The 89,348-nt window shown below is 47.3% G+C and carries 97 protein-coding genes and 2 pseudogenes; 75 read left to right on the forward strand and 24 right to left on the reverse strand.

From position 1 onward, the window contains the following. Nucleotides 1-127 precede the first annotated feature (127 nt). From D479_RS20815 to D479_RS16015, 3 genes are all read right to left on the reverse strand, one after another. The gene (locus D479_RS20815; RefSeq protein ID WP_161484896.1) at nucleotides 128-271 is read right to left on the reverse strand and encodes a hypothetical protein; all 144 of its coding nucleotides are present in this window, start codon (nucleotides 269-271) and stop codon (nucleotides 128-130) included. A 63-nt stretch (nucleotides 272-334) separates the two neighbouring features. After that, nucleotides 335-739, reverse strand: coding sequence for a M67 family metallopeptidase (locus D479_RS16010; RefSeq protein ID WP_008639056.1), 405 nt, complete (start codon nucleotides 737-739; stop codon nucleotides 335-337). Between the two features lie 6 nt (nucleotides 740-745). After that, a complete protein-coding gene (locus tag D479_RS16015; RefSeq protein ID WP_008639057.1) occupies nucleotides 746-1,954 on the reverse strand; it encodes a hypothetical protein in 1,209 nt (402 codons plus the stop codon). Nucleotides 1,955-2,269: 315 nt separating this feature from the next. On the opposite strand from D479_RS16015, the gene D479_RS16020 reads away from it, so the two are divergent. The 5 genes from D479_RS16020 to D479_RS16040 all read left to right on the forward strand — a co-directional run bounded on the left by D479_RS16020 (nucleotide 2,270) and on the right by D479_RS16040 (nucleotide 7,260). Next, entirely contained in the window at nucleotides 2,270-2,956 is a 687-nt protein-coding gene (locus D479_RS16020) for a hypothetical protein (protein ID WP_008639059.1), read from the forward strand. Between the two features lie 97 nt (nucleotides 2,957-3,053). After that, a complete protein-coding gene (locus D479_RS16025) occupies nucleotides 3,054-3,605 on the forward strand; it encodes a hypothetical protein (RefSeq protein WP_008639060.1) in 552 nt (183 codons plus the stop codon). After that, nucleotides 3,598-3,879 (forward strand): hypothetical protein, encoded by a 282-nt coding sequence (locus D479_RS16030; protein WP_008639061.1) that lies wholly within the window; start codon nucleotides 3,598-3,600, stop codon nucleotides 3,877-3,879. The genes D479_RS16025 and D479_RS16030 overlap by 8 nt, the downstream gene beginning before the upstream one ends. 29 nt (nucleotides 3,880-3,908) lie before the next feature. Then, nucleotides 3,909-5,372, forward strand: coding sequence for a hypothetical protein (locus tag D479_RS16035; protein ID WP_008639062.1), 1,464 nt, complete (start codon nucleotides 3,909-3,911; stop codon nucleotides 5,370-5,372). A gap of 166 nt (nucleotides 5,373-5,538) precedes the next feature. Further along, nucleotides 5,539-7,260: a pyruvate oxidase gene (locus D479_RS16040; RefSeq protein WP_008639063.1), complete on the forward strand. Its 1,722-nt coding sequence runs from the start codon at nucleotides 5,539-5,541 to the stop codon at nucleotides 7,258-7,260. Nucleotides 7,261-7,311: 51 nt separating this feature from the next. Here D479_RS16040 and rnjA read toward each other — a convergent pair whose 3' ends face one another. Further along, a complete protein-coding gene (gene rnjA / locus D479_RS16045; RefSeq protein WP_008639064.1) occupies nucleotides 7,312-8,982 on the reverse strand; it encodes a ribonuclease J1 in 1,671 nt (556 codons plus the stop codon). A gap of 3 nt (nucleotides 8,983-8,985) precedes the next feature. Then, complete coding sequence (locus D479_RS16050; RefSeq protein WP_008639066.1) at nucleotides 8,986-9,195, reverse strand: DNA-directed RNA polymerase subunit epsilon; 210 nt, start codon at nucleotides 9,193-9,195, stop codon at nucleotides 8,986-8,988. Nucleotides 9,196-9,621: 426 nt separating this feature from the next. Here D479_RS16050 and D479_RS16055 point away from each other — a divergent pair, with 426 nt between their 5' ends. After that, on the forward strand, nucleotides 9,622-10,401 hold the full coding sequence (locus D479_RS16055; RefSeq protein ID WP_008639068.1) for a Cof-type HAD-IIB family hydrolase: 780 nt from the start codon (nucleotides 9,622-9,624) through the stop codon (nucleotides 10,399-10,401). A gap of 121 nt (nucleotides 10,402-10,522) precedes the next feature. Here the strand turns inward: D479_RS16055 and def are convergent, their stop codons facing one another. Beyond that, nucleotides 10,523-11,077, reverse strand: coding sequence for a peptide deformylase (def, locus tag D479_RS16060; RefSeq protein ID WP_008639070.1), 555 nt, complete (start codon nucleotides 11,075-11,077; stop codon nucleotides 10,523-10,525). A 181-nt stretch (nucleotides 11,078-11,258) separates the two neighbouring features. On the opposite strand from def, the gene D479_RS16065 reads away from it, so the two are divergent. Further along, complete coding sequence (locus D479_RS16065; RefSeq protein ID WP_008639072.1) at nucleotides 11,259-11,942, forward strand: YkyA family protein; 684 nt, start codon at nucleotides 11,259-11,261, stop codon at nucleotides 11,940-11,942. Between the two features lie 75 nt (nucleotides 11,943-12,017). Here the strand turns inward: D479_RS16065 and D479_RS20820 are convergent, their stop codons facing one another. Further along, the gene (locus D479_RS20820) at nucleotides 12,018-12,164 is read right to left on the reverse strand and encodes a hypothetical protein (RefSeq protein WP_161484897.1); all 147 of its coding nucleotides are present in this window, start codon (nucleotides 12,162-12,164) and stop codon (nucleotides 12,018-12,020) included. 418 nt (nucleotides 12,165-12,582) lie between these two features. Between D479_RS20820 and pdhA the strand changes: the two genes are divergently transcribed. The 5 genes from pdhA (at nucleotide 12,583) to D479_RS16090 (ending at nucleotide 18,191) form a co-directional block, all read left to right on the forward strand. Beyond that, on the forward strand, nucleotides 12,583-13,665 hold the full coding sequence (gene pdhA / locus D479_RS16070; protein WP_008639074.1) for a pyruvate dehydrogenase (acetyl-transferring) E1 component subunit alpha: 1,083 nt from the start codon (nucleotides 12,583-12,585) through the stop codon (nucleotides 13,663-13,665). Nucleotides 13,666-13,669: 4 nt separating this feature from the next. Next, nucleotides 13,670-14,647 carry an alpha-ketoacid dehydrogenase subunit beta gene (locus tag D479_RS16075; RefSeq protein WP_008639076.1) on the forward strand — a complete coding sequence of 326 codons (978 nt, stop codon included), beginning with the start codon at nucleotides 13,670-13,672 and terminating at the stop codon, nucleotides 14,645-14,647. 29 nt (nucleotides 14,648-14,676) lie between these two features. Further along, a complete protein-coding gene (locus tag D479_RS16080; RefSeq protein WP_008639078.1) occupies nucleotides 14,677-15,957 on the forward strand; it encodes a dihydrolipoamide acetyltransferase family protein in 1,281 nt (426 codons plus the stop codon). A gap of 3 nt (nucleotides 15,958-15,960) precedes the next feature. Then, nucleotides 15,961-17,367, forward strand: coding sequence for a dihydrolipoyl dehydrogenase (gene lpdA, locus D479_RS16085; RefSeq protein ID WP_008639079.1), 1,407 nt, complete (start codon nucleotides 15,961-15,963; stop codon nucleotides 17,365-17,367). A 71-nt stretch (nucleotides 17,368-17,438) separates the two neighbouring features. After that, nucleotides 17,439-18,191, forward strand: a complete 753-nt coding sequence (locus D479_RS16090) for an arylamine N-acetyltransferase (protein WP_008639080.1) — start codon at nucleotides 17,439-17,441, stop codon at nucleotides 18,189-18,191. A gap of 163 nt (nucleotides 18,192-18,354) precedes the next feature. Here the strand turns inward: D479_RS16090 and D479_RS21235 are convergent, their stop codons facing one another. Next, nucleotides 18,355-18,477, reverse strand: coding sequence for a hypothetical protein (locus D479_RS21235; RefSeq protein ID WP_255358485.1), 123 nt, complete (start codon nucleotides 18,475-18,477; stop codon nucleotides 18,355-18,357). Between the two features lie 255 nt (nucleotides 18,478-18,732). Here D479_RS21235 and D479_RS16100 point away from each other — a divergent pair, with 255 nt between their 5' ends. Continuing rightward, entirely contained in the window at nucleotides 18,733-20,049 is a 1,317-nt protein-coding gene (locus tag D479_RS16100) for a hypothetical protein (RefSeq protein WP_008639082.1), read from the forward strand. Between the two features lie 113 nt (nucleotides 20,050-20,162). Here the strand turns inward: D479_RS16100 and D479_RS16105 are convergent, their stop codons facing one another. The 3 genes from D479_RS16105 to D479_RS16115 all read right to left on the reverse strand — a co-directional run bounded on the left by D479_RS16105 (nucleotide 20,163) and on the right by D479_RS16115 (nucleotide 23,387). Then, nucleotides 20,163-20,558, reverse strand: coding sequence for a hypothetical protein (locus D479_RS16105; protein WP_008639084.1), 396 nt, complete (start codon nucleotides 20,556-20,558; stop codon nucleotides 20,163-20,165). A 167-nt stretch (nucleotides 20,559-20,725) separates the two neighbouring features. Further along, nucleotides 20,726-22,255, reverse strand: a complete 1,530-nt coding sequence (locus tag D479_RS16110; protein ID WP_008639085.1) for a BCCT family transporter — start codon at nucleotides 22,253-22,255, stop codon at nucleotides 20,726-20,728. A 61-nt stretch (nucleotides 22,256-22,316) separates the two neighbouring features. Then, nucleotides 22,317-23,387 (reverse strand): aromatic acid exporter family protein, encoded by a 1,071-nt coding sequence (locus D479_RS16115; RefSeq protein ID WP_026577527.1) that lies wholly within the window; start codon nucleotides 23,385-23,387, stop codon nucleotides 22,317-22,319. A 154-nt stretch (nucleotides 23,388-23,541) separates the two neighbouring features. Here D479_RS16115 and D479_RS16120 point away from each other — a divergent pair, with 154 nt between their 5' ends. Both D479_RS16120 and D479_RS20320 read left to right on the forward strand, forming a co-directional pair. Continuing rightward, the gene (locus D479_RS16120; RefSeq protein ID WP_008639087.1) at nucleotides 23,542-24,378 is read left to right on the forward strand and encodes a polysaccharide deacetylase family protein; all 837 of its coding nucleotides are present in this window, start codon (nucleotides 23,542-23,544) and stop codon (nucleotides 24,376-24,378) included. A 213-nt stretch (nucleotides 24,379-24,591) separates the two neighbouring features. After that, nucleotides 24,592-24,705, forward strand: a complete 114-nt coding sequence (locus D479_RS20320) for a GapA-binding peptide SR1P (protein WP_008639088.1) — start codon at nucleotides 24,592-24,594, stop codon at nucleotides 24,703-24,705. Nucleotides 24,706-24,758: 53 nt separating this feature from the next. Here the strand turns inward: D479_RS20320 and D479_RS16125 are convergent, their stop codons facing one another. Continuing rightward, complete coding sequence (locus D479_RS16125; protein WP_008639089.1) at nucleotides 24,759-26,228, reverse strand: aminotransferase class I/II-fold pyridoxal phosphate-dependent enzyme; 1,470 nt, start codon at nucleotides 26,226-26,228, stop codon at nucleotides 24,759-24,761. A 96-nt stretch (nucleotides 26,229-26,324) separates the two neighbouring features. Here D479_RS16125 and D479_RS16130 point away from each other — a divergent pair, with 96 nt between their 5' ends. Together D479_RS16130 and D479_RS16135 are read left to right on the forward strand one after the other, a co-directional pair. After that, a complete protein-coding gene (locus tag D479_RS16130) occupies nucleotides 26,325-27,317 on the forward strand; it encodes a nitronate monooxygenase family protein (protein WP_081594848.1) in 993 nt (330 codons plus the stop codon). 17 nt (nucleotides 27,318-27,334) lie between these two features. After that, nucleotides 27,335-27,607 (forward strand): UPF0223 family protein, encoded by a 273-nt coding sequence (locus D479_RS16135; RefSeq protein ID WP_008639092.1) that lies wholly within the window; start codon nucleotides 27,335-27,337, stop codon nucleotides 27,605-27,607. 60 nt (nucleotides 27,608-27,667) lie between these two features. Here the strand turns inward: D479_RS16135 and D479_RS16140 are convergent, their stop codons facing one another. Continuing rightward, on the reverse strand, nucleotides 27,668-28,303 hold the full coding sequence (locus D479_RS16140) for a DUF1054 domain-containing protein (RefSeq protein WP_008639095.1): 636 nt from the start codon (nucleotides 28,301-28,303) through the stop codon (nucleotides 27,668-27,670). A 181-nt stretch (nucleotides 28,304-28,484) separates the two neighbouring features. Between D479_RS16140 and D479_RS16145 the strand changes: the two genes are divergently transcribed. Together D479_RS16145 and D479_RS16150 are read left to right on the forward strand one after the other, a co-directional pair. After that, nucleotides 28,485-28,673 carry a hypothetical protein gene (locus tag D479_RS16145; RefSeq protein WP_008639098.1) on the forward strand — a complete coding sequence of 63 codons (189 nt, stop codon included), beginning with the start codon at nucleotides 28,485-28,487 and terminating at the stop codon, nucleotides 28,671-28,673. A gap of 147 nt (nucleotides 28,674-28,820) precedes the next feature. Next, nucleotides 28,821-29,627, forward strand: coding sequence for an inositol monophosphatase family protein (locus D479_RS16150; protein WP_008639099.1), 807 nt, complete (start codon nucleotides 28,821-28,823; stop codon nucleotides 29,625-29,627). 39 nt (nucleotides 29,628-29,666) lie between these two features. Here the strand turns inward: D479_RS16150 and D479_RS16155 are convergent, their stop codons facing one another. Continuing rightward, complete coding sequence (locus tag D479_RS16155) at nucleotides 29,667-29,849, reverse strand: DUF5325 family protein (RefSeq protein WP_008639100.1); 183 nt, start codon at nucleotides 29,847-29,849, stop codon at nucleotides 29,667-29,669. 133 nt (nucleotides 29,850-29,982) lie between these two features. Here D479_RS16155 and D479_RS16160 point away from each other — a divergent pair, with 133 nt between their 5' ends. Continuing rightward, nucleotides 29,983-30,363 (forward strand): YlaH-like family protein, encoded by a 381-nt coding sequence (locus tag D479_RS16160; protein ID WP_008639101.1) that lies wholly within the window; start codon nucleotides 29,983-29,985, stop codon nucleotides 30,361-30,363. A gap of 52 nt (nucleotides 30,364-30,415) precedes the next feature. Here D479_RS16160 and D479_RS20325 read toward each other — a convergent pair whose 3' ends face one another. Then, on the reverse strand, nucleotides 30,416-30,619 hold the full coding sequence (locus tag D479_RS20325) for a YlaI family protein (protein WP_008639102.1): 204 nt from the start codon (nucleotides 30,617-30,619) through the stop codon (nucleotides 30,416-30,418). 137 nt (nucleotides 30,620-30,756) lie between these two features. On the opposite strand from D479_RS20325, the gene D479_RS16165 reads away from it, so the two are divergent. Further along, a complete protein-coding gene (locus D479_RS16165; RefSeq protein ID WP_008639103.1) occupies nucleotides 30,757-31,041 on the forward strand; it encodes a hypothetical protein in 285 nt (94 codons plus the stop codon). A gap of 28 nt (nucleotides 31,042-31,069) precedes the next feature. Here D479_RS16165 and D479_RS16170 read toward each other — a convergent pair whose 3' ends face one another. Further along, nucleotides 31,070-31,648 (reverse strand): YhcN/YlaJ family sporulation lipoprotein, encoded by a 579-nt coding sequence (locus D479_RS16170; RefSeq protein WP_008639104.1) that lies wholly within the window; start codon nucleotides 31,646-31,648, stop codon nucleotides 31,070-31,072. Nucleotides 31,649-31,733: 85 nt separating this feature from the next. Continuing rightward, nucleotides 31,734-32,228 (reverse strand): hypothetical protein, encoded by a 495-nt coding sequence (locus tag D479_RS16175; protein WP_008639106.1) that lies wholly within the window; start codon nucleotides 32,226-32,228, stop codon nucleotides 31,734-31,736. A 90-nt stretch (nucleotides 32,229-32,318) separates the two neighbouring features. Between D479_RS16175 and glsA the strand changes: the two genes are divergently transcribed. The 10 genes from glsA (at nucleotide 32,319) to D479_RS16225 (ending at nucleotide 44,161) form a co-directional block, all read left to right on the forward strand. Then, complete coding sequence (gene glsA, locus D479_RS16180; RefSeq protein WP_008639108.1) at nucleotides 32,319-33,248, forward strand: glutaminase A; 930 nt, start codon at nucleotides 32,319-32,321, stop codon at nucleotides 33,246-33,248. Between the two features lie 87 nt (nucleotides 33,249-33,335). Next, nucleotides 33,336-33,617 (forward strand): YlaN family protein, encoded by a 282-nt coding sequence (locus D479_RS16185; RefSeq protein ID WP_008639110.1) that lies wholly within the window; start codon nucleotides 33,336-33,338, stop codon nucleotides 33,615-33,617. A gap of 205 nt (nucleotides 33,618-33,822) precedes the next feature. Then, nucleotides 33,823-37,266 carry a pyruvate carboxylase gene (gene pyc, locus D479_RS16190; protein WP_039871653.1) on the forward strand — a complete coding sequence of 1,148 codons (3,444 nt, stop codon included), beginning with the start codon at nucleotides 33,823-33,825 and terminating at the stop codon, nucleotides 37,264-37,266. Between the two features lie 698 nt (nucleotides 37,267-37,964). Further along, nucleotides 37,965-39,029: a cytochrome c oxidase subunit II gene (gene coxB, locus D479_RS16195; protein WP_008639116.1), complete on the forward strand. Its 1,065-nt coding sequence runs from the start codon at nucleotides 37,965-37,967 to the stop codon at nucleotides 39,027-39,029. Between the two features lie 38 nt (nucleotides 39,030-39,067). After that, on the forward strand, nucleotides 39,068-40,939 hold the full coding sequence (gene ctaD / locus D479_RS16200; protein ID WP_008639118.1) for a cytochrome c oxidase subunit I: 1,872 nt from the start codon (nucleotides 39,068-39,070) through the stop codon (nucleotides 40,937-40,939). Next, on the forward strand, nucleotides 40,936-41,559 hold the full coding sequence (locus D479_RS16205) for a cytochrome c oxidase subunit 3 (RefSeq protein ID WP_008639120.1): 624 nt from the start codon (nucleotides 40,936-40,938) through the stop codon (nucleotides 41,557-41,559). Before ctaD ends, D479_RS16205 begins: the two co-directional genes overlap by 4 nt. Nucleotides 41,560-41,562: 3 nt before the next feature. After that, nucleotides 41,563-41,889, forward strand: a complete 327-nt coding sequence (ctaF, locus tag D479_RS16210) for a cytochrome c oxidase subunit IVB (RefSeq protein ID WP_008639121.1) — start codon at nucleotides 41,563-41,565, stop codon at nucleotides 41,887-41,889. Between the two features lie 157 nt (nucleotides 41,890-42,046). Next, the gene (ctaG, locus tag D479_RS16215; RefSeq protein WP_008639122.1) at nucleotides 42,047-42,946 is read left to right on the forward strand and encodes a cytochrome c oxidase assembly factor CtaG; all 900 of its coding nucleotides are present in this window, start codon (nucleotides 42,047-42,049) and stop codon (nucleotides 42,944-42,946) included. 63 nt (nucleotides 42,947-43,009) lie between these two features. Continuing rightward, the gene (locus D479_RS16220) at nucleotides 43,010-43,465 is read left to right on the forward strand and encodes a DUF420 domain-containing protein (protein ID WP_008639123.1); all 456 of its coding nucleotides are present in this window, start codon (nucleotides 43,010-43,012) and stop codon (nucleotides 43,463-43,465) included. Between the two features lie 153 nt (nucleotides 43,466-43,618). Beyond that, nucleotides 43,619-44,161 (forward strand): GNAT family N-acetyltransferase, encoded by a 543-nt coding sequence (locus D479_RS16225; protein WP_008639124.1) that lies wholly within the window; start codon nucleotides 43,619-43,621, stop codon nucleotides 44,159-44,161. 39 nt (nucleotides 44,162-44,200) lie between these two features. Here the strand turns inward: D479_RS16225 and ytvI are convergent, their stop codons facing one another. Further along, on the reverse strand, nucleotides 44,201-45,259 hold the full coding sequence (gene ytvI / locus D479_RS16230) for a sporulation integral membrane protein YtvI (protein ID WP_008639128.1): 1,059 nt from the start codon (nucleotides 45,257-45,259) through the stop codon (nucleotides 44,201-44,203). A gap of 132 nt (nucleotides 45,260-45,391) precedes the next feature. Further along, entirely contained in the window at nucleotides 45,392-45,868 is a 477-nt protein-coding gene (locus D479_RS16235) for a YugN family protein (protein WP_026577524.1), read from the reverse strand. 206 nt (nucleotides 45,869-46,074) lie between these two features. On the opposite strand from D479_RS16235, the gene D479_RS16240 reads away from it, so the two are divergent. From D479_RS16240 to D479_RS16255, 4 genes are all read left to right on the forward strand, one after another. Next, nucleotides 46,075-46,503 (forward strand): CBS domain-containing protein, encoded by a 429-nt coding sequence (locus D479_RS16240; protein WP_008639132.1) that lies wholly within the window; start codon nucleotides 46,075-46,077, stop codon nucleotides 46,501-46,503. Nucleotides 46,504-46,608: 105 nt separating this feature from the next. Beyond that, complete coding sequence (locus tag D479_RS16245; protein WP_008639134.1) at nucleotides 46,609-47,613, forward strand: CAP-associated domain-containing protein; 1,005 nt, start codon at nucleotides 46,609-46,611, stop codon at nucleotides 47,611-47,613. Between the two features lie 57 nt (nucleotides 47,614-47,670). After that, a complete protein-coding gene (gene ylbD / locus D479_RS16250; RefSeq protein WP_008639137.1) occupies nucleotides 47,671-48,036 on the forward strand; it encodes a spore coat protein YlbD in 366 nt (121 codons plus the stop codon). Nucleotides 48,037-48,118: 82 nt separating this feature from the next. Further along, on the forward strand, nucleotides 48,119-48,562 hold the full coding sequence (locus tag D479_RS16255) for a YlbF family regulator (protein WP_008639139.1): 444 nt from the start codon (nucleotides 48,119-48,121) through the stop codon (nucleotides 48,560-48,562). On the opposite strand, the gene D479_RS16260 is transcribed toward D479_RS16255, so the two are convergent. Beyond that, nucleotides 48,563-48,889, reverse strand: coding sequence for a hypothetical protein (locus D479_RS16260; protein ID WP_152413415.1), 327 nt, complete (start codon nucleotides 48,887-48,889; stop codon nucleotides 48,563-48,565). Between the two features lie 99 nt (nucleotides 48,890-48,988). Here D479_RS16260 and D479_RS16265 point away from each other — a divergent pair, with 99 nt between their 5' ends. Then, nucleotides 48,989-49,267 (forward strand): DUF2129 domain-containing protein, encoded by a 279-nt coding sequence (locus tag D479_RS16265; RefSeq protein WP_008639144.1) that lies wholly within the window; start codon nucleotides 48,989-48,991, stop codon nucleotides 49,265-49,267. Between the two features lie 34 nt (nucleotides 49,268-49,301). Here the strand turns inward: D479_RS16265 and D479_RS16270 are convergent, their stop codons facing one another. Continuing rightward, a complete protein-coding gene (locus tag D479_RS16270) occupies nucleotides 49,302-49,691 on the reverse strand; it encodes a hypothetical protein (RefSeq protein WP_008639146.1) in 390 nt (129 codons plus the stop codon). A gap of 101 nt (nucleotides 49,692-49,792) precedes the next feature. Here D479_RS16270 and D479_RS16275 point away from each other — a divergent pair, with 101 nt between their 5' ends. The 3 genes from D479_RS16275 to coaD all read left to right on the forward strand — a co-directional run bounded on the left by D479_RS16275 (nucleotide 49,793) and on the right by coaD (nucleotide 52,377). Next, complete coding sequence (locus D479_RS16275) at nucleotides 49,793-51,103, forward strand: hypothetical protein (protein ID WP_008639148.1); 1,311 nt, start codon at nucleotides 49,793-49,795, stop codon at nucleotides 51,101-51,103. Between the two features lie 210 nt (nucleotides 51,104-51,313). After that, entirely contained in the window at nucleotides 51,314-51,886 is a 573-nt protein-coding gene (gene rsmD / locus D479_RS16280) for a 16S rRNA (guanine(966)-N(2))-methyltransferase RsmD (protein WP_081594849.1), read from the forward strand. 14 nt (nucleotides 51,887-51,900) lie between these two features. Further along, nucleotides 51,901-52,377 (forward strand): pantetheine-phosphate adenylyltransferase, encoded by a 477-nt coding sequence (gene coaD, locus D479_RS16285; protein WP_008639152.1) that lies wholly within the window; start codon nucleotides 51,901-51,903, stop codon nucleotides 52,375-52,377. A gap of 19 nt (nucleotides 52,378-52,396) precedes the next feature. Here the strand turns inward: coaD and ylbJ are convergent, their stop codons facing one another. Then, on the reverse strand, nucleotides 52,397-53,593 hold the full coding sequence (ylbJ, locus tag D479_RS16290; protein ID WP_235601460.1) for a sporulation integral membrane protein YlbJ: 1,197 nt from the start codon (nucleotides 53,591-53,593) through the stop codon (nucleotides 52,397-52,399). A 161-nt stretch (nucleotides 53,594-53,754) separates the two neighbouring features. Between ylbJ and D479_RS16295 the strand changes: the two genes are divergently transcribed. Together D479_RS16295 and D479_RS16300 are read left to right on the forward strand one after the other, a co-directional pair. After that, the gene (locus D479_RS16295; RefSeq protein WP_008639155.1) at nucleotides 53,755-54,552 is read left to right on the forward strand and encodes a patatin-like phospholipase family protein; all 798 of its coding nucleotides are present in this window, start codon (nucleotides 53,755-53,757) and stop codon (nucleotides 54,550-54,552) included. Then, nucleotides 54,549-55,577: a SepM family pheromone-processing serine protease gene (locus D479_RS16300; protein ID WP_008639157.1), complete on the forward strand. Its 1,029-nt coding sequence runs from the start codon at nucleotides 54,549-54,551 to the stop codon at nucleotides 55,575-55,577. Before D479_RS16295 ends, D479_RS16300 begins: the two co-directional genes overlap by 4 nt. A 35-nt stretch (nucleotides 55,578-55,612) precedes the next feature. Here the strand turns inward: D479_RS16300 and D479_RS16305 are convergent, their stop codons facing one another. Beyond that, nucleotides 55,613-56,824, reverse strand: coding sequence for a nucleotidyltransferase (locus D479_RS16305; RefSeq protein ID WP_008639159.1), 1,212 nt, complete (start codon nucleotides 56,822-56,824; stop codon nucleotides 55,613-55,615). Between the two features lie 193 nt (nucleotides 56,825-57,017). Here D479_RS16305 and D479_RS16310 point away from each other — a divergent pair, with 193 nt between their 5' ends. The 4 genes from D479_RS16310 (at nucleotide 57,018) to D479_RS16325 (ending at nucleotide 59,165) form a co-directional block, all read left to right on the forward strand. Further along, nucleotides 57,018-57,539, forward strand: a complete 522-nt coding sequence (locus D479_RS16310) for a YceD family protein (protein WP_008639161.1) — start codon at nucleotides 57,018-57,020, stop codon at nucleotides 57,537-57,539. Nucleotides 57,540-57,587: 48 nt separating this feature from the next. After that, a complete protein-coding gene (rpmF, locus tag D479_RS16315) occupies nucleotides 57,588-57,761 on the forward strand; it encodes a 50S ribosomal protein L32 (protein ID WP_008639163.1) in 174 nt (57 codons plus the stop codon). 104 nt (nucleotides 57,762-57,865) lie between these two features. Continuing rightward, nucleotides 57,866-58,618: an enoyl-CoA hydratase/isomerase family protein gene (locus tag D479_RS16320; protein WP_008639164.1), complete on the forward strand. Its 753-nt coding sequence runs from the start codon at nucleotides 57,866-57,868 to the stop codon at nucleotides 58,616-58,618. Between the two features lie 64 nt (nucleotides 58,619-58,682). Continuing rightward, complete coding sequence (locus D479_RS16325) at nucleotides 58,683-59,165, forward strand: RsfA family transcriptional regulator (RefSeq protein WP_008639166.1); 483 nt, start codon at nucleotides 58,683-58,685, stop codon at nucleotides 59,163-59,165. 103 nt (nucleotides 59,166-59,268) lie between these two features. On the opposite strand, the gene D479_RS16330 is transcribed toward D479_RS16325, so the two are convergent. Beyond that, complete coding sequence (locus D479_RS16330) at nucleotides 59,269-59,757, reverse strand: N-acetyltransferase (protein WP_008639167.1); 489 nt, start codon at nucleotides 59,755-59,757, stop codon at nucleotides 59,269-59,271. 158 nt (nucleotides 59,758-59,915) lie between these two features. On the opposite strand from D479_RS16330, the gene D479_RS16335 reads away from it, so the two are divergent. The 30 genes and pseudogenes from D479_RS16335 (at nucleotide 59,916) to pyrR (ending at nucleotide 89,227) form a co-directional block, all read left to right on the forward strand. Further along, on the forward strand, nucleotides 59,916-60,794 hold the full coding sequence (locus D479_RS16335; protein ID WP_008639168.1) for a 2-dehydropantoate 2-reductase: 879 nt from the start codon (nucleotides 59,916-59,918) through the stop codon (nucleotides 60,792-60,794). After that, nucleotides 60,787-61,170 (forward strand): DUF3397 domain-containing protein, encoded by a 384-nt coding sequence (locus D479_RS16340; RefSeq protein WP_008639169.1) that lies wholly within the window; start codon nucleotides 60,787-60,789, stop codon nucleotides 61,168-61,170. Before D479_RS16335 ends, D479_RS16340 begins: the two co-directional genes overlap by 8 nt. A gap of 158 nt (nucleotides 61,171-61,328) precedes the next feature. Beyond that, nucleotides 61,329-62,954 carry a bacillithiol biosynthesis cysteine-adding enzyme BshC gene (gene bshC, locus D479_RS16345; protein ID WP_008639170.1) on the forward strand — a complete coding sequence of 542 codons (1,626 nt, stop codon included), beginning with the start codon at nucleotides 61,329-61,331 and terminating at the stop codon, nucleotides 62,952-62,954. A 162-nt stretch (nucleotides 62,955-63,116) separates the two neighbouring features. Beyond that, complete coding sequence (mraZ, locus tag D479_RS16350) at nucleotides 63,117-63,548, forward strand: division/cell wall cluster transcriptional repressor MraZ (RefSeq protein WP_008639171.1); 432 nt, start codon at nucleotides 63,117-63,119, stop codon at nucleotides 63,546-63,548. Between the two features lie 21 nt (nucleotides 63,549-63,569). Next, the gene (gene rsmH / locus D479_RS16355) at nucleotides 63,570-64,550 is read left to right on the forward strand and encodes a 16S rRNA (cytosine(1402)-N(4))-methyltransferase RsmH (protein ID WP_008639172.1); all 981 of its coding nucleotides are present in this window, start codon (nucleotides 63,570-63,572) and stop codon (nucleotides 64,548-64,550) included. Further along, nucleotides 64,547-64,918 carry a cell division protein FtsL gene (gene ftsL / locus D479_RS16360; RefSeq protein ID WP_008639173.1) on the forward strand — a complete coding sequence of 124 codons (372 nt, stop codon included), beginning with the start codon at nucleotides 64,547-64,549 and terminating at the stop codon, nucleotides 64,916-64,918. The genes rsmH and ftsL overlap by 4 nt, the downstream gene beginning before the upstream one ends. A 21-nt stretch (nucleotides 64,919-64,939) precedes the next feature. After that, nucleotides 64,940-67,087 carry a penicillin-binding protein gene (locus D479_RS16365; protein ID WP_008639174.1) on the forward strand — a complete coding sequence of 716 codons (2,148 nt, stop codon included), beginning with the start codon at nucleotides 64,940-64,942 and terminating at the stop codon, nucleotides 67,085-67,087. An 87-nt stretch (nucleotides 67,088-67,174) separates the two neighbouring features. Next, a complete protein-coding gene (locus D479_RS16370; RefSeq protein WP_008639175.1) occupies nucleotides 67,175-69,097 on the forward strand; it encodes a stage V sporulation protein D in 1,923 nt (640 codons plus the stop codon). Between the two features lie 43 nt (nucleotides 69,098-69,140). Beyond that, nucleotides 69,141-70,616 (forward strand): UDP-N-acetylmuramoyl-L-alanyl-D-glutamate--2,6-diaminopimelate ligase, encoded by a 1,476-nt coding sequence (locus D479_RS16375; protein WP_008639177.1) that lies wholly within the window; start codon nucleotides 69,141-69,143, stop codon nucleotides 70,614-70,616. An 80-nt stretch (nucleotides 70,617-70,696) separates the two neighbouring features. Then, nucleotides 70,697-71,427, forward strand: a pseudogene (murF, locus tag D479_RS21075) (UDP-N-acetylmuramoyl-tripeptide--D-alanyl-D-alanine ligase); the annotation flags it as partial. Between the two features lie 123 nt (nucleotides 71,428-71,550). Continuing rightward, nucleotides 71,551-71,970, forward strand: a complete 420-nt coding sequence (locus tag D479_RS21080; RefSeq protein WP_241210941.1) for a cyanophycin synthetase — start codon at nucleotides 71,551-71,553, stop codon at nucleotides 71,968-71,970. A gap of 39 nt (nucleotides 71,971-72,009) precedes the next feature. After that, nucleotides 72,010-72,995 (forward strand): annotated as a pseudogene (gene mraY, locus D479_RS16385) (phospho-N-acetylmuramoyl-pentapeptide-transferase). Continuing rightward, nucleotides 72,992-74,335, forward strand: a complete 1,344-nt coding sequence (gene murD, locus D479_RS16390) for a UDP-N-acetylmuramoyl-L-alanine--D-glutamate ligase (protein WP_008639185.1) — start codon at nucleotides 72,992-72,994, stop codon at nucleotides 74,333-74,335. Before mraY ends, murD begins: the two are co-directional and overlap by 4 nt. 64 nt (nucleotides 74,336-74,399) lie before the next feature. Further along, nucleotides 74,400-75,497 carry a stage V sporulation protein E gene (gene spoVE / locus D479_RS16395; RefSeq protein WP_008639186.1) on the forward strand — a complete coding sequence of 366 codons (1,098 nt, stop codon included), beginning with the start codon at nucleotides 74,400-74,402 and terminating at the stop codon, nucleotides 75,495-75,497. Between the two features lie 606 nt (nucleotides 75,498-76,103). Further along, nucleotides 76,104-77,024 carry a cell division protein FtsQ/DivIB gene (locus D479_RS16400; RefSeq protein ID WP_008639187.1) on the forward strand — a complete coding sequence of 307 codons (921 nt, stop codon included), beginning with the start codon at nucleotides 76,104-76,106 and terminating at the stop codon, nucleotides 77,022-77,024. Nucleotides 77,025-77,420: 396 nt separating this feature from the next. Next, nucleotides 77,421-78,722 (forward strand): cell division protein FtsA, encoded by a 1,302-nt coding sequence (gene ftsA, locus D479_RS16405; RefSeq protein WP_008639188.1) that lies wholly within the window; start codon nucleotides 77,421-77,423, stop codon nucleotides 78,720-78,722. 75 nt (nucleotides 78,723-78,797) lie between these two features. After that, nucleotides 78,798-79,955 (forward strand): cell division protein FtsZ, encoded by a 1,158-nt coding sequence (gene ftsZ / locus D479_RS16410; protein WP_008639189.1) that lies wholly within the window; start codon nucleotides 78,798-78,800, stop codon nucleotides 79,953-79,955. Nucleotides 79,956-80,323: 368 nt separating this feature from the next. Further along, nucleotides 80,324-81,232, forward strand: a complete 909-nt coding sequence (gene spoIIGA, locus D479_RS16415; RefSeq protein ID WP_255358517.1) for a sigma-E processing peptidase SpoIIGA — start codon at nucleotides 80,324-80,326, stop codon at nucleotides 81,230-81,232. 17 nt (nucleotides 81,233-81,249) lie between these two features. Continuing rightward, nucleotides 81,250-81,969, forward strand: coding sequence for an RNA polymerase sporulation sigma factor SigE (sigE, locus tag D479_RS16420; RefSeq protein ID WP_008639191.1), 720 nt, complete (start codon nucleotides 81,250-81,252; stop codon nucleotides 81,967-81,969). Between the two features lie 78 nt (nucleotides 81,970-82,047). Beyond that, entirely contained in the window at nucleotides 82,048-82,827 is a 780-nt protein-coding gene (sigG, locus tag D479_RS16425) for an RNA polymerase sporulation sigma factor SigG (protein WP_008639193.1), read from the forward strand. A gap of 101 nt (nucleotides 82,828-82,928) precedes the next feature. Continuing rightward, nucleotides 82,929-83,204: a YlmC/YmxH family sporulation protein gene (locus D479_RS16430; RefSeq protein WP_008639194.1), complete on the forward strand. Its 276-nt coding sequence runs from the start codon at nucleotides 82,929-82,931 to the stop codon at nucleotides 83,202-83,204. Between the two features lie 57 nt (nucleotides 83,205-83,261). Further along, nucleotides 83,262-84,059 carry a peptidoglycan editing factor PgeF gene (pgeF, locus tag D479_RS16435; protein WP_008639195.1) on the forward strand — a complete coding sequence of 266 codons (798 nt, stop codon included), beginning with the start codon at nucleotides 83,262-83,264 and terminating at the stop codon, nucleotides 84,057-84,059. Between the two features lie 22 nt (nucleotides 84,060-84,081). Then, nucleotides 84,082-84,753, forward strand: coding sequence for a YggS family pyridoxal phosphate-dependent enzyme (locus D479_RS16440; protein ID WP_008639196.1), 672 nt, complete (start codon nucleotides 84,082-84,084; stop codon nucleotides 84,751-84,753). 20 nt (nucleotides 84,754-84,773) lie between these two features. After that, nucleotides 84,774-85,223, forward strand: coding sequence for a cell division protein SepF (locus D479_RS16445; RefSeq protein WP_026577508.1), 450 nt, complete (start codon nucleotides 84,774-84,776; stop codon nucleotides 85,221-85,223). 3 nt (nucleotides 85,224-85,226) lie between these two features. Further along, nucleotides 85,227-85,496 carry a YggT family protein gene (locus tag D479_RS16450; protein WP_008639198.1) on the forward strand — a complete coding sequence of 90 codons (270 nt, stop codon included), beginning with the start codon at nucleotides 85,227-85,229 and terminating at the stop codon, nucleotides 85,494-85,496. 69 nt (nucleotides 85,497-85,565) lie between these two features. Next, nucleotides 85,566-86,357 (forward strand): RNA-binding protein, encoded by a 792-nt coding sequence (locus D479_RS16455; RefSeq protein ID WP_008639199.1) that lies wholly within the window; start codon nucleotides 85,566-85,568, stop codon nucleotides 86,355-86,357. Between the two features lie 65 nt (nucleotides 86,358-86,422). Continuing rightward, the gene (locus D479_RS16460; protein ID WP_008639201.1) at nucleotides 86,423-86,944 is read left to right on the forward strand and encodes a DivIVA domain-containing protein; all 522 of its coding nucleotides are present in this window, start codon (nucleotides 86,423-86,425) and stop codon (nucleotides 86,942-86,944) included. 168 nt (nucleotides 86,945-87,112) lie between these two features. After that, the gene (gene lspA / locus D479_RS16465; RefSeq protein ID WP_008639203.1) at nucleotides 87,113-87,586 is read left to right on the forward strand and encodes a signal peptidase II; all 474 of its coding nucleotides are present in this window, start codon (nucleotides 87,113-87,115) and stop codon (nucleotides 87,584-87,586) included. After that, complete coding sequence (locus D479_RS16470) at nucleotides 87,583-88,494, forward strand: RluA family pseudouridine synthase (RefSeq protein WP_008639205.1); 912 nt, start codon at nucleotides 87,583-87,585, stop codon at nucleotides 88,492-88,494. The genes lspA and D479_RS16470 overlap by 4 nt, the downstream gene beginning before the upstream one ends. A gap of 190 nt (nucleotides 88,495-88,684) precedes the next feature. Next, a complete protein-coding gene (gene pyrR / locus D479_RS16475; RefSeq protein WP_008639207.1) occupies nucleotides 88,685-89,227 on the forward strand; it encodes a bifunctional pyr operon transcriptional regulator/uracil phosphoribosyltransferase PyrR in 543 nt (180 codons plus the stop codon). The last annotated feature ends 121 nt before the right edge of the window (nucleotides 89,228-89,348 follow it).

Below are 89,348 nucleotides of genomic sequence, written 5' to 3' on the forward strand. Positions count from 1 at the left end.
GCTTCTAATATATATATGAAATATTTATGATTCATTATCGTCTGGCTCAGGCATGGAGGGCTCCTTCAGCCCTCGATTGTACTCTTCGATCGTCCATATTCTCATTCGGAGGTGAGAAGGGAACGAGTTACCTTTTTTTCAAGCAGCATCCGCCGCGTCTTACCGGGCGTTGTACTTTTGTTTGCGGTGATGTTTCAATGACAATCGGCGTGCTGGACTTCTTAACAGATCTGCTGCTTTGAACTTGTCTTCTCACTCTTCTAGCTTTCACGAATACCTCTCCTTATGGTTTGATAATGTATTATAAGAAAAAATGCGGAAAATGGGAGGGCATTTATCGCTTTTTAATTGAAAAAGGGTGTTCGTCACATGTCCTGTTTTTAATGGTGAAACATCGCATGTGTGGAGGATTGGTCTTGTAAGAAAGAATGACCATGATGACATTATCGTCGGGGTGGTGAAGGAGATCTGTATAAGAGGGATAAGGTGCTGTATCAGGGTGAGTGTGATAGATCGCCAACACCTTATGTCCCGCATGACTCACATGTTCCAACGTTTGTGCGACTACCTTGGCACTGACAAAAAAACGGTTTCTAGCCTTCCATTCGTTTTCCAACGGCCAGACGGATAGGATCACTCCTGGTTCCTCTCCGGCCAATAAACCACAGGCTTCGAGCGGCCATTCCCTGCGTCCGTGCTCCATTATCTGTTCATACTGCTCTTCAGACAGTTCGATCATGGAAGCTCACAGCCTTCTTTGAAAGAATGAAAAGATCGAAGCACGCTCTCGCTTCTTCGGTGCATCTTCGTCATTCTCCTGCGTGAATGATTCCACTTTTCGACCGCGTGCAGGCAGGGATTTAGGTCTGTTGGCAATTCGAAAAGAGGCCATCTTAGGCTTATCATCCGCTTCTTTATGAGGAAGCGTCTCTTTAATGGAGAGGGCTTTCTGGTTGGACTCTTTCTCCAAGGGTTCCGGATTCTTCGTGACAGTCTTCTGGACTTTTTCTGGTTTCCTGTTTTCTTCTAATCTCTGGGCGGTTTCTTCACCGTTTTTTTTTCGAATGATGGTGTTCTGGTTGAAGTCCATAGCAGAATGACCGGGCATCCGTCTTTTTCCTGGCTTATTATTTCCGGATTCAGGGAAAGAGATGCCATTCTGTTGAAAGCCCTGCTGGTTCTGATAATAGGATGATTGCTGCTGATACCCTGGCTGCGACATAGGTGGGTAATAATCGCTTCTGCCTGTATGGTACTTCCGTGAAGATTGCAGCATGCTTTGAAGTTTTCTGTACTCCGACGTTTTCTTCGGTGCAGGTGCCTGCTCTCTTGGTTCTTCAATCGGCATTTCCGGAACTTGTTGTCTTGAATGAACCAGCTGTTCTCTCAAGCCGTCGAGTTCTTCCTTCAGGCGGTCCACTTCGCTTGTTTCCGTCTGCTTGCTTGGAACCTGCTGGTTTTTCAACGAAGCCAATTCTTCTTTTAACCGCTTCACTTCGCTTGATTCCGTTTCTTTCTGTCTGTGCTGCTGTTCTTTTAGCTGCCTTAATTCTTCTTTCAATCGACTTACTTCTCCCGATTCATCCTGCTGCTTCGACCGCTCCTGTACCTCAATTACCCGATTCATTTTTTCCATTAAGTCGTGGACTTGAAGGCGGTCCATCTTCTCCTTAATGAAATCGATGTCGCGTTTTAATGTACTGACGGTGTCGTTCACAGATTGCAGCTGGGCAGCCAGCTGATTCGTTCGTTGGTCTGCACTGTAGTGGTACTCTTCCATACGTTTCATTACTCCTTCGAATTTATGATGGAACCCATCGGATTCCTGTTTCATTAGAAGGTAGTCGTCGGCTATGGTTCCTGTTTTGATGGAGTGGAGCATTTCCTTGTAAAGGGATAATTTCGCTTTCATGGTTTCGATCGCTTCCGGACTGTACGTGTTGTTCAGATCCATTACTCATCACCCTTTTGCAGCACATTAATATACTATTGATGAACCACCAATACGTGACAAATGTGCCGATTTTTCTGACACGCATGACCTTGGAAATCCGTCCTGTTTTTTTTCTTACTATTGTATGCAGCACGGAACAAAAAAGTAGTTGTTTGTATCGGACAGTCACACATTTCCATTTGTCGCATTTATTATGGGTGTTCGCACAATTCGCAAAAGCACACCAAATATCAGCGATAGCACTAGACCCAACTGTACACTTGTTCATATGCTACGAATGAAAGAGAAAATCTTATTCGGAGGTGTTTGCAAATCATGCAAGCAAAAAATTTAATGGGGGGCCAAGAGCTCCTTTGTATCAACACAGAAAAAGTTTACGACTGGATTATCAACGAAGCGTCTTTTGATTTGACGTTGGGTGATTTCGATCTACCGGTCGGACCGACAGGAGATTTGCTGGAGTGTACAGATATCGAGAATGTCACTTGTGTCGTGGAACCGGCAGAAGTAGACCCTATCGAAATCGTAGGTCGTACCGATCAAGAATTGGTCGTTGATGGAACATTGTTGACTCTGCAGTTGGTCAACATTCGTAAAAACTTCACCGTGACTGTTCTTGTCGAGCTTATCCCTGAACTTGGCGGCGGTACTATTGAAGTCGGTTCTGTCGACTTTACACGTTGTGAGCAAGTGCTTCTATGTGCGCCGGATGGAACAGATGTCGATGTTTCTTATACAGATCTCGACTGCTTCATCTGTAACTTCTCCTGTGAGGAAAATGGTTCTTTGGAAGACACATTGACTGACGTTACTGTAACGGTTCGTCTGTGCCAAAGCATTCAGTCCACATACGACGTAACGCTTGAAATCGTAGCGGACTTCTGCCAACCGCGTGATATTCTTCCAATCCCGCCTTGCCCTGCTCCAACCATCCCACCTCAATGTCCTGTATTGTTCCCGAATGTGGACGATGGCCCGGGACTATCCGGTGATAAGTGCTAATACTCAGGCATAGAATCAAAGAGAGGATTTCTTCCTCTCTTTTTTCTTTTTGTCTTAATTCGGCTCTTTGTGTTCAGACAGTACGGAGGTGAAACGAATGAAAGGATCGGCTGAGCTGCTTTCTGAATGGCAGCAGAAACAGAAGCGCTACATGGAAGCATTTCGAGATCGGATCAAGGAATTGGAAAAGGCGAGGTCTTGGAAGGTGATCAGCTATTTTACATACTCGGTTCACCTTGCGCATGACAGATCAAAAGAAAGCATTCTTCTTGGAAGCTATCATATCCATAATATCGGTGAGGAACCTTTCGTGGATCCTTACATCTGTCTTCAATTGTCGGAGGACTCCCCCTTTCAGTTTTCCGGGAAGTATCTGTACAAAGATTCGATTCAGAAATTGCAAATGTCCGGGGCTTGGGAACGTTTGAATGAAGCAGACAACAAAACAGAGTATTGGCTGCGCCCTTCCGGAAAGCAGCTCATCTCTCCGGGAGAGAAACTGACCTTCTCCAATTTTCAAATGAAATGGATCGCAGATAAGAAATATGCGGGGAGTCTGAATGGATACACCTATGGAGAGGAGGCGAAGGAGGGGATTCCTTCGCTCAATCAAATCAACCTTAGTGGGGAGGGGGATGCAGGTGGATGAGCTAGACCTCCAGTTGGTGCTTCGTAAATGGCTGAAAGAATGGATGACCCGTCAAGTAACGAGGTTGAAAACAGACGAAGAGAAGCGGAGTCAAAGCTTTGTTTTTCTGGATGACGACACCATCCAGATGATTCTTATGATGTTGGCCATGAATCAGCGTCATGGATGGAATGCTGAAAAGGTAACAGACAACACGGAGGATAGGCAGGCGGTAAAGCAGTACATTGAGGAGAGCGAACGGGAGTGGACCGATTTACTTTCCCGTTTGAATTGAAATGAATTCCTACCTGGGGGGTTATGGTTATGGAGAAAGATACGATCCTTCTACAACAGAAGATCATTCATTTCAAGTCGGAACTGGCAAAGTACAAGGAGAAAGTGAAAGATTATCAAGAGAATTATCACTATGCCCTGCTGGAGAAGCTGAAAAAAGAGAATACCGCCCTTCGTGACAGGGAAGAACAGCTGCAAAAGGAAAAAAGTGTCGCAACCCAGGAATCTGTCAAACGCATCCAGGGGATGGAACAGCAAATAGCCAGTATGGAAAAGGCGAAACAAACAATGGAGGAAGAAACGGCGTTATGGAAAGAGAAGGCAGCGAGGTTCCAAAAAGATTTTGAATCCGCACAAACCCGTCTCATTCGTCTACAAAAAGAATCATCTGCTTATCAATATCAGCTGAAGCAGGCTGAAAAGCATTCGGAGGAAAGAGAATCCTTATGGAAGGAAGAGCGTTCCCTTCTAAAAGATAAGCTTGCAGCGGAAAAGAAAGCGAAAGACTCGTTGTTCCAAAAGGCTCAAGGTCTGAGAGAAGAAGCGAAAGACCAGCGGGAATATGTCCAGGAAGAAAGACAACAGAAGCATAACTGGAAAGCAGTTTACCTGGAGAACAGGACGCGGGCAGCAGGGCTGGCGCAGGAGAATGCGGAAATTCAAAAACGATTGGAGGCAGCGGAACAGGAGGCAGCCGTTTGGAAAGATCAAGCGAAACAATTGGAAACGGAAGTCCGGAAGGCGGAAGGGGAATTGGCCAGAACAGCAGGGGAGTCTGCAGCGACTGTTTCTGAATGGAAGCTTCGGGAACGTCAATTTCAGAAAGACATCATCCGTTTGAAGCAATCAGCACAGGAAAAACAGCAACTCCTTAACATAAGGGAAGAAGAGCAGGAACGACTGGAGACAGAAAATAAGGAGCTCTGCTCGGATATCAAATACTACGTGTATTATACAAAACAGCTCGGCGATCTTCTCTCCGGCGCGGAGGTGGATTTGAATAAACAAAGAGATGTAGTCCGGGAGTTGGAACAATCGAAAATTAAAGCAGAAGACGAATCGAGACGCATCGGAAGGGAATTGGAGACGAAGGTTGCCGCTTTAAAGCAACTGGAAGATGAGCAGCATTCCCGTAATCAGGAAAGAAGGTTGTGGGAAGAAGAACGACAGAACTATCAGTCTGATGTCGCCGACTTAAAGAGGCAGCTCAAGGAGGCTCATGAACAAGTGGAGGAACTGCAGATGATCCAGACTCATCTGAAAAAGCAGAATGAAAAGGTCCTCGGCATGTTCTCCAAGGAAGGAAGCGCGGATACTCCCAGCGATATCCTGTCCGTTCTGGATGAGCAGATGAAGAATATCCTAGGACAGACGTTCGAGTATGAAGAACAGCTGGATTCCAAAATCATCTTCATGGAAGCACTGGAAGAGAAAATTGATCAGCTTGGGAAAGAGATCCTTCAGATGGAAGAACGGGATGGTCAGGAAGATTGAACGGACGAAGGGCACGCCGGGAGGCTGCTCTTTTTTGTGCGAAAGATTCAACGGAATCAGGAGAAAATAGGACCAGTATCTCCTCGATTTGTTTAAAGCTTTGCAGGAAAGGAAATAAGAACCATTAGAAGCTATTATATTGTTCACCAGAGAAAGGATGAGACAGATGTTTGAAAAGCGTACAGGAGAAGTGATCACACAGCAATTGATTGATTGGGGGGTGGACCACATCTATGGAATGCCCGGCGATTCCATTAACGAGCTGATGGACGACCTTCGAAAGAGACAGGAAGAAATATCCTTCCTGCAGGTCCGTCATGAAGAAACAGGAGCGCTTGCGGCTGCGGCTTATGCGAAACTCACCGGAAAGCTTGGAGTGACCCTCTCGATTGCCGGCCCCGGCGCTGTTCACTTACTTAATGGATTGTATGATGCCAAGGCGGATAAAGCTCCTGTACTTGCCCTTGTCGGACAGGTACATAGTGAAGAGGTGGGGACAGGTGCTTTTCAGGAAATCAATTTGGAGCGCATGTTCGATGATGTTGCGGTGTTCAACCGCCGTGCGGAAACAGAAGCACAGCTTCCCGATCTCTTAGATCAAGCGATTAAGGAAGCTTATGCAAACAAAGGGGTCTCCGTTCTCATCGTACCGGACGATCTGTTTGCAAAAAAACAAAAGAACGAACCGCGTTTGACTGCCGGAACCTACTATCGTCCTGAGATCGTTCCCAATTCGGATCAGCTGAAAGAGGCCCGGCATTTAATCGAGCAGGCGGAGAAACCGCTCATTCTTGCCGGCCAAGGGACGAAGGATGCATCCGCTGAGTTGATTCAATTCGCAGAGACGATCCAGGCTCCTATCGTTATGAGCCTTCTTGGTAAAGGAATCATCCCGGACAATCATCCGTACTGTCTAGGGCAGCACGGTCAGATCGGCACAAAGCCTGCCTACCATGCAATGAAGGAAACCGATCTTCTCATTCTCATCGGTACGCAATTCCCGTACCGTGATTTTCTTCCGGAAGAGGTGAAGGCGGTCCAAATCGATAACAAGCCGGAAAACCTGGGCAAATACTATCCGATTGAGCTTGGTCTTCCTGGAAACAGCAAGGAGACTTTACAGGCGCTGATCGAACTGATTACTCCAGTGGATGAACGCGGCTATCTTCGTCATTATCAGGAAAAGATGAAGGATTGGCGGATTGCGCTTCAGGAAGAGAAACGTTCCACAAAAGACCCGCTCCATGCACCGCAGGTCATGTATGAGCTGGAGAAGCATATGGAATCCGGTGCGATCATATCCGGAGACGTAGGAAATGTTACCGTATGGCTTTCCCGATTCCTGCATCTTGTCAACCAGAAGTTTCTCATGTCCGGCTGGCTTGCTACAATGGGGAGCGGCCTGCCGGGAGCACTGGCTGCGAAACAAGCCTTCCCGGATAAACAGGTGATCGGCGTTTCCGGAGACGGTGGCTTTTCCATGGTGATGCATGACTTTGTTACAGCCGTTAAGTACGATCTTCCGATTAAAATGATCATTCTAAACAACAGTAAGATTGGAATGATCAAATACGAACAGGAACAGATGGGGCATTTAAATTATGCGACGGACCTTGGGGAAGTGGATTTTGCCAAGTTCGCCGAAGCTTGCGGGGGAGAGGGATACCGCATTCGCTCCTATGAAGAATTGGAGCCGAAAATGAAGCAGGCTTTCGTATCGAATAAGCCGGTCATCATTGATGTCGTTATCGAAGATCAGGCGCCTCTTCCTGGTAAAATTGATTACACCTCAGCGGTCAATTTCTCGAAATATATCGTTAAGAACTTCTTTGAATCCGGGACGCTTGATCTGCCGGATATGAAAAAAGCGCTCCAGCGCCTGACTTGATCAAAAAGAAAAACCCGCGCCGGGTCATCCCGCGCGGTTTTGTTCATTCGATCATACTTCCATAATGATTGGAAGAATCATCGGACGACGCTTCGTTTTTTCAAACAAGAACGGAGCGATCGTATCCGTGATTTCGTTTTTGATTTCTGACCATTGCGTTGTACGGCGTTCCATGACTTTCTCAACATGAGAACTTACCAGCTTCTGTGCTTCCTTAATCAAATCTTCGGATTCTCTCATGTAAACGAATCCGCGGGAAATGATGTCCGGGCCGGAAGCGATTTTGAATTCCTTCATATTAATACTTACGACGACGATGACAAGGCCTTCTTCGGAAAGAATACGGCGGTCGCGTAGTACGATATTACCGATATCACCAATTCCGCTGCCATCTACATAGACAGAACCGGAAGGGATCTTACCTGCGATGGAGGCTTCGTCTTTACCAAGGGCAAGCACGTCACCGTTGTCCATAACGAAGCAGTTCTCTTCCTTGACATCACAATCAAGGCTGAGTTTCACATGCTCTTTCAGCATGCGGTATTCTCCGTGGATCGGCATGAAGAATTTCGGCTGCATCAGTCGGAGCATCAGTTTCATCTCTTCCTGACTACCGTGTCCGGAGGTATGGATGTTTGTCAATGGACCGTGAATAACATCGGCACCTGCACGGTAAAGCTTGTTGATCGTACGGCTGACACTGATCGTGTTTCCAGGGATTGGGGAAGAAGAGAACACGACTGTATCGCCAGGCTGGATTTGGATCTGACGGTGGGTACCGTTTGCGATCCTTGACAGGGCAGCCATCGGTTCACCTTGGGAACCGGTACAGAGAATGACGACTTCATTAGCCGGCAGACGGTTGATTTGTTGAGCATCAATGAACGTATCCTTAGGGGCACGGATATATCCAAGTTCCTGACCGATGCGGATGGAAGATTCCATGCTCCGTCCAAAAACAGCTACTTTCCGATTATTCCTAACGGCTGCTTCCACTACCTGTTGAAGGCGGTGGATGTTTGAGGCGAACGTTGCGAAAATCAAACGACCGTTATCCATACGCGTAAAGATATCCTGGATGCTTTCTCCTACGACACGCTCTGACTTCGTAAAGCCTGGTACTTCACTGTTCGTACTGTCGGAAAGAAGAGCAAGTACACCTTCTTTACCGATTTCCGCCATTTTAGCGAGGTCTGCAGGTTCACCGACAGGGGTGAAGTCGAATTTAAAGTCTCCCGTGTGAACGATGTTCCCAGGCGGTGTCTTAACAACTACACCGTAGGAATCAGGGATACTGTGTGTCGTGCGGAAGAAGGACACGGATGTTTTACGGAACTTGATGATGTCATCTTCCTGAATTGTATTCAGTTTCGCACTGCGAAGGAGACCGTGTTCATCAAGCTTGTTGCGAATCAAGCCGATGGCAAGCTTCCCTGCATAAATTGGAATGTTAATTTCACGCAGCAGGTAAGGGATACCGCCGATGTGATCTTCGTGTCCGTGTGTGATGATAAGCCCTTTGATCTTATCTTGGTTCTGCACGAGATACGTATAATCCGGAATGACATAGTCGATACCGAGTAGTTCATCTTCCGGGAATTTAATACCAGCATCAATGAGGATGATTTCGTCTTGGAATTGAACTGCGTATGTGTTTTTACCAATTTCACCGAGTCCGCCAAGGGCGAATACGGCTGTCTGGTCGTTCTTCACGAATTTCATAAATTAAAATGTCTCCAACGCGAAATCTTCGGATTGCTTCTCATATCCCAGGTGATCCTCATCAAGCACCTGGATATATTCAATATTGAACCCTTTATCTTTTAACTTTTCTCTGACTTCTCTCTCTGTTTCCGCTTCCACATACATGGAATTCGTATGTTCACGGACAGGAACTTCTGTTGCCAGTTCCTGATACAAAACTTTGAATATCATTGCACTATCGCTCCTAACTAGATATAATTTCCACATTCTTGTCCTTCCATCATCATAGCACGTTTCGAACCCGCATGGTAATGATAATGATAGTCACAGGTGTTTCGCTGCACCTGGACAATGGTATTACGCGTATGTTTTACGATTCATTAAATTCTTCCAACGTTTTCTAAGCTTCCTTCGTAGACGCTTCATCATATGCATCCATCCCCTTTCACCAGATGAAGAAAAGCGCCAAAAACGTTAAAACCGCCCAATCCCTGTTATCTCTAGTATAATACGGTTTGTGGAAGAATGAAACATTACATTTTATATTTTGTCGTTATCGTTTGTTTTTCTTCTCAAACTTATCCACTCATGCTACAGTATAGCCAAAGAAGACACTATGTTAGTATAAATGTTGAAATCCATGTAGGAGGATCTGGTATGACAAATAAAAAAATCGCCTTCTTCGATATAGACGGCACCCTGCTAGACCATGATAAGAAACTTCCTGAAAAGACAAAACAGGCCATACAGAAATTGAAAGAGCAAGGGGTATACTGTGCCATTGCCACCGGCCGTGCCCCGTTCATGTACAAGAGCTTGCGAGAAGAACTTGGAATCGATTCCTATGTGAGCTTTAACGGACAGTACGTAGTTTTTGAAGGGAAAGAGATTTACAAAAACCCACTTTCAGAAGAAGCACTTCAGAAGCTGCACGTCCACGCAGAAGAGAATGACCATCCGATGGTCTTTATGAACGAAGAGGAGATGAGAGCGTCTACGCCTGATCATGACTCTATTCGCCAAAGTCTCGGCACGCTTCTGCTTGACCATCCGGCTGCAGATGAAGGTTTCTACAGCGGTCGTAACATCTATCAATCCCTGCTTTTCTGTGAAGGAAGAGAAATTGAACAATATGAGGAGGCGTACGAGGCATTCGACTTCATTCGCTGGCATCCGCTCTCCTGTGATGTTCTTCCTAAAGGCGGATCTAAAGCAGAGGGAATTAAGAAAATGATCGAAGCAGCCGGCATGACCATGGAGGATACGTACGCTTTCGGTGACGGACTCAACGACATTGAAATGATTTCAGAAGTCGGAACCGGGGTAGCCATGGGAAACGCTGTACCGGAAACGAAGGCCGTAAGTGACTACGTTACGACGGACGTTTCGGAAGATGGTCTGTCCCACGCCATTTATGAGCTTGGTTTATTGAAATAACCGAGAGGAAATAAAAGAAATCAAGCATAAAAAATCCGGGTGATCATCTGAGATAGACGATCGTCCGGATTTTTTGTTCTATAGAAGCGATTTGTCTTTCTTCTATACATACAGAGGTTTCTCATCGGTCGGCGGGTGTAGCGTTCTCCGGCTCTTTGAAAGGATTTTCCATATCAATATGATCGTAGAACATGACGCCGTGCAGGTGATCGATTTCATGTTGAAATACGATAGCTGCATAATCTTTCAGACGCAGCTTGACTTCATTACCTTCAAGATCTGTGCCCTTTACGGTGATTCGGCGGTGACGAGGGACGTAGCCGGGTACTTCTCTGTCGACAGAGAGGCATCCTTCCCCTGATGTCAAATACGTCTTTTCAACGGAATGACTGACAATTCTCGGATTAAACAGACCATAACTGTAGAGCTTATCCTTCATGTCCGTGAAGTGTACGGCAAGCATTCGTTTATTCACGTTGATCTGCGGAGCTGCCAGACCGACACCTGGTCTTAAGCCGTAACGGCTGCACACCTGGTCATCCTGGCTGTTCTTCAAGTATTGAAGCATTTCTTCCAACGTCTCTTTATCCTCTTCGGATGGTGGGAGGGAGACTTCTTCGGTCACGGTTCTCAAAGCGGGGTGACCTTCCCGGACGATATCATCCATCGTAATCATCTACAACATCCTTTCTGGAAAACAAGTTCTACAATAGCACGCCGGTTCCATTAAGAAAACCATCGGCCATCTATTTGGTAACATTTGTGAAAAGGTGTTTCCATTTAATATCATTTATTATACTATGGTAGATATGGCAAGATTACAATACGATTACGTAGAAATTCAAGGGGGAAGAGCTGTGCCGAAACGTATGCTGATCGGAGGCCTGGGTGCTGCTGCAATCTTGCTGTCTGCATGTACGGGGACGTCCGCACACGAAGCGATGTACGATCATTTGGAAAAAGCGGTTTCTTTGGAAGATGCATTCCGCGACCAGCAGCAGCCGATGGTGGAGCTGGAAGAGAAGGAACAGAAACTTTACGAAGAGATCATTGATCTTCAGACGGACCAGATGGATCAAATCAAAGAGAAGTCCAAGGAAGCCTCTGCTATTGTAGAAGATCGGAAGAAGAAGCTGAAACTGGAGAAAGAGAGCATCGACGCAGCCAAAGAGGAGTTCGATAACATAGATGGTCTTGCAAAAGACTTGGAAGAGGACAAGGCCGAAGCGAAAGACGAGGCCGAAGCCCTCGTAGAAACAATGGATCAGCGCTACGATACATACCAGACTCTTTACAGTGCTTACACAAAAGCCCTTCAGCTGGACGAAGAGCTCTATGATATGCTTCAGAAGGAAGATTTGACGCAGGAAGCCATGCAGGGCCAGATTGAGAAAATCAACGAGAGCTATCAGACGGTTATGGATAAGAATAAAGAATTTAATGAATATACGGACGCCTACAATAATAAGAAGAAAGAACTTTACGATGCATTGTCCTTAAATGTGGAATATGAGGATCATGAAGAATCCAAGGAATCCTGAGAAGAAGCCGCTGCTGTTGCAGCGGCTTCTTCTATTGCTTATAGAAGAGAAGGGGATGGGTGGATGATTATTAAGTTAACGCTGTGCGAATAAAATCGATGTGACAACAAGGCTTCCCTTTCGTTGGAAAGGCAGCAGGTAGGAAGGGGAAGCGGCGAAGAGGCAGATCGTCAACCTTTCTATGGAAAGCTCCCCATGGCCCTGGTTTTCTTTGTTCCCCAATAGAAAACTCCCCCTTTCACATACGGTGAAAATGTTATACTTTTCATTTGATTCTTGATAAGAAAAAACGTAGAATTAATACAGGCAGTAATTTCAGGTGATACAGTATAGTTGTTTTCATCGACAGAATCAGCTGCTTTCCGATTGCTGTGTGTTTAGTCTCGTACTACATAAAGAATATATACTGCGAAGTGATTGACGAATGATGACGAATTGAGCTAAACTACATAGTGGATTGACATTGTACCATTGAATTTTGCTTCTTGAGTGTAACAGTTTATATGGTATTCTCTGTATGATTAGTTCCCTAAACGACGGGGTAAAAACGTAAAGAGCAAATCGGTACAGTTTTTTTTCATATTTGGGAAAGCTACTCACAGCATCCATTTTAAAATACGAAAGGAAAGGGTGAAACACTTTGAAACGAACTCTTGAGAACATCGAAAATCAGTTCGAAACGTTTCAAATCCTGAATGAGGAAGGCGAAATCGTAAATGAAGATTACATGCCTGACCTATCAGACGAAGATCTAAAAGAAATTATGCGCCGTATGGTTTATACGCGTATCCTGGACCAGCGTTCTATCGCGCTTAACCGCCAAGGACGTCTTGGTTTCTATGCACCAACAGCAGGGCAGGAAGCTTCCCAGCTGGGTACACAATTTGCATTGGAGAAAGCGGACTTCATTCTCCCTGGTTACCGTGATGTACCACAATTGATCTGGCACGGCCTTCCACTTCACAAGGCGTTCCTATTCTCTCGTGGACACTTCCAAGGGAACCAAATGCCTGAAGGCGTTAACGCAGTAAGCCCGCAAATCATCATCGGAGCGCAGATCACTCAGACTGCCGGTGTTGGACTTGGCTATAAGAAACGCGGAGAGAACGCTGTAGCAATCACTTACACAGGTGACGGCGGTGCGTCTCAAGGTGACTTCTACGAAGGTATTAACTTCGCAGGTGCTTTTGGTGCGCAAGCGATCTTTGTCGTTCAGAACAACCGTTTCGCAATTTCCGTACCTGTTGAAAAGCAATCTGCTGCACAAACGATTGCTCAAAAAGCAGTAGCTGCAGGAATTGAAGGTATTCAGGTAGACGGTATGGACGTTCTTGCTGTTTATGCTGCAACGAAAGATGCTCGTGAGCGTGCCGTAAACGGAGAAGGTCCGACATTGATCGAGACGCTTACTTACCGTTATGGTCCACACACAATGGCCGGAGATGATCCGACTCGTTACCGTACGGAAGATCAAGACAGCGAGTGGGAGAAGAAAGATCCAATCGTTCGTTTCCGTAAATTCCTTGAAGCGAAAGGCCTGTGGTCTGAAGAGGAAGAAAACGAATTGATCGAAAAGACAAAAGAAGAAATCAAAGCTGCCATCAAGGAAGCTGACAATACTCCGAAGCAGACAGTTACTGATTTGATCGGTATCATGCACGAAGAGCTTCCATCCAACTTGAAAGAACAATTGGATGAATACAAAGAAAAGGAGTCGAAATAAGACCATGGCACAAATGACTATGATTCAAGCCATCACAGATGCGATGCGCACAGAACTTAAAAATGATGAAAACGTGCTGATTTTCGGTGAAGACGTCGGTCAAAACGGCGGTGTATTCCGTGCGACAGAAGGTCTTCAAAGTGAATTCGGCGAAGACCGCGTATTCGATACGCCTCTTGCTGAATCCGGAATCGGCGGTATGTCCATCGGGCTTGCCCTGACTGGTTTCCGTCCGGTACCTGAAATCCAATTCTTCGGTTTCGTATACGAAGTAATGGATGCAATCAGCGGTCAAATGGCACGTTACCGTTACCGTTCCGGTGGTACACGTCCAATGCCGATTACGGTCCGTTCTCCTTTCGGTGGTGGTGTACACACACCAGAACTTCACGCAGACAGCCTGGAAGGCCTTATGGCACAACAGCCTGGACTTCGTGTAGTTATTCCATCCAACCCTTACGATGCGAAAGGTCTATTGATCTCTTCCATCCGCAATAACGATCCTGTTATCTTCCTTGAGCACATGAAGCTTTACCGCTCTTTCCGTGAAGAAGTTCCGGAAGAAGAGTACACGGTAGAGCTTGATAAAGCTGCAGTGAAGCGCGAAGGTACAGACGTAACATTGGTCGCTTACGGCGCAATGGTACACTCTTCCCTTAAAGCAGCGGAAGAACTCGAGAAAGACGGAATCAGTGCAGAAGTTATCGACCTTCGTACTGTAAGCCCGGTTGACTACGAAACGATCCTTGAATCTGTTAAGAAGACAAACCGTGCGGTAGTCGTTCAAGAAGCTCAGAAACAAGCTGGTATTGCAGCGAACGTCGTTTCTGAAATTCAAGAAAAAGCCATTCTTCACTTGGAAGCTCCTGTTCTGCGTGTAGCTGCACCGGATACAGTATATGCATTCACTCAAGCGGAAGAAGTATGGTTGCCTAACCACAACACAATCGTTGAAAAAGTCAACGATGTTATGAACTTTTAATCATCTCTAACTTATAGGAGGGAACAACCGTGGCATTTGAATTTAAGCTACCTGATATCGGTGAAGGTATCCACGAAGGTGAAATTGCAAAGTGGTTCGTCAAGCCTGGCGACGAAGTAAAAGAAGATGACGTGCTTTGTGAAGTACAAAACGACAAAGCCGTTGTAGAGATTCCTTCTCAAGTAGATGGAACTGTTAAAGAGCTTCACGTGGATGAAGGAGAAGTAACAACTGTAGGTACGGTCATCATCACGATTGATGACGGTTCTGAAGATACAGGCTCCTCAGAAGCACCTAAAGAAGAAGCGAAGGAAGAAGCTCCTAAAGAGGAAGCGAAATCCGAAGAGCCTCAAACATCTGAAGAGAGCGATGTAGATGAAGACAAGCGCGTCGTAGCCATGCCTTCTGTACGTAAATTCGCTCGCGACAACGATGTGGATATCCGTAAAGTACAGGGCTCCGGCAAAAACGGACGCATCGTGAAAGAAGACATCGAAAGCTTCTTGAACGGCGGACAGCCGGCTGCTTCTGAAGCACCTGCAGAAGAGAAAGAAGAGGCATCTGCTTCTACTTCTTCCGAACAGGCCGTACCAGCTGCGGGCGAAGCATATCCGGAAACACGTGAGAAGATGAGCGGTATCCGTAAAGCGATCTCCAAAGCTATGGTTAATTCCAAGCATACGGCTCCTCACGTAACGTTGATGGACGAAGTGGACGTAACAGAACTTGTTGCCCACCGTAAGAAATTCAAAGCAGTTGCTGCTGAACAGGAAATCAAGCTGACATATCTTCCTTATGTTGTGAAGGCTCTTGTTTCCACACTGAAGAAATTCCCTGTACTGAACACGTCTATTGACGACAGCACAGATGAAATTATTCAGAAACACTACTATAATATTGGTATCGCGGCAGATACAGATAAAGGCCTTATGGTTCCAGTCGTTAAAGACGCAGATCGTAAGTCTGTCTTCTCTATCTCCAGCGAAATCAATGAACTTGCTGTAAAAGCTCGTGACGGTAAACTTTCAGCACAAGAAATGAAAGGTGCTTCCACTACAATCACGAACATCGGTTCTGCTGGTGGTCAATGGTTTACTCCGGTAATCAACCACCCAGAAGTAGCGATCCTAGGTATCGGCCGTATCGCTGACAAACCGATCGTCCGCGATGGTGAAGTAGTAGTCGCTCCTGTCCTTGCGATTTCCTTGAGCTTCGACCACCGTATCATCGATGGTGCTACAGCTCAAAACGCAATGAACAACGTCAAGCGTTTACTGAACGATCCACAACTAATTATGATGGAGGCGTAAAGTATGGTAGTAGGAGATTTCCCAATTGAACTAGACACGTTAGTAGTTGGTGCGGGTCCCGGCGGCTATGTAGCTGCCATCCGCGCTGCACAAACAGGACAAAAAGTTACAATCGTTGACAAAGGCAACCTCGGCGGTGTCTGCCTTAACGTTGGATGTGTACCTTCCAAAGCATTGATTCAAGCGGGTCACCGTTATGAGCATGCAAAAGGATCCGAAGACATGGGTATCAAATCGGAGAACCCGACTGTTGATTTCACAAAAGTACAAGAGTGGAAGGGCAGTGTCGTTAACAAACTTACCAGCGGTGTCGAAGGGCTTCTTAAAGGAAACAAAGTAGACATCGTAAAAGGTGAAGTTTACTTCGTGGATAAAAACACGGTTCGCGTTATGGATGAGAAAAATTCTCAAACTTACACGTTTAACAACGTAATCATCGCGACAGGTTCTCGTCCAATCGAGCTTCCTACTTTCAAATACTCTGATCGCGTCCTGGATTCTACAGGTGCTCTTAACCTTAAAGAGATTCCTAAGAAACTGGTCGTTATCGGTGGTGGATACATCGGTACAGAGCTTGGTACGGCTTACGCTAACTTCGATACAGAAGTGACGATCCTTGAAGGTACAGGCGATATCCTTGGCGGCTTCGAGAAGCAAATGACTTCTGTCGTTAAGAAACGTCTGAAGAAAAAAGGCGTCGCTATCGAAACGAACGCCCTTGCACAAGGTGTGGAAGAGCGTGAAGACGGCGTTACCATTACTTACGAAGTTAAAGGCGAAACGAAATCCATCGACGCTGACTACGTACTTGTTACCGTTGGTCGTCGTCCGAACACAGACGAAATCGGCTTGGAAGACCTTGGCGTGAAAATGAGCGACAAAGGTGTTATCGAAGTGGATAAACAGTGCCGTACGAGCATTGACAACGTCTACGCTATCGGTGATATCGTTCCTGGTCCTCCACTTGCTCACAAAGCCTCTTACGAAGGTAAGATCGCTGCGGAAGCAATTGCTGGTGAGAAGTCTGAAATCGACTATCTTGGAATTCCAGCTGTTGTATTCTCTGATCCAGAACTTGCTTCTGTTGGTTACACAGAACAAGAAGCGAAAGATGCTGGTTACGAAGTAAAAGCAGCTAAATTCCCGTTTGCAGCAAACGGACGTGCTCTTTCTCTTAACGACAGTGACGGTTTCTTGAAACTGGTTACTCGTAAAGATGATGGTCTCGTTATCGGTGCTCAAATTGCAGGTCCAAACGCTAGTGACATGATCGCTGAACTTGGCCTTGCTGTAGAAGCAGGCATGACGGCGGAAGATTTGGCTCTTACAATCCACGCTCACCCAACTCTAGGTGAGATCACGATGGAAGCTGCTGAAGTAGCTTTGGGTAACCCAATCCACATCATGTAATTATTTTAAAAAAGGCAAAAGCTCTTCGGAGCTTTTGCCTTTTTCTCTTATATAGAGAGGAGAGCAGGAAGATGGAAGTAGAGCGTTATTTAAAGCGTATTCATGTAAACAGGTTGGAGGCACCCTCTTTGTCCTTCCTGAGCAGACTTCAGGATCAACATATGCTTCATGTCCCTTTCGAGAACTTGGATGTCATCCGTCAAGTTCCAATTGAACTGCATATACCATCCTTTTATGATAAAGTTGTTCTCCGCAGAAGGGGAGGATTTTGTTATGAACTGAATGGTCTATTTCATTGGCTGCTCGGAAAGGCGGGGTATGAAGCGCGGTTGATCAGTGCCACAGTGAAGCAGCCGGATGGGGATTGGGCTCTAGAGGACAGCCATGCCGCTATCATCGTGTGCCTGGATGGATCGGAGTATTTGGTTGATGTTGGATTCGGAGATTCTACGAGGAGGCCGCTTCGCCTGAGCGGGGAGGTTTCAAGAGACGTGAGCGGGGATTACCGCGTCGATAAGTGCGGGAAAGCATTCTATCTGCAGAGAAAGAAAAATGACTCAGAGGAGTGGCAGACGCTGTACCGTTTTTTGTCCAGAGGAAGAAAATTAGACGATTTCCATAAGGCCTGCGAGTATAACCAGACCTCCCCTTCTTCTCCTTTCACAGGTAAGGATATCGCTACGATTGCTTCAGCTGACGGCAGACTGACTATTTCCGGAAATACCTTGATACAAACAACCCGTTTCGGCAGAGAAAGAACCGGGATCGAGGAGGAAGAGAAGAAGCTGCTTCTTCAGAACGAGTTCGGCATGTCTTCTTTTTGATACCAGGAAAAGAAGGAGATACCCCGTCCCTATAGAACAGTATGTAGAAAAGGGAAAAGAGGTGTCATAGGTGAACAGCCCTATTCGTCCTGTGATTCATACGGTGCTCGTACCTGTCACGGATTTAAAGGCATCCAGCAGGTGGTATGGCCTATCCACTCCGTTAGATGCTGTGTCTCCCCCCGTGCAAAACATCCCGCTTGACCATCACACCGGCCTGACTCTGGATACGGGAAGGTAGTTTGATAAGGAAAAGCAAAGCGGATTGCCCCTGTTCAACTTCCATACGGATGATATCCTATCCGCTGCGGAATTCGTGAAGAACCGAAAGCTTGGAGAGATCAGTGACATTACCGTCTTCGATGATCTTTCTTTTTTTACTATACAAGACCCGGATGACAATATAATTATGATAGGAACCGGATGAGCAGAGAATTCTATTCTCTGCTTTTCATCATGCTTTCTTTATTAAGAATATATTGTGCGATATAGAAGAATATGTTAAATTGTATCTCGTATCACAAGGGATAGGAGAGATAGAATGAAGAAAAAAATCATATTCGTTGCTTTACCGGTACTGGCGGTTCTTGTCTTTGTCGTCATTCAAATGAGCAAGCCGTCCCCTTCTGACGTGTTGACGGATTTTAAGGAAGCGGTCGAGGCGGAAGATTCAGATCGGCTGTTCGACATGGTCGAGCTCGAAGATGACATCGAGTGGAGTAAAGAAGACGCAGAAAGTATGATTACATATTTTAAGCAAAATGAAGATGATTGGTCTGATCAAATGGAAGTATTAAACAGGCAGGCAGCTGCGTACCAATCGAAAGGCGATACATCGGTTTCAGCCGGTGCAAACGAGTTGGCTAACGGTGGATTTTATATGAAGAAGGAAGATGGCCTTTTTGGAGCTGCGTATGCGATAAAGGCGGCTGGGTTTCATCTGGATCTGCAGGCTCCTGAAGATGCTGAGATTACTTTCAAGGATGCCGAGATCGATATGTCAAACAAGGAAACGAAGCGGCTTGGTACGTTCGGACCCGGAGTTTATACGATTCATGGCTCTAAACAATATGAATATACAAAGGTTTCCGAAGACAAAGCAGTGACGTTGTTTGAACAAGGGGATTATTCGCAGGCCGTTCAAATGGATTTGACAGGAGAGAAGGTTACTGKCACGTCTCAGACACCGGAAACTAAAGTGAAAGTAGAAGGAAAAGACACGGAGCAAACAATTAACGAGACGCTTGCCGTTGGTCCCATTGGAGAAGGAATGACGGTTCAAGGATTCAAGGAGTTCCCGTGGGGAGAGGCAACAAGTAAATCGTTTGTGGTCGGGGAGGATGAATACACCGATGTGGGAAAAGGTTTCGCTAAGTTGGAAGGGTATGATCTGACTCCCGATCCTGTGGTAGGCGATGCGATGAAAAAGGCAGTAGTTTCTGCCATCAACCGGTTCGCTGAGGAGGAAGTAAAGGCCAAGAAAGAACAAGATGTGGAGATACTTACTAATATCAGTGATCCATTGGAAAAGGACTACATCGTCCAAATTCAAGATTTTGATGAGGAAAATTACTTTGAAGGAAAAGCCCTTGGAACGCGGATAGACATAGAGAATGCAAGTTATGAACAAGGACAGGGAGGCGTGGACTTATTAAGAGTTCCTGTCGAGTTTCACGAGGAATCCAGGGAAGTTTATGAATATATTGATACAGAGATGAGAGAGTCATTCGATGCCACTGTCGTTGTTCTGACGTATGATGAGCAGGAGAAGCAGTGGATCATCTACGATAAAGAGAATAAGCGTCACGTGGGAGAGGACTATATGTCTGGGGAAGGTGTAGTGAAAACGGAATTTTAATTGGTTGTTGCATGTAGAGTTTCCGCACTCATCCTCGTTGAATAGGAAGAAAAGAATCGAATATGAAAAGATCCCGGTCTCTGTAGAGGCCGGATCTTTTTCCTTCCTGTCCATCAGGAAGGTTTTTCTGTATAGGAACCGGTCATGTTGATGGAATCTTCCAGTGCTGTAAGAATATCATTATGCCGGTTATCACCTTTTATCGTCTTAACGGTCTTTCCTTCTTTCTTAACAACAAGGGCAGGGAGATCTTCTTTCGTCAGACGAAGGTTATCCGAATTCATCTCCTGCTGTTTAAATTCCAGCTCTTCTGTATCCTGTTGTTTGACTTTCCAATCAAGCAGGGCGCTCATATAATTTTTTGCTGCTTCCTGCTCATCGCTGTCTGTGTAGAGGTACAACTCATAATCGAGAGGTGATGCCTTCAGAACCTGGACATCTTCTGTTTTCGGTATGCAACCGGCTAACAACAGGACAGCAAAAAACGTCATGATCAGGTACTTGTTCATCCTCCGCCACTCCCTTAGCTTCGTTCCATCCTAAGTGTAACAAAGGACTAGGGGATAGTTGGAACTGTTATCGTTTTGTTACGGAAATGAAAGCCTTATGTCGCTTTATGATAACAATGTGTAAAATAAAACCCCCTCGATCCACGGGACCGAGGGGGAGGATATCTTTATTTCTTACGCAAATTGACCTTTTTGCCTTCTTCCTGGAATGCTTTGAAGAGGGAGAAGCAAATCAAAATCATGATGAATGTAAACGGGAAGGCGGCGATTATTGCTGCTGTCTGCAGGGAACTCAATCCACCCTGCCAAAGAAGTACAGCGGCTGCACCGGCCTGAATGATACCCCAAGTGAACTTCACCTGGTTCTTAGGGTTCAGGCTTCCGTTGGTCGTCTGCATACCGAGAACGAAGGTCGCAGAGTCGGCAGACGTGATGAAGAACGTGCTGATCAACAGCAGTCCGATAATTGCCATGACGGAACCAAGCGGAATATGCTGCAGCATAGAGAACAGCGCGACTTCTGTACCAAGTTCGCTTACATCGGATTGAATGTCTACTCCTTGGAAGAACTCAAGGAAGATCGCAGATCCACCAAATACGGAGAACCAAAGAGCTCCGAAGATCGTAGGGACGAGCAGGACACCGAGAACGAATTCGCGGATGGTACGTCCTCTGGATACACGGGCAATGAATGTACCTACAAATGGAGCCCAGGAGATCCACCAAGCCCAGTAGAAGATCGTCCAGTCCTGTACCCACGTATTATCTTGGGAGAACGGCGTCATGCGGAAGCTCATCTGCGGAAGGTCACGGACATATCTTCCGAGTGTCGTTGTGAAGAAGTCCATGATGAAGTTCGTCGGACCGGCGAACAGCAGGAAGAGCATAAGTACAATTGCAAGCACGATGTTCGTGTTACTCAAGTACTTGATCCCTTTGTTCAAACCTGTCATGGCAGATGTCATGAACAAGACGGTAACAATAGCGATGATTGTCAACTGAAGAGCGAACGTATCGCTTAAGCCGTCAAATGTGTACGCGAGACCACTGGAAATCTGCAGTGCTCCAAGACCGAGTGATGTTGCAACACCGAAGATCGTTGCGAATACAGCGATGACATCGACCAATGTTCCGATCGGGCCTTTGACGCGTTTCTCACCAAGGATCGGTGTCAGGGCAGCGCTGATGACGCCGGGAGCGTCTTTACGGAATTTGAAGAATGCCAGTGCCAGTGCAAGGACGGCATAGATGGCCCAAGGGTGGAGTCCCCAGTGGAAGAAGGAATATTTCAGCGCGGACTGCGCGGCATCCTCACTCATCGGCTCCTGTTCTACGCCTGCTGGTGTATGCAGGTGGGAAAGTGGTTCCGCTGCACCCCAAAATACGAGGCCGATACCCATACCGGCACTGAAAAGCATAGCGAACCATGTGAGATAAGAATATTCCGGTTCTTCATCCGGTTTACCCAATTTCAAATTACCATATTTAGAGAAGATTAAATAAATGGCGAAAATCAAAAATCCTGTAGCGGACAGCAGGTAAAACCATCCGAATTTTTCTGTAAGAAATCCTTGGACATTTGATGTAATGTTAGCAAGGTTCCATGTCGGCAGCGTTGATTCTGGAATCGTTCCCCAGATGATGAATAAGAACGCAATGACGACGGAAATGTAAAATACTTTAGTTACTTGATTCATGTCTAAGTTCCCTCCTAATGGATTTGTTTGTGCACATTCCCCTTTGTACAGTTTTGTACGATCAATCTCTTAAGTAGCACTTCTCCACCAAGGCCATCTGTTTTGCAGATAAGTCCTGCAGTTCTTCCAAAACATCATGGAAGCACAGCATTTCATAAAGCAGGATTGTCTGTGGTGGGAGGTGGTGTCGGTATGTGGTTTTCTTGATGACGTGGTCTTCTTTCCATTTCCAGAATAAGCGGTCCAAATGGGCGACGTTTTGAAACTGCTCTTCCTGGATGGAATGGGTCGGGTCCAGTAATACCCGGACATAATGATCCGTCAAAGAATGCAGAAGTTCCTTCTCAGATTCCGAGAAATCGGATCCCTTCGTCTGAACATACTGCAGATTCCCCAGATGATAGACGATTTGCTGGAAGGCTGCGAGCTTCCTTTGGGAAAGTTGAAAAGCGACCATTTCTTCATTCGTGTGACGGTGATACTTCCATTCTTCCCGCTGATAACTTGACAGCTGCAGAGTTTTCTCCAGATGAGCGGTCAGCTGCCGGTAAGACCGCTGGTTATTCCGTGTTTTCTCTTTAGATTCTGCCGTAATATCATAAATTATTCGTTTCAGGAGAAGGCCGGCTTGGTTATAAAGGCCATTGATGTTTTTGTAAATCATTGGGGAATAATTGGGCGGCAGCAGAAAAAAGTTCACAAATGTCGAAACAATGATCCCAATGGATGTAGTACCCAATCTTGTGAAGAATGAAACAAAATAATGGTCCTGAAAGTCCGGAATCATGGCTGTCGCCGTAATGGTGGCGACAAGAATGCCGGCATCGAGCTTCAGTTTGTGACAGACAGCAATAGTCGCCATCGCAACCAGCGCAAACGTAAGGGCACCTTTTCCGAAAAGTCCGTAGAAAGCCGTAGCAAGCAGAGCTCCGATTGCAGAGGCGGGGAAACGCACTGCCGCCTTCTTGATCGAGTCGGCTGCCGTATGCTCGATCGTGACAATTGCGGTTATGACAGCAAAAATAATGGGTAAATTAAAAAAACCGCAAATCAATGCAGTCAGAAAGACAGATATACCCGTCTTCAATGTACGGCTTCCGAGAAGTTTGAATCGCTTGATTGCTTGAAGCATTTCCATCACCCATTCAATAAAAATGAAAAATAGATATTTAATGAAAGACCACATCAAAACATTATATAACAAATTACCTAAAAAACATAGAAAAAATGTAGATTTGTCGGATATAATGGAATATGTGGAAATACATAACAGTGGAGGGTTTACTATGAAGAAGTGGTCCCTATTCCTCTTCATCCTGCTGATCATGCTTGCTGCATGTTCCGAAACGAATGGACAGGAAGGACAGGAGAAAGACCAGAAAGCAGAAGAAAATGTACAGACGTCTGATGATTCCGGGCAGACATCCGAAGATGAAGCCGACAAGGAGGATTCAGAAACCAAAGAGGAAGCGGAAGAAGCGACGGCCGATACAGCGCCTCAGTACGAACTTACGGGAAACTGGTCGTTTCAGCCGATCGGGGATGCCAATCCGAAAGTTGCTCTGCTGACCTTTGACGACTCTCCCGATAAACATGCGGTTGAAATGGCCCGGCTGCTGAAAGAGAAAGGCGCACCGGCCATTTTTCTTGTGAATGGACACTTCATCGATTCGGAAGAAGGGAAGCAGAAATTAAAGGAAATTTATGAAATGGGCTTTGCCATTGGGAACCATACGGCAACACATGCCAACTTGAAGGACCTGACAGAAGAACAGCAGAGGGAAGAAATTGTGAGCGTCAGTGATACCGTGGAAGAAATAACAGGCGAACGGCCGAAGTTCTTCCGTGCACCTTTCGGCTCCAACACTGATTTCTCCAAGCGTCTGGCGGAAGAAGAAGGAATGCTTGTTATGAATTGGACCTACGGCTACGATTGGGAGAAGCAGTATCAGAATCCGGAAGCTCTTGCTGACATCATGGTCCATTCCGAATATTTGAATGACGGGGCCAACCTGCTTATGCACGACAGGGAATGGACATATCAAGCGCTCGGTGATATCGTCGATGGTCTCCGGGAAGAGGGCTATGAGCTCCTCGATCCTGCACTAATTCAAACGCCTTAAGAGAGAACGAACCACATAATGTACAGGCTGAAGACCATCTCCGGATGGTCTTTTTTTGTCTAAATCTTTTCCGTATCACATATATTGTAGGAAGGAGAAAATTAGTATAACACATTTATTAAAAAGTTATACTTTTGGGCTTGATTTTTCGTTTGTGCCATATTAAAATGAACTTACATTGAAAACGATTACAAATAAAGGGAGTGGATGTAGATGGGTACAATCATTTGTCAAGACTGTCAGAAGGTAATCGAGCATTACGATAATGAGAAGGTGGCTACTCTTTACAGCACATGTCCAACATGCAATAAACCGAAAGAACAATAGGGGATAAAATAAAAAAGAACCAAGCGCCGGAAAAGGCGGCTTGGTTCTTTTTTTTATTGAAATGCTTTCTGTTCCCTGATAACGTGGATGGTTTCCAACGTGTCATCCTCAGGACCCTGTACAGGGAGACCAGCTTCCATATTCTCGTGAATGTAATCGACGTTCTCTTTGGTAATGATCTCACCAGGGATGAAAATCGGAATGCCTGGAGGGTACACCATAACGAATTCGGCACTGATTCGTCCGACAGCCTCTTTCAAAGGCATGGTCTCCGTTGTGGAGTAAAAAGCTTCCCGCGGCGATATCGCAAGTACAGGTATATCCGGCACCTTCACCTTAGCGTTTGCCACTTCGACGGCAGAGGAACGCTCCTCAGCCAATTGACAGAGGGCGTCGATCAATTTGTCGACATCCTCTTCCCGGTCGCCCGGGGTGATGATACACAAAATATTGTAAAGATCGGAGAGTTCGACTTCGATCGCGTAGTGTTCCCGCAGCCATACTTCCACGTCGTAACCCGACATACCAAGTTTCTTAACGGATATGATCAGCTTCGTAGGATCGTAGTCCACTGTGGCATGACTCGTGAGGATCTCCTCTCCAGGACAGTAAATGGATGGAATATCGTTGAGCCTCGTTCTTGTTTCGTCTGCCAGGCGGAGCGTTTCTTCCATCAGCTTACGTCCGTTGACAGCTAGATGTCTCCGTGCTGTATCTAAGGAAGCGAGCAGGATATAGGAAGTTGATGTCGTATGGAGCATCGAAAGGATCGTCTGAACCCGTTCATGTGATACAAGGCCTTCCCGAAGGTTCAATACGGAGCTTTGCGTAAGCGATCCACCGAGCTTATGGACGCTGGTTGCAGCGAGGTCTGCACCTGCCTGCATCGCAGACAGTGGCAGACGCTCATGGAAGTGGATATGGACCCCGTGTGCTTCATCGACAAGGACGGGAATGTCATACCCGTGAGCGATCTCTACTATCTGCTTCAGATCCGCCGTGACACCGAAATACGTAGGATTAATTACGAGTACACCTTTAGCATCGGGGTGGGCTTCGATGGCTTTCTGCACGGCCTCCGGAGTGACCCCGTGGGATATACCGAAGCGTTCATCCAGTTCCGGGTGTACGAAAATCGGCCGTGCACCGGAAAGGATGACAGCAGTCGTAATGGATTTATGGACATTCCGTGGGACGATGATTTTATCTCCAGGCTGGCACACGCTCATGATCATCGTCATGATCGCACCGGAGGTCCCCTGGACAGAGAAGAATGTATAGTCTGCACCAAACGCTTCTGCTGCAAGGTCCTGTGCCTCTTTAATCATGCCCTGCGGATGATGTAGATCATCCAGAGGTTCAATGTTGATCATATCTATGGACAGCGCATTCTCTCCAATAAATGCCCGGAATTCTTCGTCCATTCCTTTTCCGTTCTTATGACCGGGAATGTGGAACGGTGTCGGTTTTTTATCTCTATGTTTCTTGAGCCCTGTGAACAGGGGCGTCTCGTGTTGGTTCATAGTAAAAGCTACACCTCTTTACAAATAGAAAAGCAAATGAATTATAGCAGAGGAGGGGGATAACTGGCTAGTGTTTTATGTATCCTTTTTCCAACCATGATAAAATGGGAAGGAAAGGAGCGGATGGATGTGAGATGGTCGACACGTGTTACCGAACTGCTTGGCATTACATATCCGATTATTCAGGGGGGGCTTGCACACCTGGCATATTCAGAACTTGCATCAGCAGTTTCCGAGGCAGGCGGTCTTGGACAATTGACAGCGATGAGCATGGAAAGTCCGGAGGTATTGAAAGAGGAGATCGGGCGTATGAGGGAGAAGACGGCACGGCCGTTCGGTGTCAACTTCGCTATCGGTCAGCACGGCAGGCCGTACGAAGCGATGGTGCAGGCGGCAATCGATGAAGGCGTCCCAGTCGTATCGGTCACAGGGGGTAATCCTAAGCCTGTCCTTGAAATGGTTCAAAAACATGGGGTGAAGACCCTTGTGCTTGTGGCGTCCCGCAGGCAGGCGGTCAAAGCAGAACAGCTGGGCGCCGACGCGGTGATGGTGGTGGGTCAGGAAGGGGGAGGGCATCTTGGGCGTGATGACGTCGGAACGATGGTCCTGACCCCGCAGGTGGTGGACTCTGTCAAGATCCCGGTTATTGCATCAGGCGGGATCGGCGACGGACGTGGATTAATGGCCGCTCTTTCCCTTGGTGCAGAAGGCATAGAAATGGGGACGCGCTTCATCGCAACAAAAGAATGCACCCTCGCCCATACTTCTTATCAGCAGGCGCTTGTGGAGGCTGACGAAACGTCAACGACCATTGTTAAACGAAGTCTTCAAGCACCTGCGAGGGCATTGAAAAATGAGTGGACAGCACGTATTCTGGAATTGGAGGCAGAAGGAGCGGGGTATGACGGTTTGAAGACGTTCATCGGGAACGAAGCGAACCGCGCTTTTATTCATGAAGGAAAAGAAAGTGCAGGATTCGGCTGGGCGGGTCAGGTGGCCGGCCGAATCAGCGATGTACCGACAGTCGAAGAACTTTTTGACCGCATGCTTAAGGAAGCGGCTGATATCCGTACCCGCTTCTGTCCGTAAATAAGGAGGATTGTTTTATGAGTTATACGTATCCAATCGATGAAGTTCACTGGTCCAAGGAGGAAATCATCGATGTTGTCAATTTTTACAGTTTAGTTGAGAAAGCATACGAGAACGGGGTGAAGCAGGAGGAACTGCTCCTTGCTTATACGAGATTCAAACAGATCGTCCCTTCGAAAAGTGAAGAGAAGACGCTTTGCGGCAAATTTGAGAAAGAATCCGGCTATTCCTGTTACCGGACGGTGAAGGAAGCGCGTTCCAAGCATCCGGAAGATAAAGTGAAGATGTAAAGGAAAGGGCGCCCCAATGGGGCGCCCTTTCCTTATTTCTATAACTGCTCATTGAATTCTTCAGGCCAACTGTTTCGTTGCCTGGTAGAGTGGTTCAAGCGTTTGGAACGTCTCTCTGCACAATTCGAGGAAAGCTTCCCCGTCCTTCAAGCGCAAGTCCCCCCGTTCCAAATGACGGCCGCAGAGAATCTCCGCTTTCTTCACGGACTGAAGCCGCTCTGTCATGCTTAAGAACTTCTCCTCATCGACCTCGCTGTGAGGGATGGCATCCGGTTTCGTATGATCGATCGACCATACGAAATCATCCGGTATTTCCTTTAAGATAGCTGCTTTACTATGCTCGAGCTTTCTTCCGAAGTCCTCTTTAATCGGGCTCTCGTAGATGACGGCGAACCAGATGAACACGTGGGTTTCCCACAAGCCGATTTGAAAATGCGGCAGTTTTTTATAGCCGCGTTTGTTGGATGCAAGGGCTGCCCACGTATCGTTCGGCGGGTTCGTTTTCCGGCGGGCATGCTTCGCAACGTGAACGAACATCTCGTCACCAGTCATAGCAGTCACATCAGGGGCAAGGTCTGTAGCAATCGCTTCCAGTTTCGGGGAAATCCTGCCCCGCAATGCCTCCATTCTATTTTCAAGTCCTGGAATGGAAAAGACGTCGAAATCTTCCTGGGTGAATCCGTGGAACGTACTCATTCTATTAACACCTCCGGTTAGTTCGGTCTTATTTTACCACAACACATCCGCTTTACTAAGCGATGTGTTCGTCTGGTTTGAACGTTGTAAAAATGGGTTACATATAAGTAATCTAACTGAAACTTCTGTCGCAAATGTCACATATATATATAGTAAGGATTTGAAAGGGAGGGGTTTGGCAATGAAACATGTCATGGAAGCGTTGCGTAAGCGAGAAGCAGAAGAGAAGCTCCCGGTGATCCGTATGGAAATTGATTACGAACTGGTCTCCTTACATGATGCGATTCTTGCGGGAGATCAAGAGCAGATGAAGAAGACGAAAAAACGTCTCTCTGAACTTCGTAGACAACTGATTGAATGGTCCATATAGACCGAGCGGCGATTTCCGTTGCTCGCTTTTTTTTGTTTGGAAGGAGGACAAGGACTCCCGGCGGCATTAGGGGAGAGCCTATTTGATGCATTTCCTGTCAAATTTTGATAGGATGGAGGGTGACACTTAGAGAAGGGGTACGATGATATGGATCAACAGATGAAGAATAAGATTTATGATCATGCGAAGGCATGGATCTATGAAGCAGGCGAAAACATCCGGGCTGGAATCGATTCACCTAGATCCATCGAAACGAAATCAAACCCGAATGACCTGGTAACCGAAATGGACCAACAGACGGAGAAATTTTTTGCGGAGAAAATAAAAGAAACCTATCCGGACCACCTGCTTTTCGGAGAAGAAGGCTTCGGAGATGATATCAAAGATTTGTCCGGAACGGTATGGATCGTCGACCCGATTGACGGTACGATGAATTTCGTTCACCAGAAAAGGAATTTTGCTATTTCCATCGGAATCTATTCAGAAGGTACCGGTGAAATAGGCTTGATCTATAACGTGATGGAAGATACTTTGTATGCAGCAAAGCGTGGGGAAGGGTCGTATAAGAACGAAACCCGTCTCCCACAATTGAGCGGGGAACGTCCATTAAACCAGTCGATCCTGGCCTTAAATACGACGTGGCTCCTACCTGAGAATCCCTACGTGGAACATAAAGGGATGGAGAACCTTGTTAAGAAATTGCGGAGCACAAGGTCTTACGGCTCTGCTGCTTTGGAATTCGCATTCATGGCGGAGGGAATTATGGACGGTTATTTGACGATGTCTCTTATGCCTTGGGATTACGCTGCCGGTGCCATCCTCGTTAATGAAGTGGGAGGGACCGTAACGAAAGCGGACGGGTCACCTCTTGATTTGTTAAATAAAACGACTGTCCTTGCATCAAGAGCGAACATTCATGAAGAAATTCTTGAAGGATATGTCCTTTTGAAATAAGAGTAAAAAGAGCGGCCTCGGATTCGAGACCGCTCTTTTTTATGCGTGTTCCTGCTGTAGTTTACGTTTTCTTCGCAGGCCGACGCTCATGATCGCGAAGCCGAGCAGGAAAAAGGCACCCGCAAGCCAGAAGACCTGCTGGCCTAAGGCAAACCCGACAGCGACAAAGGACAAGATGACAAGCAGGGCCAAAAAGCCGTTGCTCCATTGAAAATTCTTCACAAAGACTCACCTCAATTCTTCTCTATTATATAGGATTTGTCTAAATAATGAAAATGCTGTCATGGGTAGCTTATCCTGGATAAATTTAGTATGATGGGAAAGTAAGGAGCCGAACTAGTGGAGGAGGGACTTCATGAGGGACATGTCTACATTACCGGTCCCCGCCGATCTGTGGCCGGTAGCGGATTTCTTCTTCCGGGGGCTGGGAAGTGAAGTCAACTTGAATGATGAAACAGAAGTGGGAATGTTGTTTCGTTCGTTTTTATTATTATATTTGACCGTCGTGTTGCTGGCGATCGCGACTTTCAAGCTTGGATTCGCAAGAAAACTGCCTGTATTGAAGACGATTGTCGTATACGGGGTGCTCGTCATCGGTACCTTCATACTGACTCTTCTGTTAGGGTTGAACTTGCCGATTCCGGAAAGTCTGATGGTGGCAGCCCTTATTCTCGGTGTTTACCGTGTTCGTCTTCACAGGGAACGCAGGGAAAGAGCCGGGAGAGAGCCGTCCTGATATGGAAAGAGCCCGGGTGCAGGCACCCGGCTCTACGGTTCTATAGTTTACTTCAGCTTAAATGCTTCTCTTTCTTTCTCTCCTTTTGAAAGCGGAAAGAACCGGAAGCGAGCCGTTTTTTCGTGTTTTTTTCAATGCGATCGTGGCATGATTGACACATGTACGTGTGAATCCGCCTGTTTCTCAATCGCTTCGCCTGTAAACAATAACTGTCGATTTTTTCAATCTTGTCGCATATCACGCATTGTACACGCATCTATTTCACCTCTATCTTTCAAAACGATTACATATAGTTTAACATATGATGGCAATTTAAAATAGATGCAGATTCCACGTTTGATTGGACAGGTGGTTGGGAAATGTAAGAAAAGAAGTCAAGGAAAGGGTGGTTGGATGAAGAAACGTTGGATTTTTACCGCAGTTGGAGCAGTAGCAGGAGGAACACTTGCTTATTTCCTGAAAGATGAGGATAACCGCAAGCAGGTAAAAGACAAGGCAAAATCCATTCAAGGTACGTTCACCTCCAAGGATGATATGCCGATTGAGGAAGCCGGTAAGCCGGAAGTCTCTCATTTGGAAAATGCGGACATGGTGTCCGAAGGCTCTCAGTTCGGTGTTCAATACTACAACGAACTAACAGAGAAGGAAAGAGAGATCCTGGAAAGAAGTAACAGCTAAATCCTTTACGGATTTAGCTGTTTTTCTGTTAATGATCCTTCGACTGTTTCTTTTGGACATCTTCCAGATTCTCTTTTTTATCTTTTGGTATCGTTTCTTCGTTTGTATTTGTTTGCGGTTTTTCGTTAATCGGACCTTCGGGCATGTACCTGGCGACAATCTGGCTCAGTTCATCCGTCACACCTTCGACCGGATGTCCTTCAGCAATCTTTCTGCCAAGTCCTCGAAGGCGTTCGACCCCGTCTGCATCGGCAATGACGGCTGCCTGCTTGCCGTACGGATCATGCTTGAGCGCTTCAGCGACGGAATACTTAATGACCCCGACGCGGGAGCGGTCCAAATCCTTGTCCACATCAATGCCGACGGCTACATAGTTACCAAGTACGATCGCTGTCGCATCATGGACGTCAGGAACCTCTACGGCAATTTTCGCCAAATGCCGGGCTGCCTGCTGGCTCGTTAAGTTCTTTCTTTCCACCGGATCCGAGTCCGTCACATATTTCAGTTCCGTCTCACCCTGTCGTTCCTGAAGCAGCGACTCTTCACCGGATTGCTGCTGACAGGCGGCTGTAAACAGCAGCGCAGTTGTCAATAGAAGTTTTTTCACTGGAAACACCACTTTTTTTATTTATAGCCTGTGATTTATGGTGGATAATATGCAAAAAGGACAGCTGTATCAGCTGTCCAATTGTTTACTTCAATTCAATTTTTTTGATGCCTTTGATCGGTTCGGATCGATTGGAACCATCCTGGAAATACAGATGGACCGGCCCTTCTTCTTGGAGCGGCTTTCCATTCTCTGCGAACAGCAGGTAGGCGTGCTTCAGAACATCGGCATCGACGACGTGTTCTCCTGAAGCCGTATGTAAAGCGGCCTGTGTGACTTCTTTTTCCGGCTCACTCGTCTCGAGGAACGGCTGGATCGGCATAAGGAACGTACCGGTCAATATCCGCTGTTTCTCATATCGGTTCAAGCTCTTGTTCACCGGTGGGTTAATTTTCTGTTGGTAAACTTCTCTGTCAAAGCGTAGGGACTTGCGTTTTAGTTCGTCTTCTTCTTCCGATTGTGCCCGTACTTCATCCGGTTCGAATATTTCGTCGAACGTCATCTTCCGATCATCGAAGATCCATACGGTAGGATCCAGAGTGATCGGGAATTTTACATTTCCTGCTATTTGGACAATCATGGCGAAGCCACCTTTCGAATAGTAAAAAAATTCATGCATAAAAAGCATAGCAAAAAATGAATTCGATTTCATTACAGGGAGGTCCTTTCATTGAAAAAAGATATTACCGAACAGGAATTATCCGGATGGCTGGATAATGTCCGGCCCTATGCCTATGACGGACAAGTAGCCAACTATATCCCAGCCTTATCACGCCAGGACCCCGAAGATCTGGCAGTTGCCATCCATTATGTAAATGGAGAATCGGTGGAAGCAGGTAAAACAGAGGTCCGGTTCACTTTGCAGAGTATTTCCAAAGTGATTGCACTTGCGCTTGCATTGATGGATAACGGGGAATCCTACGTTTTTGACCGTGTCGGAATGGAACCGACGGGGGATCCATTCCACTCGATCTACCGTTTGGAACAAATACCTTCTAAACCGCTTAACCCAATGATTAATGCAGGAGCGCTTGCGGTTACAAATATGATTCACGGAGACACACCGGATGAGAAAGTGGGGAGGCTGCTCAGTTTCATGCATGAACTGACGGATGATCACTCCATTACGTACAATGAGGAAGTTGCCGGCTCTGAATTTGAAACAGCCTTTCTCAACCGATCCCTCCTTTTCTATATGAAGCAGCATAGAATTGTCACGGGAAGTGTGGAAGAGACACTCGATGCATACACGAAGCAGTGTGCGATAGAGGTCAATGTCTGCCAGCTGGCAAGAATCGGTGCCCTCCTTGCAAACGGCGGGGTGGATATTCAATCCGGAAGGCGGATTATTCCGAAACACCTGGCCAGAATATGTAAAACATTTATGGTTACGTGTGGGATGTACGATGCTTCCGGTTCCTTTGCGATTAAAGTGGGCATCCCTGCGAAGAGTGGTGTTTCCGGATCGGTGCTTGCTTCCTTAAATCATTTTGGAGGGATAGCGGTTTACGGACCAAGCCTTGATGAGAAGGGAAACAGCGTCGTCGGGCTGAAGCTGCTGGAGATCCTCTCCAACCGTTATGACCTGTCCATTTTTTGACGATGCCAAGCGATTCCAATGTTGCATTTTTTGCGTGTAAACGATAAGATGTTAAAAAGAAAGACATGTATTCGGGAGGGGATTTTGATGTTGTCTGATGTGGCTGTGGATCATCGTGAGAAAGCCTATGCCCTTCTTAAAGCTGATGCTGATAAAATTCTACAGTTGATTAAAGTACAGATGGACAATCTGACAATGCCTCAGTGTCCACTTTATGAAGAGGTTTTAGATACACAGATGTTCGGTTTATCCAGGGAAATCCACTTTGCGGTCCGGCTGAACCTGATTAGTGATGAAGAGGGAAAACAGCTGTTGGATAATTTGGAAAAACAATTGAATGTACTGCACGAGGCTTCTCAAAAGTCTTGATTATCAACTCAAATTACGACAATACTTGTTGTAGTTTGAGTTTTTTAGTTTTTAAAAAACAGCGCACGGATAACTGCCATCCATTGGAAAAGTCAAAAAAGCAGGAAAAATAGGTTCCTATGTAGTAAAAGTAACAGAAAGATCATCCATTGCAGATTACATCTAGAAACAGACATAGTAAATGATAGAAATGGAGAGTGGGACTATGGCACAAGTGAAAAAAATCAACAAAGTTCTTGTAGCGAACCGTGGGGAGATCGCGATTCGTGTATTCCGCGCGTGTACGGAACTGAATATCCGTACGGTCGCCGTCTATTCTCAGGAGGATACAGGCTCCTATCATCGGTATAAGGCGGATGAAGCCTATCTTGTCGGGGCAGGTAAGAAGCCTATTGATGCTTACCTGGACATTGAAGGAATCATCGAAATCGCGAAAAGTGTTGGAGTAGATGCCATCCACCCGGGCTATGGCTTTCTATCAGAGAACATTCAATTTGCCCGTCGATGTGAAGAAGAGGGAATTACGTTCATCGGCCCGACCAGCGAACATTTGAGCATGTTCGGGGATAAGGTGAAAGCCCGTTACCAGGCGGTTCAAGCGGATATTCCCGTCATTCCCGGGAGCGATGGTCCTGTAAGCGGTTTGGATGAGATACGAGCCTTTGGTGACAAACACGGCTATCCGTTAATGATCAAGGCATCCATGGGCGGCGGCGGCCGGGGCATGCGGATCGTCCGCAGTAGAGAGACCCTGGAAGATTCTTATGACCGTGCCCGCTCGGAAGCGAAGGCTGCCTTCGGAAGTGATGAAGTATATGTAGAGAAGCTGATTGAAGAGCCGAAGCACATCGAAGTGCAGATCATGGGGGATCATGAAGGCAACGTCATCCACTTATACGAGCGTGATTGCTCTGTCCAGCGCCGTCACCAGAAGGTGGTGGAAGTGGCTCCGAGTGTTAATCTTTCAGATGATCTCCGGGAGCGGATTTGTGCTGCAGCGGTTAAATTAATGGACAATGTCCAATATGTCAATGCTGGAACAGTTGAGTTCCTTGTTACCGGCGATGACTTTTATTTTATAGAAGTAAACCCTCGTGTTCAGGTAGAGCATACGATCACAGAAATGATTACAGGTGTGGATATCGTCCAGACCCAAATTCTTTTAGCGGAAGGGTACGGACTACATAGTGACCGGGTCAGCATTCCTCATCAGGATGAAATCAAACCGCACGGTTACGCGATCCAGTCCCGTGTTACGACAGAGGATCCGTTAAACAACTTCATGCCGGATACAGGGAAGATCATGGCTTACCGGTCCGGAGGAGGTTTCGGGGTTCGTCTCGATGCAGGGAATGCGTTTCATGGTTCCGTCATTTCCCCTTACTATGATTCCCTGCTTGTGAAGTTGTCCACATGGGCACTGAGCTTCGATCAGGCAGCGAATAAGATGGTCCGTAATTTGAAAGAGTTCCGGATCCGCGGTATTAAAACGAATATTCCTTTTCTTGAGAATGTCGTTCAGCACAAGCAGTTCCTGTCAGGCGAATATGATACCACCTTCATCGACCGTTCACCGGAACTATTTGTATTTCCTAAGCGGAAAGACCGTGGTACGAAGATGCTTTCCTATATTGCCGATCGGACGATCAACGGTTTTGAAGGGTACGGCAACCGGAAGAAACCTCCATTTCAGAAGCCCAGGGTTCCCGAAGTCAAATACTCCGAACCTGTGCCGGAGGGATCAAAGCAAATTCTTGATGAACGCGGCCCGGAAGGACTTGCTGAATGGCTGAAGGAACGGAAGGATGTGCTCCTCACCGATACGACGTTCCGTGATGCTCACCAGTCGCTCCTTGCCACAAGAGTAAGAACGAAAGACCTTGAAAACATCGCAGAGCCTACTGCACGCCTGCTTCCAGATTTATTCTCCTTGGAGATGTGGGGAGGAGCCACCTTTGATGTATCTTATCGATTCCTCAAAGAAGATCCTTGGGAGCGTCTATTAAAGCTGCGTCAAAAAGCACCGAACGTATTGTTCCAAATGCTCCTTCGTTCATCCAACGCGGTCGGATACAAAAATTATCCGGACAACCTCATCCGTGAGTTCGTGGAGAAAAGTGCAAATGCCGGAATCGATGTATTCCGTATTTTCGACTCTTTGAACTGGGTGGAAGGAATGAAGCTGACCATAGATGCGGTGCGTGAAAGCGGCAAAGTAGCAGAAGCAGCCATCTGTTACACAGGAGACATTCTCGACGAAAGCCGTCCGAAGTACGATCTGAATTACTATAAGCGGATTGCCAAGGAATTGGAAGAGGCTGGTGCCCACATTTTAGGAATCAAGGATATGGCAGGGCTGCTTAAGCCGGAAGCCGCTTATCAATTGATCACAGCTCTCAAAGAGACGGTGGATATTCCGATCCATCTTCACACGCATGACACGAGCGGAAACGGCTTATTTACCTATGCCAGAGCGGTAGAAGCGGGTGTTGATGTAGTAGACGTTGCCGCAGGATCGATGGCCGGATTAACGTCACAACCGAGTGCGAACAGCCTTTATTATGCTTTGGAAGGCAGCGAAAGAAAGCCTGATGTCAACATCAAAGCTTATGAAGAGCTCGGGAAGTACTGGGAAGATATCAGAAAGTATTACCAGGATTTTGAAAGCGGTATGATGGCTCCACATACGGAAGTTTATGAGCATGAGATGCCAGGGGGGCAGTACAGCAACCTGCAGCAGCAGGCGAAAGCCGTCGGGCTTGGGAACAGATGGGAAGAAGTGAAGACGATGTACCGTCGTGTAAACGACATGTTCGGTGATATCGTCAAGGTAACACCGTCATCCAAAGTGGTCGGAGACATGGCCCTTTACATGGTTCAAAATGACTTAAACGAGGATGACGTATATGACAAAGGGGACACGCTTGACTTTCCGGACAGCGTGGTAGAGTTGTTCCAAGGCTATCTTGGACAGCCGTACGGTGGGTTTCCGCAGGAGCTCCAGCGTATTATTCTTAAAGGGCGGGAACCGATTACCGTACGCCCGGGAGAATTGCTGGAGCCGGTAGATTTCACGGATCTGAAAGAAACGCTGTTCCATAAACTCGACCGTCCGGTGACCAGCTTCGATATGATCAGCTATGCTCTTTATCCGAAAGTGTTCATGGATTATCATGGATTCACGGAACAGTACGGAGACATGTCTGTACTTGATACGCCGACATTCTTCTACGGAATGCGCCTCGGAGAGGAAATCGAAGTAGAGATCGAACAGGGAAAAACATTGATCGTCAAGCTCGTTTCTGTCGGAGAACCCCAGATCGACGGAACCCGCGTTATCTATTTTGAGCTGAACGGTCAGCCGCGTGAAGTCGTTGTACGTGATGAGAATGTGAAGGCGGCTGTTGATGAGCGTCCGAGAGCCGATAAATCAAATAATAAACATATAGGAGCGAGTATGCCTGGTACAGTCGTCAAAGTCCTTTCCAGCAAAGGAGAAGATGTAAAGAAGGGGGATCATCTGATGATCACCGAGGCCATGAAGATGGAAACGACGGTTCAAGCTCCATTCGACGGGAAAATCAAAGATGTTTATGTATCCAATAACGATGCGATTCATGTAGGAGATCTCCTCATCGAATTTGAATAAGATAAATACGTGTCCCTAAGGGGGCGCGTATTTTTTTGATGGCAGAGGCTGCTTTATAGATCTACGATTATTTCTTGGTCATCTTGGATAGGATGGTAGGTGGAGATCCTCTTCGCGGTACTGGGAAGCTTCGGATTCGAAGCTTATGAGTGCCTCATTGAAAAATTCACAAATTCGTCACAAAATAATAAAATTCCTCTGTTTAAATAGATACGATAGCGATTACATGATACAATTTATTTGATGTTTCCTGTCATTAAATTACTTTTCTAGCAAGAAACAGTTTCTTTTTTACATGCTTGTTAACATTGGTGGAAGCAGTAAGAATTTATCTTTATTCCATCCGGTTCAAGAAGCATGACCGACCTTAATCTGTCATCCTTTAGACTTTTTTATTTTTCAACTTGCGGAACCGCTTTCGTGAGTGATTCTCCATGATACCTTCACCGATTCTTCCAAATTTCATCCGACAGGAAGTGGAAGATGACAGAGCTTTGTTCACACCTATTTGCATACGATTGTTGGAAAGAGGCACGATATCACTAGTCCTGCATGAAAGATTTACCTCTGCTGTTGAAGAATACCTACATAAGGCTTTGAACTAAGCCGGTTACCGGGTTTTCGTTTTTATGGCCGGTCCTTATGGATCGGGCTTTAAAATATAATTTGTCACTATAAGAGAAAGAGAGGTATTGCGCATGAGAGGTTGGACGAATAAGTTCCGTTCTTTCCTTTTACTCGGTTTTCTTACCGCGTTCCTTTCCGGATGTGGAGAAGAGAACCTTAGTGCCTTGAAACCGAAGGGGTATGGAGCGGAATTATTATTGGATCTTATGTTGATCAGTATTGCGATCATGATCTTTGTTTTTGTGATCGTTATGGCCATTTACGCCTTCGTTCTTATCCGTTTCAGGGAAAAGAAAGGACAGGAACACGTCATTCCGAAACAGACGGAAGGCAACAAGGCGCTGGAAGTGATCTGGACAGTCATTCCAATCATCCTTCTGCTTGTCCTGGCCATTCCTACCGTACAAGCGACTTTCGATCTTGCTGATCAATCCACTCAAGGGGATGAAGGGGTTGTGACGATCGAAGTCACCGGGAACCAATATTGGTGGCATTTCAATTACCCGGATCAGGAAATTGCCGTCAGTCAGGAGCTCTACATCCCGACAGGCGAGCGTGTCTACTTAAATATGAAATCCAGTGATGTCATCCACTCCTTCTGGCTTCCTTCCATCGCTGGAAAGATGGATACGAATCCAGGAGAGAATATGAACACCATGTACTTAGAAGCTAATGAAGAAGGGGTCTACTGGGGACACTGTGCCGAGCTTTGCGGCCCTTCCCACTCTTTGATGGATTTCCGCGTGGTGGCGGTCAGTCCGGATGAGTACGATCAGTGGGTGGAAGACATGCAGAATATTGATCCGGAAGCCGCTCCGGAGACGACATCCGCTCAGGATGGTCAGAAACTTTTCAATGATAACTGTATGAGCTGTCACGCTATCGGTGGAGCGTCTGCCGGTGTGGGGCCGAATCTGGCTAACTTCGGTAATCGGGAGAAGATTGCCGGTATATTAGAGCCTTCCAAGGAGAACCTCGTCGACTGGATCGTACAGCCGGATGAAGTGAAGCCTGGAAACCAGATGCCGTCCGAGCTTGTTACAGAAGATGAGGCAGCTGATATTGCCGATTACTTATTACAATTGCAGCACTCTGACGTGGGCAGTGATGTTCCGACACAGAGTGAGGACGAGTGATTCAATAATTGATAGAGGTTGAAAAGGGAGGTTAAAGCGTGAGTACTGCAGTAGCACACAAGCGAGGCCTCGGTGCTGCGATTTGGGATTATTTGACTACCGTAGACCACAAGAAGATCGCGCATCTTTATCTGGTTGCCGGAGGATTATTTTTCCTTATCGGCGGTCTGGAGGCCATGATTATAAGAATTCAGCTGATGAAACCGGACAACGATTTCATTTCGGCTGGACTATATAACGAAATGATCACGATGCATGGAACAACCATGATTTTCCTTGCGGCTATGCCGCTCATTTTCGCATTAATGAACGCCGTTGTACCGTTACAAATCGGGGCGCGGGACGTCGCCTTTCCATTTTTGAATTCTTTGGGATTCTGGCTTTTCCTGTTCGGCGGATTGATGCTGAATGTTTCCTGGTTCACAGGAGGAGCGCCGGATGCCGGTTGGACCAACTATGCACCGTTATCGACGACATCACCTGGTCACGGCGTTGACTACTATGTCATGGGTCTGCAGATATCAGGTGCCGGAACGTTGATCGGGGGGATCAACTTTCTCGTAACGATCGTCAATATGCGTGCGCCTGGTATGACGTATATGAGGATGCCGTTGTTCACATGGTCGGTCTTTGTGACAAGTACACTGATTTTGTTCGCCTTTCCGGCTTTGACGGTCGGTTTGTTCCTGATGATGTTCGATCGAATGTTCGGTTCTGCGTTCTTTGACGTCGCCCTCGGTGGTAACGTCATCATCTGGGAACACTTATTCTGGATTTTCGGACACCCGGAAGTCTATATCCTGATCCTGCCGCTGTTTGGTGCATTCAGTGATATCTTCTCGACGTTTTCCAGAAAGCGTTTGTTTGGATACTCCGCAATGGTATTTGCTACGGTATTGATCGGGTTCCTTGGATTCATGGTATGGGCCCACCATATGTTCACCGTCGGAATGGGACCGATTGCTAACTCCATTTTCGCCGTAGCTACGATGGCCATCGCGGTTCCGACCGGAATCAAAATATTCAACTGGCTCTTCACGATGTGGGGCGGCCAGATCAAGATGACCTCTGCAATGCTTTGGTCTGTCGCCTTCATCCCTTCTTTTACCATCGGTGGGATGACAGGGGTTATGCTGGCAGCGGCGGCTGCCGATTACCAGTATCATGATACGTATTTCGTAGTCGGTCACTTCCACTACGTCATCGTCGGCGGTGTCGTCTTTGGATTGTTCGCGGCTCTGCACTACTGGTGGCCGAAGATGTTTGGTAAAGTATTGAACGAAAAATTAGGTAAATTGGCATTTTGGCCGTTTTTCATCGGCTTCCACCTGACATTCTTCATTCAGCACTTCCTGGGGCTGATGGGGATGCCGAGACGTTACTGGGTATTCCTTGAAGGACAGGGGTTGGAAACAGGAAACTTGATCAGTACGGTCGGGGCCTTCCTGATGGCGATTGGAACCGTTATTTTTATGATCAACGTCATTTACACGTCCGTTCGTGAGAAGAAGGTCGACGGGGATCCTTGGGGCGGCCGTACGCTTGAATGGTCCATTCCTTCCCCTCCGCCGCACTACAACTTCGTACAGACGCCGTTGGTCCGCGGCCTGGATCCATTGTGGGTCGAAAAAATGGATGGAAAAGAGGGGATGACTCCGGCAGAACCACTTGGTGACATCCATATGCCGAATGCATCGATTCTTCCATTTACTATGTCTTTAGGACTTTTCATCGCCGGTTTCGGCTTCATTTATCAAGTCGATGATTCTTCCTGGTTGATCGCGGTCTTCGCAGGGATGGGAATCACCTTACTATCGATGCTGCTCCGGTCTGTAAAAGATGATCTCGGCCATCACATCCATAAAGAAGAGTTGGAAGAAGATATTAAGAAGGGGGTTGCCAAGAAATGAGTCATGAAGATGTATTGAATCCCAAACAAATGCCGCATGATCCTGAAAAGGCCACCCTCGAAGGAAAGAATAAGTTTCTCGGTTTTTGGTTTTTCCTCGGTGGGGAAACGGTCCTGTTTGCGAGTCTGTTCGGAACCTATCTTGCTCTGAACGGCTCCACACAGGGAGAGAACACACCGGAGAATTTATTCGGTCTTGAACTTGTGTTCCTTATGACGATGCTCCTTCTGACGAGTTCATTAACAAGCGTATATGCGATGTATCACATGAAAAACCACGATTTCGGCAAGATGCAGGCATGGCTTGGAGTGACGGTGCTGCTCGGGCTTGGATTCCTTGGATTGGAAATTTATGAATTCGTCCATTACATTCACGAGTATGAATTCACATTCCGTTCTTCTGCGTTCGGTTCTGCCTTCTACACGTTGGTAGGTTTTCACGGCGGACACGTCCTCTTCGGACTCAGTTGGATCGTTACGTTGATGATCCGTAACCAGAAGCGGGGCTTAAACTTATACAATGCCCCTAAGTTTTACATCGCCAGTCTTTATTGGCACTTTATCGACGTTGTATGGGTCTTCATTTTCACAGTCGTCTACCTTATGGGAAAGGTGGGTTAAGCGATGGCGAAGAAAACATATACCAAACCTGTCCACAAGGCGGAGTATGAGAAGAAACAGCACAAGGAAGAAATGAAGCAGCAGGTGATCACCTTTGTGCTGATGATTTTCTTCACCTTAATTGCTTTCGGAATGGTGATCATGGAAGTGAGTTCGTATTTCATCATCCCGATCCTGATTGTTCTTGCAGTCGTCCAGGTGGCATTCCAGCTCTATTATTTTATGCATATGAAAAACAAAGGGCACGACATGCCGGCGTTGATGATGTACGGCGGAGCGGCTGTGGCACTCCTGACAATCATCACGTTCACCTCTATCGTTTGGTGGTAACTGGGAAAAGACCGGGACACGTGTCCGGTCTTTTCTTCATTCGCAATAATTTTGTCTAAATAATGAATAGTGGGAATATTACTTAATATTTCCTCGTTTTTTCCAAATGAATTCGGTAAAATGAAGAAGAAAATACAACGAACAGGGAGTGGCAACCATGTGGTTAGAACTTCAAATCTTCGGCTTCCGTGCACTGTGGAGTCCATTCTATCTTCTTTTTGTCCTGGTACTGGCATCTGTCTACTATTATGTGACCGGTCCGGGGAGAAAGGAAGGGGAAGCGCGACCTTCCATTGTTCAGCAAGTGCTGTTTTATTCGGGTATAGTTCTCTTATACACCATTAAAGGCTCTCCTGTCGATCTCCTGAGCCATATCATGTTCACCGCCCATATGACGCAGATGGCGCTGTATTATCTGCTGTTCCCAATTTTAATTATTAAGGGTGTTCCCGTCTGGATTTGGGAGAAAGTCCTGACGGCTGGAGGGATTGCTCCCGTTATGAGTTTCTTAACGAAACCACTGCTTTCTCTAATCGTATTCAACGGCTTGTTTTCTATCTATCATATGCCGCCTATATTCGATTTTGCCAAATCCAGTGAGTGGGCGCACACGTTGATCACGACGTTCATTCTGTTTACAGCCTTCTGTATGTGGCTTTCCGTCTTTCCGCCGCTGAAACGGATGGACAGGCTGAGTCCCCTGTTGAAAATTGGATTCATTTTTGCAAACGGCGTCCTGATTACTCCTGCCTGCGGGCTGATTATTTTTGCCGGGTCACCAATCTATGCGACATATTCAGACGGCGGCGCTTGGATTCAGGCAATGAGCCTGTGTGTGCCAGCGGATGTTTTGAGTGGTTTGTCAGGAACGCTGACTGGTCCTTCTTATTTTTCAGCGATGCCGGTCCTTGAAGATCAACAGCTTGGCGGGATTATCATGAAAGTAACGCAGGAGATCATTTTCGGATCCGTGATCGCTTATATCTTCTTCCAATGGTTTAATAAAGAAAAAGATACGATCGATCCGCTTCCCGGTACAGTTGGAACAGAGACTTGAAGCGTCCATTTAATAACCAGAAGTTAATATCATCATTGTTTGAAAAGGGAAAGAGGTGCTTGTATGCCAATATTGCCGACGTTAAGTACATTTTTCATCGTAATCAGTGCCGTCTTTGTAGCTGTCGGATGGTATTTGATTATTAAGGATAGAAAGAGTGCACACAGGAAAGTAATGCTGCTTGCTGCGGTCAGTGCACTGACTTTCTTTATCATCTATGCCAGCCGGACTGTCTTTGTCGGGAATACAAGTTTCGGTGGACCGGATGAAATCAAAGTCTACTATACGATCTTCCTCATTTTTCATATCTTCCTTGCGACAGCAGGGGCTGTATTTGGAATCGTGACCCTGCTTTTCGGGTTTAAGAAGAACATTGGAAGACATAGAAAAATCGGACCAGTAACAAGTATCATCTGGTTCTTCACCGCCGTTACCGGAGTTGCGGTTTATCTGCTTCTTTACATCATTTACGACGGCGGCGTGACGACGAGTATGATCAAGGCGATTCTAGGTACATAAGTGGAAGGTCGCTGCTTTCGCCATTCCTCTCACGGAAGTTAGGAAAAACAACGAAATTATTCGTTGTTTTTTTGTTTAACAACTGGAGGAAAAAGGTATAAAGGAATGTACTAATAAAATCCTCTATACATATAGGAAAGGGATGGATTACGGATGGAAGTGAAGTCAGCAAGATTGAAGCTTTTTCCGGTCACACTCGATTTGGCACAAACATTGATGAAGAATTCCTTGGCTTTTTATTACAAATTCCAACTGCCTTGGAATAAAAATTGGCCGCATGACGGACTGCGAGCGTTGCTCCCGATGTATGCAGAGAGGCTGGAGAACAATCCGGAAGAGCTTGGATTCGGACCGTGGGTGATCATCGACCTTGAAGAAGAACATGTAATCGGGGATATTGGTTTTAAAGGCCTGCCCGATGAAGATGGAAACATAGAAGTCGGCTACCATATCGTCGCATCCGAGCGTAACTTCGGCTTTGCCTCGGAAGCAGTGGATGCATTGTGTCAATGGGCGTTTCGCCAGGAGAATGTAAAGGGGATTGAAGCGCAGTGTGATAAGGGAAATATTCCATCACAGAAAGTTTTAATCAATAACGGTTTTAACCATACGGGAAGAAGCCAGGATATCCTTGTATTCAAGAAAGATAAAACACCGAAGGATCATAAACAGAATACGTTTCACGAAGGAATTTAAAAACCCGGAAGCATGAGGATGCTTCCGGGTTTTTATCGTTTATATTTTCATATTCCATTTAATAATTCCCGCTTCTTTAGCGGAATTAAAAGCGATGACAAGCAGAGGACCAAGGATAAATCCGAGCAGTCCAATCAGCTGCAGTCCTAAATACATGGCGATGAGCGTGGCAAGCGGGGAGAGCCCGATATGCCGACCCATGACCTTCGGTTCGACTGTACGCCTTATAGCCAGTAAGACGATAGCAAGAATGGCGAGCTTCGTTCCGGTAGCCACATCACCGGTGAGCAGGGTATAGACGGACCATGGACCGAGAATAACAATGGAACCGATAATTGGAATGAAGTCGATGATCCAGATAATAAAGGACATCAGTAGAGCGACTTCCGGTGCAATCCACAGTAGTCCTGCCAGAGAGACAATGAAAATGATAATACTCACAAGAAATTGGGCTTTCAGGAAGCCGAACACGACATAGGACAGACGAGCATTCATGAATTTAACTTTTTCAGATGTCGCTTCCGTGAAATTGTTGTGCATCTTTTCCCGTAAGCGCGGAAGCTCCAACATAAACATAAACAGGGCAATCAGATAAACGAGCAGACTGACCAGTAATTCCGGTATCTTGGCCGCGGCGGCTGCGATATTTGTAATTTCAAGCTTTTCTGCAATCGTATTGGAAGTCCTGTCCACTGCATTTGTAAGTTCATTCGTTACTTTGTCGACGAACTCCTTCGGCATATTCTGTGTGAAGCTGGACATATTCTCTTCCCAGTCCAGAAGGACATCGTTGATTTGGTTAATATAACCCGGAGCGTTGTCAGCCAGCTGCACAATTTGAGTGACTGCTTTCGTTATCGTGAAAGAACCGAGAAGGCCGAGAAATACAAGGAACAAAAGAAACACGATCGTCACAGACATTTTCCTGTTGATCCGGAACCTGAATTCGAAAAATCGAACCGAGGGATTTAAGAATAATGCCGTCACAAATGCCAGGACGAGCGGAATCGACACAGGCAGAATAAAGTAGGCGATGATGATAAGTAGGATAGCTGCCATGATCAGCAGCCATTGTTTTTTTGAAAGATATCGGAACAATTTAAGTATCTTTCTCCTTTCCCCCATGAATCTGTGTAGAGTTTGCATAAATGGAACCTGTTTCCATATACAGGTCTGCTAAAAAAGCCGCCCATCATTCAATGATGTGCGACTCAGTGGCATCCGGCTGTATCAGCGGCGGTCCGGATCGTTTGAAAGTTCATTCACTTTTGCGAGCACTTCTTCGTTTTCATTTTCCTGTGCCCATTTCTTTAATTTATCGAGGACAATATGTTCAGGTACTTGTGTATGGTATTTCTTCGCGCCGTCTGCGACTTTGTGTACCAAGGATAAGGCTCTTTCTACTAAATCATTAGAAAAGCCCTCCTGATGCCCATACTCGATGCCGTGAGGATAATAATGACGTCCTAGAAGAGGCTGAAGAAGCCGGATGACGGCATCTCCGCGATCGACATCCCCTTCAACGGCGAATCCCTGAATCCGTATGTAATGGGTCACATTCTTTTCTGGTGCTTCCAACTTGTAATCGTACGTTACTCGCTCATAATCCCAGGAGCCGCCAAGGATAAAACCGTTGCTTTCCATTAATTCCGTAAGCGGTTTAAGGTCGACGACAAGACCTTCCATACCAGTACCTTCTAACCTCATAGTTTATACACCTCACAAATTGTTATGTATCTTACCGGACGATCGTACGGATTTATTTCGCAATTGTCTATGGTGTTCCGTTCCATTACTTACTATTGGCATTTACAGTTATATTATACAACAAAAGGGTCGGCATTGCATGTAATAAAATCCTCAAATAGGAGACAATAAAGTTTGATTTCGACTTAATGAAGGAGGAATTATTGATGAAGACGGTAAAAGATATTATGACCAGTGATGTAGTTGTCTGTCATACGAATGATCAATTGAGCCAAGCGGCTTCCATGATGAAAGAAAGGAACGTAGGAGCGATTCCAATCTGCGATGAGCAGGGGAACCTTATGGGAATGGTCACGGACCGTGACCTGGCAATTCGCGGTTATGCGGCGAAGCAGCCCGATTCTACACCGATCCAGCAGGTGATGAGTGACCATATGTACAACTGTTCACCGGATACGTCATTGGAAGAAGCGAGCCGGATCATGGCTCAGCACCAAATCAGACGCTTGCCTGTCGTGGAAAACGGCAAACTCGTCGGCATGCTTTCTCTCGGAGATCTCTCCGTTGAAGAAATGTCCGACCATGCAGCTGGAGTGGCTTTGCAGGATATTTCCGAACGTCCGGAACTCCACTGAGAAGAAGGCAACCCGCTTTAGGGCGGGTTGTCTTTTATAATGTTCATAGATGATTTGGATGATTATTATACATATAAGTAAATACTTTTTAACAAGGAGGAACGGATGAAAAGATGGGGGTTGATTTGGGGATGTGCAGCGGCCTTGCTTATTTTTGGGCTATGGAAGATAGGTGGGGAAGAAGAGAAAGGTTTGGAAGAGGCTGTAGTGACAACGGGGGAGCCCATGCAAGAGAAAGAAGCGTTCTCCTTGGAAATGATTCCGGGGGCGACCGCGAAAGATCTCGCGGTGCTGTTGGGTGCACCGATGAAGAAGGACCCTGGGAGATACGGCTATCAGTGGTGGATGTACAAAGAAGGAGAGGCACCGATCCTGATTGGGATGTATGAAGGGGAAGCAGTAACGGCGGTTGTATTCCATAGAGTTAAACACGGGGATGTCCGAGTCGGTGATTCCTACCAAACCATCGGCAGGCGTAAGACGTTGCAGAGAAAATTCCCCTTACCGAGTGAAGGTCCTTATACCTTTGAATTATCGGAAGAGGACGTTCGGACGAGGCCGCTCTTACCATTTGAAGAGCAGTGGTCGCTCCAGTTATATATCGATACGGTGACAGAAAAGGTTTCTGCTGTTCGGTTGATCCGTAATGATTTCCTGCTTCGGCAGCAACCGTACCGTCTCGTCTATAACGGGGCACTCCCGGCAGCGGAGTACTTGGATAGAGAAGAGTGGGAAGCCGTGCAGGAAGGGGAAAAGGCGCAGATCTTCGCCCTTACTAATTACATAAGGAAACGGGAGGGAGCGGATGAGCTCAAGGAGCATAAAGAAGCGGGAGCAGTCGCTTACCGGCATAGTGAGGACATGGCACGGTCGGATTATTTCTCTCATCATTCTCCGGACGGAAATGGATTGAAGGAGCGCTTGGAAGGCATTTCTTACACCCGGGCGGGAGAAAACCTTGCCGCTCGTTACGTCGATCCGACAGCCGCCTTGAACGGCTGGATGAACAGCCCCGGCCATAGAAAAGCACTGCTGGATACGGAATTTACTCATGTCGGCATCGGTGTCTTCCGAATGCATTACACCCAGAATTTCCTGACACTCCCATGAACGCCTCGCTTCTTTATGCATAGGCTATACTGTAATTCTGACAGTGAGGTGTAGGAAATGGGAACGAATGAGTTGCACCCGAATGTCCAACAGTTCAAAGCATTCGTCGATCGTAAACCTGCAGTGAAGGCACAGCTCCGTAAAAATCATGGTTTGATCCAGAACTATTACGAGAAATGGCTGATTCTGGGTGAAAAGGATCCGTTCTGGGGATCCCTTCCTAAAGTCAAGAACGAACCCGGTCAGGCGAAGATGGACTGGATCAAACAAATCGGCCTGTTGATGGAAGATATAAACTGGGAAGAGGTATCGCGTCAGATCGATGAACTAAATGGAGCGTTGGGCCAGTTCCAGCAGTTGATCACCGATGTCCGGAGTGATTCCACACAGGGTAAAGAGAAAATGGAGTACCCCTATTATTAGGGAGAAAGAGGCAGGTGGAGATTCTTACATTTCCATCTGCCTTCCTATTTGATAAGATAGAGATGGAGGTGGACAAGTTATTATGTTAGCTACAATGGAGATTGTCGATATCCTGGACCGTTCCGAGTCTATAGGCCGGATGGTCATGAACTCCGATACGATGCAGCATTACCAAGAGGCGAAATCGGCTCTTGCCAACGATAAAGAGGCGCAGAAGCTCATCAGGCGCTTTGCAGATATGAAAGAACACTATGAGGACGTGCAGCGATTCGGTCGCTATCACCCGGATTACAATTCGATCATGAAGGAAGTCCGACTGGTAAAAAGGGAGATGGATATGCATGAATCCGTGGCACAGTTCAAGAAAGCGGAACGCGAGATTCAAAAGCTCCTTGATGAAATAAGCGAAAGTGTTGCTTTCAGCGTGAGCGAACAGATTAAAGTACCGAAAAACGGCGCGGCCCTTACCGACAGCGGATGCAGCGGCGGCTGTGGTAGTGGTGGAAGCTGCGGCTGCGCTTCCTGACTACCGCTCCAAACGGATGCAGTCGGTACATCCATTCCCACAGCAGAACATCTTCTTTTGTGGTACGAGAAACCGAACCCGATACACATAAAGCGCCTGATCCTTGCGTACATAACTCATCGCAAGGGTCAGGCGTTTGCCTTTCATCGCAGTCGCTGCACAGTTTTTCAGCGTATTTTCAACGGGTTCTCGGTCAACGGATCTATCTGTATGAAGATAAAAGAACGGCATCCCGGCATATATTTTTGATGTAACTTGCTTAAAAAGAGGAGATTGGTCCAACAAGGATTCGAACTTCTGCCAAGCTTTTTCCTGATCGGTCTGCATGAAAATACCACCCTTCAAAAAAAGAGTCATTGCCGGCTTGTTCCTCATTTGGTAAACTGTCGTTAACAAATTATGTTTCATGGGGAGTAGAGACGGACTATGAACAGAACGAAACGGCAAGGAATTATCGTCTATTTTCAACATATGAAAAACATCAGGCAGATAAAGAAACATGGGCATTTGATCCATGCTTCCAAAAAAATGAAGTATGCCCTCATTTATGTTAATCAGGAGGACTTGGAGTTTAAGATGGAGAAGCTGGAACGCCTCCCTTTCATTTCCCGCGTCGAGCCTTCCTTCAAGCCGGAAATACGGACGGATTATGAAAATGCGAAGCCCGATAAGGCGAAGCAGTATGACTATAAGATGGGTATTTGACTGAAAAAGGAACTTCCGACCGGAAGTTCCTTTTTTATGTGAGTGGAGCGATGAAACGGTTCATCCGAAGAATGCCGATCAAGTGTTGATAGAACAATTCGGTTTCCGGAAAGAGGTTGGATGGTTTGATTGTGAATTCGCTTACCTCTTTGCCGGCTTTCTCGGCCATTTCCTTAAATAGATCAAACCGCTTGTTAGGCATCTCGTGGGGATTTGGGATCCCTTCTCTGCATATATAAATCGGTTGAAATTTATCTCCGAAGGCGGGTTTCATGACGAGCGAAAGGGAAGCGGTCGGTTTGCCTTCCTTCTCACTGTAAAAAGCGATGGCGTGCTGAATACGATCCGGCATTCGTTCGCCCAGATCAATTAATTCATAAATATCCGCATACCCTTCGCCAAGTTCGATGAATTTCTGTATCATAAATAAGAACATCCTTTCTTCGTTGCATCTTCTCGTTTAAAGGTAGCACGAATGTCAGGAAATGTGAACGTTGATTTTCTCAGGAAAGGAGGGAAGTTCTATTGAAAATATGGAAGCAGACAGGCTGGCTGGTCTTCGTCTTTTTCACCGTTATCCTTGCCTATCAGTGGCATGCGGCAGGGAAAGGTGGTGCGAAGCCTGAACAGGAACTGCAGATCACAATCGAAGCAGAGCGACAAATAGCCGTTGTCACGTATCAATACCCGGTTCTTTCACCGGGTGTTTATAAGATCGATTTCCCTCCTGGTGCAGGGGACGTATCCTGTGCATACGAAGAAGATGGATGCCGTTTGGTTGATGGTCAACAGTTAAACCTGGAAGAGACAGCCTCCGTACACCTTACGTATACGGTAAAGATTCCAGAGAACAAGCAGTGGGATAATTGGCATTTGGTAGTACACAAAAACGGTAGCCCGGTCCAGTCTTCCTTCACTCTGAAAATATTGGATGCTGCAGGTTCCGAAAGAAATTGGGCGGCACCTGTCCGAAAGCCGGCAGACATCGAGCTCGACAGGATACATTTTCACCGTTTTAAGTTCGGGAAAGAATATCCTCTTTATGTGACAAGAGGTATGGAGGAATGGACGTATGAGGACAGTACGGTGCTTCTTTCTGACAAGAACAACTGGCTGGAGGAAGACAGGGAATCGTTCAAGGAGATTCTTGACTTATACGGGCCTGCCGTTGTCCGCACCGGTACAAAATCCCTTAAAGTAAAAGACGGATACTGGCAGGTGCCCGGTAAAGATGACGATGCTCTAAGGATGGAACTGTTAAAGCGAAAGCTGACCTCGTTATCTTCCGAGCAAGATGGTAACACAATCGAACGGGCGGTTGGACTGATAGGTGCGGAAAACAGGGATGGTCTTTCTAAGGCGGCTCGAGATTTATTGGAACAAAAGATCGTACGCTCCGAAGCCCCTGCCGACCTTGCATCCTTTCTAGACCGCTCCCTTTATGAGATTACAGGTATGAAAACCTCCTACTTTAGGAAAGGCGAGAAGGAACTGTACTTTGTTCTTAAACACGAGCCGGTGCCGGCAGTCGTTTACCAGGGAGAGCCGTATTATCCCGTGAAAGAATTGGCACAACAGCGAGGATACAGCTTGGTCTCTGTTGGTAAAGGGCAGATACGAATCCTCACACCTGATGGAGAGTACGTCTTTTATGAAAATGAGCCCATCTTCATCTTCAACGAAGAGGACTTCGGGATAGCGGAAGGGGCACTGAAACAATTCGGCGAAACATTTTATATGAAAAAACGGTATGTAGACGATTTGTTCGGCGCATTTCAAAAAAATAGGGCTGCCCGAATCACGGGCAGCCCTGCTTTTTTGGATCATGCAAGATGAAACAAAAAAGTAAAGGGAGAGGAGAAACCGGAGGAAGAACTTATGGGGATGTAAGTCTTCTCCGTTTTCAGAAGCAGTATCATCCGCTTCCGTTGCTAGTATGGGCATAAGTCCAGCCGGATATTCATGGAACAGGAAATTTTTATTGATAAGCATCCCCGCAAGGATGCACTTCCCCGAAAGACGTAATTTATGGTAGGATTATGGGGAATGCTGACAAAAGAGGTGTACACAATGCGAGTGATTGCAGGTCAATTCAAGGGCAGACAGTTGAAATCTGTCCCTACTCATAAAACACGCCCGACGACAGATAAAGTGAAAGAAGCCGTCTTTCACGGAATTGGTCCTTTCTTTGACGGTGGACGGGCACTGGACTTGTTCGCCGGCAGTGGTGGTCTTGGAATCGAAGCGATCAGCCGCGGGGCGGATTCCTGTGTCTTCGTCGACCAGCAGCAGAAAGCGGTCCAGACCGTATATGAAAACATCAAACTGCTCGATATAGAAGACAGGGTGGAAGTGTTTCGTACCGATGCGAAACGCGCGATTAAAGCTGCGGGGAAACGCGGGTTGGAGTTTGAATATATCTTCCTTGATCCTCCTTATAAGAAGTTCTCGTATAAGGATTTAATGGAAGCGCTTTTACAGAACGATCTTGTTGCAGATGATGCTATTATCGTCTGTGAGCACGATGCCTCGGAAGATATCCCGGAAGAAGCGGGCCGTCTGAAACTTCAGAAAACCGACTTCTACGGCAGCAATATCGGCGTGAGCATTTTTCAATGAGGAGGATTAAGTAGATGACAAAGCTAGCAATTTGTCCGGGAAGCTTCGACCCAGTTACATATGGTCATCTGGACATTATCAGAAGAGGTGCCAAAGTGTTCGATCACGTGACGGTGGCGGTGTTCAACAACCAAAGCAAATCACCGCTGTTTGATGTCCATGAACGCGTAGCGCTTCTGGAGGAAGTAACGAAGGACTTGGATAACGTTTCTGTCGATGCCTGCAGTGGTCTTCTGATGGATTATGCAGAAGAGAAGAATGCGAATGCCATTATTCGCGGCCTGCGGGCGGTCAGTGACTTTGAATATGAAATGCAGATTACATCCATGAACAGAAAGTTGAACGAAGACATTGAAACCTTCTTCGTCATGACGAACAACCAATACTCTTTCCTAAGTTCCAGTATTGTAAAGGAAGTCGCCAAATATCGGGCGAATATTTCCGATTTGGTGCCTCCTGCGGTCGAGAAAGCACTCGCAGAGAAATTTTAACGAAAAAGACAATCCTTCTTCATGAAGAAGCGGATTGTCTTTTTTTTGTCCATTTCACAGCAATCATAAAGAGGATGGCAATCATAGTAATTGGTGGACCATACTCGTGGAAGAATTCCAGAATCGGCAGCGTGAATCGCTCATCCGGGTTCCAAATCGGCAGCGATTGTGTCTGAAAGGGAGAACGGACGTAAAAGGCATAGAAGATGAACATGAGTACCGTTGCTAGAACGCCGTGGGCTATGCGGGCGAGCGCATAAGGTTGGAAACGAATGTCTGTTTCCGACAGGATGCTTGCAATCTGTGCCTGAATAGAAAAGCCGTGGAAGCCAAGGATGAAGCTGACCACTAAAAGTTGGGCGAGCAGGGGTTCGTGTGTGTCTGTCACCGCTCCTACTCCAGTCGTCAACTCGAGCATTCCGGCAGCGAAAGGAACCTGGAAAGCATCTGGAAGGCCCGTCCATGCAAGGATATGGGTGAAGATATGAATGGCGCCCGTTTGTTTGAGAAGCTCAGTCAGGACGGAGAAGAGCATGATGAATCCCCCGACCATGAGTAGCGTATCGACAGAACGGGTCACAGCGTCACCCATTAGTCTACCGAAAGAACGTCCATCCTTCAGGCGTGAGTGATGCATCTTCCAAAAAGCATCTTTCCACGTTGACGACTTCCGCTCCATGGATCGTTGTTCCCGGTCATTTCTCCCATAGAACCGCATCCCGATGCCTACAAGCATATTGCCGCCGTAGTGAGAAGCAGCGAGCAGAACACCAAGGTTGGCATCGTGAAAAAAACCAACAGCAATGGCGCCGAAAAGGAACAAAGGACTGGACGCATTCGTGAACGCCACCAGCCGCTCTGCTTCCACTCGCGTCACCTCTCCTTTCTTCCGGAGATCAGCTGTCCATTTTGCCCCGGCCGGGTATCCGCTCGCCATACCCATCACCCATACGAATCCTCCACACCCAGGAACGTTGAACAGCGGCCGCATGAATCGTTCGCTCAATGCTCCGAGACCGTGGACAACACCAAAACCGATCAGGAACTCTGCCGTGATGAAGAAGGGAAGCAGGGACGGGAAGACGATTTCCCACCAAATATCAAGTCCCCTCAAGCTTGCGGAGAGGGCATCTTTCGGGTAAAGGATCAAAGCAACCGCAAGAGAAGTCGCCATCAGGGTAAGAACGACGGTCTTCAATTTAGAAATCTGGATCAACCTCCTCCGGTATCGCAGTTTTCTGTACTTATACCTAGAGAAATAGTAGAATGAGGATATATTTCGGCTGGATATAAGGTTTGTCCATATTCTATGTGTACGCTCATAAGGAGTCGGTTTATTCCATAAAATAAACTACTCGCGAGAAAGGGGAATGCCATGTGGGAAGACCGAAGATCGGCTTGGCTCTGGGCTCTGGTGGCGCCCGGGGGTTTTCACACTTGGGGGTATTAAAAGTCCTCGAAGAGCAGCACATACCAGTCGATTTAATTGCCGGAAGCAGTATGGGAGCGCTTGTGGGCTCTTTTTTTGCTGCCGGACAAAAAATGGACGATTTATACAAGCTTGCGTTCACATTCAAGCGCAAATATTTCCTTGATTTTACCGTCCCGAAAATGGGGTTTGTCCAAGGGAAGAGGATCAAGGAGTACATCCGCCTGTTTACGTTCGGGAAGGCGATCGAAGACTTGGATATTCCGATGTCCATCGTCGCTACCGATCTATATGCAGGAAAGAAAAAAATTTTCACAAGCGGCCCTGCGAGCGATGCGGTACGGGCAAGTATCGCTATTCCGGGGATATTCGTGCCTGAGAAGATTGGGGATCGTTTGTACATAGACGGAGGAGTCATGGACAGGGTTCCGGTCTCCGTCGTGAAAGGAATGGGGGCGGACTTTGTCATTGCGATCGACTGTGCCCATTTCGATGCCAGTCCAAATATCAACTCCATCTATGACGTCATCACCCAAAGCATTGACATCATGCAGGATGAACTGCTTACAGCGACGGGTGTTTCCTCGGATGCGGATGTCATGATCCGTCCGGATGTCTCCAGGTACAGTTCCCGTGCGTTCACAAACATACCCGAGATCGTGAAAGCAGGGGAGAAGGCAGCGGAGGACAGCATGGAAGAAATACGTAAGAAACTCGCTGCGTGGAAGGAGTCTGGAACAAAATGAAATCGAATAAAAGACTGGTAATAACCGCGGTCATTACATTACTGATCGTCGCTTTTCTCGGGGCGTATCGTCTTCCGTTCTATATTTATAAACCGGGAACGGCTGATGCGCTCAATCCAATTGTCGAAGTGGACGGAGGGTATGAAAGTAAAGGAGATATGCACCTTGTGACCGTCCGGGGCGGACAAGCGACGCCGATCCAATGGCTTCTTGCCAAAATCCGTCCGTATCATCAAATTTATCCAATTGATCAAATCCGCCCGGAAGGCGTGTCGGAAGAAGAATACTTCCACGCTCAGCTGCAGATGATGGAGACATCCCAGGAAGCGGCGAAAGTCGTTGCCTATCAGGCAGCCGGGAAAGATATCCAGATCAATTATGAAGGCGTGTATGTCATGAGTCTTGTTGACGGCATGCCGGCAGAGGATGAACTGGAGATAGGTGATCAGATCACAGAGGTGGACGGAAAAGAGATTAAAGAGACGAGCGATTTGATTGACTACGTTAGTCAAATGAAGGAAGGGGACACGGTGAAACTGACGATCGTACGAGGGGAAGAGACTATTCAGAGGGATGTCGCGCTTGCTCCATTCCCGGATACACCGGACAAAATCGGAGTCGGTATCTCCCTCGTTACAGACCGGTCTGTTGATGTCAATCCGGCAGTAAACGTAAAGAGCGGCGATATCGGCGGACCGAGTGCCGGTTTGATGTTCTCCCTGGAAATTTATGATCAGCTGACCGAAGAGGATATGACTGACGGTCTTGAAATTGCCGGTACCGGAGAAATCAATTATGAAGGAATCGTCGGCCCGATCGGTGGAATTGATAAGAAAGTGGTAGCTGCTTCGAAGGAAGGTGCAGACGTGTTCTTCGCTCCAAATGAAGAGGGAAGGAAAGGCTCCAATTACGAAGTGGCGAAGAAAACGGCGGAGGAGATCGATACGGATATGAAGGTCGTTCCTGTTGATACCTTTACCGATGCCCTTAACTATTTGAAAGACATGAAAACGGAACAGGGGTAATAAAAGAGCCGTTCTTACAGAACGGCTCTTTTTGATTACAGAATAACAGGGGCTTGGTATTCCCGTTTCATGAGTGCCGTACGCTGCTTCGGCGCGAGAGGAGCGTAATAAGCAGCCGTCGCCCGTTCCTCAAGCTCAAGAAGAGGATGAGTCAGCTGTTGTGGCTGGGTAATCACAGGTACAGGCGTTGTTTTTTTAGCTTCTTTCAAGAACGAGCGTCCATGCTCATTCATTCCGAGTACTCTGGCATAAGGCGGTTGTTCTTCCTGAAGCTCGCGCCGGGCGGTTTCTTTATCTGTCCCGACAAGGATGTGCACAAGCGTCCTCTGCAGCCTCGTCCATGTATAGCGTTTTGTTTTGACTTTATCCATAAAGTCCTGGAAGGATACAGCGTCCTTCATCAGGCGCTTCAGCCTGTACTCAAGCCCTTCATCGACCCCGTGAATGCTTCTGAGTACGGAAGCTTCCATCGTGCCGACCTTGTATTGGAGGAGCTGAAAATAACGCTCCCATTCATGCCACACTCCCGCCATAGATTGATAAGACAGCAGCTGCTCCACCGTATCCTTTCGCAGGGATTTCACTGCCGCTTCAGTCAAGCGTTGTTTTTTTAACAGCTCCCTGCGTATGCTTGTAGCACTTGCGATGGTTCCGGTAATGTCTTCCTCGTGGTAATGGCTGTCTTTCCGAAGAATCGTCACCGGATCTATATGCGGGGCATAAGCAGCGATTTCTTTCAAATAACTAAGACCGAGGATATTGTTCGGCTGGGACATGTCGACCGCACCGTCGGGGAAATCGATGGCTTCGTATCCCAACCGCGACGCTTCGGGAAAGGAAAGGCCTTCTGCCATGCTTTTCCTGAGTGTTTCCTGATACGTATCCTCATGAAGCTCCATCTGCTCCTTCGTTTGCAAGAAAGCGTCGATCCGTCCGCTCTCACTGCCGAAGCAGACGGCTTGGACACCCAGATCGGCCAAAATCCGGATGGCCCCTTTACTGAAAAAGTCGCTGTTTTGGACGGCATAGAGAAAGGGAAGTTCGACGACGAGATCCGCGCCGCCCCTTAGTGCCGCCTTCGTTCTGTGCCATTTGTCTATGATGGCAGGCTCTCCCCGCTGCAGGAAAGGACCGCTCATGACGGCGACGATGCAGTCCGCTTCCGCCTGTTTCCTTGCTTGTTGAAGATGATAGTAGTGACCATTGTGAAAAGGGTTGTACTCGACAACCACTCCGCAGGATTTCATGAAAAACCTCCTTCGTCCTTGAACAAGTGTTTGGTTTATTTTATCATGGAAATAGGAAAAATTCGCTTTCCTTAAGGATCTTTGGTTAAAACGTCAGGACGGATCACTCGAAGGTTCTATGCTGTAAAGAAAAAATATTGACAAATCAACCAAATACTTTTACAATAACTCTTGTTGCCATGAGGTGATAACTATGAAATTTCCTCTACAAAAACTCAAGCGGACAGGTGAGGAACCTTTCCACTTTGAGGATGACGTAGATATTCGCGAATTAGCAGAATTGAACAATGACATTCGCAGGATTTCCCCTGTTCATGTCAAAGGTCAAGCAATGACTCAAGGAAATGATATAACGGTAACTTTTTCAATCGATGGAGAAATGGTGTTGCCTTGTGCCCGGACGTTAGTTGATGTGACTTATCCATTTCACATTAATGCTCTGGAGGCATTTAATCTGTCACCTTACCATACAGAAGAAGATGACTCTGAAGTTCATTCCGTGAATGGAGAAGTGCTTGACTTAACGCCTTATATCAAGGAAAATGTACAGTTGGAGATTCCGACTCGCGTCTTTTCCGATGATGATGAGGCCCATGAAGCAGCTCCCCAGGTGGGGAAAGGCTGGCAGGTGGTTACAGAGGAACCTGAGGAAAAGAAAGTGGATCCTCGATTGGCTAAACTGCAATCATTATTAAATGAAGAAGAGAACGACTAAGATAGTCTTCCTGGTTCTCAGAATCGTATTTTAAAGGAGGTGTACAACATGGCAGTACCTAAGCGTAGAACGTCTAAAAAAGTCAAAAACCAACGCCGTACTCACAAGAAACTTCACGCACCAGGAATGGTGAAATGTGATAACTGTGGTGAGTACTCCAAACCACACCATGTTTGCAAATCTTGTGGACAATACAACGGAAAACAAGTGGTGAACAACTAAGTTCATCGAAAAGGGCTTCGACTTCGGTCGAGGCTCTTTTTTTGCGGATAAGCCTGTTGTTCTTTCCTTGTTCTGGTACATTAGTAAGAAAGGGGGAGACACACATGTCATATATTTTAGTAGAGCGTAAGCGGGAGGGCGTTGCCGTGCTCACGATGAATCGACCGGAGAAGCGAAATGCTGTGAATCAGAAGATGGCGGAAGAAATGCTGGCTGCACTGACCGACCTCGCGGCTGATCGTTCGTTGAAACTGCTTGTTGTGACCGGAGCAGGGGACAGGGCTTTCTGTGCAGGAGGAGATCTGGAAGAACTGCACGGCGATATCAGTGGGGAAGAGGCATTTCGTCTGTTGTCCCCGATGAAGGACGTATTGTATGCACTCGCTCTGTTTCCACTACCAACCATCGCATTACTGAACGGAGATGCAAGAGGAGGGGGATGTGAAATTGCCACCGCTTGTGATTTCCGCTACGCGGTTCCGGGAACGAAAGCAGGATTTATTCAGGGAAGTCTGGGAATCATCCCCGGCTGGGGCGGCGGTGTCTTGTTATACAGGAAAGTTCGTCCGGAAACTGCCGTCCGGTGGTTAATGGAAGCGTCGATGTTTGATATGGAAGAGGCTTATCATTATGGATGGTTACATAAAAAGATTATGGTAAACATAGATCGCTTATTCGCCCCTTTTACAGCCAAGTCTATAAAACAATTAAGGGTGTTGAAAGAACAATATGTCAGAGAGCTGGGTGCAGACGAGCTTGCGGAACGAATGGAAGCAGAAGTCCGGACGTGTTCCGACGTATGGGACTCAAAAGAACATAAAGAAGCGGTCCGAAGATTCCGGGAGAGAAAAAGATGAGGAATGCGATTCTATCAATCCCCCCTTATGCATAACTATAAGCAAACGATAGAGGAGGGATGCTATGGATGCTCCTAGACAAGACGCCTGGAAGGACGAGGAAGACGTCTTTCTTGCAGATACGGTACTGAAATATATCACAGAGGGAAAAACACAGCTCGAGGCCTTTCAGGAAGTTGCGGAGAAGCTGCATCGAACCCCCGCTGCATGCGGATTCAGGTGGAATGCGACCGTCCGTAAACAGTATCAGAAGGAAATCCAGGAAGCGAAAAACAGCCGGAAAGCGACACGTACACTGTATACGGCTGCTTCCGGAAACGGCGAGACGCCGATGTCGCTTGATGCTGCTATTTCTTTTCTGAAGGAAATGAAAAGCAGACAATACGATGAACAAGGCAAGGAAAGCCTCGAAGTTCAGCTGAGGCAGTTGAATGAAGCGAACGAGAAGTTAAGAGAAGAGCTCAAGCAATGGGAAGCGGCGTGGAATGAGATGGATAAGCTCGTCCACTGGGTGAAGGAAAAGCGTAAAAGTGAAAGTGGCGTGTAATCATTTAATAAAAGCGTGGACTTCTTCTCTATTATCTTCCTATTTACCGCACACACGCCAATGAAAAAGGCCCCTACCAAACAGCGTAGAGGCCTTTCTTCGTTTATTTCTCTTCTGCGGGCCGCTCCTCGACTCCCGAAGGAAGCCAGATAAGAGGGTTCTCCCCAAGGTCTCTTTCCACATCGTAATGGGCTTTTTGGAAGCCCATCTTTTCCCAAAAACTGTGTGAGTTAATGCGCGGGTTTGTTTTCAGTGGAAGATCATAGCCTTTTGCGAACTCTACGAGCGCTTTTCCATATCCAAGACCACGATAGTCCGGAAGCACCTCGAGCTTCCATAACTCCAGATAATCCTGAGGAGGCTTGAAGTAATGGTCATATTTCGATTTCACACGATATAAGCTCATCCGCGCCACTAAAGCGCTTCCATGATAAATGCCGTAAAATGGTGATTCACTGTCATTCTCTACAATATTGCTCTCAAGATCCTCCAGCATCGTAAGTTCCTGATTGCCATATTCCTTGAACCTCTTGAATTCTTCCAGCGTTTTATAATTGACCAGTAGCGGCTGGACTTTCATTTTCGTTGTCATGATGGAATCCCCTTTCTTATATCTGTATCTCTCTATATTATAATATAAAAAAATTCAGAAATAAATGAACAATTGGTTCGTGGACAAGAATCGACTGCACCAGCAGAAACTATTCTGCTACAATAGGGAATTAGAATGGGAAGAAATGGGGAGGATTCATGAAAATAGGAATAGTTGGAGCCGGGGCTGTCGGATTGCTCGCCGGCGCATACCTGGGCAGACACCACGAGGTACATATGATCGTGCGGCGCGAAGAACAAAGGAGAATGTTGACAAAGAACGGAATTGCCTGCGATACGCTTGAAAGTCCCGTCCCTGTTAAGGCTTCGTGCTCCTTGGATGAGGAGGTGGACCTTATCCTTTTGACCGTAAAGCAGCATCATCTTCCGGATGTGTTGGATGATGGACTCCCGGCCGGTGTCCCGTTATTATTTCTGCAAAACGGTATGACGCACTATAGGCGTGCTTCCATCGATCCGCGTCCGTGTTTTACAGGAATTGTGGAACATGGAGCGAGGAAAGAAAACGATTGCTCCGTCCGTCACACAGGGAAAGGTGTCATGCGAATAGCGCCGTTAACAGACGAGGGCTTCGGGGTGTATCGCCGTCTGTTTGAGGCGCTTGCGGAAGAGGATTTCCCGATTTATTTGGAGGGACGGGCGGAGACGATGCTGAAGAAAAAGCTTCTTGTGAATGCGGTCATTAATCCTGTAACCGCCGTCTTTAAAGTGAGAAACGGAGAACTGCTTACCAACCCTTATCTTAGCGATATAGCACGGAAACTCTGTGAAGAAGCCTGTGACGTCCTTTCTCTCTCTTTTCCGGACGAATGGGACAGGGTATGTCGGATCGCAGAGAAGACAGGCAGCAACCATTCTTCCATGCTTGTTGACCTTATGGAAGGGAGACAGACAGAAGTGGATGCCATATCCGGCTATATTTTAGAAGAGGGCACCCGGCCGCTTCCCTATCATGAGTTCATCGTTACCGCTGTCCGGGCCATAGAATGGGAGGAAGGAGGGAATACGAATGAGTGATCTTTTTGTGTATGTCATTGCAGGAATCGTGACCCTGCCGATTCCGTTTCTCGTCCTCTTTTATTTATGCGCACGCAAAATGAGCCGCTATAAGCTTAAGGCTCTCCACCGTACGGCCAATTACACAGCACCAGTCTTCATCTTAGCTGTCCACGTGCTTCTGATCGTATTGTTCGACCGCAGCTTTTTATCTGTCATCATCATCTTATTACTGTTATTATTTGCTGCATCGATCATTGCCCAGTATAAGTGGAAGGAGGAAGTCCGCTTTTTACGGGCGTGGAGAAGCTTGTGGCGGGTAAGCTTCCTGTTGTTTATGGTTCTGTATATGGGTTTGTCCTTGTTCGGCTTGGTCGACAGGCTGTTCTTCAGTTGATATGGTGGGGGGAGCCATACGGAGATACGACGCCTGGAAACGCGGGTTCCGTATCTTCTCCAAACAGATGAGGTGAAGTATCCTCCTGTTTTTTGTACAATACAAGAGGATACATACTTCAACCATGTAACTTCAGCAAATAAAGGAGCCATATAGATATGCGTATCGACCCAATACAATTACCGTCCAAGCAAGCGTTCTTCCAGGATTATAAACAGAATTATGAAGCGGTAGCCGACCGTTTTGCGTACCACCCTTTCGAAGATGCGACCTGGCAGGCAAGACTGGACAGGCTGAAAAAACAGCCTTATCAGCGGGAAGCCTTGGCAGAAGTGCTGACAGAAATGAATACCCGCTGGGATGCGCCCGCCGCCTCTATGGAAAATATTGAGAAACTGAAAGAAGAAGACAGTGTCGTTGTCATAGCCGGACAGCAGGCAGGGCTTCTTACAGGACCGCTTTACTCCGTCCACAAGATCATCTCTGTCCTGCAGCTGGCGAAAGAAAGCGAGAGAGCAACGGGGCGGAAGGTAGTCCCTGTTTTCTGGATCGCCGGGGAAGACCACGACTTTGATGAAATCCATCATGTGTTCATGAAAGAAGACGACCACATGCGTAAGATGACCATCGACCACATGCCGGAAACGAAAGCATCGGTTTCAGAACTGGACATCGATCAGGAGAAGGGGCGTAAATGGCTGAAGGATGTCTTTCAGATGATTCCGGAAACCGAATATACCCTGGATCTGTTCAAGGAAATGGACCGTCAGTTGAACGAGTCCAAGACGTACACGGACTTCTTTGCTCGATTGGTGTATCGCTTGTTCCCGGATGAGGGGATCGTTTTGATCGATGCCCATGCCCCGGAAGTGAGAGAACTGGAGTCGGATTATTTTAAGAATATGATTGAGCACAACCGTGAAATTGCACAGGGGGTATATGCTGTCCTTCAGAAGAACCGCCAGGCCGGCTACGAAACCCTACTGGACAGTGAAATCAATGACGCCCACCTCTTTTACCACCGGGGAAAAGAGCGCATTCTCCTTAACCGGGAGGAAGACGGGATGTTCCGAGGGAAAAATAATGAAGTGGCTTTATCGAAAGAGGAGCTGCTTCACATAGCAGAGCACTCCCCGCAGCAATTGAGTAACAACGTGGTGACAAGGCCGTTGATGCAGGAGTCGTTATTCCCGGTGCTTGCTTTCATCGGTGGTCCCGGTGAAATCAACTACTGGTCTGCCCTTAAACCAGCCTTCGATGCGGCGGGTCTCTGTATGCCGCCTGTCTTCCCGAGGCTGTCCTTTACACTCGTCGACCGGAAGACAGGACAGAGCCTGGAGAAGTTCCAGATCACAGCTGAGCATGCTGTCCGACACGGTGTCGCCGGGGAGAAAGTCAATTGGCTTGCCGCGATGAGTCAACCTCCGATCGGACGTCTGTCTGAACAAGTAAAGGAAGAGATCGACCGTGTGCATGCTCCTTTACGACAGGCATCGGCCGGTATCAGTACAGATCTCGGGCAGCTTGCAGAGAAGAACCTGCAATATATCCTGGATCATATCGATTATATGGAGAAGCGTCTCCACCAATCCATGGAAAACCGTCATCAATATGAAATGGATCTTTTTGCGGACATCGATGTCACACTTCATCCATCCGGGGGCCTTCAAGAACGAGTGTGGAGCATTCTCCCATGGGTCAACCAGCACGGGATGGAGTTGTTCAGCCGGTTGAATAGACACCATCTGAGCTTTGAGCAGGACCATTTTGTCGTATATTTGTAGGGGAAGTCACCCACTTTCTACCACGAACAGAAAAATAGCTTCCACCCTTTAAAATCCTGCCTTTCGAGGCAGGATTTTTGCTGTTGGGAGAGAATGAATAAAAAGTAAGTGGAGAAAAGTGGGGCGATGTGGTAAGGTGAAATCAGAAGGTGGGGGAACTCTATGTTCATGGGTGAATACCAACATAACATCGATGCGAAAGGAAGGATTATTGTGCCTTCCAAGTTCCGACCCGATCTCGGCGAAAGCTTCGTCCTGACCAGGGGTTTAGATCAATGTTTGTTTGCTTATCCTATGGATGAATGGAGACTGCTGGAAGAGAAGCTTAAAAAGCTTCCCCTTACTAAGAAAGATGCCCGGGCCTTCACCCGCTTCTTCTTCTCCGGTGCTGTTGAATGCGAAGTGGACAAGCAGGGGAGGGTGAATGTCCCCCCGACACTTCGGAAGTATGCATCATTGGAAAAGGAATGTGTCGTGATCGGTGTTTCCAACCGAATAGAGTTTTGGAGTCATGAAGAATGGGAAAGTTATTTCGAGGCATCGGAAGAATCCTTCTCAGAGATTGCAGAGAATATGTTGGATTTTGATATCTGACAAGCAGAAACGAGTGAAACCATGTTTGAACATTATAGTGTATTGAAAAAAGAAACCATTGAATATTTAGCTGTCGATCCGAAAGGGATTTACGTAGACTGCACCCTCGGTGGTGGAGGACATTCCGAAGCGATCGCATCTGTGCTTGAAAGCGGAGGACGGCTGATCAGTTTCGATCAGGATGAGATTGCACTGGCAGCCGCAAAAGAAAGACTGGAGCCGTACGGAGATCGGGTGACGTTCGTCCATGCGAACTTCCGACAGCTGGAAGAAAAACTGGAAGAATTGGGCATCCCTGAAGTGGACGGGATCATTTATGACCTCGGTGTCTCGAGCCCTCAGCTGGACGTGGAAGAGCGTGGTTTCAGTTATCACCAGGATGCACCGCTTGATATGCGGATGGACCAAAGCCGCCCGTTAAGCGCAAAAGAAGTCGTTAACGATTGGGCATATGAGGATCTGGTTCGTATTTTCTTCAAATATGGAGAAGAGAAATTCTCGAAGCAGATCGCCCGTAAAATTGAAGCGGCAAGGGAAGATAAACCGATCGAAACGACGGGAGAACTGGTGGAATTGATCAAGGATGGAATCCCTGCACCCGCAAGAAGAAAAGGCGGACACCCGGCTAAACGGATTTTCCAAGCCATTCGTATTGCGGTCAATGATGAATTAGGTGCCTTTCAGGACAGCCTTCATCAGGCAGCGCGTTCCGTAAGCGTCGGCGGCAGAATCGCTGTCATCACATTCCATTCTCTTGAAGACCGCTTGTGTAAGCAGGCATTCAAGAAGTGGAGTTCGAATCCGCCGCTTCCGAAAAATCTGCCAATGATACCGGAGGATAAACAGCCACCTTTCCATCTCGTCAGCCGAAAGCCTATTGTGGCGGAAGAGGAAGAGCTTGAAGAGAATCGCCGTTCCCGTTCAGCCAAACTAAGAATCGTCGAGAAAGTCAAACCTTGGAATAAGGATTTTGAATTCAATGAAGGGTGGAAGCAAACATGAGCGCGGAGCAAATAAGAAGACAAAGACAGCCTTTACATCAGCCTGATAAACAGAAGCAGGTGAAAGTAAAGGTACATAAAAAGAAGTGGATCAGTACAGGAGAGAAAGTGTTGTATTCCGTTTCCAGTGCCGTCGTCATCGCCGCCTCTGTATTCCTTGTTCAGTTCTCCTCCTCTACGGATTCTCTCAATAGAGACATCCGCAGTCTCGAGGAAAACATTTCGAAACAGGAATCGGTCAATGAGAATCTTGCCTATGAAGTCAAAGAATTAAGTAACCCGGACCGTATACTGGGTATTGCTAAAGAAAACGGGCTCGATATCCAAAACGCCAAAGTAAAACAGGCCGGAAAGGTTTCCGATGAGTGACTCTCACTCAGGTGATGCGTGATGAAGAATAAGAAAACCAATCGCAGCGCCGCCCTGCTTCTGTTGGCTTTTGGAGTCCTGTTCCTCGTCATCGCGGGTCGTTTCTTATATATTGAAACGGCTCCGAAAGTCGAAGGGGTGGACTTGAAGAAGTGGGCGGAGAACGTGCGGAAGACGACCTATGATATCGATGCAACACGAGGCAAGATTTACGATAAGAACGGGATGGTTCTTGCTTACGACCGTCCGACTTATCGGATCTATGCGATTCTGGATCCGGATTATTCCATAAATTCCGCGGAGCCGAACCATCTGCAGGATGTGGATGAAGCAGCGGAGAAGCTTGCTCCGATTCTTGAGATGGATGCGAGTGAAATTAAGGAGAAAATCGTAGACGGCCAGGAAAACGATCGGTTCCAAATCGAATTCGGTTCTAAGGGCCGTGATCTTTCACAGGCGAAAAAGGAAGAAATTGAGGATCTTGACATAAGTGGCATAAACTTTACAGAAGAAGCGAAGCGCTATTATCCAAACGGGATGTTCGCTTCTCATATCATCGGCTTTGCCCGGACATCGGAAGGGGAAATATCCGGTGTGACCGGCATCGAAAAGCAGATGGAGAAGTATTTGAAAGAGACGAAGGGCGAAATCAGTTACGAGCGGGATAAGTATGGGACGAAGCTGCTGAATCCGAATGAAGTGATGAAAGAACCGGAAAACGGGGACGAAGTCTACTTGACGATCGATCAGAAGATTCAGACATTCCTGGAAGATGCGATGTCGGAAGTGGATGAGCAGTACAACCCTAAGAAAATCATGGCGGCGGTAATGGACCCGAAAACGGGCGAAATCCTCGCGATGAGTAACCGACCGAGCTACAATCCGAACGCAATCGGAGATGTAGACAACTGGTATAACGACATGATTTCCAACCCGTTTGAACCCGGGTCGACCGTAAAGATGTTCACTTGGGCAAGTGCGATTGAAGCAGGCGTCTATAAAGGAAGTGACATGTTCAAGTCAGGGACGTACAAGGTGACGGAAGACTCGCCTGTCATCGGGGACCATAACAACCGGAACGGCTGGGGGTCCATAACGTATGATGAAGGCTTCCAGCGTTCATCCAACGTGGCGGCTTCCAAGCTTGCGTACGATGTGCTGGGACCGGAGAAACTTCGTAAATATTTCTCTGACTTTCACCTTGATAAGAAGACGGGGATCGACCTTCCGAATGAAAGCAACGGAAGAATCGTATTCGATCGTCCGATCGAGCAGATAACGACAGCCTTTGGACAGGGATCGACGTTCACGCCGATCCAACTGATGACGGCGGCGACGTCGATTGCCAATGATGGTCAGATGATGAAACCATACGTTCTTTCGAAAATCACCTCCAGTGAGGACGGCAAGGTCGTGAAAGAAAATAAACCGGAACAAATCGGAGCACCGATTTCCCCGGATACGGCGAAACAGATGAGAGATCTGCTCGGAACCGTCGTCACTTCCGAGCACGGCACGGGTCAGTCGTTCAAGCTGAATGACTATTCGTTAGCTGGAAAGACTGGTACGGCACAAATAAGTGAACCCGGCCAAGGCTATCTTACAGGCAGAAACAATTACGTTTTCTCCTTCATGGGAATGGCACCGAAAGAAGACCCGGAACTTCTTATGTATGTCGCTGTCCAGCAGCCGGACCTTGAACCGACGGAACTTGGATCGGAGCCGGTTTCCTATATCGTGAAGACGGTCATGGAGAACAGTCTGCATTATATGGATATCAAGCCGGATAAAGAAGTAGAAGAGCCTATGACCCCGCTCTCCCTGCCTGATGTCACAGACCAGCCGGCAGATGAAGCGGCCCGCAAACTGAAAGAGACTTTCGAAAATGTGGAAGTCATCGGCGATGGCAGTAAAGTGACAGCCGTTCTACCTGAACCCGGTACGAAAGTGGTAGAGAACCAAAAGATCATGATCGTCACGGATCAGCCGAAGATGCCTGACTTGACCGGTTATTCCATCAGGGATATCCAGCGTCTTGCGCGGCATTTCAAACTGAATATTGAAACAATGGGTAATGGATATGTTGAAAAACAAAGCATACCGGCAGGCTCACCAATAAAAGAAGGAGGCTATCTGGTGGTGGAACTTTCCCCTCCGGCCTCTGAGTAACACCATTCCAGGCAGTGTTCTAATCGTTTCTTGATTGCATATAGTGATACAAGCTGACTCTAACGACTTTTCAAAGGAGTTTAAGAGATGAGACGAGTATCGCAAGTAATCGTAAAGAAACGGTTAGTCACTGTTTTTCTTGTGGGAATGGTTATTTTTTTTGTCATTGCAGGGAGACTTGGATATGTACAGTTCTTCTTAAGTGATTTCCTGATCTCCAAAGCGGAAGAATCGTGGAGCAGGGATATTACGTTCGAGCCGGAGCGGGGAGAGATCCTCGATACGCATGGGGAAGTGCTTGTGGGGAATCAGTCCGCTCCGACGGTCATGGTTGTACCCAGACAGGTGAAGGATCCGGACAAGACTGCTAAAGATCTGGCTCAAATTCTGAATATGGATGTAGAGAAGGCGCTTGGTCACGTGACGAAGAAGACGTCAATCGAACGGATTCATCCGGAAGGCCGCAAGATATCGGAAAAGCAGGCGGAGGCCATTCAGTCCCTGCAGCTTCCGGGGGTTTATGTAGCAAAGGATTCGGAGCGTTATTATCCTCATGGTTCGTTTCTTTCGCACGTGCTTGGGTTCAGCGGCATCGATAACCAGGGGCTGCTCGGGCTGGAAGCTTATTATGATGAAGAACTGAAAGGGGAGAAGGGCGCGCTGTCCTTTTTCTCCGATGCGAAAGGGAAACGAATGCCGGATATGGCGGACATATACAGCCCGCCGGAGGATGGCAAGGATCTTCAGCTGACAATCGATTACAAAGTACAGTCCATCATCGAGAGGGAACTTGATATTGCACAGGCGAAATACAATCCGGATGGAGCCGTAGCGCTGGCGGTGGATCCGGATACCGGCAAAGTGCTTGGGATGGCGTCCCGTCCCAATTTCAACCCGGCGAATTATCAAGAGGTCAAACCGGAAGTATATAACCGGAATCTGCCTGTCTGGAGTACGTACGAGCCCGGATCGACCTTCAAGATCATTACGCTTGCTGCAGCGTTGGAAGAGGATCTCGTCGATTTGGATGACGAGCACTTCCATGATTCCGGATCAATCAATGTCGACGGCTCGACCCTGCACTGCTGGAAGAGCGGAGGCCACGGCGATCAGACGTTCCTCGAAGTGGTACAGAATTCCTGTAACCCGGGTTTTGTACAGCTGGGACAGCGTCTTGGCACAGAACGCTTGTTTGAATATATTCATCGTTTCGGCTTTGGTGAGAAGACCGGCATCGACCTCGAAGGAGAAGGAAAGGGAATCCTCTTTAAGGAAGAGAACGTCGGGCCGGTAGAGCAGGCTACGACAGCCTTCGGACAAGGGGTATCTGTCACACCGATTCAGCAGGCGATGGCAGTTGCGGCCGCAGTGAACGGCGGTTATTATTATGAACCGTATATTCAGGAAGCATGGCGTGATCCTGTCAGCGGCGACATCCTCGAGAAAAATGAACCGAATATGAAGGAGCGCGTCATTTCCGAGAAGACGTCTGCAGAAATCAGACGTGCCCTTGAGAGCGTCGTTGCACAAGGAACGGGGAGAGGGGCTTACGTTGAAGGATACCGCGTCGGAGGAAAAACGGGTACCGCCCAGAAGGTAGGTCCGGATGGCAGATATATGGAGAACAATCACATCGTTTCTTTTATCGGCTTTGCTCCTGCTGACGACCCAGAATTAGTCGTTTACCTTGCTATCGACAACCCGAAGGACACGGTTCAATTCGGCGGAGTCGTCGCTGCCCCGATTGTTGGCAGCATTATGGGCGACAGTCTGCGTGCGATGGGGGTCAAACCGAGGAAAGATGGCCTGGAAAAAGAATATGCGTGGCCGGAGGAACCACTCGTGGAAGTTCCTGATATCATCGGAATGGACGAAGAAGAACTGGGGCAGATGCTTTTGAATTTAGAAATTGAGGCAAGCGGCGACGGTAAGGAAGTCATCACGCAGTCACCGGAACCGGGTGTGAAAGTAGAGAGCGGTTCGAAGGTTCGTGTCTATATGGGGAATTGATTTTACGCTATAATAAAATTTGCATGCAGGTAGGGTGACGTGTATGAAAATGAGTGAGCTGCTACAGTTTCTTCCTTTCTATCAAACGACTCAGCCGGTTGCAGATATAGAGGTCAAGGGTTTGTCCATGGATTCGCGGACGACCTGTAAGGGCGATGTATTTATCGCTATCCGCGGGGTGGAGGCAGACGGACACCGTTACATAGCTTCAGCGGTTCAAAAGGGGGCCGCAGTGATCGTAGCGGAAGAAGTGACGGATACAGATGTGCCTGTCGTGCTCGTCAACGATACGTCACGGGCACTTGCTATGATGGCGTGTGCTTTCTATAAGACACCCTCTCATTTCCTTCCCGTTATCGGCATCACCGGTACCAACGGGAAGACGACGATCACGTACCTTCTTGAAGAGATGTTCCGGCTTCACAGACAGAGAACGGGGATTATCGGAACCATTCAGGTGAAGATAGGAGACAGAGTCTTCCCTGTAAAGAATACCACTCCGGATGCACTTACGCTCCAAAGGTATCTATCCGATATGCGTGCAGAAGGAGTAGATCAGGTAATCATGGAAGTATCCTCGCATGCACTGGATCAGGGGCGGGTGTACGGCTGTGATTTCGATATCGCTGTCTTTACAAACTTGACGATGGATCATCTTGATTATCACGACAATTTCGACGATTACCTTCGTGCTAAGTCCCTATTGTTCGCACAATTAGGAAATGGGTATAATAAGGGACGTGAGAAATTTGCCGTCATTAATAAAGATTCTCCATCTGCGATAAAATTCATCCGATCGACCTCACAGGCACTGCTCACATACGGCATCCACGAGCGGGCGGATGTCATGGCGAAGGATTATGTCCTGAAGGAGACGGGCACGCAGTTTCAGTTGATTACACCGATTGGAAACGTTAGGATCGACAGCCCTATGATGGGGATGTTCAGCATATACAATATGCTGGCGGCGGCAGGGGTAGCTGTGTTGTCTGGCATCCCTCTTGCGACCATTCAGCAGTCTCTCGGCAGCAGTAAGGGAGTGAAGGGCCGCTTTGAACCGATACGGGAGGGGCAGGATTTCGGCGTAGTCATTGATTATGCCCATACCCCGGATTCCCTTGAAAACGTGATTCAAACTCTGGATGGAATATGTCAGGGAAGAAAAATCGTCGTAGTCGGCTGCGGCGGGGATCGTGACAGAAGCAAGCGTCCCCTCATGGCCAGGCTTAGTGTGGATAACGCGGACCTTGTCTTTTTTACGAATGATAATCCGAGGACGGAGGAACCGGCACAGATTTTTCATGACATGACGATCGGTTTGAAGGGGAACTATACCATTATTGAAGACCGGAGAGAAGCCATAAAGCAAGCGTTGAAGCAGGCGAAGCAAGGCGACATCGTCCTGATTGCAGGTAAAGGTCATGAGACTTATCAGGAAATGGACGGTGTCCGCCATCCATTTGATGATGGAGAGACAGCAAAACAGATACTAAGAGAAATGAAGGAGCATCCAACATGATACTAGAAGTGGTAGAACTATCGAAACTGTATCCGAACAATAAAGGAGCGTCCAAAGACAGCATCCGTATTGAATCCGTCATGACCGATTCCCGTAAAGAAGCGAAGCAGAGCCTGTTCGTTCCTATCGTTGGCGAATCGTTCGATGCCCACCGATTCATTGGTGATGCGATCAAACACGGGGCTGTCGCAGCAGTGTGGCAGAAAGACGTAGAGGTTCCTGCCCTTGTACCGACGGATTTCCCGTTGTTCTTCGTGGACGATACGACCAAAGCGCTTCAGGATGTTGCAGACTACTATTTGAAGAAGGTGGACCCGGTCATCGTCGGTGTAACGGGATCAAATGGAAAAACGACTACGAAAGACCTGGTCGCAGCCGTGCTGTCGACCCGTTTCCGGACGCATAAAACGGCAGGCAACTTTAACAATCATATCGGGCTTCCGCTGACCATCCTCTCTATGGACCTGAGACGGAAGCATGCGTACTGGAGATGGGAATGGACCGGGCAGGGGAGATTTCCGTTTTATCCAATCTTGCAGAACCGGATCACGCCATCATTACGAACATCGGGGAGTCTCACATTGAAAACCTTGGATCGAGAGAAGCCATCGCAAAAGCGAAGCTGGAAATCACGGAGGGACTTTCCCGGACAGGATCGTTGATTTTGGACGGTGACGAACCGCTGCTTGAACACAAGAAGCAGGAGGAAGGAACAATCAGCTGCGGATTTGGTGATGACTGTGACTATCAAGCCGTAATTGAGTCGTCCTCCGATAATGACACGACGTTCCGTGTCGGTGCATCCACCTATACGCTGCCTATGGCCGGGAAACATAATGTGAAGAATGCCACATTTGTCATTGCCCTCGCCGAGCGTCTCGGGTTGACGAAAGAACAAATTCAAAATGGATTCGGCCGCATACAGATGTCTGCCATGCGTTTTGAAAAACATGAAGGTCCGGAAGGGTCTCTTATTATAAATGATGCGTACAATGCGTCCCCGACGTCTATGAAAGCCATCATTGAAGTTATTAAAGATTTGACATCAAAAACCCAAAAAGTGTTAGTATTAGGTGATATGTTTGAATTGGGAGATCAATCAGAGATGCTCCACCGGAGTGTGGCAGACGCCATCGATGAATCGATTTCAGCCGTATTCACCATCGGCGCCCACGCCAAACAGATCTCCGACGCCGCACGGGCGGAATATCCGGATATGGAAACTAAACACTTTGAAGAAAAGAAAGCGTTAAGTCATCATGTGCGTTCGTTACTGACTGCTGATACTGTAGTTCTTATTAAAGCTTCCCGTGGGATGAAACTCGAAGAGCTGCTGACGGATCTTGTAGACTGATCGACAGGCGATGATGATGCTTAAGGAGGAAACGTACTAATGAACGAATACATACTACTAATTACTATGGCAATTTCATTCGCTATCACCGTCGTGATTTCGCCGATGATCATACCATTTTAAGACGATTAAAATTCGGGCAGGCCATCAGAGACGAGGGGCCTGAATCCCACCAGAAGAAATCAGGAACACCGACGATGGGTGGAGTCATGATCATCGTTGCCGTTCTTGCAACAACGCTGATTGCAAGTGCGGTCTTCCATCCGGATTCCAATGGAGCGGAATTGTTCATCCTGCTATTCGTCCTTGTGGGGTACGGACTGCTCGGTTTCCTGGATGACTATATTAAAGTCGCTCTCAAGCGCAATCTCGGCCTTACTTCCAAGCAGAAGATGCTCGGCCAGATCATTATTGCTCTGGTCGTTTATTTCATTTTACGCAACTCCGGATTCCCTACCTATATCAGCATTCCTGGAACTTCCGTGGAATTTGATCTCGGCTGGGGTTACGCCATCTTAATTCTGTTCATGCTTGTCGGTGCCTCCAACGCCGTTAACTTAACGGATGGACTGGACGGATTGCTTGCGGGTACAGCAGCCATCGCTTTTGGAGCATTCGCCATCCTTGCCTGGACAGGAGATATGAATGTCGAAGTCACGCTCTTTTCTTTGGCGGTCGTAGGAGCCCTGCTTGGATTCCTTGTGTTTAATGCCCATCCGGCTAAAGTATTCATGGGAGATACCGGCTCGCTTGCCTTAGGTGGAGCCATCGCAATCATTGCCATTCTTACGAAAATGGAATTAATCCTTGTTATTATCGGTGGCGTATTCGTTTTAGAAACGTTGTCGGTTATTATTCAGGTCATCTCTTTCAAAACGACCGGCAAACGGGTCTTCCGCATGAGTCCGCTGCACCATCACTATGAACTGAAGGGATGGTCTGAATGGCGTGTAGTAACGACATTCTGGACAGTGGGGCTTTTATTTGCTGTTATTGGTATTTATATTGAGGTGATGTTCCGATGAAGACGTTGAAGCAATTTTCCTATACGCATGTATTAGTTTTAGGTTTAGCAAAGAGTGGAACAGCCGCGGCCCGCTTGTTGTTGGACAGCGGTGTGCAGGTACGGGTTAACGATTTGAAGGCAGATCCGGAGAGTTCGGAAGTCCGTGCATTAATTGAAGCAGGAGCAGAAGTGATTACTGGAGGGCATCCACTGTCCGTTCTGGATGGTGTTGATTACCTGATCAAGAATCCGGGAATCCCTTATGAAAATCCGATTGTTTCAGAAGCGGTGGAGAGAGGGATGCCGGTTGTAACAGAAGTGGAGCTCGCCGGATTGCTGCACGAAGGACCGCTCGTAGCAGTCACAGGATCCAACGGGAAGACGACGACTACGACGCTGATTCATGAAATGATTAAAGCAGACGAGCAGAAGGTCGCCCTAGCCGGCAACATCGGACACGTATCCTGTGAAGTAGCGCGTTCCACAGAAGCCGATGAAACGATGGTGACCGAACTTTCTTCTTTCCAGCTGCTTGGAACAGAAGAATTCCGTCCGGATATCGCTGTCTGGCTTAATTTGTATGAAGCGCATCTCGATTACCACCATACGCTTCACAATTATCATGAAGCGAAAGCGAGGATCACCAGGAACCAGACGGAAGCGGATACCCTCGTTTACAATGCCGATGATGAAAGGATTCAAGCCTTCCTTTCACAGACGAAAGCGAAGCTCGTGCCGTTTTCACTGAAAGAAAAAGGGAAGGGAGCCTGGGTGGATGACACGCATCTGTACTTTGAAGAAGAAGCGGTCATAGAGCTTTCGGAAATCGTGCTCGTCGGGGAACAGAACCTGCAGAATATATTAGCCGCCGTCGCCTGCGTGAAAGTTAACGGTATTCGGAACCAGGCCATCATCGATGTTCTCCGTACATTCGCAGGCGTCCCGCATCGGCTGCAGTTCGTCACAAAGAAAGAGAACCGATTGTTTTATAATGATTCGAAGGCGACCAACATCCTTGCGACTTCCTATGCGTTGAAGTCCTTCCAACAACCTGTCATCCTTCTCGCCGGAGGGCTGGACCGCGGGAACAGCTTCGACTCACTTCTGCCTTACCTCGGGGGAGTGAAGGCGATGATCGTGTTCGGCGAGACGGCAGAGCTGCTCATGAAGACGGCTGAAGATGCCGGGATTGAATCGGTTGGGAAGGTAGATACGATGGAAGAAGCCGTCCATGAAGCTTACCGGCAGTCTGAAGCAGAAGATGTAATTTTGCTGTCTCCGGCATGTGCCAGCTGGGATCAGTACCGCACATTCGAAGAAAGAGGCGACATGTTTATAGAAGCGGTGCATAAGCTCTAATAAGGGCTTATGCGACAAGCTTTAGCCCTGTTTTCCACTAAGATGGGAGGTAGGGCTTTTTTGTATGGAAGAACAAAAGAAGCCGGATTTATGGCTGATAGTCTCGATCCTCGGTATATTGACGATTGGTATCATCATGGTGTACAGCTCTTCGAGTATATGGTCGGAATATAAGTTTGACGACCCCTGGTTCTTTGCGAAGCGGCAGATTCTTTTTGCGGCAGCCGGCCTCATAGCCATGACAGTACTGTCGCGGATTCCTTATTATGTCTGGCACAGACACGCGAAAGTTATCCTGGTCATCTGTCTCATATTCCTTATCGCCGTCCTTATTCCCGGAGTAGGGATGGTGCGCGGCGGCGCCCGGAGCTGGATTGGTGTCGGGATGTTCAGTATCCAGCCCTCCGAATTCATGAAGCTCGGTTTGATCTTATTCCTGGCCCGTTTTTTATCCGAGCGTCAGAAGAAGATGGCCTCCTTTCAAGAAGGCTTTCTTCCGAGTCTTGCCCTCATTCTCGTTCCGTTTGCTTTGATCATGCTCCAGCCGGATCTAGGGACAGGTGTCGTCATGGTCGGGACATGCCTTGTTATGCTGTTCACAGCTGGTGCAAGAGTCAGCCACTTCATGTGGATTGCCGCAGCCGGTGCGGCTGGCATGATCGGGTTGATTGCTTCTGCCCCTTATCGGATTAAACGGATCACCGCGTTTCTTCATCCTTGGGAAGACCCGCTTGGTGCTGGGTTTCAAATCATTCAATCATTGTATGCCATTGGACCGGGCGGACTTCTCGGCTTAGGGCTTGGTAACAGTATGCAGAAATTTTTCTATCTGCCGGAGCCTCAGACGGATTTCATTTTTGCTGTGCTTGCAGAAGAGCTTGGTTTTCTCGGTGGACTGCTTGTTCTCAGCCTGTTCTTCATTCTGCTGTGGAGGGGGATTCGGACAAGCTTATATGCACCGGATCTGTTCGGATCGCTGCTTGCTCTTGGTATCGTTGGAATGATAGCCATTCAGGTCATGATCAATGTGAGTGTAGTAACCGGCCTGATTCCCGTTACCGGCATCACCCTCCCTCTGGTAAGCTATGGAGGTTCGTCCCTTACGCTGACCCTTGCAGCTCTCGGCCTGCTGCTCAGTGTAAGCCGCTACTCGGCAAAATAACCTGGTCTTTGTAAAGCAACAGGTGAAATTCCAAATAGGATTCTCCTTGAGTGTTCCCGACCCCTAGCACTGCCTGATGGCAGTGCTTTTTCATTTTTGTACAGGTAACAGCATCCCGTTGCTCCGCTCCCCGGTCATTTACGGAACGAAAGCCCTGTGTACCAAGGTCTACGTCCATTCATGAATTCACGGATAAACGGCACTTCCATCCCGGCTGTCGGATAGGAGAGCCTCGGATCATAACTTTCCGACCGTTTCGAACGAACCAAAAAACAAACCGTAATAGAGCCATATTTTTCTTCTGTAAACTATAATTAGGCTTTAATGTAAGCTTTTTTACATAATCCTTTAATTTTTCGTTTAGAGTTTTTTGTATATGGGTAAACCATTTTAGCGAATGGACGCCGGATCTCCCGATTCGGCTGTTTTTTTGTATGAAATTTGCTAGCAAACTAGTAAAACTCTCTCAATCTCGTGCACCGTTTTTGTGATATAATGGCAATGGATAGGTGTATTGAACATCGACACATATCAAGGAATATCATTCTTTCCGACAGCTAGATAGAGCATCGAAAGGGTGTCTGGGAGTAAGGAGAAATGCCCGTTATGGAAGAGAGAAAAGTGGTTTCCATAGAAGATCGCATACCAAAACTGAAGCAGACGAGGCGAAAGAAAGCCAATCGTCGATTGATTGTGTATTTGACTATTCTATTTTTGCTGATTGCGACGGTCATCTATCTCCAGTCGCCGCTCAGCAACGTTCGAAATATCGTCGTGGAAGGCAATGATCATGTGCCTGAAGAGAAGATTATGGAGCTTGCGAAGCTGAGTACAAACACGAATTACTGGAAAGTGAACGACAAAGAAGCAGAGAAGAATATTGAAAGTCATAAACAAGTCACGTCGGCGACGGTGGACCGCCGTTTCCCGAATACTGTCCATATTGACGTGACAGAGGCAGAGCGTATCGGATATGTTCAGCAGGATGGAAAGTATTACGCGATTTTGGAAAATGGGACGAGGCTTGACGGTTCCGACGCTTATCCTGGTGGGGATGCACCGATTCTGGCCGGATTCACAAAAGAAACGTATTTGAAAGAGATGTCCCAGGAATTGAAGGAGCTTCCGTCCAGTGTGTCCAGTCTGATTTCCGAAATACACTGGGAACCGGAGGAAGGGAATCCTTACCAGATCCGTCTTTACATGAATGACGGTTTCCAGGTTCAGGCTTCCATCCGTAATTTCTCTGATAAGATGCCTGCTTATCCTTCCATCGTTTCTCAATTGGAGGACGGCGCAGAAGGTGTCATACATATCGGAGTCGGCGCCTATTTCGAGGAATTCTCATCCTCTGACAAAGAGGAAGGCCCGGAGGAGGAAGAGACACAGACAGGAGAGACAGCACCTGAAGAGCCTGCGATTCCGGATGAAGTCGCTCCTGAACCGGAGGAAGCAGATGGCGGGGAAGGTGAGTCTGAAAGCGCTCCGGGGTCGGAACAATCTGACCAAGCTTCCACAATACAATAAGTTCTTCCGAAGAGAGTAGGGGAGGGGTTGAACCCGCGTCGCTGCGGTGTTTTCATTCCCCGCCCTTCAAGTCCATACCGCGTATATCTGTCCTTAACATCACGGCTGTGTGGACGGGGGGGGATTCCTTCTCGGCGGACGGTCTGCTGCACAGGCTGCTTTTGTCCAGAAATTACTAATGAAAAGATGAAAAAAATCAGCGTATTTAAAAGGAAATTAACGAAAGTCTGTGGAAAACAACTATATAGTACCAGTTTGCCACTAGGATAAAGGAAATGCATAAACCATTCGAATATATCAATTCATTTACGTTTATATTGCAGCGATTGTTTTTTGAACGTGAATTCGATATGCTTTGAACTACTTATATGGCTTGTTACAGGAGGTGCGTCACTGGTGAATCAGAATGAAATTTTAGTTAGTTTAGATATAGGTACAAGTCGGATTAAAGTGATAATTGGAGAAGTGATGAACGACAGCCTCAATATTATCGGGGTTGGCACAGCAAAATCGAACGGAATGAAGAAAGGCGCTATCGTGGATATCGACCAAACGGTCCATTCGATTCGTTCTGCCGTAGAGCAGGCGGAGCGGATGGTGGACATGAAGATCGACCGCGTCGTCGTCGGGGTAAACGGTAATCATATACAACTGCAGTCCTGTCATGGCGTAGTAGCCGTTTCAAGCGAAACTCGTGAAATCGGTAACGAAGATATCGCCCGTGTGATCGATGCTGCACAAGTCGTCTCCATTCCGCCGGAAAGGGAGATCATAGATGTCATACCACGACAGTTTATCGTGGATGGACAGGATGAAATTACAGACCCAAGAGGGATGATCGGTGTTCGTTTGGAAATGGAAGGAATGATCATTACCTGCGCGAAAACCGTTTTACATAATACATTGAAATGTGTGGAACGAGCAGGACTGGAAGTGTTGGATGTTTGTCTGCAGCCGCTCGCTTCCGGCACTGTCTCCTTATCCGGGGATGAAACAAACCTCGGTGTCGCTCTGATCGATGTTGGAGGCGGTTCTACTACAGTTTCCGTATTTGAGGAAGGGCATTTGAAGGGCACGGGCATGATCCCGTTCGGCGGAGATAATGTAACGAAGGATTTATCCATCGGCCTGCGTACTTCTACAGAGGAAGCGGAACAGGTTAAAATGAACCACGGTCACGCCTTTTTCGACGATGCTAATGAAGAAGAAAACTTTTCTGTCACAATAATTGGAAGTAATCGTCAACAAGCATTCAATCAACTGCAAATCTCTGATATGATTGAAGCTAGAATGGAAGAAATTTTCGTGTTCGCTGCGCAGGAGATTCAGAAGATGGGTGTGCGTGAGCTGCCCGGCGGTTTCGTGCTGACGGGTGGAACGATGAATATGCCCGGTGTGCTTGAACTGGCCCAGGACGTGTTCCATGCCAATGTAAGGCTTGCCATCCCGGATTATATAGGTGTTCGAGAACCGCAGTTCACCAGCGGCGTAGGCATCTTGCAATTCGCCTATCGTAATGCGAAAATACAAGGGAAAGAGATTTTCCCTTCCGTATCGGAAGACTTCCATGAAGAATCGCAGCAGCCGAAGAAACAGAAGCGATCAACGGCTAAACAACAGCAGAAAGAAGAAACAAAGAAACCAGAGAAGAAAAAAGAGTCAGGCTTCAGCAATCTATTGAAGTATTTCTTTGATTAACCCACAAGTTTGAGTCGGTCGATGGACAGACGAACCAATAAATCTTGTAATCTCGTGTATTAGGAGGAACGGAAGATGTTAGATTTTGATACAAGCATGGACCAACTGGCAACCATTAAAGTAATCGGGGTAGGCGGCGGCGGTAGCAACGCCGTCAACCGTATGATCGAGCACGGTGTCCAAGGTGTCGAATTCATTGCGGTGAATACGGACGCCCAGGCACTGAACTTATCTAAAGCAGAAGTCAAAATGCAGATCGGCGGTAAATTAACGCGTGGTCTTGGTGCGGGTGCGAACCCGGAAGTAGGCCGTAAAGCAGCAGAAGAAAGCAAAGAGCAGCTCGAGGAAGCCCTTCAAGGAGCAGACATGGTGTTCGTTACTGCCGGAATGGGTGGAGGTACCGGAACAGGTGCTGCACCGGTTATCGCCCAGGTGGCTAAAGAACTTGGTGCTTTGACTGTAGGTGTCGTGACACGTCCGTTCACATTTGAAGGACGTAAGCGTTCTACACAAGCTACAGGCGGAATTGAAGGATTGAAAGGCGCAGTCGATACACTGATCGTCATTCCTAACGACCGCCTTCTTGAAATCGTTGATAAAAATACTCCGATGCTTGAAGCGTTCCGCGAAGCGGATAACGTCCTTCGTCAAGGTGTCCAAGGTATTTCCGACCTGATTGCCGTTCCTGGATTAATTAACGTCGACTTTGCAGACGTGAAGACCATCATGGTCGATAAAGGATCTGCATTGATGGGAATCGGTATAGCAACAGGAGAAAGCAGAGCAGCGGAAGCAGCGAAGAAAGCGATCTCCTCCCCGTTGCTTGAAACATCGATTGATGGCGCACACGGTGTCCTTATGAACATCAGTGGAGGCGCTAACTTAAGCCTCTATGAGGTACAGGAAGCGGCAGATATCGTAACATCCGCAGCAGATCAGGAAGTAAACGTCATCTTCGGTTCCGTTATCAATGAGAACTTGAAAGATGAAATCGTTGTGACCGTGATCGCTACTGGATTTGACGAGTCCCAACTTGCACAGGGACAGCAGAAAAAACGCCCTCAGGCAAACCCGGCAAGCCAGCCTAAACAAGTGGAGCAGCAGCCGGAGCGACAGAGCGTTCGTGAAGAACAGCCACGTCGTCATACACCACAGCCCCAGCAGAAACCGAATCAGGAAGAAGACACGCTGGATATTCCGACATTCTTGCGTAACCGCAACCGCCGTCGATAAACCAGTTTTCGAAAAACCGCCTTTTCAGGCGGTTTTTTTTTGTTCTGAAAACCCGATTTCAAGGGAACTTTCCTATTCTACGGATTCATCCAGCCAAGTTTATGAAATAATATTCATCTTACGAAAAGCCGTCTGTTTTCCGCGTTTTCCGCGTTCCTAAGGCTATATTCCCTTAACCTTCTCCCTTAATACATTTGCTTTCTCTTTTATTTTCCTTCGTCGACTCTTTCGTATTAGAAGCAGCAGGAGTATGATTTCACCCTTCTACAAAACTTGCTAAATACAGGTTCAGATTCTGACAGACTTTTCATAAGGACGGCCTTATACTTTTTAGTAACAGCAGACAGAGAAGGAGGGGAGAGGGAATCATATACCTAGATGCTGTTTGGTTGCTCAATTTATTGATGGACGGGATGATTCTTTCGCTTACACAGGGGGTAACGCGGTCAAAGTCATCCAGGCTACGGATGGTAACAGGCGCCTTTGTTGCATCGACCATCGTCCCTATCACGATCTACATGCCGGATTCGTGGATGGTCAGCAGTATGGGTAAACTTGTTTTTTCTCTGCTTATCATTTGGGTAACCTTTACATTCACCTCTCTCCGCGCATTTTTCGTCCAGTGGATCAGTTTTTATTTCATTACGTTTGCGATCGGTGGAAGCATGATGGGGGTACACTATTTCCTGGCTTCAGAAGTGAATGTGCTGCACGGAGCGGTCGTGACGTTTCGCGGTGGTTACGGCGACCCGGTCAGTTGGCTGTTTGTCGTCCTGGGATTTCCGGTCTCTTATTTTTTTACAAAATGGCGTTTGAACCAAGTCAGTGTCCACCGGATGAAGCTCGAAGATATTTACGACGTGACGGTGGAGTGGCAGGGGCGGCAGGCAGTTTGTAAAGGGCTCGTCGACAGTGGAAATCAGCTCACCGATCCGCTCAGCGGAAAAATTGTATTTTTAGCAGATCAGCACCTGTGGGGGCAGTTTTTTTCAAAAGAAGAATTGGATCGTTTGGATGTGGACAAGGTGACGGTTACGATGGAGGACTTGGCGGAAGAGACACAGGCTGCGATCCGGCTCGTTCCATTCAGGGCAGCCGGGTCTCAAAGCGGCCTGCTGTTGACACTGGTTGTCGAGCGGATCATTGTCCATACGGATGCGGGGGATTTAGAAATGAAGCATCCGCTGCTCGGCGTCCAGCAGAAGGATTTGACCCATGATCGTCTTTATCACATGCTTATTCACCCGCACATGATGGTAAAAGGTAAATCTGCATGATCCAGGAGGGGGATTCGATGTTCAAATGGTTCTTTAAGGCGAGGCTGTGGTACTACCGTCTGCTTATGAAGCTTGGTATCAAGCAGGATGAAATTTACTATATCGGAGGAAGCGAAGCGCTGCCTCCGCCACTGTCGAGAGAAGAAGAGAAAGAACTGCTCGAGCTGCTTCCAAAAGGAGACAAAGCGGCAAGGGCGATGTTGATCGAAAGGAACTTGAGGCTCGTCGTTTACATTGCCAGAAAGTTTGAAAACACAGGATTGAACATAGAAGATTTAATCAGTATCGGGACGATCGGGCTCATCAAAGCCGTCAATACGTTCGATCCCGAGAAAAAAATCAAGCTTGCCACCTATGCTTCCCGCTGTATAGAAAATGAGATTCTTATGCACTTGAGGAAGAGCAATAAATTAAAAACAGAGGTATCTTTCGATGAGCCGTTGAACGTCGATTGGGATGGCAATGAGCTGCTGCTGTCGGATATCCTCGGTACGGAAGAGGACATCATTACAAAAGGGATCGAGAAGAAAATTGATAAGAAATTGTTGAAATCGGCATTGGAGCAGTTGAACGACCGGGAAAAACAAATTATGGAGCTCAGGTTCGGTCTTATCGGTAAGAAGGAAAAGACGCAGAAGGACGTAGCGGACATGATGGGCATTTCCCAGTCCTATATATCAAGGCTCGAAAAGAAAATCATCCGCAGGCTTCAGAGAGAATTCGATAAAATGGTATAAGGGCATCGTGCATAAATTTTCCTCCCAGGGAGATACTTAGAACTGATTACAGTCACAGCTTCTTGGGAGGGTCTTACATTGACACGACATAAAGTAGAAATATGCGGCGTAGATACATCGAAACTTCCAGTACTGAAGAACACGGAAATGAAAGACCTGTTCAAACGGCTGCAAAGCGGGGAAACCGAAGCTAGGGAACAGCTGGTAAATGGAAACCTCCGTCTCGTATTGTCCGTCATCCAGCGTTTTAACAACCGTGGGGAATATGGGGACGATTTGTTTCAGGTCGGTTGTATTGGTCTAATGAAATCGATTGATAATTTTGACCTGAGTCATAATGTTAAATTCTCCACGTATGCGGTTCCAATGATCATCGGGGAGATCCGCCGATACCTTCGGGACAATAATCCGATTCGTGTATCTCGTTCCCTGCGGGATACGGCATACAAAGCACTGCAGATGCGCGAGAAGATGATTGGTGAAACGAATAAAGATCCGGCTCCTCATGAAATTGCCGAACGCATGGGTGTTCCGAAAGAAGATGTCGTTTTCGCGATGGATGCGATTCAGGATCCCGTTTCCCTCTTTGAGCCGATTTACAATGACGGTGGAGATCCTATCTTCGTGGTTGATCAATTGAAAGACGACCGCGAGAAGGATTCCGTCTGGCTTGATGAATTATCTCTCAGGGAAGGCATGAAGAAGTTGAATGACCGTGAGAAAATGATTTTGACGAAGCGGTTCTTTCAAGGGAAGACACAGATGGAGGTCGCTGATGAGATCGGCATCTCCCAGGCACAGGTTTCCCGTCTGGAAAAGGCGGCGATTAAAGAAATGAATGCTTCGATGTTTCAATGATGATCCAGCGCTCCGCCGATCCGGCGGGGCTTTTTTTTATGCATGGCTCTTTTTCTATTCCTGTTTCTTTCTGCATATAGTGTAAGAGAGGAGGGGAATACATGAAAATCACGGAACTGCAGATGAAAGACGTCATTGCCATGGAAACAGGAGAGCGTCTTGGATATATAAGCGACTTGGATATTGATACACAGCGGGGCCGTCTTAAAGGGCTTGTGCTCACGTTGAAAGGGAAAGCAATGGGGCTGTTCGGGAAGGAGGAAGAGCTTGTCATACCTTGGGATCAGATCGTCAATATCGGTGCGGATGTCATTTTAGTGAAAAAGTCCGCCTACAAGGGCATCCCTACGTCCCAAAAGGCAGAATCAGAGGAATAAAACAAGAAATAAGCGGAATTATGTGTTAAAATGAAGAGAAATTGAGGTGTTGAAAATATGGAACCCTTCAAACGGAAATCAGAGAAGCAGCTGGCTTGTTTGGAAAACTTCCCGGAACTTGTAGCGGGAATTTCCACAAGAAGCGGCGGCTGCAGTCAAAATCCTTATCACACATTGAACATGGGGCTCCATGTCGAAGATGAAGCGGAAACCGTTGTGAAAAATAGACAAAGGCTTGCGGAGGAGCTTGCATTTCCTCTGGAAAGCTGGGTCATCGGCGAGCAGATACACGGGACGAAGATTCACGTCGTACAGAGGAGTGACCGCGGAAAGGGTGCGGCTTCCCATGCGACGGCTGTGGCCGGCGTAGATGGGCTGATCACGAAAGAGCGGGGCATACTTCTTGCGGCTTTCTTCGCGGATTGTGTTCCCCTTTACTTTTACGATCCGGAAACCGCATGGATCGGTATCGCTCATGCCGGGTGGAAAGGGACTGTAAAAGAAATGGCGGGGAAGATGCTTGACGCTCTTCTGGAGCAGGGATGCCGCAAAGAGGATATCCGTGTCATCATCGGACCGTCCATCGGGATGGAGCGCTACGAAGTCGATGATAAAGTAGCGGATGCTGTTCCTGACGCTCACAAAAAAGCGTGTTTGATCGAGCAGGAGGCGGGGAAATATCTTCTTGACTTGAAATCGCTTCATGCCCATATGCTGATCAAGAAAGGTATCCCGTTGGAACATCTGCATGTATCGGGATATTGTACATACGAGGAAGAGGCGGTCTTTTATTCCCATCGGCGCGACCATGGAAAAACGGGACGCATGCTCGGGTTCATCGGGCTCCCGGAATGATAAGAGAAGAAGGAGTTTTGGAATGACGGTCGAAGAAAACCTGGCAACTATCGAACAGAATATAAGACAAGCCTGTGGCAACTGCGGAAGAGCCATGGAGGAAATCACTTTGATCGCTGTTACGAAATATGTCACGATCGAGCGGGCCAGAGAAGCAGTCGCAGCAGGCGTGACCAATCTTGGTGAAAATCGTAAAGAGGGCTTGCTGGAGAAATACGATGAAATTGGCGATGATGCTTCCTGGCACTTTATCGGTTCCCTCCAGACCAGGAAAGTGAAAGATATCATTGATAAAGTTTCAGTCATCCACTCCCTGGATCGCAAATCATTAGCCAAAGAAATCCATAAACGCGCAGACAAGCCTGTTCCGTGCTTCGTCCAGGTGAACATAAGTGAAGAAGAGAGTAAACACGGCTTGCAGGCACAGGAAGTCCCTGCATTTATCGAAGCGATCAAGGAATATTCGAATGTCCGTGTCGTAGGCCTTATGACAATGGCCCCGCATACGGACGATGAAGAGAGACTGAGGGGTGTGTTCCGTCAGTTAAGAGCTTTAAGAGACAGAATTAGAGACAAAGGGTACGCCCATGCTCCATGTGAACACTTATCGATGGGGATGAGCAACGACTACGCCTTAGCTGTCGAAGAAGGTGCGACACACGTCCGGATTGGGACAAGCCTTGTCGGTGAATAAAAAAATCAGAGGTGATAACAATGAGTATGAAGAATAAATTTCGTTCTTTTTTCACATTGGATGATGAATATGAATATATCGAAGAAGAAGTAGAGGATGAGGTGGAAGAGGAGCAAACGTACAACCAGCGCTCCCAGAAGAAACAGGATACTGGTAACGTTGTATCCTTGAAGAGTGCGAAAGGCTCATCCAAAATGGTTTTGAGTGAGCCCAGCAGCTACAACGAAGCCCAGAACATCGCCGATCAACTCGTCAGCCGCCGTGCGGTCGTTATTAATCTTCAGCGCGTCGATCATATGCAGGCGAAGAGAATTGTGGATTTTTTGAGCGGCACCGTTTATGCTATAGGTGGAGATATTCAGAAACTCGGTTCACAGACGTTTCTGTGTACGCCGGATAACGTGGAGATTTCCGGATCCATTTCGGAAATGCTTTCACAGGAAGATGACGACATTAACAGAAGGTGGTAGGCCATGGCGTTTTTGTTTAATATTATTGGAACGGTCATACAACTATATAGTTGGGTTTTAATCATTTATATCCTTCTTACCTGGTTTCCTGGAGCAAGGGAATCCAGCTTCGGAGAAATATTGGGAAGACTTGCGGAACCTTTCCTGGAACCGTTCCGAAGAATTATCCCGCCGCTTGGAATGATTGACATTTCGCCGATTGTGGCGATCCTGGTCCTTCGTTTTGCCGGGCAGGGATTGAATCAACTGTATTTCATGCTTTCAGGACTTTAAAACAAGGAACAGGTCATAGAGCCCGTGCTCTTTATCTGTTCCTTTTCGTAATTATGGAGGTTGGAAGATTTGGAGATCTATCAACATTTTCGCAAAGAGGAACAACCATTCATCGACCAGGTGACGGCGATGCGGGAGGAAGTCGCCATGAAGTACCAGCGGAAGCTGACAGACTTTCTCGATCCTAGGCAGCAGATGATCGTGAAGACGATTCTCGGCAACGATCCCGACCTTATCTACGGCATGGAAGGCGGCGGTGCGTCGAATGAACGGAAACGGGCGATTCTTGCGCCGGATTATGAAATACTTGCACCGGAGGACTATCAGCTCGTTCTTTTGGAGGCGTCGTACCCGGATAAGTTCGTCACTCTGGAGCACAGGGATGTCCTCGGTGCTTTTATGTCTCTGGGCATCCGTCGCGAGAAGCTTGGTGATTTGATTGTCCGGGACGGCAAAATCCAGATCATCGCGGCGTCAGAAATCAGCGAATACATTAAAATGAACCTGACCGGCGTTAAACGCTCAAACGTCCAATTCGAAGAAAAACCGTTTTCTGCATTGCTGGAGAGCGATGAGGAATGGGCGGAAAGGGAGTCTACGGTCTCCTCACTCCGGCTTGACGTCCTCGTCAAAGAGATCTACGGTATGTCCCGTAAAAAAGCAGGTCTGTTTATTGATTCCGGTCAAGTGAAAGTGAACTACCGGGTCGTGGAAGATCCCGCCTTTTCTCTGGAAGAAGGAGACATGCTTTCCCTTAGAGGAAAAGGGAGAAGCAGGCTGCTTCAAGTGCTCGGCCAGACGAAAAAAGAGAAATACAAGGTGAAGACAGCTAAATTAAATGGAACGAATCCTTCGAAATAGCAGGATTTGGCCGTTCCATGTCGAAATGGAATACGTACATGGATTTGATATAGGAGGTGGATGGTGTGCCTTTAACACCACTGGATATTCATAATAAAGAATTTACGAAGGGTTTTCGCGGCTACGACGAAGATGAAGTAAATGAGTTCCTGGATCAGGTGATCAAGGACTACGAAATCGTCATACGTCAAAAGAAAGAGCTTGAGCGCGAGGTCACGCAGCTGAATGAGCGTCTCAGCCATTTCAATACAATTGAAACAACGCTCAACAAGTCGATCCTGGTAGCACAGGAGACGGCCGAGGAAGTAAGAAACAACGCAAATAAAGAATCGAAGCTGATTGTAAAAGAAGCAGAGAAGAATGCCGATCGTATCATCAATGAGGCTCTTGAGAAATCCCGCCGCCTTTCCATTGAAGTGGAAGAAATGAAGAAGCAGGCAAAAGTGTTCAAGACACGCTTGCGTATGCTGGTGGAAGCCCAGATTGATATGATTGAAAACGATGATTGGAACCACATCTTCCAGACGGAAATCGATGATGAAACGGATGTGGAAGAAGAAGAAAAGGCGTACAGCCCGCAGGCGTAAGGGACGTACATAAGGATAAAGCAATTCTTTCATTATAGGTTTTTAATTCAGATCAACGGATGTACCTGTGTATAGAAGATGCCGCCCTCTAATTGGACGGCATCTTTTCTATGGGCAGGTCGATTTTATGGTACAATAGCCTAGGAATATGTTTGATGGAGGACGCTTATGTATGTGTATTATTTGATTATCATTGCATTGATTGCGCTTGATCAATGGACCAAATGGCTCGTCGTGACTAAAATGAATCTCGGCGAGAGCATTACGATTATAGAAGATTTCTTCTACCTGACCTCGCACCGAAACCAGGGAGCCGCATGGGGGATTCTGCAGGGGCAGATGTGGTTCTTCTATATCATCACGGTTCTTGTGATTGCTTTTGTCGTTTATTACCTGCATCAATATGGCAGAAAAAGCCGTTTTGTCGGTGTCGCGCTAGCATTTATTCTTGCCGGTGCCGTCGGGAACTTCATTGACCGCGTGTTCCGTAAAGAAGTCGTTGATTTCGCGAACACGTACATTTTCACGTACAATTTTCCGATATTTAATATCGCCGATTCGTCCCTCGTCATAGGAGTGATCCTTATCATGATCGCTACATTCGTCGACGAGCGGAGAAAGAAAGGAAGTTTGAACTCTTGAGTGAACAGTATATCGTAACAGAGAATGATCAATCATCACGCATCGATAAACTCTTGGCAGAACTGATTGAAGACGCCTCCCGTTCCCAGATCCAGGGGTGGCTGAAAGACGGCGTCGTCAAAGTTGACGATCAGCCGGTGAAGAGCAATTATAAAGTACAGGAAGGTAATGTCATCACATGGTATATCCCGGAGCCGGAGCCGATGGATATCCTTCCGGAAGATATTCCGCTTGATGTTGTCTACGAAGATGAAGATGTGATTGTGGTCAACAAACCATCCGGTATGGTGATCCACCCGTCTGCGGGGCACTATTCCGGTACACTCGTTAATGCTCTTCTGCATCATTGTGATGACTTGTCAGGCATCAACGGTGTCGAGCGCCCGGGTATCGTCCACAGGATCGATAAAGATACAAGCGGCCTGCTGATGGTAGCTAAAAATGATGTGGCACACCAATCATTGGCACGCCAGCTGTCTGAGAAAACGGTGGAGCGTAAATATGTGGCTATCGTTCATGGAGACATCACACACGAATACGGTACCATTGATGCCCCGATCGGTCGGGATACGAGGGACCGCCAGCGGATGGCCGTCGTCGATAACGGTCGCGATGCCGTCACCCATTTTCGTGTGCTGCAGCACTTTGAAGACTATACGTTGGTAGAGTGCCGTCTGGAAACCGGACGTACCCACCAGATTCGTGTACACATGCGCTATATCAGCCATCCGCTTGCCGGAGATCCGAAGTACGGCCCGCGCAAAACGCTCGATTTGGACGGACAGGCTCTTCATGCCAAATTGCTTGGTTTTGAGCATCCTCGCACCGGGGAATGGAAGCAGTTCGAAGTGGAACCGCCGGAGGAATTCAAGGAAGCTCTTCGTTATTTGGAGACAAGAGAAGGATAATTGTCGAATCCCTTCTTGACAAATAAGCCGTGCTTTGACATAATCGGATATAGAAATTAACAGACCTTTAAAAGACAGTCCCGTGAGGCTGAGAAGGAAAACGGTAAGAATGCACGATTCGTGTATTCAAAAAGCCACTTTTCTGCCCTCATGCGGAAAAGTGGCTTTTTTGTTGAAGGAGAGAGCGTGCATGAAAGCGAAAGCGACGGTCCTTGATGACGCGGCCATCCGCCGTGCATTGACGAGGATTTCCCACGAGATCATCGAAAAGAACAAAGGGATAGAAGATTTGGTCCTTGTAGGAATCAAGACCCGCGGGGTGCCGATTGCCCAGCGCCTGAAACATAAGATCCAGGAGATAGAAGGGGCGGAACTTCCGGACGGGGAGCTTGATATCACGCTGTACCGGGATGACCTGACTCCGGAAACGGATGCTCCGGAACCGCAGCTGAAGGAAACGAACATCAAGGCTGATATCGACGGAAAGAAAGTGATCCTCGTCGATGACGTCCTCTATACAGGTCGGACGGTGCGTGCCGCAATGGACGCCCTCATTGACCATGGCCGACCAAGCCAAATCCAGTTGGCCGTCCTCGTGGATCGAGGACACAGGGAGCTTCCGATCCGTGCCGATTACGTCGGAAAGAACGTTCCCACTTCCCTTGAGGAAGTTATAACTGTTACTTTATCCGAAACGGATGAAGCAGATGAAGTGAGAATTTATGAAAAATGAAACAGATAATCCGGTCCTTTAAAGGAAGTCCCGTGAGGCTTCAAAGGTTCGTATCGATGAGCGTGTATCGTTGTACACGTCTACCTCTTTGCGTACCTAGGGACGCAAAGGGGTTTTTTTT

Source organism: Halobacillus sp. BAB-2008, assembly GCF_000328325.1.
Taxonomy (GTDB): Bacteria; Bacillota; Bacilli; order Bacillales; family Halobacillaceae; genus Halobacillus.

Bases quoted from the DNA above. Each gene is read 5' to 3' on its own strand.
- coxB (WP_008639116.1), top strand. From the start codon at position 37,965: ATGAGAGGTTGGACGAATAAGTTCCGTTCTTTCCTTTTACTCGGTTTT.
- D479_RS16330 (WP_008639167.1), bottom strand. From the start codon at position 59,757: ATGACAACGAAAATGAAAGTCCAGCCGCTACTGGTCAATTATAAAACG.
- lpdA (WP_008639079.1), top strand. From the start codon at position 15,961: ATGGTAGTAGGAGATTTCCCAATTGAACTAGACACGTTAGTAGTTGGT.
- D479_RS16450 (WP_008639198.1), top strand. From the start codon at position 85,227: ATGGCGTTTTTGTTTAATATTATTGGAACGGTCATACAACTATATAGT.
- D479_RS16300 (WP_008639157.1), top strand. From the start codon at position 54,549: ATGAAATCGAATAAAAGACTGGTAATAACCGCGGTCATTACATTACTG.
- D479_RS16225 (WP_008639124.1), top strand. From the start codon at position 43,619: ATGGAAGTGAAGTCAGCAAGATTGAAGCTTTTTCCGGTCACACTCGAT.
- D479_RS16310 (WP_008639161.1), top strand. From the start codon at position 57,018: ATGAAATTTCCTCTACAAAAACTCAAGCGGACAGGTGAGGAACCTTTC.
- ctaF (WP_008639121.1), top strand. From the start codon at position 41,563: ATGGCGAAGAAAACATATACCAAACCTGTCCACAAGGCGGAGTATGAG.
- D479_RS16035 (WP_008639062.1), top strand. From the start codon at position 3,909: ATGGAGAAAGATACGATCCTTCTACAACAGAAGATCATTCATTTCAAG.
- D479_RS20325 (WP_008639102.1), bottom strand. From the start codon at position 30,619: ATGCGTGTACAATGCGTGATATGCGACAAGATTGAAAAAATCGACAGT.
- coaD (WP_008639152.1), top strand. From the start codon at position 51,901: ATGACAAAGCTAGCAATTTGTCCGGGAAGCTTCGACCCAGTTACATAT.
- D479_RS16445 (WP_026577508.1), top strand. From the start codon at position 84,774: ATGAGTATGAAGAATAAATTTCGTTCTTTTTTCACATTGGATGATGAA.
- D479_RS16205 (WP_008639120.1), top strand. From the start codon at position 40,936: ATGAGTCATGAAGATGTATTGAATCCCAAACAAATGCCGCATGATCCT.
- D479_RS16440 (WP_008639196.1), top strand. From the start codon at position 84,082: ATGACGGTCGAAGAAAACCTGGCAACTATCGAACAGAATATAAGACAA.
- D479_RS16015 (WP_008639057.1), bottom strand. From the start codon at position 1,954: ATGGATCTGAACAACACGTACAGTCCGGAAGCGATCGAAACCATGAAA.
- D479_RS16265 (WP_008639144.1), top strand. From the start codon at position 48,989: ATGAACAGAACGAAACGGCAAGGAATTATCGTCTATTTTCAACATATG.
- lspA (WP_008639203.1), top strand. From the start codon at position 87,113: ATGTATGTGTATTATTTGATTATCATTGCATTGATTGCGCTTGATCAA.
- D479_RS16160 (WP_008639101.1), top strand. From the start codon at position 29,983: ATGAGGGACATGTCTACATTACCGGTCCCCGCCGATCTGTGGCCGGTA.
- D479_RS16335 (WP_008639168.1), top strand. From the start codon at position 59,916: ATGAAAATAGGAATAGTTGGAGCCGGGGCTGTCGGATTGCTCGCCGGC.
- D479_RS16040 (WP_008639063.1), top strand. From the start codon at position 5,539: ATGTTTGAAAAGCGTACAGGAGAAGTGATCACACAGCAATTGATTGAT.
- murD (WP_008639185.1), top strand. From the start codon at position 72,992: ATGAAGACGTTGAAGCAATTTTCCTATACGCATGTATTAGTTTTAGGT.
- D479_RS20320 (WP_008639088.1), top strand. From the start codon at position 24,592: ATGGGTACAATCATTTGTCAAGACTGTCAGAAGGTAATCGAGCATTAC.
- D479_RS16235 (WP_026577524.1), bottom strand. From the start codon at position 45,868: ATGAGGTTAGAAGGTACTGGTATGGAAGGTCTTGTCGTCGACCTTAAA.
- D479_RS16365 (WP_008639174.1), top strand. From the start codon at position 64,940: ATGAAGAATAAGAAAACCAATCGCAGCGCCGCCCTGCTTCTGTTGGCT.
- ftsL (WP_008639173.1), top strand. From the start codon at position 64,547: ATGAGCGCGGAGCAAATAAGAAGACAAAGACAGCCTTTACATCAGCCT.
- D479_RS16105 (WP_008639084.1), bottom strand. From the start codon at position 20,558: ATGAACAAGTACCTGATCATGACGTTTTTTGCTGTCCTGTTGTTAGCC.
- D479_RS16245 (WP_008639134.1), top strand. From the start codon at position 46,609: ATGAAAAGATGGGGGTTGATTTGGGGATGTGCAGCGGCCTTGCTTATT.
- D479_RS16165 (WP_008639103.1), top strand. From the start codon at position 30,757: ATGAAGAAACGTTGGATTTTTACCGCAGTTGGAGCAGTAGCAGGAGGA.
- D479_RS16025 (WP_008639060.1), top strand. From the start codon at position 3,054: ATGAAAGGATCGGCTGAGCTGCTTTCTGAATGGCAGCAGAAACAGAAG.
- D479_RS16140 (WP_008639095.1), bottom strand. From the start codon at position 28,303: ATGAGTACGTTCCACGGATTCACCCAGGAAGATTTCGACGTCTTTTCC.
- pyc (WP_039871653.1), top strand. From the start codon at position 33,823: ATGGCACAAGTGAAAAAAATCAACAAAGTTCTTGTAGCGAACCGTGGG.
- D479_RS16130 (WP_081594848.1), top strand. From the start codon at position 26,325: ATGATAAAATGGGAAGGAAAGGAGCGGATGGATGTGAGATGGTCGACA.
- ftsZ (WP_008639189.1), top strand. From the start codon at position 78,798: ATGTTAGATTTTGATACAAGCATGGACCAACTGGCAACCATTAAAGTA.
- rnjA (WP_008639064.1), bottom strand. From the start codon at position 8,982: ATGAAATTCGTGAAGAACGACCAGACAGCCGTATTCGCCCTTGGCGGA.
- D479_RS16340 (WP_008639169.1), top strand. From the start codon at position 60,787: ATGAGTGATCTTTTTGTGTATGTCATTGCAGGAATCGTGACCCTGCCG.
- D479_RS16325 (WP_008639166.1), top strand. From the start codon at position 58,683: ATGGATGCTCCTAGACAAGACGCCTGGAAGGACGAGGAAGACGTCTTT.
- D479_RS16150 (WP_008639099.1), top strand. From the start codon at position 28,821: ATGGATCAACAGATGAAGAATAAGATTTATGATCATGCGAAGGCATGG.
- D479_RS16270 (WP_008639146.1), bottom strand. From the start codon at position 49,691: ATGATACAGAAATTCATCGAACTTGGCGAAGGGTATGCGGATATTTAT.
- D479_RS16320 (WP_008639164.1), top strand. From the start codon at position 57,866: ATGTCATATATTTTAGTAGAGCGTAAGCGGGAGGGCGTTGCCGTGCTC.
- sigE (WP_008639191.1), top strand. From the start codon at position 81,250: ATGTTCAAATGGTTCTTTAAGGCGAGGCTGTGGTACTACCGTCTGCTT.
- D479_RS16135 (WP_008639092.1), top strand. From the start codon at position 27,335: ATGAGTTATACGTATCCAATCGATGAAGTTCACTGGTCCAAGGAGGAA.
- def (WP_008639070.1), bottom strand. From the start codon at position 11,077: ATGATTACGATGGATGATATCGTCCGGGAAGGTCACCCCGCTTTGAGA.
- pgeF (WP_008639195.1), top strand. From the start codon at position 83,262: ATGGAACCCTTCAAACGGAAATCAGAGAAGCAGCTGGCTTGTTTGGAA.
- D479_RS16400 (WP_008639187.1), top strand. From the start codon at position 76,104: ATGGAAGAGAGAAAAGTGGTTTCCATAGAAGATCGCATACCAAAACTG.
- D479_RS16115 (WP_026577527.1), bottom strand. From the start codon at position 23,387: ATGCTTCAAGCAATCAAGCGATTCAAACTTCTCGGAAGCCGTACATTG.
- D479_RS16120 (WP_008639087.1), top strand. From the start codon at position 23,542: ATGAAGAAGTGGTCCCTATTCCTCTTCATCCTGCTGATCATGCTTGCT.
- mraZ (WP_008639171.1), top strand. From the start codon at position 63,117: ATGTTCATGGGTGAATACCAACATAACATCGATGCGAAAGGAAGGATT.
- D479_RS16010 (WP_008639056.1), bottom strand. From the start codon at position 739: ATGATCGAACTGTCTGAAGAGCAGTATGAACAGATAATGGAGCACGGA.
- rsmD (WP_081594849.1), top strand. From the start codon at position 51,314: ATGCTGACAAAAGAGGTGTACACAATGCGAGTGATTGCAGGTCAATTC.
- D479_RS16050 (WP_008639066.1), bottom strand. From the start codon at position 9,195: ATGATATTCAAAGTTTTGTATCAGGAACTGGCAACAGAAGTTCCTGTC.
- D479_RS21080 (WP_241210941.1), top strand. From the start codon at position 71,551: ATGCGTTTTGAAAAACATGAAGGTCCGGAAGGGTCTCTTATTATAAAT.
- D479_RS16220 (WP_008639123.1), top strand. From the start codon at position 43,010: ATGCCAATATTGCCGACGTTAAGTACATTTTTCATCGTAATCAGTGCC.
- D479_RS16370 (WP_008639175.1), top strand. From the start codon at position 67,175: ATGAGACGAGTATCGCAAGTAATCGTAAAGAAACGGTTAGTCACTGTT.
- D479_RS16305 (WP_008639159.1), bottom strand. From the start codon at position 56,824: ATGAAATCCTGCGGAGTGGTTGTCGAGTACAACCCTTTTCACAATGGT.
- D479_RS16375 (WP_008639177.1), top strand. From the start codon at position 69,141: ATGAAAATGAGTGAGCTGCTACAGTTTCTTCCTTTCTATCAAACGACT.
- D479_RS16175 (WP_008639106.1), bottom strand. From the start codon at position 32,228: ATGATTGTCCAAATAGCAGGAAATGTAAAATTCCCGATCACTCTGGAT.
- D479_RS16110 (WP_008639085.1), bottom strand. From the start codon at position 22,255: ATGAATCAAGTAACTAAAGTATTTTACATTTCCGTCGTCATTGCGTTC.
- D479_RS16185 (WP_008639110.1), top strand. From the start codon at position 33,336: ATGTTGTCTGATGTGGCTGTGGATCATCGTGAGAAAGCCTATGCCCTT.
- D479_RS16020 (WP_008639059.1), top strand. From the start codon at position 2,270: ATGCAAGCAAAAAATTTAATGGGGGGCCAAGAGCTCCTTTGTATCAAC.
- D479_RS16075 (WP_008639076.1), top strand. From the start codon at position 13,670: ATGGCACAAATGACTATGATTCAAGCCATCACAGATGCGATGCGCACA.
- D479_RS16240 (WP_008639132.1), top strand. From the start codon at position 46,075: ATGAAGACGGTAAAAGATATTATGACCAGTGATGTAGTTGTCTGTCAT.
- rsmH (WP_008639172.1), top strand. From the start codon at position 63,570: ATGTTTGAACATTATAGTGTATTGAAAAAAGAAACCATTGAATATTTA.
- D479_RS16145 (WP_008639098.1), top strand. From the start codon at position 28,485: ATGAAACATGTCATGGAAGCGTTGCGTAAGCGAGAAGCAGAAGAGAAG.
- D479_RS16090 (WP_008639080.1), top strand. From the start codon at position 17,439: ATGGAAGTAGAGCGTTATTTAAAGCGTATTCATGTAAACAGGTTGGAG.
- spoVE (WP_008639186.1), top strand. From the start codon at position 74,400: ATGGAAGAACAAAAGAAGCCGGATTTATGGCTGATAGTCTCGATCCTC.
- ctaG (WP_008639122.1), top strand. From the start codon at position 42,047: ATGTGGTTAGAACTTCAAATCTTCGGCTTCCGTGCACTGTGGAGTCCA.
- bshC (WP_008639170.1), top strand. From the start codon at position 61,329: ATGCGTATCGACCCAATACAATTACCGTCCAAGCAAGCGTTCTTCCAG.
- D479_RS16125 (WP_008639089.1), bottom strand. From the start codon at position 26,228: ATGAACCAACACGAGACGCCCCTGTTCACAGGGCTCAAGAAACATAGA.
- D479_RS16255 (WP_008639139.1), top strand. From the start codon at position 48,119: ATGTTAGCTACAATGGAGATTGTCGATATCCTGGACCGTTCCGAGTCT.
- D479_RS21235 (WP_255358485.1), bottom strand. From the start codon at position 18,477: ATGGAAGTTGAACAGGGGCAATCCGCTTTGCTTTTCCTTATCAAACTA.
- rpmF (WP_008639163.1), top strand. From the start codon at position 57,588: ATGGCAGTACCTAAGCGTAGAACGTCTAAAAAAGTCAAAAACCAACGC.
- D479_RS16055 (WP_008639068.1), top strand. From the start codon at position 9,622: ATGACAAATAAAAAAATCGCCTTCTTCGATATAGACGGCACCCTGCTA.
- ylbD (WP_008639137.1), top strand. From the start codon at position 47,671: ATGGGAACGAATGAGTTGCACCCGAATGTCCAACAGTTCAAAGCATTC.
- pyrR (WP_008639207.1), top strand. From the start codon at position 88,685: ATGAAAGCGAAAGCGACGGTCCTTGATGACGCGGCCATCCGCCGTGCA.
- D479_RS16260 (WP_152413415.1), bottom strand. From the start codon at position 48,889: ATGCAGACCGATCAGGAAAAAGCTTGGCAGAAGTTCGAATCCTTGTTG.
- D479_RS16430 (WP_008639194.1), top strand. From the start codon at position 82,929: ATGAAAATCACGGAACTGCAGATGAAAGACGTCATTGCCATGGAAACA.